Genomic DNA, 115,343 nt, shown 5'->3' on the forward strand with positions numbered 1-115,343 from the left:
CTCACGATCCGACTGCATAACGGATTGCCAAGGTAAGCCTGGCAACAAGTCACTTGCATTTCCTTGCATAACACCAAGACCTGCCGTAACGGTTTGTGTTGTTTTGTTTCCACTACCATAATAATGAGGGGCTACAGTTGAAGCGTAATATTGTAGATTGATCCACTGAGCTACTGTTCCCGGTCCCGCTATGATGTTAGCTAATATATCGCCAATTTCATCCTGTTTCCAATCATAATTATGAAGGAAAGCTCTACCTTCTAAGTCACAATCCCGAGTCAATTCACGCTGTCCGATAATAAAAGATGCATTACGTGCTAATCCCCATTCCGGACGTATTTCACTCCAATCTTCTGCAAATCGGTGTGCCTCTTTACTCGGATTTTTTATTTTCGTTTTAAAATGAGGTAATTGCATTAAACGCTCTCTATTTGCATGTTGGCTCACATTTGGCATAATGGCCTCAATACAATCAAATGCTTCTTGCGCAGTTTCCGAAAGTTCTGGAACGTAAATCCACTCTAATTCATCCACTGTTGTTTTATGTTCAGCTGCTGCAAAAATGGTGTCATCGGGAATTTTAATACCTTCAGCAGACAACGCCTCTCTCACTTCTGGAAGATTACATAAAGTAGCGAAAACTCTTGCATTAAATCCTCCCGCTGCTCCGCCACACGCACCACACTCAAGCGCTGCAGCATAAGGATTATTCGTACTTTGACTACTGTGGCCGCACATTACAACTAAAGGAGCGAAACCTTCTGTTAATCCCACCATTTTTAAAGCTTGACGCACATAGTTCACTTTTTCTTCTTTCGTAAAACCGATCGGTATCTCACAGTTTGTATCATGAACATGATTAAGCGAGAAAGTTGTATCAGGCTTTTGCAACATATTTTTACGAAGGTTACGAATGAAGCCACCTACTCTTCTTGGCACAAAACTCCTTGTCACCATTTGTAAACCAAGTAAAGGACCACTTACTTCAGGTAGCAACATACTTGTCAGTACGTTCTGTTTCATCGTTTTAAATGTATAACGTACCGAACTGCCTACCATCTTACGTTGTTCATAAGATTTACATTCATTTTCATCTGTTAGCTCTTTTATTTGATGTTTCGGTTTTAATATAACTGGCAAAGAAGGATGGCTGTCATTACTACCTAGTTCAGTAGTCGCAATTGGTAACCCAAAGAAACCAGCTATTCCAAACGTTTCGAACGGACCTAATTTTTCAAGGTGGCGACGAAACGGTTCTGAACGTACATCAATACAAAATGCTAATTGAGCTACTACACGCTTTTTATCATTAGTTGCACGTTGCTTAGAAGCCATCTTCTCCCTTAATTGCTCTGCATGCGTCTGTTCCCAAGCTTCTAGCCAAAGTTTCTTGCGAGTATTTTCATCAAAGCGATAAGCGAATGCCAATAATTCACTTTGTTCAGTTGCAGACATTTGTAACCATTTCTCTATTGAAATATCCCCCCAATAGATCCAAGAAGCTATAAGTGGGACGATCGAAACTTTTTTCTCAACCTTTTGATTTTTTAAAGGTAAATACGGTTTTACAATGGCTAGCTCCATAGAAAGTCGAACTGCTAAATATTCTATGAGAAGTTCCTGTTCCTCAATTGATTGTTGCGAGCGCCATCGTATCATTCCTGCCCATCCAGGCAAAGAAAGTAAGTGCCCTTCAAGGTAAGCTTGCATGTTAGATTCAGAAATTCCTAATTCAGATAATGCTTTTGTTAAAGCTATAAGGGCATCTTCTGGCCAATCTTTTAAAGCTTTACGTTCAGTTTTACTGAGCGCTGGATCAAATGTAATAAGGTGTTGCCACGCACGATAAAAACCTTTCTCTCGATTTGGCATCGCCCAACTTGCCCCGGCGTCATCAAGATATAATTTACACCATTTAATAATATGATAATTAAGAATATCCGATAGGTTGTCACCATTTTGATTCTCTATAAGCGAGCTTATTGGTTGCATAGAAGAGTCTTTCATACTCCCTGTATTTACATAATTTATTTCTTCTGCCAATTTATTTAATTCTGGCGATGATAATAGACTAGAAGGTAATCTTTCTAACTTTAAAGCTTCTTGACAAAAACGCTCCGCTGTCTCTCGCGGCATATGAAAAGATTGTGAATCAAGCCAACGAGACAAGGCAATTTGTAAAAATGATTCCTCAATCTCACCTTTCGCCTTTGCCGAATGAATCATGGAAGCACTAGGATAAATATCCACATTACGAGCTTCTTTTAACCAATTTGCAACTTGTTCAAATGATTGCTTTTCCAGCCCCATCCAAGGGTGATGAGCTGCAAATGTAGAGATAGGCCAAAGTGGTGCAATCACTCGGCTAGCCGATACAACTAAATCATTTATATTATTTTCTTGTAGATCAATATTTTTATCTTTCTTTTTTAAAGTCTCTTTCCTTAATATTGACGGTATGCTCATCACGAATTACCTCCCTTTGATACATCATGTTTCAGATAGCTTGGATGACTTTCTACTGACTTTCGTCTCGCCTCACCTACTCGAACTGACCAAAGATAAAGTACAGCGGATAAAGTAGAAGATTGATTACGAGTAACGAAAGTACAAATAATACTACTAAATAGTAAGATACATATAACAAAGATAACGGCTGGAGCTGAAGGTTGAACACTTTGATACATGTCAGTGTGCAACCATTTATAAAGAGAATTATGAACGGTAAAGTAAATGAGAGAAAATCCAATCAAAACAATTAAGCCAGCAATTCGTCCCATTCTTCCCTCTCCAAAAATAACAAGCTGTTTCCAAGAAAAGTATAGTGACCAGCCTAAGATTAACGCACTAACTAATTGATACCCCTCTCCAGAAGTTATAAACCAGAAAGCAATTGCTATAAATAACCCTAAAACACGCCCGACTATCATCCATAAATTGGACATCTTTTCATTAGACTGCTTCACCACCTCAACACGTTGTACTGAGGAACCAGCTTGTAAAAACAGTGTGGCTTTAAATAAACCGTGTAAAATTAAATGAATAATAGCTGCTAAATAAGCGCCTAATGCACATTGAATCAGCATAAATCCCATTTGTGCAATAGTGGAGCCTACTAGCTGACGCTTATAATCAACTTGAACTAAACTAATTCCTGTTCCTATTAAGACAGAAATACTAGAGAAAATTAGTAGAATGATTTGTGCAATATCATCATGAAAAAGTGGTGAAAATCTAGTTAACATGATACCGCCAGCATTTACTAAACCCGCATGCATAATAGCAGAAACAGGAGTCGGAGCAACAGCTGATTCAATTAACCATCTTTGAAAAGGCCATTGTGCTGCTGGAATCATCACAGCTACTATAATCAATAAGTTAATTCCTGTTTTCTCCAATGTTCCAAATTGGGCTACATTTTCATTCGTTAAAACTGATGTTAACTGCCACTGTCCAGTTATTTGAAACAGCCAAATGATAGCTAATAGTAAGGCAATCCAACTTATTGTAAATAAATAGCCTGAGATTTTTGTTGCTTCACTAACTACTTTCCACCCTTTATTTAGCCCGATGAGTAGAACCAATCCTATAAGTGTTGCACCCCAACACATAATCATGAAGCGAAGATCGTCACTTAACCATGCAACTGAAGATACACCTGTAGTACATGTAAAAAGTGCAAAGTATTTTCGATATGAGCGATCTCCCATTAAGTAACGTACAGAAAATCGCTGAATGATTAAACTAATTGTAAGAACGAAGAAAGCCATTAACCAAGCTAAAGTATCTAGATGCCAAGGCCCCACAACTCTATCTCCATTGTTATTAACAAGTGCAAGTAAAGAAACCAATGAAGGCAAAGCAGCGATACCAATATGGATATGAACAAAACGTAAAGGCATCCTTGCATGTAAAAACAATAATCCACTTAGCCAAGAAGCACTAAGCGTGATAAAAAATAATGTTAACAGTGTTGATGAACTTAGCGAAATTAACATGTAAAATACTCCCTTCCAAACGAAAATAACCTATAAAAATTCCTTTTCATTACGATAGTTTTTTAATTTCAATTTTTATTCACTCTTTTTAGTACATCGTTTTTTCCATAAAAAAAACCGACAACTTCCATAATTCAATGATTTTATATCATCATTGAATTATGGAGATTGTCGGTTTCACTTCAACTAACTTCAATAAAGTTTTTTGAAGAGCTCCCATTTTATAGAGGATAATAATGTATGTATTAATCCTATTAAAAATAACAGTATATCTCTGATCTCCTAGATTATGCAATCAATATATCAATTTATGTTATGCGCTATCTTTCAATTAAGAAACTTTTTCATTTAGTCAATATTACATATTAAAAAAATGCTAAAGCCTTAATTATAGCAAACAGTTAAAATAAGCATCTATTAATTTTTAAAACAATTATAAGATAAACCATATTAAGCAGTTTGTCAATTTATTTATCCGTTTTTCGAATCAAAATTTATTATACATAAATAATTTCAAATTTTCTTATTTTCTAATCATTACCATGTTATTAAGATAAAATAAAGTACACAACTTGTAGATTTCTTAATTATCTCACTGCATTTTTAGTGTATCTTCCACTACCCTTACAGTGGTTTTAATTTTTAAAATTTCTCCTCAAGATTATGAAACAATTTAAAAATCATTACTCGTTCACCAGTACGCGAACTTATATCCGTATGAAAACTTTTCACTTCTTCTCCAGTTAATTCTAGTATGATCTCTTTTAAATCGTCAATTCCAGATTCAACTAGCTCCGAACGATTTTTCTTTATCGTTAGCATACCGTCTTTCGTTTCACAAACAGTATATTCAGCCGGTGTTAAAATACCTTGTAAATTTACGATAATCATATCCCGTAATATATCTGTCTTAACGGATATAGACCCGCGTCCTAGGTAGTCCTTTTCCCAGTGCGTAATTGCTTTACTTATCTCTGACTCAATAGAGCCTTTTGAGTTTTTCATTTATGTATCCTCCTTCAATAAAATAAATTTACAATAACAATATAATAATCTGGATTGATTTTATTTTCAATTATTGAGAAGAATTTATAGGGATTGTAGTCAGGAATTCTTTAATATTATAGTGCAATTTTAATATAGAATTTTTCAATTATCCTCAACACGTTACTCCTACTAAAAAGGCTCTGTTGCACAGATTTCTAAAAAAACATTCTGGAAAAAATAAGAAAGCTCTTGTAACGTAATACATAAACGAAAGAGCCGATTTCTTTATAAAATAGGAAATCGACTTTTGGTTTAGTTATTGATTTAGTAATAAAAACACTTTTTAAAAGAAATAGGCTTATACTATAGACGTTGATCTTTCTGGAAATTTAAACGAAAATGAGCCTCATCATTGTATACTCCAAATTCATATCCTTGCTCTTTATAAAATTTAATAATTTCAGGAAGAGCTTGTAATGTTTGCGCCTTTTCATGCATTAAAACAACTTCTACTTCTTCTGTTGTCTGTTTCTTTACATTTTCGATAATCTGAGTGGGATTACCTTTTAATTTCCAATCATTTGAATCTATCGTCCAATCCCAAACTTTTATTCCTACTTCTACAATTTTGTTACGAATTTCCTGCCCCTTTAATCCTGGTGCCGATCCGTATGGCGGACGGACTAGTTTAGGATTTGTACCCGTAATATTACGAATAAGAGCTAACGTTTCTTTCATCTCCGTTACAAATTGTCCTTTTTTGTATAACTTATCACTATTATGTGTCATACTATGTGCACCAATATAATGTCCTTCTTTTACTGCTCGTTTTACATTTTCCTGAAAACCAGTATTCTGTAAATTGCTACCTTGCATAAAAAATGTCGAAGCAACATGTTGCTCTTTTAGTACATCTAAAAATTTCCCAGTTAATTCGCTAGGACCGTCATCGAATGTTAAATAAACAACCTTTCCTACTGGTTTCCCATCAGGTTTTTTCTGTTTTGCCGGTGGTGTTTCTTTTTTCTTTTCTTGTTGTTGTGTATTAACTGGGTTACTACTTTCATTCGCTACCCCTTTCGCTGGGATAGAGTTCCATTTTCCTATTAAAAAGAACGTGAATAAGGTCGTTGCTAAAACAACTACTAGAGATAGTATTGCCTTAGTTACTACACTTGTTTTTTTCTTATTTTGTGATTCTTTCATTATGTTTCGATCCTTTCCCTACTTATTTTCATATTCATTATTTATGCAGCTAAGAATTAACTTCAGCTGATATTTACAATAAATAGATTAATAGAGGAAGGTGAAGATAAAATGCAGATAATGTCGAAATTAGTTAAAGAATAGCGTATTGCATCCACTCTTTAAAAAAATATTTGTTTCTCTACTACAGTTAAATTTGAAAACTGAATATACATCCAAAATAAAAAATACTACTCTTTCTAAACAATATTTTACATCAAGATAACAGCATGTCGGTATAAAGATAAAATACAGAGATGGCCGTACAATTGAAATTCTATTATAATTTTGTAATTGGAATTCATTTGAACCAAATGAAGAACTAGAAGAAATATTATTATGTGGAGGTACTCCGATGAACCTTGTAATTAGAGAGTTAGAAACAAATGATTTAGATACTCTCCCGGAGATTGATGACAGTTTTATAGTGAATGCTCGGTTAATTCTTTCTCTTTCCAAAGGAAATAGACGCATAGAATATACAGTAGAAGACGTTCCAAGTTATGAAAAAAGTTATTTACAAAATCAAGATGATAATGAAGAACTGGCTTACAATGAATATATAAATAAACCTAATCAAGTCATTTACATAGCTCTGTTACATAACCAAATCATTGGATTAATGGTATTAAAAAAGAATTGGAACCACTATGCTTACATAGAAGATATAACGGTAGATAAAAAATATCGTACACTCGGAGTTGGTAAAAGATTAGTTGATCAAGCAAAGCAGTGGGCAAAAAAAGGCAATATGCCAGGTATCATGCTTGAAACGCAAAATAATAATGTCACAGCATGTAAGTTCTATGAAAAATGCGGATTTGTAATTGGTGGGTTTGATTTTCTTGTTTATAAAGGTTTGGATATTGAAAATGATGAAGTTGCAATTTATTGGTATTTGCATTTCAAATGAAACTGTTTTTAACATGAAACAAAGTCAAAATAAAAAACCCAATCTCTCTATATTAAAATTGAGAAACTGGGGTTAAGTTACTTAACAATATTTTTCATTTAAAACAAATAACTAATTAATAATCCTGCTGATAATAAGAAGCCAAAAATCGTATTTGTCATCGCTGTTGATTTCATTGCGATGCGCATATACCCAGGATCCTTTGCCCCTTTTTGGAAACTTTGAATCGCAGAAATTGGCTTTCTCAAACCTAGGAACATAACTAGTGCCCAAGGGCTTATATAACCCATTAATACAATTACGGCAATCCAGAAATACGCAATGAAAAAGGCTATCGCTAGTGTTACCACAGCTTTCTCTCTTCCAAGGAGGATTACTAATGTCTTTCTTCCACCTTTAATATCTTCTTCGATATCTCGGATGTTATTCGACATATTGATTGCACCTACTAAAATTCCAATTGGAATGGAAATCAATACACTTTCAATCGTTACAGTATTCGTTTGAATAAAGAAAGCAATGAGTACAAAACATGTCCCCATTAACAATCCAGAAACTAATTCTCCAAACGGGGTGTACGCAATTGGTAATGGACCGCCTGTATATAAATAGCCAACTGCCATCCCAATTAAACCAATAACCACTAACCACCAACTGCTATTCATACAAATATAAATGCCAATAAAAGCTGCTACGACATATAATAAAAGCGCAACTGTTAACACATTTTTTGGCTTCAATCCATGACGGACAATTCCGCCACCGATGCCAACAGATTCAGCAGTGTCTAATCCACGTTTGAAATCATAGTACTCATTAAATAAGTTCGTTGCTATTTGCAGCGCTAAACATGCAAGCATCATCGCAATAAATAAAAGCCAATCAATTTTGGCAACATAAAGTGATGCCACTGTCCCTAAAATTACAGGAGAAAACGTCGCCGTTAATGTATGCGGGCGCGTCATCTTCCATATTAATTTAGCGGAACTAATTTCCTTTTCATTCCCCATAACTCTGTTCAATCTCCCTACATTTTAAGTATAAATTACTAGCAGTATCTTTCTATCTATTTCCTGCCACGCATCCATTCATTATAGCAATAAATGATTATCCTTTCTAACAAATCAACTTTTAATAAGATGAAAAATTATAAAATGAAACTTTCATCAGTAGGAGTTTTGTCATCCCCACTGATTATTAGTACATATCCATTGTTTTTTTACGGGCAGCCCTCCCTCCCATTCGCTGAATTTTGTGGTGGGAGTCTTACTGTCCGTTAATGCGGGATAAAAAAGAAGTCAAATTACTTCCAAACAACACCTCGCCTCTCATATTCCATTCTGTATTCAACAGCAGCCGCAATTTTAGGACTTGCGAATCTTTCCGTGATCCAAAGTCCCAAATCAACTCCTGAAGTGACTCCTCTTGCAGTGATAACATCGTCTTGATCTACAATTCGGTAATGAAGGAGCTCTGCCCCGTATTCACTCATTTCATCCTGTGCCAAATAGTGCATCGTTGCCTTTCGACCGTTCAATATACCAGAGGCTGCTAACAGCATACCCCCTGTACACACGCCAGCAACGATTGTTCCTGCATTGTACATCTCGCTAATCATTTTAGTCAAAGTTCCAAGCTCTGCTTGCTTTCGTGCCCCATGCTCTGCTTTATGATTCCAGCCACCACCAGGTACAATTAACAAATCTGGACGATTCTCCATTCGTAAAAAATCATGTAGTTTAACTGTAACTCCAAACGAGGTAGTAACTTCCTGCTTTTGTTCACTCGAAACGAATTCAACTATAAATTGAGCCCCTTCTTCTATCGCTCTTTTCAGTACCTCAAACGGTGCGAAAGAGACAAGTTCTCCGAAACCATCAAACAATACTATTTGTATTTTCATTTTCGCACACCTCATATGCTTTCTTTTTTAAATTGTAGATATATATAATGATTGGACAATCTCAAAGTGTAAATTGTAAAGTATACCTAGATTATTCAAATAAAAAATAATATCCCACATAGTTAAATACATTTGTAAACCCTACATTTTCTACAACTGCAACAGAAGGCTTGTTCAATTCCATACAGTCCCAATATGGAATAATATCACTCTCCAAACAATCTTTCACAAAACTATGCGCTATCTTTTGAGCTAATTTTCTCCCTTGGTGACCTTCTATCGTTTCAATATCTATACAGTGTATATTTTCAAAGACAAACCCTGAAAAACAAACACTCACAATTAAATCATCATAAACAATGCAATAGCCAATCCCCTCATTGAAAAAAGAATCCGGTGAAGACCAAAACTCTAAAATTTTTGATTGCAAAAAATCAATGTTCTTAAATGTATTATTATTATTTTCATAGAGAGCTTTACTCATTTTCAGTACAGTATATCTCTGTTCAAATTTAGACTCATGATGATTTTCATAATCCTCTTTTCCTAGCATATACACTCTTTGATTCCAACTCTTTAATTTACGATGCTGAAATATTCTTTCGATTGTTTTATTCCACTTCGAATGATTCCCGATTCCTTCAAAGCAATCTAGTCCTACTTTCCTCGCCTCAGGTACTATTACATGATTAATAAAACGATTCACTTCTTTATTAAACTCTTCATTTTCAGCATCTCCAATAAAGAAGAAGCCATCATTATTACCTAACCAAATGAGTCCCGAATTAGGAGAAGTCACGTTATCTACAAATATACGACCAGGATTCACTCCTGCAATTACAGCACGTACCTCTAATTGACCTTGTTCATTCACTAAACGATTACACCTATAAAAATCATCCTTGCTTAGTTCACAGATCATACGTTACACCCCCTTTTTTAAACTGTTCTATTCTAACTTTACCATTTTTACATAATATTCTGTATTTTTACTAAGAGTAGTTTTAAAGCGATGCGATAAGTAAATGAAATACATAATAAAAAAGAGCCAATCTCCAACACAATAGAAGATTGACTCTTTCCTTTATTTATTCCCCTGTTTCAGAAAATCGCTTTATACGTTCACCAATTTCATCGCGAACACGTTGAAATTCAGACCATTCTTTTCCTGCCGGGTCATCAAATCCCCAGTGAACACGATTTACGTGCGAAGGTGTCGAAGGACAAACAGAGTCCGCATGACTACAAAGTGTAACGACTAAATCAGCATTATTTAAAATGTTTGTATCAATCATATCTGATGTTTGATTTGTTATATCGATATTCACTTCATTCATTGCTTTAATCGCATTGGGATTCACTCCATGTGCTTCGATTCCTGCAGAATATACATTCCACTTACCTCCTAAATATTGTTTACCCCACGCTTCTGCCATTTGGCTTCGGCATGAATTTCCTGTACATAAGAAATAGATTGTTTTTTTGTTTTCCATGTTGTTTTCCACCTTTATTTTTAAATTTAGACTGATTGATCATTAAAATATTTACGTTTAAACCAAAAAGCAACGTTTACAAGTGCAATCATGACAGGTACTTCAACTAAAGGACCGATAACAGCAGCGAATGCTGCGCCCGAATGAATACCAAACACACCAACTGCTACAGCAATTGCTAACTCAAAGTTATTACTACCTGCTGTAAATGCTAATGTTGTTGTTACCGGATAGTTTGCACCAATTTTTCTTCCCATAAAGAAAGAAACAAAAAACATTACAATAAAATAAATGAGTAATGGAATTGCTATTCTTACTACATCTAGTGGTACGCTAACAATCATCTCCCCTTTTAAAGAGAACATAACGATGATCGTAAATAGCAATGCAAGTAATGTAAGTGGACTAATTTTAGGTATAAACACCTTTTCATACCACTGTCTTCCTTTTAACTTAACTAGTACAAAGCGTGTCAACATACCTGCTATAAAAGGAATTCCCAAATAGATAAATACTGATTTTGCTACTTCTATCATTGTAATATCGACAATAGCACCTTCAATCCCTAACCATTCTGGAATTACAGTTACAAATACGTATGCATAAACTGAGAAAAAGAGCATTTGGAATACCGAATTAAAAGCAACTAAACCTGCCGCATACTCTTTATCCCCATCAGCAAGGTCATTCCAAACAATGACCATTGCAATACAACGTGCTAACCCAATCATAATGAGACCAACCATGTATTCTGGTTTATCAGGAAGAAAAATAATTGCTAACACAAACATAAGTACCGGACCAATAATCCAATTTTGTACTAAAGATAGCACTAACACTTTTACATCTTTAAATACTCGGCCCATTTCCTCATAGCGAACTTTCGCTAACGGTGGATACATCATTATAATTAATCCAACAGCAAGCGGAATAGACGTCGTTCCAACCTGTAATGTATTCAGTCCGTCTACTACACTAGGGAACACAAACCCTAAACCAATCCCAACAGCCATCGCTAGAAAGATCCATAGTGTTAAATATCGGTCTAGAAAAGATAAACGTTTCATTTTATTTTCCATCTCCTATTAACAGCAAGAATTTTTAACTATCTCATTTGAAGTCGTGCAACAAGATGGATCATCAATTTTATGAACATCACTATGTGCTTTTGTATAAAAGAACTCCCACTCATTACCATCAGGATCCGTTACCCAAAACTTATCTTGCACCGCATAGCAACAAGTCGTATCCATCTCATCACGCGCAAAGAAACCTTCTTTTTCTAATCGTTCTTTATGTAATGTAATTTCTTCAGCTGTATCCACTTGGAAACCGAAATGATTTACTTGATTTCCATTCACCTCATCTCGTACGTTCAGCGTAAAATTAAGTCCTGGCGTCTCTAATAAAAATTTTGCATAATCCGTTTTCACTTTAACTGGTGAAACACCAAATACCTTTTCATAAAATTCAATAGACTTCTCTAAATTCGTAACGTTTATACCGACGTGAACATATCTCATACCTTATTCCTCCTCTTTATATATCATTAATCAATTTTTTTTGATTAATAAATTAAAACTTTAACAGCAGCTACCTTTTCCTGTTTTTCTAAAGATACAGCACAATTCTTCTGATAATAAATTATTCACTTCCGCATCATTTAAATCATAATAACTCCACGTACCTTTTGTTTCTTTTACAATTAAACCTGCATCTAATAAAATCTTTAAATGATATGACAACTTAGATTGCGTCATTTCAAAAACTTCAGTTAAATCACATACACACGTCTGACCTCGCTGGCAAAGTTCATACATGATTTCTAAGCGTTTCTGATCCGCCAACGCTTTAAACTTTTTCTCATAGAGCTGAAAATTTTGTGCCACTGTAGTTCACTTCCCTTCATCAACTTTTTTTGATGTTTATAGTATATACGTAGATGAGTTCTATATGCAACTTATTAATCAAGTTTTTTTGATTTATCTAAAAAACTTCCTCGCATCATATCTTTGTTACAATTAAAAAAGACCATAACCTTTTCAAAAATGAAAAACTATGGTTCTTTTTACAACTTAATAGTTACAATATTTCTGAGGAATGGAGTCTCTATAACTGTTTTAAATTTTAATTTGATCATTATAGAGTAGTGCCCCATCACCCTCAATCTAAGAAAAACAAATACCCCAAAATGAGAAAAATCGATATAGCTCTTCGGCAAATAAAGATAACTCTTGTTTTTGGTGCATATTCATAAAAAGCACGTCATCCTTTCTCATTAACATAAGAGAATAGTAACGTGCTTTTAATTTCAAAAATAGTCTAAATCCTTAAGTTGATGGTTGTGGGGTCCCGCCCCATCGCTATCAACTTAAGAATTAATTGTTCCCCAAAACGAAAAAAAGAAACATAGAAGCGAAAAAAACCTGTTTTTCTTTTTGATAAATATATTTATTGGAAAATACTTTGAACTTTCGGGTACAGATGCTCCTTCTATCCCATTATAGAAGCTATTTTGAACGTAAGTAATTTGTAAGGAATAGGTAAGAAAAAAGAGATTTTCATTGTGTAGGATAAAAATATAAGGAGGTGTGAAAGGCGGAACAGACATGACTTATATATGAAAAAACAAACCAGTAATAAGAGTGTTTCAAAGAAAAGAAGTAATTTCTGGGGTTAACATACATGTGGAAGAAAAGGGATTTACCGTTTGTTAAGACAGAATAGCCTTTGTAAAAATAATAATTATGAATATGATTACGAATTTAATTCTGACTTTTTTGTCATTGTTGGAGATGATAGCTGTGTGATTAATACGAAACAGCAAGCAACTAACTTTACAATTTAAATAAAGGAGAGGATGCTTTATGAAAACATGCAGTAAAATTACATGTGCAAGTCTATCACTTTTAATAGCTGGAAGTTCCCTGTTATACATAACACCAGCCTCAATTGTAAAAGCAGAACCCACGCAAAATGTATCTAGTTCGTTACAAACAAGTAATCAAAGCGATCGTACTTCCGTTAAGAAAGCAATACGGGATTCACTCCAACTTGGATACCCTGGAATACTCGCTCAAATTTCTAAGGTTAGTAAAAATTGGAGCTATGCCGCCGGGATAGCGGATCTGAGAACCAAGAAGCCGATGAAAACAGATTTTCGCTTTCGCATTGGCAGTACGACGAAGACATTCATTGCAACAGTTCTACTTCAATTGGCTGGAGAGAACCGCTTGAATTTAGATGACTCCATCGAAAAATGGTTGCCTGGCGTCATTCAAGGAAACGGATATGATGGTAACCAGATTACGATCCGGCAGTTATTGAATCATACAAGTGGGATTGCTGAATACTTAAAGTCAAAAGACTATGATATTATGGATACAAAAAAATTGTATACGGCTGAAGAATTAGTAAAGATGGGAATTTCTCTTCCACCAGACTTTGCTCCAGGTAAGGGCTGGTCTTATTCAAACACAGGATACGTAATACTAGGTATGCTTATTGAAAAAGTAACTGGAAACAGCTATGCGGAAGAGGTTGAAAATCGGATTGTTGAACCGCTCGAATTGTCGAATACATTCCTACCTGGTAATTCAACTGTTATTCCAGGTACCAAACATGCCCGTGGATATGAAAGATATGACGGAGAAAGTGAGCTAAAAGACGTTACTTATTCTTACCCAGGTAGCTCGGATGGAGATATGATTTCTACTGCTGACGATTTAAACAAATTCTTCTCTTACTTACTCAGTGGCAAATTACTGAAGGAACAGCAACTAAAACAAATGCTTACTACAGTTCCTACAGGAATTGCTGAAATCGGCAGATATGGTCTTGGAATCTATGAAACTAAACTTCCAAACGGTGTCTCGATATGGGGACACGCAGGTTCCTCTCCAGGGTTTTCTACTTTTGCTGGAGGCACACTTGGAGGCAAGCATACATTGGCCATCAATTTGAATGGCCATAAAACTAGTTATAGTCCTTCTGATCCTTTTAAAAATATTTTACTTGCTGAATTTAGCAAGTAGGTAAAAAGGAAAAACAGATAAATCTTCCCATAGTTTTTATAGTTAGAAATATATATTTCTAACTATAAAAACTTATTCTAAAAAATTTTTGGGGATTTTGGAATTACGGGGGCAAGCCAATGTTATTAAGCTAATAAAACAAAATAGTCCCTAAAATAAAAAATACGCTATTCTTTCTGTAGAATCATAGAAAAGGATGGCGTATTTTTAAACTTGGGGTTAAAGAAAGTTCTTAAGTTGATGGACATGTGGCGGTACCCCACATCCATCAACTTAAGGGATATTTTCAAACAAAATGTGTTTTTTTTATATAATTTTTTATTATCTTTTATAGATTTTATAAAAGTAGGCATATCAAATAAACCCTGACAGGTTTCAATTTTTTACTATGCTACCTGAGGATTAGAAGTGGTATACTCATAAACAACACCCAAAATATCAAAGACTGTCTTTTTCTCGTACCGATGAGATTTTCGTCCGTTGTGCTGTAGGAGGTTAAACAGACGAAGGAGAACCTTTGATAATTCTTGGGTGTTTTTGTGTAATGCTTGGTAAAAAAGTGAAAAATAATCCTTAATTATATACATTGCTTTATATTCACTTAGTTCTTTCTGTTTTTTACGTAATAGGAGTTCTCGCATTTTAAACATAGTAGAAGAACATAATAGAATACTAATGAGTTGCCCATAAAGATGACATTCTAATCGCTCTTGTTTAATAGATTTACAACGATGAATTTGAAACCAAGATTTCCATATTTTAAATAACAGCTCAATTTGCCAACGTAATGAATATAGGTCATAGATTTTCTCTTTTGGTACCCATTCCGTAGGAATGTTTGTCATATATACCGTGATACCTTGTAAAAGCTTCGTGCGCTCTGTATATGTAATCCCTTTTTTCTTTTCACGAATAGCTCGGTCACGTAAGCGTTTCTGTTTTTGCTCCTCGGTACATCTATAAACTACAATACGAGTAGGCAGTTTGTCTTTACTCCTACATATACATCGTGTAATTCATAAACTTGGCCAGGTTTTAATTGTTTCATAATGTCTTCCAAATGAATTTGTATATATACTGGTTTCAATTGAGGAGGTTTTGTTTTAAATACGACTGTTTCGAACTCTTTTCTATATATTTTAGTCGGTAACTTAAGACGGGATAAATAATACCCCTGCTTGTCTTGAATAGACTTAAAGTCTTGTAGACGAAAATATCCTAAGTCACGGATATACAGCTCATTCTTTTGTATCATGTCTGTTCGAGTCGCACCATACGCCTGATCACTTCGTTTTCCTGGTTCAATTTTCACATCAGAAAACTCTCCACTCAACAAGTCATACTCTAGTTGAATTTTCACACCAGCTTTATGACTACATCCTCCGGCACCAGGATACATAGCTGCGAATCGATCTGGAACTTGAAAGGTTGTAGAATCAAGGATGCGAATGCGCTCAAAGTAGGAAGAAAGAGAATGAGAAATCTTAGATACGCCTCCAATCTTAGCCTGTAGAAGCGTAGTAAATACAGTACGAAAAAAGGCTACAGAAGCCGAGTTAAATCGCCGATTAAGTCCTTCCGGACTTAATAAAACTCCTGTTGAAGTTTCTAATTGACTACATAGTTGGGTAAGAGAGGTAGTAGCGACTTGTTGATTTAGCCATACACACAAAGATAAAAAATGATGCCCGTGGCACTTCCGTTTTCGTTTCATCCCGCCTGCTTCTATAGCTAATTGATTAAGTGTAGCGGAAGACATATATCGATATAACTCTTCGGCAAATAAAGACAACTCTTGCTTTTGATGCATATTCATAAAAAGCACGTCACCCTTTCTCATTAATATAAGAAAATAGTAACGCGCTTTTAATTTCAAAAATAGCCCGAATCCTTAAGTTGATGGATGTGGGGCGGGACCCCAAACAGTACGATTTTATTTCAAAGACACAACGATCTTACTACACACTTTTTATTTATCCCACACTCTCATCTGCTAGTATTACTATTTTTTATTACTAATGTTGCCGTTTCACTCGGATGGCTAAGAGGAAAATGATGGCCATATGGAACAAAATCAACCTTACCAAGATGCGATGGAGCAGAATAGGCTCTGTCATAATCCCCCCAAATAATGTGAAGATTATACTTTGTTACTTCATTGAAATCACCTTGATCGTTTTTCAGGAGTAAACTGTTAAGCTGAACCGTAGTATTTAAAATTCTAGGAGAAGTAAAACTGTTACTTATTTTTTCAATATAATGCTCAGGGATGCTCTCCGTACTTTCAAACAAACCATTACTTAATAAATAACGCTCTATCAAATTAGTAGTTGCCAATTTTAATGTCCATTTGTTCATAAATTGAGGAACATTTAGCGATTTAGCATTTTTTTTAGCAACAGGTGGCTGAAGTAAAGTGATTGAATACCTCTTATCTATGTACTCTTGTACCAATGCTTCCAGAAGAATAAACGCACCGAATGAATGTCCAATTAGATGCGCACCATTCGTAGCTTTCTCCAATAACTTTTTCACTACATTCAAATAGATATCTAGAAGATTTTTCTCTTGTTTAAAAGGAGACCGTCCCAAACCTGGAAGATCCAAGATCCATACAGGTTGACCAGTTTTTTCATGAAGCTCTTGTGCTAAAGGAAATAAATCCTCTCCATCACTCAATAAACCATGTAATAAAATAAACGGTTTACCCGTTCCTTGTAATTGGTAAAGGGTAGTGTTATCGCATAATGTTCGTTTAAATAAATGATTATGCCGGCCATTTTGATACATCATTCGATAATCCAGATCAGCTACTACGGCAGGGAAAAATTTCATTACACTCGTCTTCTTAAACCAATCTCCTCCCATAATTTTTTTCGCTGAAACATTTGAAAATTTTTGTTTTGTAATAAAATTCAGTCCATCAGAAGGAATTTTTGTTATTTTACTTCCTCCACTATTCATAATTGCTTTCATAAATGGCATTGGAACAGAGATTTTTGGTGCCCTCATATTCATACTTTCCGACATAATACTTAATAATTCAGCAATGTTTTGATCGTGCTGTTTGTCTTCAACAAGTGTATATGTTTGAATAGTCGGTTGCTCCAATCTGAAAACCTGCACAATAAACTTCGCAAGCTCATCGTTTGAAATAAGTGGTAACCTATATCCCTTACCTCCAGGAATCACTGGCATGAGCCCTCTTCGCATACTCATCACAAGCAAACCTAATCCTGCTATCTGCTCTGTACTCCCTGTTTTACTACTACCGACTACAGTTGGCGGATTAATTACAGAAAGCGGATAACCTACTGCTGATGCCTGCTGACGGATATAAAGATCTGCTAAAAATTTTGTTCTCTCATATGGATTTTTTATTTTCAAATAATTGTTTCCTTCTTGAAACACATCAATTGCAATCTTGCTATTTTTATCATCAAAAGGACTCATATAACCTACAACATGAATAAATTGTTGCAAACCCTTCAATTGATGAATACTTTTAGCTAATTCACTAATATGTTTGGCGCCATTTAAAAATACGGAAGCTGCCTCTTTACTTGTCGCTTGAATATCCATGGGGCCTCCTGCATGAATAATCACATCCGTTTTCAATACCCTCTCCTTATCTTCAGCACTTAGACCTAAATCTATTTTCGTCAAATCACCTTCAATAAAGTGCATAACTTCCTTTTTTAAGATGCCTCTTTCTTGAAAAAGACGTGTTGCTTTATTTTTCGACCTCACTAAAAGAAGAATTTTAACATCCTCTTTGGCTAATTCTTTTACTAATTGTTTTCCAATAAAGCCTGTTCCACCAGTTAAAAATACTGTTCTCATATAAAATCCCCCTTTTAGTACTGATTAGTACTAATTTGATGTAAAAAAAATGCTTCTTTTATCGAAGCAATTTTAAAAAATGATCTGCTGTTTTCGTGATTACAGTTGCATCCTTCAATGTTTCTGAAATAAATAACGCTCCTTCAAGATTTGTAATAAAAAGTGATGCAACCTCATCAATATTAATCGTATTTCTAAATTCTCCATTCTCTACCCCTTGTTTAAGTAATAGAGAAACTTTCTTTTGTAATCCTGTAAAAAAAAGACCTATTTTTTCTTTTATTTGCGTGGCCTGTGTAGGACTTTGAATATAAAGAGTAATAAATGGACAGCTTCCCTTATACTCTCTCGATTGAACTCCTTGTGATAATTGCTTTAAAAACAGTTGGATACGATCTTCAACTAAAAATTGGTTCTGAGAAAGTACGTCATCAATTGCAGATTGATACATTTCAATCCAATAATCAACGACCCCTTCTAATAATACTTCCTTATTAGAAAAGTGATAATACACATTAGACTTTGAAACTTTGCTTACACGTACTAATTCATCCATACTTGTATAAGCAAACCCTTTTTCTAAAAATAATGTTGCAGCTACTTCAATCACACGTTTTTGATTCATTAATTTTATCTTTGTCATAACTAGAACTATATAGTACTAATTTAAATATTGCAAGTATTTATGTTAATTTTTAAAAAAGTTTGATTAAAAAAGTTCCACTAACATTGATTTTGCTGCAAAAAAATCTTATTTTGAATAAAGTTGAACTGAACCCCGAAATTGTTAATTCACTATCGTCTAATAGAGATCACCATACTACCCATCAACTTAAGAAAAAGAAATGCCCCCAAAACGAAAAAATGAGCGGCTTCTCAGAATAGCTATCTGTAGAAAAAGAATTTTTTAATTTAGGGATATATGAAAGTATTAGCTTGATGGTGATGTGGCGGTACCTCATATAAAGAAATTTTAAACATCTTAATCTGCCTTTCCTTTATGTAAATATGGGAATAACGAAATTACCCCAAGGATAGCTAAACAAGCTCCAATCCATAGAGGAGATACAAAACCATATCCTTTACTGATCCCAAGACCACCTAGTGACGAACCAATAACAATACCTAGCGTAATAAAAGAACTATGAACGGTATTTATCATTATTCCATTACTAGCTGTTTTCATCACCCTCGCAACCATAGCTGGATTCAATGCTACACCAGTTAAACCAATAAAAATCGTAGAAATCACTGCAATGTATTTATTCTCTGCACTTAAAGCAAATAAAGACAACGCTATGATTAATATAATTAATCCACCCATAAGTATTTTCATTGTAAATTTATCAGCGAACTTGCCAATTATTATATTCCCAATTACCGTCGCACTACCATAGAGAGCAAGTAAATATGGAATACTTGCACTTGAAAATCCTGTAACATTTGTAAAGATAGGAGTGAAATAGCTAAATGCTGCAAACGTGCCACCAATAATGAACATACTTGTTACGTACGCTGCCCAAAGATGAATATTCTTAAATCGCAGAAGTTCATCTTTCCAATTTAATTGCTCTTTATTTGAAGAGGATGGTAACAACCGTTGAATCATAATCCCTGATACTAGCACAAGAACAGAAACAGCCCCAAAACTAATACGCCAGCCAAAATATTGCGAAATAACGGTCGTTATAGGTAAACCTAATACAGTTGCGAACATTAAACCTGCAAGTACAATTGATGCAGCTTTTCCCCTTGAATCAGAGTGAACCAATGTCGCAGAAAAGGAAATCGCAACTCCAAAAGCTGAAGCTGAAGCAATACCAGTTATAATACGTGAAATCATCATAATATCATAGTTCCAAGCAATAGCTCCGAGCGATTGACCAATTAAAAATATGAACATTAAAAACAATAATGCTTGTTTGCTGCGCATTCGTAAGAGGATTGCAGTTAAAATGGGGCCTCCTATTACCATTGCTCCTGCATAAGCTGAAATTAAATACCCAATAGATGATACAGGAACCTGGAATGCAAGAGCAAGTTCATTCATCATACCTGCAACCATAAATTCTGATGTAGTCATACAAAAGATTGCTAAAGCTAATAAATAAATAATCGATGACATAAAAACACTCCATATTCATTATTGTAATGATCGGTACAAAAATAGTGCGAAAAAAGAGCGCACTAAGCGCCACAAATAGACTCTACTGTTCCTTTGATAACTTGTTCAGACAACATCCGATTTTGCATCGATACATTAAGAACACGGAATCCGTAATAACTGCTTAAAAGCAGACTAGCTAATTCCTCAGCTGATTGCTTCTTTGAAATTTCACCTGTTTGCAATCCTTCCTCCATCACTGTTTCAATAGCTTGTTTAAGAAGTTCAACATGCTTCGAGAAAATTTCTTGTACCATTAAATCGTTTTTAGCACGTTCTATACTGGCATTAATCAATAAACATCCTTTTTGATCCATATTCTCAAAGTCTTCTTTCAATGCCCATTCAAAAAAATTACTTAATCGTTCTTTAACTGGAATTGGAGTATGTAACAATTTCCTTTGTTCCCTAATCCCAATTTCATGGTAGCGTTCTAATACTTGTTTATACAGTTCATGTTTACTACCGAAAGTATTGTATAAACTTCCTTTTCCAAGTCCTGTATCACTGCATAAATCTTGTGTAGAACACCCTTCATATCCTCTTAACCAAAATGTTTTCATTGCAACATCTACAATTGAGGAATAATCAAACTCTCGAGGTCTGCCGCGTTTATTCAATCGTATCCTCCTCTCATTTTAAAGATAACATGAATAGAATACCCTTTTTGTACCATGCGGTCAATAATTTTGTTTTATTGTACTGTAAAATAAAATTTGATTATTTTAGATTACGAATAATGAAAAATAGCCCCTTTATTCAAATTTCCTAGCGAAAAAATCACGTTTTAATAGACTTCTTTATCATCCCTACCTTTCTATAGATTACTAGTTATGAAACAAGGATCGTTTCATAACTAGTAATTTACTTGATTAGCTTGATGAGTATGGAGTAGTGCCCCTATAAGCAAAACCCTCCAGAAACATCTAAAATCTGCCCAGTTACCCAGCGGCTATCAGAAGAAGCAAGGAATGCTACTGCATCTGCAATATCTTCAACTTGCCCTATTCGCCCGAACACAGATGAATTCGTAGCAAAACTTCGTATTTCCGGATCATCTAGCAATTTTGCATTAATATCTGTCTTCGTATATCCAGGCATAATTGTATTCACTGTTATACCTCTTTCTCCGAGATGTTTAGCTAGAGGAAGTGTCATCGTATTTAATGCACCTTTACTTAAACCGTATGCAATAGACCCTGTAAAACCAAGTCTTACTTCAGCTGATGAAATGTTAATAACGCGCCCCTCTGCTCGTAGTAACGGTAATGTTTGCTGAATTAAGAAGAATGGTGCTTTAATATTTACGGCCATAATTTCATCAAAAACTTCTTCTGTCGTATTTTCAATCGTTCCTTGTGTACCTATCCCTGCATTGTTTACTAAAATATCAATCTCTGATGCACCAACTCTTATTTGTAATTCATTCTTCAATTGTTCTACTAACTTTTTGACACCATCAACTGAATTGAGATCAGCTTCAATTAAGAATGCTTTTCCTCCATTAGATTCAATCTCACTAATTGTTTCATCTGCAGCTGCCTTATTTCGGCCGTAGTGAATCGCTACTAATGCACCGTCTTTTGCCAATCTCATCGCAATCGCCCGACCAATACCGCGACTCGCCCCTGTTACTATCGCTACTTTCCCATCAAGATTCTTCATTTTTTCCATCCTTCCTAAATTTCCGTTTAATAAAAATCTATACTTATATTTTCATGTAAACCCCAATCATTTTAAATATAAATTTATAGGTAATTTAGTTCCTTTACTTATGATATTATAGTTATAAATCACAATTTACTTTAGAAAATAAATCAAGGGAGATACCCCAATGCAAAATGCAGTAAAACTGGATGAAATCGATCATAAAATTATGAACTTGTTGTATGAAAATGCGAGAATTTCCGTTTCAGAAATAGGACGAATTATATCCATGACGCAACCTGCTGTAAAAGAGCGTATTAATAAACTTGAAGATCAAGGAGTTATAGCGGCTTATCGAACGAAATTTGAGCCTGCAAAAATTAATAAAAACATTCAAGCATTCATCATGTTTAAAACGAGCCAATGCTCTGATTTTATTCAATTTTGTAATGCCGCTCCTGAAGTAACAGATTTATATCGAATTAGTGGGGAGTTTAATTATATGATGAAGGTCATGAGCGATTCGATGGATTCTCTCGCTACATTTTTAGACTCTTTAATGCAATTTGGCTTGTCATCTCCTTTAATTGTTTTAAAGAGTGAGTTTGAGGAGAAATTGTCATTCTAATAAAGGATACGTATTATCCTCCGCTAACAGTAAAAGCTTTTCCTTTATGAGAAAATCCAACAAAATTAATGATTAGTAACAAAAAAAGAACATTGATTTTCAATGTTCTTTTTTATATCTCTACTTATTATTTAGATTGCTATTCGAAAAAAGTACCTTAATCCCCTTACCCTTGATTCCTCTGCGCCTCTCTAAACTCCTCCTTCACCTTCTCTAACAACCCTTCTTCCGTAATTAATCGATACGCCGTATTTGCTAATGCTTTTGCCGATGTAATTAATGCTTTATCTCCAAGTTCTGAACGTGCTGCTTCTCTAAATTCATTCGTATGTGCAATTAAATCATCTGGTCCGATTTTAATGTACGGATGAATTGTCGGTACGACTTGACTTACGTTTCCTGCGTCGGTTGAACCGATTCCTACTCTTTCTTTACGATTTACATCTTCACCTAATAGTTCTAGTTCTTCCGCTACAATATCGTTATATGTTTTTGTTACGAGTAATTCATCGATTTCATTTTGGAATTGATGGATTTTTACTTTCGCACCTGTTGCTAACGCTGCTCCCTCAGCAATGTTTCTTACTTTTTCTGTTACTTCCGCGCATCTTTTTCGCGTTGCTGCACGGATGAAGAACCTAGCCGCGGCATAGTCAGGAATAATGTTAGGTGCTTTTCCTCCTTCTGTAATGACGCCATGAATTCTCACGTCTGACGGAAGTTGTTGGCGAAGTGCATTAATACCGTTATAGAGCTGAATAACCGCATCTAATGCGTTAATCCCTTCTTCTGGCGAAGCTGCAGCGTGAGCTGTTTTTCCGTAAAAATGAAAATCAAGTGGATCGACTGCTAGTGAAGGACTCGTTGTCGCTGTTTTTCCGCTCGGATGAATCATAAGCGCCGCATCAATGTCTTTAAATAAACCTGCCTTTACATAACTTGATTTCGCGCTACCATTTGGCCCGCCTTCTTCTGCTGGCGTACCAAACACGACAACTTCTCCGCCAATTTCTTCAAGTGTTTCTGATAATGCAATTGCTGCTGCAACGCTAATTGTGCCAATTAAATTGTGACCACACGCATGGCCAAGTCCTGGTAAAGCGTCATACTCAGCTAAAAATGCGATTGCTGGTCCTTGTTTTCCAGAGCTTTTTCGCGCGATAAATCCCGTTTCATGTCCAGCTATATTGTGCTGCAACTGAAACCCTGCACTACCTAGTAATAAACTTAACGTTCTTGATGCGTAAAACTCTTGGTTTCCAATCTCCGGATTCGCATGAATATCATGACTTGTTTCTATGTACTTTTCCTTATTTCTTTCGATACTCTCTTCAATTGTTTTTCTTTGTGACGCTACTCCTGTCGCTCCCATTTTTCTTCCTCCTTTTATTTTCACGTAAAAAAGCCTCTTTCTAAAAGATAGAAAGAGGCTTTTGTATATACAGTCAAAATGAGCTTCTTTCTTATCTTTCAAGTTACCTTGCTGGAATTGGCACAGTATTCATAACGAATCCGCTGCCGAGGTATCATAGGGCCAGTCCCTCCACCTCTCGCGATAAGAATTTTCATAAAATTATATTAAATTATTTTTTATTCTAAGTTCATTCCAAGTAAAAGTCAAGGAATTCCTATCCGAATTTACCGAATATCTAAAAATCCTTTTAATACACCAATTGTCTCAGGTGCTTGCAGTCTTGCACATACGTACGGAAATTCCGTACTACCTTCAAACATCATTTGAGATGTAAGCGGTGCGCCTGCCCAGAAGATTTCATCATCGATTACTAGGAACGGGAATGCTTTATTTTGTCTTTGTAACTTTACATTTTTCAGTGGAACTGGTCCGTCACTATACACTGTTATTTGCGCATTTGTACGCATTAACGCTTGCCATACTCGCTTATCCACTTGTTTTGTACTTGGAAGTGAAATAATAATTTTTCGTTTTGCTGCTAAAATATCTTTTAATAGCCCTTTCGTTTCCTCAAGATTCATTTCCATAAACCAGCGTAAACGTTTCGATATTTTTCGTTCCCACAATTGTCTTGATGTCGTGCGATCATACACATCTCCGTGACGTTCTATATGAGCTGTTAATTGTGATAACGCTTGTTTTCTCGAAAGGTTTTTACGCATATAATGGCAATCTGATAATTGAATGAACTTCCCTCTCGCCCTTGTCACTGCTACATTGACGAGGCGATGGTTTTTGTGATCAAAGAATAATACGCCAGGTCGTTCTTGCGGATAACTATCCACCGTATCAAAAATCATCATATCTCTTTCAGAACCTTGGAACTTATGAACTGTCGCCGCTAAAACTGGTATGTTTTGATATTTCGTTCTCTGCAACATTTCTCTAATACACGTCGATAAAAAGCGTGACTGCGCCCTGTAAGGTGTCACAATACCAATTGATTGAACACCGTCTAACAATCCGATTAACATCATTTGCATTGCTACTAAACCAGACATAATGTTAAAACGTGAACCAGAAGCAGCATCTTTTAACGAAAAAGCTCCCATTTGGCTCGTATCAAATAAAACACTCGCTTCATTTGCAAACGGCTGCAATTGCGCAAGTTCTTTACGCTCTGAAACAGACGGATGATCGTATACTCTATTTTTATAAATAAACGAATTCGTAAACTTCGATATATCCGCATGCATACGTCTTTGTTCCTGCAACATAAATAGGTTTGGGTGTGCTTCTGATTTATTAACAGACTCAACAATCCCAGCATGGTAAAACATATCTTCCCCAAGCCATTTGCGAACCAGTTCATGATTTGCCATAGCAATTGGAGGTAACTGTAAAAAGTCACCGCAAACGACGATACGTTTTCCAAGTGAAGCAGCTAATGCAATTTGCGGAACGAACGCCATACTCACCTCATCTACGACAACTAAATCAAATGTACGCTCATAAATTAGCGCATCAATGGCACATTTCGATAAAGTTACGCCGATTACTTTCGCATTTTCAATATATTCTTTTTCTACTTCTTTAATTTTAGCCCTTTGCTTTCGAAGATCACTTTCAATCTCCTGCATACGCTTCTTATCAGAGGACGTTGCCTTATACGATAAGATTTTTTCACGAAGCTCTTGGCGTGTTTCTTCCAAGTAGAGTCTTTCCTCACCCCATGATCCGTTCGTCGTTTCAACTAACTTAGATGCAAGTAACGTTTCATGATTTCGTATATGTTCATGTTGACTATAACCGTAACGAACAATTTCGCCAGGCGTCCATTTCTTTTTCTTCTCAATTTGCTTCGTTACTTCACTCATTAATACGTCTACTGCCGCATTACTATGAGCTAACACAAGTACCGATTTTCCTTTTTGATAATGAGCCGAAATAATACGTGATAAATTGTAAGACTTCCCTGTTCCCGGCGGTCCCCATACGTACGTTGTCGGATTATAAAACGCGCGATATGCCAGTTCATTTTTTGGATTTTTCATCTTCTCAATATGTTTCGGGCTGCTCGTCCCATCAACAAGACGCTTTATACGATTACGTTTCAGCTTATCTTTACGTGCTTCTTTCAATCGCTCTTGCAGTTGCTCTAAAAGTTGCCACGGTTCACTGTATAAAACCGCTTCTCTTATTTCACCTTGTATATAATCATTTAATTTCAGTTCTATTTCTAATCCATGTACAGATAATACTTCTCCTGTCGCTTCCTCACCATCGAACTCAATTCGAATCGGTGAACCTTCAGGTAAGCTTACTTCCGAAATAAGCTGAAATACGTACACTGTACTTTCATAATCTGTATATAAAAAACGACCATTCATGATAGAAATTTTACTACCACCTATCGTTTTCCAATGTTTAATTTCATATGCTAATGCATAATGCCACTCTTTCATCGTTTCCGATAATGAAGGAGTTTGAGTAGTTGTATTCATCGTATAATCTCCTTCCTTCTCCCCAAACATACTTTCTCACTATACCATATAACACGCTAAAATTTGTAAGGTTTTTATCTTGCTTATTTTCTTAATTTTCAATAATATATTGTATATAATTTTCAGAAAGAAGGAATCTACATGCCAGTTAGAAGAATAGAACACGTTGGACTTATGGTTGCAAACTTAGAAGCATCTATCTCATTTTATGAAGAAGTAGTCGGCTTACAGCTCCTTAAACGTATGGGGCACCCGAACCCAGACTTAAAACTCGCTTTTTTAGGTGTGGAAGAATCGAAGGAAACGATACTCGAACTCATTGAAGGTTATAACTCTTCTCTTCCGGCAGAAGGAAAAGTACATCACATTTGCTTTAAGGTAGATTCATTAGAGGATGAAATTGAAAGAATACAAAAACACGGCGTAACCTTTTTACTAGGAGAAGAAATCGAAACATTACCAGATGGAACACGTTACATATTCTTCGCTGGCCCTGATGGAGAGTGGATTGAGTTTTTTGAGACGGAGAGATAAAGTGAAACTTTAGTCAGCCCACAATAAACGGGATAATAACTTTATGATTCACATAAGGAGTAGAAACTGATGAATACAGTTTTTATTATCGTTTTTTGGGTACTTATACTATTTCCACTTCTTAATATCATTCTGATAAAGAAGTGGAATATAAGTCCCATTGATCTCATGGGGGTATTTGGCAATTTAAAAATGCTGTTTACTTATAGCACTTTTACGAATGCAAAAATAGCCAAAATACGCAAGCAGTTTCGCATAAAAACTTGCATATTTTAGGCTGTTTAATTGTACTCCTTATTTTGTTAAAGTTACCCGTCAGTTCAATTCCAAAGATCTCAGCTGACGATTAACTCAAGTACCGATTTCGGATGACCCTCATGTGATGAAGTTCGTGTTCTGTATCCGCTACACTATCTGTAGCAACAGTTGCTATCTCATTTTCTTCAACACTTGACAAGGTAACACCTTCTTTTCAAATTCAAAGAAAAGTTTTTATTTTTCAGCATAAAGCATTATAACTCAACTGTTTTCATACAAAATTTTATGTAAAAAAAGAAAAGCGAGGCTCCCTCATATCCCCGCTACATCAATGATGTATAAAATCCTATATAAGAGATACATAGACCAAAAAACAAGATCCCCTGTACATACAAGGATTCTATGAAATTATTTGCTATCGATAATGGGACGTTATGTTAACTATATACGAATATCATATTCATCCAAAATTGCCCTTATTGATGGTACAATTAAAGTCTTGGAGGGGGATTATGGGAATTATTTTATATTTTGCATTTTATTTTGGAGTACTGTTTCTTATAATTGGTACTGCATTAGTTTTATTTATTATGGCTGCATTACCAAAAATCTGGAGTAAAAATCTATCATTCGTAATGATCGGTTTAGGGATAAATATACTTACTATTCCGTTGTCTTTTTTTATAGGTGGGATGGCAACAAATTGTCCTGATAGTACTAGGTTAGATTTTTGGAAAGGATTTTTCTTTATTCAAAAAATACCGCTCTTTTTACTGAGTTTTTTATTATTTTTAACTGTGGTGTTGTGGTTTATTCGTAAGAACAAGAAAAAAGTAAACATATAGAATTTCAAAACGACTTCCAATAACAAGAATTATGTAAATAAGCTGTCCATGTGGACAGCTTATTGTTTTTTTTTGCTTAGCGTGCAAAATTCGAGTCTTGTTGGCGGTACCCCATCGCTATCAAGCTAAGTTCATACAACATCAAAGTCATTACAGCTCCATGAGTGCCTAATACTACTTTCCTTTTAAACATATAATTACATTTCTATTATTTATTTTACCACTTGTACAGATGCTGGTTTCCACCCTTGATTCTCTACCCAATCAATATTAACCTTATATTTTTTATTACTTTGTTTATCTCGTACATTACCGTAGGCTTTATTATTACCATTATTTCCAATAAAATCGAAAATCAATTGGCTCTCTGGAACATCAACAGCATAAGAGATTGCTTTTTTCATCTCACTCCAATCTACTGTTCCTTCTTTAAATTTCATATCAGGTTTTGCTCCTTGCTCTGTACCAATTGGCTTCCATGAAGGATTAGTTTGAGGATCCTTTTCTTGAGATACCGTTTTTTCTTCCTCTTTATTTTCAGTTTCGTTCGTTTTTACCGATTTTTCTACTTTTTGTTTCCCTTCTAACTGTGCTGCTTCTTTATCTTCGCTTTTCTTTTCTTCTATCTTTGCTATTTCTTTATCTTCAGTTTTCTTCTCTTCTAACTTTGTTGCTTCTTTATCTTCAGTTTTCTTCTCTTCTATCTTTGCTGCTTCTTTATCTTCAGTTTTCTTCTCTTCTATCTTTGTTGCTTCTTTATCTTCAGTTTTCTTCTCTTCTATCTTTGCTGTTTCTTTATCTTCAGTTTTCTTCTCTTCTATCTTTGTTACTTTCTTTTCTTGAGCAATTGCTTTCGTTGATGTATTAGAAGGGGTAAACAATTGGTATGTCACTATACCAACTGTCACTAATACCAAAGTAAATGCAATATTAAAAATTGCCTTTTGACGACGATTCTGTTGTTTTTCTTGAAATCTGCTTACTTGTCCCATTCTTCAAACCTCCGTGTTTACTTTCTTCTCTACTCTTTATGTATTATCCCTAAAATTCTTAATATTTTTATTAAACAATAGAAATAAACTACACTTTCCATACAGGATTTCATATCATAATAAAATTTGTGTTTTTTCAAGTATCTGACATATGTTATTCAAAATAGTTTAATACATTAAAAATTGATAAGCTTCTGCACTTAAGAAACCTTCAATTTTATTCAAAGGTGATTCCAATTACGTCCACATTAGATCTCCTGTAGAAAGCTTTTTAACAATTAAACCTCTTCTTCCCTTATTAATAATTTTAAAATTAAATTTCCCTCTATAGTATAATAAAGATGTTTCGTTTTCTAATGGGGTATGTCGTAAAATCAAAAGAGATTTTATCTCTTTTACCTTCTTTTCAGAGTAAAGTTCACCACTAGGAAATTCTATTATTCCTAATGTAATCTTTAATTCGCTCTCATCAAAAGCCCAATCTTTATTAAGTTCTCTTATCTTTTGTATAAAGCTTCTTTTAGTTTGTCCTATATAGAGCAATGTTACATTCTTAGCATATACTCTAGAGATTGCAAATATCCCCTTCTTAGAAGCTTCTTCCCTATTATAAAAGTCATTTATACTATACATGCCATACCACTTAATATGTACTGTTTCTATGAATCTCACCTCGTTTTTAGACAATATTATAATTTCTGAATGTTCAAATTATTATGGATACATATGCTTGATTACTTGAATTATAAATTGTGCTTTTCAATAATACATTTTATTATTACTAATTTCAATAATGAAGAAAAAATACAATATTATAGTTTAATTACAAAGCTGTATAAAAACAAAGTGATGTCGTGCCACATATTTTCTTTTTTTACAATTTCAAACTATCGTGAACAAAATTTTTAAATTTATGGAATAAAAATATAATGTGTATGTACATACATTTCTATTAATTGAAGAAAAAGAGTAGAAATTTAATCTCTCTACCCTGTTAAAATTATTCAACTCCCAAAAAACTGTACATCTTCTAGAGATACTAATTTTCTAGTTTTGATGTTTTTATAGTGCTTGAGCGTGATATTATTCAAGTTTTTTCATTGATAATGCATAAATACAAACAAAACCAGTAATACATCTTTTCTGTGCCGTACTGGTTTTGTTTAGATCATCTTAAATTGTAGCTAGTTCACCGAGATTGCAAATTCCGATTTCGGTGCCCCAGCGAATACGATTGTTCCGTTCTTCGGCAGTTTCGCCTTGTTATTGCCACTCACGATGCTAAAGTTGACGCAAACTCCCTTCTCATCATACACCGCAAACGAACCCTTTGGTGGCAACGTCACGGTCATTCTTTTCTCTGTTGCCGCTTGTGGAATTGTAAACCATTTCGCATGCCCATTTGCTCCCAGCGTAACTTTGGATGATTGGCCTATATCAATTGGTTTTACATTTGATTCACTTACGTATAACAATCCAGCCATCTCCATATATTCATTGCCGCCTTCTGTATAGAAATGCGTTTCCGTCGTATCACGACCATTCATCACGGGTACTTGGATCTGATGCACCGCGGTGTTCGGACCTGTAATTTTTCTGCCATCCCAATAGCCTGCTGGGCCTTCCTTGCGAGTAATTTGAGTACTAAAATGTTTCGACTGAACAAGATATTGAATAGAACTAAATTTCTCGTTTACACGATAAAACTTGACACCTTCCCTCTTTGCCCATGCAGCAGCGGTTTTCTTCGAAAGCACGTTATCTTCTAGTTTCTCAGCTAAATAGTGGGTCATCATACTTTGCCCTAAACCTGGATGAGATTTATATGCGCTCTCCTTCAAATAAGTTCTTCCATTCTTCTCGGTTACGAAGTTGAGCTTGGAAGTACCCCCCTCATTAATAAAGCTTCCATCAGCAGTATATACATATTTTTCTTCTGGATTAGATGGTAAGAATAGTTCACCGTTCTTAGTAATTTCAATCTTGAAATGAGTTTCGCTATTACCATAAAATCCAGCTTTCTTTGCTACGCCTTGAGGCATTTTGACTTTGACCGGCTTACCAAAGGATTTGTTCGGCTTGATTTCCTTAATAGTACCTTTTTCTTTAAGCGTAGCGAGCAGCAATTCAGTTGCCATTAGCTGATTTGTAGAGCTCCGTCCACCAGATGTCAATACAGCCGCTGCTATTTTCTGTTCCGGAAGCACGACTAATATAGCATGTTGCAATGCCGTATCGCCGCCCTTAGCCAAAGCTTTGATCCCATATTCGCTGAATGGGTATAGTTTCACACTATCCCAGCCAAGACCATAGTTAAAAATATTCTCGCCAGCCCCCGGCCACATTCCTTTTTTATATTCCTCTTGCTCCATTGCCTTAACTACCTTATCAGAGAGGATTCCTTTTCCCTGTCCCATAAATAGTTGTGAGAATCGCACCATATCTTCTGCCGTGGAAGATATACCTCCCGTACCAATAACATTCACCGATTCAATTGGAAGTTGCCCTTGGTACGCCGGGTAATATAGTCCAGCCCGATTTTCATCCCTCCATTTGTCCTGCGGCGTTTTCGTATGATTCATCTTTAAAGGCTCTGTAAAGTTTTGATGTAGAAATTCAGTAAAGCTCATACCACTAACTCTTTCCACCAAAATTTCGGCCAGCGTAAAACCATCGTTACAGTATACCGAGAAAGCACCAGGATCCGCCTTCAAGTTTTGATTTGACAATTGCTGTAACAAGGTATCATGGGCATAGGTATCATTATCGTTAAATAAAAATGCATTACCTAACGTAGAACCTTGCAATCCAGAGGAGTGATTCAATAACATACGCGGTGTAATACGTTTGTATCGACCGTCTTTCATCTTAAAATCAGGAACATAGCGGACAACAGGAGCATCCAAATCGACTTTTCCTTCATCGACCAATTTCATTACAGCCGCTGTTGCATACATTTTACTAACTGAACCAATCCCGTATAAAGTATCTTTGGTTAGCGGCTTTTCCCCTTCCATATCGTTCTTGCCAGCCTGACCCGACAAAATAAGTTTTCCATTATCAATTAGTGCATACTGCACGCTAGCTGCCCCATGTGACTTCGTAAGTAGCTCCGCCTTCTCTGCTGCAATCTTCTTCAGTTCCTGACTAACTACTTCTTCACCAGTTACAACAGTAGTCTTACTTTCAGAAAATGCTTTCGCTCCTGTTGGTAGAATCATAGTTACCGCTAATGCAGTGGCTAACACACCAGTTAGCGTATTTTTCATCACGAAATTACCTCCTTAAATAATTGATCGTTTTCATCATTCATTTGTGTAACTATGAAACTATGATAAATTTTACCCGTTTTTACTTTTAGACTACTTGCTAAATTCAGCAAGTAAAATATTTTTAAAAGGATCAGGAGTATCAGCTTTAAGGCTGTTCAAATTGACTGCCAATGTATGCTTGCCTCCAAGTGTGCCTCCAGCAAAAGTTAAAAAGCCAGGAATGGTTCCTCCATGCCACCATATCGATACACCGTTTGAAAGCTTCATTTTGAAAATTCCAAGCCCGGAATCGCCAAGTTCATCTGTTCCTGTAGGGACTGTTGTAAGCATTTGCTTTAGTTGCTGTTCTTTCAATAACTTGCCCCCAAGTAAATAAGAAAAGAATTTGTTTAAATCATCAGCTGTAGAAATCATATCTCCGGCCGAGCTCCCCATACTTGGGTTATAATAAGTAACATCTTTTGGCTCACTTGCTCCGTCTAATTGGATATATCCATGGGCATGCTTGGTTCCTGGAATGACGCTTGAATTTCCAGGTAAGAATGTATTCGCTAATTCAAGTGGTTCAATAATTCGATTTTCAATCTCTTCCGCATAGCTGTTCCCAGTTACTTTTTCAATAAGAATTCCTAGTAATACATATCCTGTATTTGAATACGACCAGCTCTTTCCTGGAGCAAAATCTGGAGGCATGGATATTCCCATCTTTACTAATCCTTCAGCAGTATAAGATTTTTTTGTATCCATCATATTAAAATCCTTTGACCTTGTGTAATTAGCGATACCACTTGTGTGATTCAATAATTGCCGGATAGTAATCTGTTTATCATCATATCCATTTCCTTGAATGACACCAGGCAACCATTTTTCAATAGAATCGTCTAAATTCAAGCGGTTTTCTCCTGCTAATTGAAGTATAACTGTTGCAGTGAACGTCTTTGTCACGCTGCCAATTCGAAAACGAAAATCTGTTTTCATTGGTTTCTTAGTACTCAGATCAGCTACACCAGCCGCATAACTCCATGTTTTTCCACTCTCAGAAGTTTTAGCAAGTATCCCTGGATATCCTAGTTTCAATGTATCCCGCATTGCCTCTTTGACGGAATTATGATCTCTTTGGGTGCTTGTTTGTAACGAACTAGATACATTTTGAATGGACTCCGCTTTTACACTTGAGGTTGGAGTTGTATAAAACAGGGAACCTCCAGTTATTAAAAGGGCTAAACCTGTACATGTAATTTGGCGATGCTTTTTCATCAAAATATTCCTCTCCCCTATTCATATTGTATAAATGGTTATTTGCTGTTTGGAACTAATCACACAGCTTTCTTCTTACCCCACTGCAAAAGGACGACATTGAATCTGTAATGTCTCTTTTCCTCCAAACAAGTCTTATTAATTGATTTGTTTTTTATAGAAATATATAGTATTTTTCTCCTCTCACTCTTCTTTACATTTTCATCTTACACAAGGAAAATCTCTTTTTTCTTACCTCTTCCTTACAAATTCCTTACGTTCAAAATTACTTTTATAATTGATTATTTTTTATGCGAGCCCCCTCACCATCAATTTAAGAATTAAAAAAAGAAGGGGATTATCCCCCTCCTTTTTACGCTTGCTCCGACTGTCGGAATTATTTAATAAAACCACGATTCAACTTAGTTAACTTTTCATTGATGTTAAAAATTCTTACTCTAATATCTTTAACACCAGCTGCTTCAAGTCTGTTCTTGTGCATTTCCGCGTATTTTTCAGCATCTTGTTTTTCTTCAAATACATAAATGCCTCCAGCTTCTTTTGTTTCTTCATTCTCAGTCCATATTTTCCAGTGGAATCCTTCTTCTTCGTTAATACTATTTGCTAAATCCCAAAATCCTTTTTCCATTTCTTCACCAAAAGGACCTTCAAACGGAAAATCAACTTGTAATAAATATGCCATTTTCACTCACTCCTATTTTTAATATAAAATTCTTGCCATTCTTTTACTGATTATGATCCGAATGATCGTAATGTCTAAATTCGTATTGCTATTATTATTCAAGCACTAATTGGAGAATCCCCCTATTTGTAACATAATCACAAAACGATAGTAACTTGAACGCATAAAGTGAAAGTTTAATAGTTTTCAGTTATGTTTAAAAAATATGATACAAACTTACCCCTAAACTAAGGACAAACAAAACAAGCGCAGGTATTGCTTTCTTAAAAGGATCTCTCGCTAATACAATTAGAGTTAATGCGGCTGCAAGCATCGTACCAGCTAATAACAATCCTGCCCATAAAGCTACTACTGGAATCCAGATTCCTATCAACATTCCAATCGCTCCTACAATCTCAAAAACTCCAGTTAAGAAATTAAAAAACGAAGGTAAACCAAATCGTTTGAACTCATCTGCCATTTTCCCGGATATAATTTTCATTCCTGTCATTAAAAAGAACAGAAACAACACTACTTTTACAATATTGATGAAAATTAAAATAGTAATCACACCTTTCTTATTATTTGATAAAAACTCAGTATTGTTCAGGTAGTAGTCACTACCTTTACCCTATTTCCTGAGATTACCAGTATGGAAGTCGCTTCCATTTACATTACCCTTTTCCATATTAAAGGGCTGAAAATTACATGCTATAGCATATATAATGCGGGAATTTGACTGGTACTAGGCAAAAAAGTTAACCTGAATCAGATATGATACAAAATAAAGTTATCTTTCCATTCGTCCAAACAAACAAAAATTATATGCTATAGCACATATAATACCTAAAACAAAGTTTGTTCCTTATGAATAGCATAGCATCAATAAGGAACAAATATTAATAGCGTGTATCATACAATTTGTTTAATAACGATTGTAATACTTTAATTTCTTCCTCGCTCAAATTACTCGTAACGAAATGGTGAGCGTCTTTCACTACAGGCAAGATTGTTTTCTTTAACTCGTCACCTTTTTCAGTTAAAAAAAGGTTATGTGAACGCCTATCTTGGTCATTCAAAGCCTTCCTTACAATCCCTTTTCTCTCCATTGACTGTATCATTCTAACAACAGTAGTTTGATCTTTATCAATAGCTTCCGCCAACTCTTTTTGAGTAGTGCTCCTTTGGCTACAAAGAACACTAATAATCCCCCACTGCTCTGGCGTAACTCCATAAGGCTTTAATTTCTTCGTAAAATAATTGGTCATTTTCACATCAGTACGATGAACAAGATAGCCTATTAAATCATGTAAGTTCATATATCACCTCTATAAATTAAGATATAAAAGGATATAGCATACCAGTCAATCATTCACAATGAATGTATTTGTTTCACCATATATATGCTATGGCACATATAATAAAGTAGATTATTTTAATTGTCAAATGATTTACCTATTATTTTTCGAAAACAAAATCGCCCCCCCTTAGATTATAGAAGGAATGACTAATTTGACGTATTTCTCTGGCGATTTCTCCTCTGTCGTTTTATGATATGCTAATAACATTTGATAAAATATGGTATCTACAAATAGTCAAATACCTTTAAAGATACCTCGTCCAGTTCTTGCTGTTGCAAGATAAACAGCATATAATCAGTTAACCACCCGCATTAGTAACGAAAACATAAAGAAAAGGCATTCCAAATATGAAACACCTTCTTTCGTTTTATAAAACCATCCAACACGCTGCACTTTTCAATTTAATATAATCACTCGTTTAACTAAAGAAATTGATTACATGCATAACGCTCTTCTCACTTTTCTTGCAAAATTTAGTGGATCATCAACGTCTTCGATATTAACGTAAATCAAATTTGGATCATCACATAACCACTCATTGTGTATAGACGAAACAATTATTCCTTGTTTAATAATTATCGCCACAAATTCAGTGACTTCTTTTTGTAAGAGTGCTACTCGGCCTAGGCATAATGCTCGTCCAGTTTTATTGTCTCGTGATTCGAATGAAAAGGAAGTTGTTACTCTAAAACGTTTTCCCAAGATTGTTGCTCGTATTTCATCCCTGTTTATTGTTGCCACGCATTTCCCACCGGCGAATCCTTCTTGCCCGCCGATAATTCTTGCAAACTGTTGACAAATTAATTCATCATTAAACGCCATACCTTTAATCATTCCCCCTTTTACTGTTAGGTTATGAATGAATACATAGGTCTGAAACGGTAATGAATCTAATGTATTATAAAAAAAATGATGACAATCTATCGAGAGCTATTAGCTCAATTATTCTTGATCGTATGAATTGTTATCAGAGTTTAAATGGTGCAGAATTTTCATTTTATGTTTAATGGGCATCGGAGACTGAAAGCAAAACTCAGCTATTATATGATAAGACATTTTTAAAAAGCATAAAAAAGACACCCTAAGGTGCTATCCTCCGACTTGAGAATCTTATCTATGTATGGAGAAATTTAGAAAAGACAAATACAAAAGAGAAAATTCGAACTATAATTTATAGAACTCTTATGCCATGAATTACTTACATATTTCCTTATTTACCAGAAGAAGAATCTCAGTTACATTATTTTCTGAACAGTCTCGTTAAAGCCATCCCAAGAAATCCAATGCCCATTCCTATTAGCCATCCAGTTTGGGCATTACCTAACATAGATCCCACTCCTCCACCAAGAAACATACAGCCAACGAATTCTAATCCTCCAATTCCCCAATTTGGCCGTTCCATAATTCAATCACATCCTTTCAATAAAACATATGCGATTAGCTCCCTCAACTTTCTTCTATAGGATAGTTCATTATTTTGCTTAAGTTTAGCTGTTCAAGGAATTCATAAGATGTGAAGTTTAAGCCATTTATATAGATTGTAGAAGTATGAAGATTTTCCACATTTCAAAATAGTAAAGTATAAACATGAAAAAACTCCAAACAAATTTTGTTCGGAGTTTTTTCAAATACGCGATATTTATTTAATCTTCATTATCAATTTCTATTGTACCTGTCCTTGCACTAACTTTTAAAATATTTAACAGATTATCAGGTGTCTTGATTTCCACTTCATATTCAAATTTTGATTGTGCTAAGTTGTCATCTTCTAATTCGAATTCTTTTTTCACATTAATAATTTCTCCATTTGTATGAGCTAAAGAAATTTCACGAACTTGTTTCTCTGTGTAGTTTTCATTCTTTTTTGCATAATTGTAACCCATGCCATAATATCCACTAATAATAGCAATACCACTTACTAAAATAGCAATTACACTTATCATTATTTTCTTTTTATGTTTTAACATTTCCATCCACTCCTTAATGATTAATCCTCTATTCCAAATCTTGCTTCAAGTGCATTTTCTGCTTGTTCTAATTGATCTTCCAGTATATCGTGTTCTCTTTCTTGCGTTTGATATTGTTCAACAGTTATCGTTCCAGCGTGATAATCTGCTTCTAGCTGATTATCAGATAGATCTATCTTGTCATCCAGTTGGTCAATTTCTTTTTTTACTGCTAAGTACGTATTTAGGTTTTCTTCTTTTGCTCCAACTGGTTTCGTGTTATTTGCCTTTTCTACAATAGATGTGACTTCGTTTTTGAAATCTTGTGTTTGCTTCGTATCATTCGTAGCAGGCCCTATTTTGCTTGGTTCTTGTTGTAATTGAGCAACTTCTTTTTGTAATTTATCATTTTCCACTTTCAGTTGTTGTACTTGTGTATTGTTATCAGCTTGAGTAGAACAAGCTGTTAACAATACACAAGACATTGCTCCAATCAGCATCCATTTTCCCATTCTGTTTTCCTCCCTTTACATGTGCACCTTATCCTTGCCTTTATATTACTCAACAAACATTAAAGGAAGATTAATGTACAAAAAAATAAAGTGAAGGCTTTTACAAGTAGCCCGACTCCCCCCTCGCATTCGCCGAATTTTGAGGGAGGAGTCTTACTACCCGTTAATACGGGATAAAATGATATAATTAACTAGTTTCTAATCTTTCTTTAATGTTTCGGAATTATAGTGATACATATTAATAAGAAGAAAAGGAGAATGTTAATGCGAGTTCTTATTGTCGAAGATGAACAAGACTTACAAAATATATTGGTAAAACGATTAAATGCAGAACATTATAGTGTCGATGCATGTGGGAATGGAGAAGATGCCCTGGATTATATAAACATGGCTACCTACGATTTGATTGTACTTGACATTATGATTCCAGGAATAGATGGTTTACAAGTATTACAAAGATTACGCGCGGACAATAATACAACTCCTGTCTTGCTTCTTACAGCTAAAGATACAATTGATGATCGTGTAACAGGACTCGACTTAGGTGCGGATGATTATTTAGTAAAGCCGTTTGCTTTTGACGAACTGTTAGCAAGAATTCGAGTGTTAATGCGAAGAAAAACAGGAAATACATCGAATGTGTTTGAAATCGCTGATCTAGTGGTAGATTGCAATATGCATAAAGTAACACGAGGAGACCAAGTTATCACTCTTTCCAGTAAAGAATTTGCTATTTTAGAATATATGATTCGTAATAAAGAAGTTGTGCTGACACGAGATAAAATTGAGCAACATGTGTGGAATTACGACTATGAAGGCGGCTCGAATATTATTGATGTTTACGTCCGCTATCTTCGTAAAAAAATTGATAGCCAGTTTGAAACGAAGTTAATTCATACAGTGCGCGGAACTGGTTACGTATTGCGAGTAGAACCATGAAAAGACTATCAATAAAAATGAGAGTGACCCTGTGGTATACGGGGCTAATTGTAATTATTATGGCACTCGTGTTAGCTTTTATTTTAACTTCTTCAGATAAAGTTTTACTTTTTAATATGAAAGATCAATTGAAGAGCACAGTAAAAGAAAGCATGGAAGATATCGAATATAAGCATGGGCAGTTAAAGATTGACGATGATTTTGAAACCTTAGAAGATGGAGTAAATATAAGCATTTATAGTAAACAAGGTGAGCTGTTGGTAGGACATAGTCCAACAAGCTTTAATAAAAAGATATCCCTTAAATCCGATGAAATACAAACCATTAAAGACGGCAATAAAGAATGGATAGTATATGATTTTCTCCATAATGCAGGCGGCGATGAGCAAGTCTGGGTTCGTGGAATAATGACTATGAACCAATTATCCTCAACGATGAATACGCTTATCGTGGTAACAATCATTTCATTCCCATTACTTATTCTTATTGCGGCATTCGGAGGATATTTTATCACGCAAAGGGCGTTTCGACCTGTGCAACAAATGAGTGATTCCGCCAGTAAAATTGGTGATGGTAAAGACCTTTCGAAGAGAATTAATTTACAAGGTTCACCGAAAGACGAAATGTATCATTTAGCACAAACCTTTGACAAAATGTTTGAGCGATTGGAGACATCATTTGAAAGTGAAAAACAATTTACATCTGACGCATCTCATGAATTAAGAACGCCAACATCTGTTATTATTTCACAATGCGAATACGCTTTATCGCAGAGGAATAACCCGAAAGAAATGGAAGAATCGTTAGAAGTAATTTTAAAGCAATCACGTAAAATGTCCGCTCTAATCTCACAACTCTTATTATTAGCAAGAGCTGACCAAGGAAATCATAATACTTTCCAATTTGAATGTATCAATATGAGTGAATTAACGGAAATCGTTGTAGAAGAACTTTCATTAATGGTTCAAGAAAATTCGATTGAAATAACAACTAATATAGAGGAAGACCTATTTATTAAAGCCGATCAAACATTGATGATGCGTTTATTAATGAATTTACTAACGAATGCGATTGCTTATAGCAAAGCGAGTGGAACTGTGAATATGCAACTATTCCGTGATGAAACCAACATAATAGGTAAAGTCTCCGATAATGGCATCGGCATCAGCGAGCAACATATTACTAAAATATGGGACCGCTTCTATCGAGTTGACGCAGCACGAACATCTTCAAACATCGGAAACACAGGTTTAGGATTGTCGATGGTAAAATGGATTGTCGAACTACATGGAGGAGAAATTACGGTTGAAAGTAAATTAGGAGAAGGCAGTACTTTTACATTTAAACTACCAATTGAAAAAAGAGCATAATTTATACGTATCTGTCGCTTCAGAATAAAGATTGATTCAAAGGCTCTCTACAATCCTTATGTAAAAATAACTGACGCATTTTAAACATCATCGATTTTATCATTTTGGACAACCTATTCTGTTAAATTAATATACATGCGAAAACACTATCAAAATAAAACCCCAGAAATCCAATGGTCTCTGGGGCTTCATTATATATTTAGCTCTTTTTGCTTTTTGTTTTGTTTATGTCTATAGAGCAATTTACGACTTATTAGAGAAATCACTAATAAGGTCAGAATTAATAAGATAAGTTGCATAAATGATAAATCAAAATATTTAGCACCTGTAACGATTAAAAGTGTAGAAATCGTGCCTTTTACAACGAAAAAAATAATAACCCATAATCCGCCTTTTTTCCAGTTCATTTTATATTACCCTTTCCTACGTTTAAATTCTTAAAATATTTAATGATAGTTCGTAAATATGACAACTTAATAGAAATCTATTATATTAACAAAAAATTCATGTCTAATTAAATGCGACGATTCTATATTAAGTGAAAATGATATTCATTGTCAATTTTATTGATTATTTGAATACTTATTCTTAATCTCTTTCTACTTTGTTTCTTATAAGCAATACACTCTTGTATTCAAACAAAAACACCTCCATTGCATTTGCACACTTAGTATGCGAATGCAAGAGGTGTTTTTTCATATACCATCAGATAAGATTTCCTGCTTTGTTTATTTCTTGATACGTAGCTATTTTCTAGTACACGATAACTGGATCATACGTGTTCAAACTATCATATACAGTTTTTGCAACATTAGGAAGAAGGTTCACACATCCACCTGATCCTCCTGTTAAATAAGCATTATTTCCCCAGTCTTTTCGCCAGCCGGCATCGTGGAATCCTTGACCACTATTTGTGAATGGAACCCAGTAATCTACTTTAACCGCATAATCAGCTTTTCCTACTGCGTTACCTCTTAGCGTATATGGTGTTCGTTTATATAGGACGTACCACACACCTGGTGATGTATCTTCACCAGTACTATGTTTACCAGTTACTACATTTGTTGTAACGACTAATTTTCCATCTTTGTAAATCCAAATTTGTTGCTCTGCAATTGAAACTTCCGCATACGTGTCTCCGATGCCATTATTCGCTGTTGTTTTATAACCGATACCTTCCTTCTCCCAACCATTTCCGTGAATGTTAGAAGCAGAAAGCGACTTTTCGCCTTTCTCAAAGGCTTGTTGAACTTGTTTAGTTTCTTTTTCAACATCTAGTGCCCAGCCGTAGCCTTGCCCTTTTACTGATATGACTGAACCAGAATGCGTTTTAAATGAGAAATCTTTATTTAATGTTGATTTGGCATTATTAATTTCAGTAATTTTATTCTTAATGTCGCTCGCGTCAATTGTAACTTTCATATCCTTTGACATAGAAGCATTTTGAATTAAATCTTTTGCTTTTAAAGGATAAACTTCATTCTGCACTTTATACTCAACAGACTGTCCAAGAAGATTCTGTAGTGCTTTCTCCTCTTTTTTGACAATCGGATCGTCTTCTTTAATAGGTTTTATGTATGCAGACTTCAGATGAATTTCGCTTTTATATTTTTGCTTATCGTAATCTTTCAGTAGACTAGTAACGTCATACTGTTTTCCTTCAACACTTTTCGAAATAACAATTTTTCCTTGTTCTAGCTTCGCCATAGCATCTTGAGGCGCTTTTAATTTCTCATTCATAGAGATGAGCTTTTCTTCTACAAGTTTTTTCATCGTTTCACTACGATACTGATCTGCCTTCTCTGGTAGCAATGAATAATTTTCTCCCTTTGAGGAAGGGAAAAATGTCCACTGACTTTTTAATAGTTTCTTAACTTGAGGCAAATCTTTTTCCGTAAGTTCCGTTTTTGTATCTTTTTCATCTAAAATTTGTTGTTGATCAACATAGACTTTGTTTGCTAGTCCAGATGTCTTTAATTTCTGTATTGCCTGATCAGCGCTCAGACCACCAACTTTTGTGTCATTAATTGTAACATTCGAATTGAAGTGAGTTGCCTGATAATAACTCATTCCCCCAATAAGAAGTGCAATTACACCAATACCCGCTGCGATAAACTTCCAATTTGTATAACGTTTTTTTGATCTTACTCGTTTTTGATCAATTTCTTCAACTGATTCATTTGTTGTATTGTTGTTCATCAATCTTTCCCCCGTATGCATTAACGTCAAACGATTTTCAACTAAAATCATAGACTAGTGTACCTTATTTTTCCTAAAATTTCATTATTTCCGACCACATTTTATCGCAATTTAATGATTTAATTTAGATTTTTTAATAGTACGATGCATTGAACAGCCCTTTACAAGTCATAAAGTGAAACTTAAATTAACCGTCACACCAAGATATTTAGCTTAATATTCTAGGGGGAAATTTTTCTCTTTACGTAAAATACGAATTATATTATCCATTTTCATGAACATCAATCCCTAATTTTGTTAAAAAAATAAACGATAGTCCTTCTACATTTTTGATAAAAGGACTATCGTTTTTTCAGTTAGAGTATTTGTATAATCGTTTAACTTTTTATTTCCTGAAGGTCTAATGTGATGAAGATGATGAAATTTCATCTCATAGCCTTTAAATGAAAAACATTATTTTTTTATGACAATCAAGTTTATTTTTATAAATTAACCCCTTAGCTTGATGCCTTCCATATATCCAGCAGCCTAAGATTAAGTAAGAGTCCGTTCAACTAGATTTTTTCTAATATTTTTAGGAGCATCTTATTTCAACCTTGTCATATTACACTAATTGAATTTAAAACACATCCGTATGCTATTTAGTAAAATTTACGATTCGAGACATAATTATTGCAGTAGCCAAGATAATAATAGCGGTTATCAAACCAGATTCTCCAATCCAAATCTCAGTTTGATCTCCTGTACTTGCACGTGCGAAAGGTCCTTGAATAATGGCATTCCAAGTAGTATGAATGATAACCGAAGGCCAAACGCTACCTGTGATAAGTCGTAAATAAGCTGTAATATAACTAAATGGCACAATACAAAAATAGATGCCAAGTACTGAAAGTAGGGCCGATGTTCCCTCTACATATAGACCAGCTATAACAATTGGAACATGCCACGTTGCCCAAATCAATCCGCTAATAAGGATTGGGCGTGAAAACTCTGCATCGATTAGTCTTGTAAGCATATAACCTCGCCAACCCATTTCTTCTCCCATAACTGGAATTAAGTTAAGCAAGCTACCTAAAACTCCGCTCAATACTACTATAAAAATGAAACTTAATGGTATCGGTAGATACTGAAATCCAAGTATATTGTAAATAGGTTCTAGCATACCACCTTGCGGGGGCTGAAACCTCGCAAGTCCGCTAAACCAGGCGATAGAATAAGTAATTCCACATATTATCATAGGTATTAACAGCGCAAAACCAATCCCCTTCCATATCTTTAAGTTACCGAGACTAAAAGATACATCTTTAAACCCTTCTTTCAATATTATGCGAGTCAAAATAGAAGAAAATGCTGGGGTAAACATATATACCACAATAAGCGGCATACTTTTAGTAATCATTACTACTACATTTAGAATAATAGAAGTAATGGTTAAGATACTTAGAAAGAGTTGAAGTCCTATTTTAGCACGTTGGATTTTATCTTTATTGTGGAATGCTTCTCCGTGTAATAACATTGTAATCCCCCCTTCCCCTTTTATTCATTTGTTTATCAAATTTACTTCCTGTCATTTCAACAGCTACAACTTAGAATAAAAATATTTTGACATACAGATCATTCATCTTTAAAATCCCTCCCAAATTCATAATCTAGTCTTACTTGCGATTCAACAATTTAATTATTATTTATAAACTGTCATAGCCGATAGTACAAAAGTGTAATGATTAACCTATGACTTGTGTCAATTAATCTTATGACAATATGTAACTAGAAAATATGATATGGAATAAATAACAATTAAATTAAGGCAATTGATTCGTGCAAGTACATGAATCAATCTTGTTTATAAAAATAATTCAATTGAGGTGGGCAAAAATGAATAAGAAAAGAATGATTGCAATGGTTAGTACAGCTTTATTAGTCACAGGATGCGCGGAAGTAGGAAACGCTCAAACTGTAGCAGTCGAAAATTCAGGTCAATCAGTCCAAAAAAATATAGTTAAATCAATACAATCACAGGCTAACCCATTAAAAACGATAGAGCCGTCAAAACCATTTGAAGATTTAAAACCACTTAAGAAAATGATTGGGAACGCGCAATATGTAGGATTAGGAGAGAATACTCATGGAAGCTCTGAAATTTTTACTATGAAGTTTCACCTTGTGAAATATTTGGTTACTGAAATGGGTTTTACGAATTTTGCAATGGAAGAAGATTGGGGAAACGGCTTAAAACTAAATGAATATATCCAAACAGGAAAAGGAAACCCTAGGGAATTTTTAAAATTGTTATATCCTACTGATGAAATTATAGCCATGATTGAGTGGATGAAAGATTATAATGCTGATCCATCCAATAAAAAAAAGATCCAATTTATTGGGCTCGACTTAAAGGCGTTGGACCAAGGTAGCTTTAATAAAGTAATTGATTATGTAAGGCTGCATCGACCAGATTTGCTGGCAGAAGTAGAAGAAAATTATAAAGAATTGTCTTCTTTTACTGGAAGTATACAGGAATATATGAAACTTGCTCCTGAAAGGAAAGAGAAGTTTAAAGCAAACGCTGAGAGAGTAGCCCGATTACTAAAAGATGAGAATGAACAAGCCAACACAGAAATAATTCCATCCGAGTACATCTGGGCGAAAGCAACGGCAAGTGCAATAGAGAAATTTACCACAATGCTACTCCCTAACGACTATCCAAGTATAATAAAACTACATGAACAATACTTGGCCGATCATGCAATGTGGGCACAAGAGACATTTGGTGGTAAAACGATGGTATGGGCACACAATATTCATATAGCTAAAGGAATTATCGATGAGAAATTATACCCTTATGTTGCGGGGCAGTTTTTGAAGGAACGTTTAGACAATAATTATGTCACAATTGGTAGTACAACTACGGAGGGGAATTTTACCTTATACAGCGAATATGATCCTTCCACTGGAGGTAAGATTACAACAGACACTATTCCACAAGATGTAAAAAGTTTCAATTATACTCTCGGAAAAGTGCCATATAAAATGTTTTTATTGGATAACCGTCACCTTAAAGGACAAGCAGAAAAATGGGTTAAAGCAAAAAGACCATTACTAAGTATAGGGGGACAAATCCTCCCGAACAGTTCGGTGTATTTTGATACTTCATTGCTTGAGCAATTTGATATTATTTTTCATATTCGAAAAACAAGTCCATCTCATATTAAATAAAAGTACAAAGCAATCCCGTTCTTGCAGATGTAAGAACGGGATTGCTTTGTGGAGGAGTAATAAAGTGAAACTTTAATCAGCAGGTTTTTGTTCATCCCCCACTGATTATTAGCCTTCACCAATCGTGCGTTTACCGGCAGCCCGCCCCCCACCTAACGCTGAATTTTGAGGTGGGAGTCTTACTGCCCAGTAAATAGCGGGATAAAAGCATCTTTTTTAACCAGAAGTAAGCTGCTCTCCCCTTTTTAACATCATTTAGAACTGTCATATGACACTTTTACACTAGTGAGAATGACAAAAAAAGCAGTATGATTCGGTTATTACACAGATAGGAGCGATGAACTTTATGAAATCAAGATTCATCCAGAATGGTTATTTTTTATTGCTAACTTTCGGTACAGGATTGTTTTATTTTTGTTTTTACCTAATAGCTCTGCTATTTAGTTTAACCCTTTCATTTACTGTTGTTGGGATTCCACTAGTTATACGCGTACTACAGACTACCACACCCTTTATCCAATTCGAGCGCATACAGACGAAAATTTATACAGATATTTCAACAGACTCTTACGATAGAAGTATAACAATGGATACATCGAACTGGTCTCAGGTGAAATTAGTGCTAACAGATCGTCGCACTTGGTGTGCTGTCTATTGGCTAATGCAGAAATTTACGATTGGCATTTTCAGTCTCATTAGTGCAATCATTTTTTACGTAATGCCACTTATGTTCCTGTTGACACCACTACTGTATCGATACATCGATATGAATATTATATTTATACAAATAGATACTTTTGCCAAGTCACTCTTTGTAATGTTTATGGGTATAGTATTTACCGCCATAAGTATTAGAATAGTCGATGGTTTGACAAAGAAAATTGGGGGCTATACACGTAGTATGATTCGGCAACTAAATCAATAGAAGTTTGAAGTTTGTGAGTAGTATCGTAGTTTTAAATTAAAAAGTATAATAAGGCAGGAAGGATTAAATTATAATATAGGAAGTAAAATGGTAGGCTATTTAGGGGGTAAAGAACTTGTTAGATATGGTTAAGTATTGGTTTTGGTATGATTGGATTATGTTAGGGGTACGCCTACTTGCTAGTGTGTCTATCATTCTAGCTACATTAAATTTTCAGGATGGTTTAACATTACCACTTTGGATTATTATTCTTTGGGAAATTATTGCCTTCTCTGTTCCATGGGTAGCCTTACTATTCAATTATAAATATTATTTGTTCACAGAAATACTGCTGTATGGTGGACTATGTATATATTTAACCTCATTATTTCCAGGGGCTTACAACACATTTCTTATATCAGTGTTTCTAATTGCTGCGAATAGTAAGCATTTGTCCTATTATTGGACAGCTCCAATAACGGTTTTTATAACAACTGGAATTTTCTATGCGGTCTCGCCAAGTAATAGCTATTGGATTATGGTCACCTATTATGGATTCGCATATGTAATGGGCTTCGCTTTTCATTTATTAATCGTCAATCATAAACAAAATGAATCAATTCGTAAACAAAACGCAGTACTTGAGCAATATATGTCTCAGATTGAACGCATTACACTGGCGGAAGAACGAAACAGACTGTCGAGTGAGCTTCATGATACAGTTGGTCACGCTTATACTTCTATTATTATGGGGATGGAAACGTTGCGCACCGAACTTGCTACTGAAATGGGTATACAGAGGCTAGATTCTCTGCTTGAAATGGGACGTAAAAGCATCGAGGACGTGAGAGGTTACCTACATCAAATGGAGTCTCCTTGTCAATCGCCTTCCTTAATTCAATCTCTCCAAAATCTTGGAGCCGAATTTCAGGAGCACGCTCAGGTTAATGTAAGTTTTCGGGCATACGGAGAGGAATATGAATTGTCTCGGCAAGCGAAGATAGCGTTCATTCGTTGCTTACAAGAGTCCCTTACGAATGCAGTACGTCATGGTCAGGGAACTGAAATTATAGTTTCATTGCAGTTTGAACAACAATATACGAGATTAGAAGTTCAAGATAATGGAAAAGGAAATGTAGAATGGCAGGAAGGCTTCGGTCTGAATGCAATGAAAGAACGAGCAATGAATTTGCAAGGTCAATTGTCTGTATATACAAAGCCAGATGAAGGAATGCTTGTTACATGTACCATACCGCGACAAACTGAAATAAAAGATGGACTTATTCGTTTGTTAATTGTAGACGACCAGCCGTTTGTTCGGGAAAGTTTGAGGACACTACTCGATAGATATGAAGATTTAAATGTAGTCGGTTTGGCCGAGGATGGCAATGAAGCCATCGATTTGTGTGGGCGCCTTCAGCCTCATGTTATACTTATGGATTTAGATATGCAACACATGGATGGAGTCGAAGCAACCAAAAAGATTAAGCAACAATGGCCACATATCCGCATATTGATTTTTACCACTTTTCAGGATACCGAACAGGCGTTGGAATCGCTTCGCAACGGTGCGGATGGTTTTTTACTCAAATCTATTGAAACATTGGAGCTAGCTAATACGATCCGACTTATTCACAAAGGTGGGACACTGATTGATCAAGGAATGTCTCACAAAATATTTGAGAAATTTGATGAGCAAAAAGAGACACCACAATCAAAAGCAACCGCTTATGAGCTAACAGCTAGGGAGATAGAAATATTGCAGCTAGTAGCAAAGGGACTTCGATACACTACCATAGCATCAAGGTTATATTTATCGAATGGTACGGTCAGAAATTATGCTTCCACAGCTTATACAAAGCTGGGAGTCCGTAACAAAGAAGAAGCTGTTCAAAAGGCTCTAGAAATTGGAATTATTGAATAAGAAAAATGTTTTTTTGTTTCTCTACAGCAAGGTAAAATGTAGTTACAAGGTACAGTAGAAGATAAAGTGAAACTTTAATCAGTGGGGTTTGTTCATCCCCCACTGATTATGAGCCCTCACCAATCGTGCTGCCCGTTAATGCGGGATAAACAACATCATTACATTAATCTTTTTTAGGGAGTACAATTCCTTTAAATAATTGAACAGTAATCCAGTAATACATCGAGTAAATTACTACAAAAATAACAAGTGGTAACCAAATGCGAGAGTACGGATCGATTACAAGAGGGCTAAACATGTTCATACCAACTAATATATGAGTAATCCCTACAATTGCTGGGAATAAGAATATGAAGAATAACTCTTTATAAATCGATTTTGTTAATAACTCTCGGCGAACACCAATTTTATGAAGCATTTGATAACGTGTTACATCTTTTGATGCTCCCGACAGAACTTTAAACATTAAGCAGCTTGCCATCATTGCTAAAAATGCAATTCCAACGAAGAAACCCATAAACATTAGTCCGCTGGCAAAATCATGACTCATAATATATGTTTGATACTTACTACCCAATTCTTCCGCTTTCACATTTTTATATTTTGCTATCTGTAATTCATCAAGTTTTTTCCATTCTTTTATGTATGATCCAAAATCATCTGTTTTCCCCATAAACACAATACTTTCTTTCCCCTTCAATCCATTGTATATGTTATAATCTACAATTTTTATTTCATAATCAGGATATAAATAATTGGGCTGGATCGTTCTGAAAACCTGAATCCATTGTTTTGTGTCTGTCTCTCCTTCAGCCCGTTTTATTGAAAATGCACCAATTGGTATTTCCTCTGAAGCTTTCTCTATTTTCATACCTTGCAAGAAAGGGCGATTTTTCTCTACATCTTCTTTAAGATAATAAACATATCTATCATCAAATTTGTAATGATATTCAAGTTTTTCTTGAAATAAGATACTACCCAAAATTGTCTTTTCTTCCACTGTTGGATTATGAATGACTGAATCGTAAATTTGTATTTGATCTGTAATTTTTAGGATGTTGTTTTTAAATGCCATACCACAAGCAATTCCACCAGCACCAAGAGCCACTAAAATTGCTAGTGTTGCAAGCACATTTGTTAGACTATTAATGCGGAAATTTAATTGTGCAAAAGTAAAAGCATTGAGGCCTTTTTCACTACGTTTTTTATTACTCTTTAGCTTGTTAATCATAACTGGAAGAAGTGATCCAAATATAAGGTAAGTACCAACAGTTGCTGAGATTAATCCAACAGCCATTAATCCCAAAACAATTAGCGAATTTGCATATGATATATAAATAAGTGATGCATAACCAATACCCAATAAAAGAATACCAAGGAATGCAACTACAACTGTCATTTTTCCTTTTATGGCAACACGTTCTGTTTGTTCATCAGCATGTACAAGTTGCAGTACAGAAATACGAGATAATTTAATACTATTCATAATTGCAGATAATACAAAGAGTGCAAAGAAAAAGATGCAAGTAATAGCTATAGATGGCAGATAAAATGCTTTATAACCTTCGCCAGCAAACTCGAGTTGTTTCATTAATAGCTGACCGATACCTTCTGCAAGTCCTACACCAATTGTAATTCCAATCAAAAGAGAGGTGGCACCTAATATGATTGTTTCAATGAACATAAGTAAGGTAACTTTATGCTTTTTTGCTCCTAACATCATATACATACCAAATTCTTTTTGACGAAGAGCTGATAAGAAAGAGTTTGCATATAAAATATAGAAAAATGTGATAATCGCTAACAAAACGGAACCAATTTTAAAGACAGCCACAATATCCCTAATAGAAGAGTTAGATTCAAGGAACGTTTTATTGGATGCTAGCGTTTGAAACATATAAAAAGTTGAAATAGAGACAATAAGACCAACAAGTAAAACAATGTAATCTTGCAACTTACTTTTTAGGCCTGACATAGAAAGCTTAAATAACATGATTGAACTTCCTTCCTTACGCTTTTTGTGTGCCTAAGTTTGCAAGCACATCTAAAATTTCTTTATAGAATTCTTCACGGGTACTACCGCGATGAATTTCTTTATATAACTCACCATCTTGAATGAATAAAATACGTTGACAGTAACTTGCGCTGTAAGGATCATGCGTAACCATCATAATGGATACACCTTGCTCTTTATTTAAGCTTGTCATGGCATTAAGTAAACTCGTTGCATTTTTAGAATCTAGAGCTCCAGTCGGCTCATCTCCCAAAATAATTGCTGGTTCATGAACTAACGCACGTGCTGCTGCGGAACGTTGCTTTTGTCCACCAGATACTTCAGAAGGATATTTTTGAAGTATAGCTGTAATTCCTAACATATCAGCTACTTTTTCTACTTTCTTTCCAATATTACGAGATGAAACACCTTGAAGTGAAAGTGGGAGTGCGATATTTTCATAGATAGATAAATTCTCCAATAAGTTAAAGTCTTGGAAAATGAATCCTAACTTTTGTGAACGAAAATCAGAAAGTTCACCCTGCTTCATCCTCGTAATATCCGTTCCTGCAATTTCAACAACGCCGCCTGTTGCTTTATCTAACGTTGAAATTACATTTAATAATGTTGTTTTACCAGAACCAGAAGGCCCCATAATACCAACAAACTCTCCCTCTTGAATTGAGAATGATACACCTTTTAATGCGTGTGATTGATTCTCACCTTTTTTACCGTACAATTTTTGAATGTTTTTTACATCTACAACTGGCTTTATCATTTATATCCTCCTACATTTTTTTATTTCATTACAATAAGCTACAATGAAATCTTTCCTTTTATCTTCTTTGCTCACCTCATCACTTTGAATACACCCATGATAAACTATGAAAATTAGGAAACACCCCGTAAAATCCTTAAGATTTCTTAAGTTTAAAAAAAAGCTCATGGAACCTGTAGTTCCATAAGCTTTCTATCTAATTGGATGTTCAACAATAAAAGACATCCAACCATCTTTATATTCTGCATGTATATTACCATGATGAAGTTCAACAATTCTTTTTGAAATAGCAAGCCCCAGTCCATTTCCCTGGTCATCTTTTCTTGCCTTGTCCCCCCTGAAAAACCTTTCAAACAATTTATTTGGATCGCTAACAGGCGGTTTCTCGACTTTATTTGATACTTTCAACATTGCCTTGTTACCTATTAGTTCAAGACATATAGATAATTCGGATGGTTTCATGCTGTACTTTATCGCATTCATAAAGAGATTTTCATATACACGTACCATTTTTTCTACATCTATGAAGATAGGTATTGTTTCTTCCGCGATAGATCTTTGAACGATTAAACTTTCCTTTTCAAATATAGGTATGTATTCTCCAACTATTTGTTCCAACAAACCTGATAAATCAACTTCATTAAGGTTTAACTTAGCATCTATACCTGATAAACGAGTATACTCAAACAGCTCATCAATTAAATATTTCAGTCTCTGTGACTTTGAATACGTGGTTTCAAGGTATTCCTGTAATTGTATGTTACTGTTGTATTGCCCTCTTTTTAATAAATCTATATAGCCAATAACAGATGTTAAAGGTGTGCGTAAATCATGAGATACATTGGTGATAAGTTCATTTTTTGTACGTTCTAATTGTCTTTCTTGTTCAAATGTATTCTCCAATTCCTTGGACATATAGTTGATATTTTGAGCAAGTTGGGTCAATTCGTCCTTCCCCTTAATCCCAATTGTTAAACCCAGTTTTCCATTTGCAATATCATTCACATTTTCCGAAATGAGCTTCAAATATATTATTTTCTTTCGAACCAATAGCAAAAAGATTACTATAAAGTTTAAGATTGCGAACGTAAATAAGAACAACATTGCGAGTCTCACTTCAAACATGCCAAAATCTTCGTGTTTTATAAAAAATGGATCTATGACGTATTGCACAATGGGGATTGTTAAACCAAATGAAATAAAAAAACTAATTGCAACAGCACCAAGAAGTTTTATAATGATCTTATTTCTGAAACTAATATTTTTCATATTTTATACCCAATTCCCCAAACTGTTTTAATATAAATGGGATGTTTAGAATCTTCTTCAATTTTGTCTCTTATTTTTGTAATATGCACCATGACGGTATTATCTGATTTAAAAAAACCTCTTTCCAAACTGCTTCATATATTTTTGCTACACTTAGGACAATCCCTTTGTTACGGGCAAGTAATTCGAGAATAGCAAACTCTTTTGGAGTTAACCTTATTTCTTTTCCCCTTACCCATACTTGACGTGTATCTGTATTTACGGTTAAATCACCAATTTCTAGAATGCTTTTATTATGTTCTATGGACGTATTGTATTTTTTAAACCTTCTTAATTGGGATTTTACCCTAGCAATTAATTCTAGTGGGTTAAACGGTTTTGATAAATAATCGTCTGCACCAGAGGCTAGGCCCTGAATTTTGTCTATATCCTCAGATTTTGCAGATAGCATAATGATAGGCATATTGCGATCTTCCCTAATTTTCATACATGCTTCAATGCCATCCATATTCGGCATCATAATATCTAAAATAATCAAATCAAAGTCCTTTTCTTCTAACAGTTGTAAAGCTTGTATAGCATCTTCTGCCTTTTGAGTTTTTAGGTCTTCATTTTCCAGATATACCGAGATAAGATTTCTAATCTCTTTATCATCATCAACAATAAGAATTTTCGACTCCATTTTATTCCTCCACATTAAATGCAATAAGTATTCAATAAAGCATATATTTGTTGTTACTTAGTTAATAAACTTAATAGAGATGGTTTCTATCTTCTTTCTTTACTTAAGACGATCTTTTGTAAAATACACAAAAAGACCGTCACAGTATTGTGACGAAAAAACAAGAAAATTTCAATAACTAATACTATTATTATTTATTTTTAGCTTTTAAGACACCCAGCGCTATTTTGGTTGCTTCTGCAATAAGCTTATCATCGTATTTAGCATCCTCTTTATCATGATTAGAAAGTATCGCAAGAATAATTGGCTTTTTATTTGGTGGCCAAATAATTGCGATATCATTTCTGGTTCCATAAGATCCCGAGCCCGTCTTATCAGCTACTTCCCATCCTCCTGGAACTCCAGCACGAATTAAGTTGTCTCCCGTAGTATTCCTTTTCATCCAATCTATTAATAAATCCCGTTTCTCAGTTGAAAGTACATCTCCTAGCGCAAAAGCCTGAAGACTAGTAGCTAATGCCTTTGGGGTACTAGTATCATGTACGTCTCCTGGATGCACTTCGTTTAACTCTGGTTCAAAACGTTCAGGATTTGTAACGGTATCTCCTATTTCTCTCAGTGATTTTTTGAATTCACTAGGTCCACCTAATTGTTTAAGAATAAGATTTTGCGCAGTATTATCACTATATCGAAGGGAAGCATCTGCAAGCTCTTTCAGAGTCATACCCCTATCAACATACTTTTCTGTAATTGGATTGTAATTAACAAGATCTTCACGAGTATACAAAACTCTTTGATTTAGATCTTCTATTGATTTCTTTTGTAAAAGTACTCCCACAGCTAAAGCTTTGTGGGTAGATGCGTATGCAAACCGTTTATCTGATTGATACGTAACGGTTTGATTCGTATCAGTGTCCAATGCATAAATACCGAGTTTAGCATCAAATTCTTTTTCAAGTTTAGCAAAAGAATCATTACCAGTAGTTTCTTGTTTGGTTTGATTTGTTTGTTTTGTTTGTTTAGGTAATTCAGACTGAGTATTGCCATCGGAACAGCCTATAAGCGTTGCACATGAAAGAAATACTACAGGTACCATCTTTTTGTAATGTAAAATGTTAAAAAACTTGTTTAAGACTATCATACATTTTCAACCTCTTTCAAGAATATATAGTTTTTCTAGGTGTTATACATATCGATACAATTAAAGAGTGTATCGGATATCACTCTTCTTGCATCTCACTTTTCATCAAATGATTGAACTATCATGAACACCTGTTTTATACGTATACTTAATAGACAACCTAAGTAACAAGTTTGTTCCATTTTTATCAGTAGTCGTATCTAGAAACCTAAAAGAGTCCATTTAGAAGATTTAAATGGACTCTTTCACTCATATAATACTATCTATAGTTAAACAAATAAGATTAAATACATTTAAATTTTCTTGTTTTATCTAATAAACTGTTTAGGCATTTCTTTAACGTGCTTATCATCATCACGCCAATCATAGGTTTCTTTCTGCGAAACATCTAAAGTTTGATCTCCAATTCTAACATTATTCTTATTTACCCATTCAATATATGGATCGGTATCTGGATAATTCCAATATATATTCTTCTCTGAATCTGTATCAAGGTTAACTAATTCACCCCTAACAGCATCCGCACTTAATGATCCTGCATTATGAAAATAAGTCTTGATGAGATATTTTCCATCTGGAGATTTCACTGTTCGAATTAATTCCCCTTTTGGAACACCTTGCAAACTAAAAAGTTTCCAATATCCAAATCCAATTATAATTACTAACATAGTAAGTATAGTTAGTAATACTTTTCTTTTTGTTTTTTTAATTTCACCTTTTGTATTTATAATACTCATTCAACTCCATTTCATAGAATACGCACCATATTATACCATTAAGTAAATGGTATAATATATCAAAATTAAAAATCCTCCCGTAATAGTATTATAAAAAGGGCATGTGATGATCTCCCTATTTATAAAGTGACACTTTAATCCCCCTCACCAATCGGGCTACCCGTTAATGCGGGATAAACATGAAAATTCCCCTTTAAGAAAAATATAAAAAATCAGACAGTATACTTGAATTGCTCTTCGCAAGAGAATATACTAATAAAGCAGGCTATGACGTTCCTTCCTTCTAACTTCTTTGGCGAAATAGGGATGTTACTTTCCTGCTAAACACATAGGCTATGACAATTCTTCCTTCTTTGTAGAAATTTCAAATTGTTTTAGAGTTGTCAATTTCCTATGAAAATAATTAGACTATAAAACCTCTTTCTTCTTTGGGTTTGAATAAACTTTAGTTTATCAACCATTGATGTAGAGGTTTTCTTTTCTTAATTAACAAATTACCACTTAACAACTAAATGTTATACCCCTAATTTTTCACTAAAAAATAGCTTTATACCCTCAGTGCATTTCTCTACAATTAGTGTGTTTATGCATGTAAAAATAAAAATCTACCACTGAAAGGAGGACAGTCGGACTATTCCCCTCTTTTATAAGGAGTGAATAATCGGCGTTCTCATGAAAAATTCTATTTACATAAGAAGAAGTTTGAAAGTAATTATAAAAAGAGAAGAAAATAAACTACCGAACATGTATTTAGCCACTGCTTTAAAAAACTTGGAAAGTTTAGGATTTACTTTTTCTGAGCCTTTAATAGAAGAGTTGCAAACACTTTCGGTTGGTGCATTCACATCGTTTTACAAAGAGTTGGTAAAACATTTAAAAGAAATGGTTGGTGCACATATTCAGTTTACTCCTATGTATCCAAACTTTCCGCAACAAATGATGGATTTAAGTGACGCTGATTTATACATCAATGCCGTTATTCATTATGTGACGTTGCGCCTACCTGTATCAAAAGTAGAAGAACGACTTCCTCTTTTAGATAGCGTTGATTTGAAAGTTATTGACTTAGGAAGTGAAGAAGATTTCAATCAAATGATTTCTCAATTGATTCGTGCAAACAGCTCTATTTCCTCAACTGATAAGACAGATGTAGAATGGGCTATTACACACACTGAAGATGTTTCCTGTTTTCTACCTAATGTAATTCCTCATAAGGAAAATATGTCTTTTATAATTAGGGTTTTATTAATAAACAGAAAAATATCAGCCGATGCTGCTGCAAAGTATTTTAAAACAGCAACTGATGTTCTTCGCCTTGCAGTTGCTTTATCTGAAGGTGATGTGAGTTTAGCATCCTCCGTTCGATTCAAGAAGTTTAACCGAGCAGAAAGACGCTTCCTTTTAGGATTGTTAGAGCAATACGGAAACATTACCGAAGATATGATTCGATACAAAAAACGTTGGATTCGTTTAGGTGAAATTCTTCATCCAGCAGAATATCATACTCGTTTCCCAAAAACCCACCGAGCATTTGAGATGCTTCGCAACAACATTAAAGTTGAAACATTTAATGGAAAAATAGAAGCAGCTTTGTTGAATCGTGATATCATGACAGCGAAAAATCTTTTAAAAACTCGCCCGGGGGAATTTGCCAGACGCTTGGATCATTTAATCCGTTTATGTAGTTATAAGTCAACAGATGTTTTCAATATTCTCGAAGATTTTCTAAGTATAATAGGAAACGTTTCTACTCCTGTATTACTTCAACTCACGGCTCATTTTAAGCATCGAAATGATAAAAATGAATTTCGTACCTTTTTTCCAAAGGGAAATGTAGCAAAAGCTATAGGTATTGAAAATACACTTCCATTTATCTCAGAGGATATTTGTTTAATGATTGTAAAAATGTGTGAAGATACTTTAAAAAATCGCTTTGTAGAACTTCCAAGTCTTGGAAAAGTATTTTTGGATGAACAGTTAAAAAATCACTTAGTTCCCTTCTCTCAACGTTCAGCCAGCAAAGCGCTTCGCACATTATCTCGAGGAAGTAAAGTAGATTTGCCAGAAGGAGATACGATTCGTTTTTTCCTATGGTGGAAAGAAGGCTATGTGAATGGACAACATACAGGACGTGTTGACATTGATTTGTCTGCTGCAATGTACGACGAAGATTGGCAATACAAAGAACATGTATCCTTCACGAACTTACGTTCAAAAAATTTCAAAGCCTACCATAGCGGAGATATTACTTCTGCACCAAAGGGAGCATCTGAATTCATTGATTTCGATATTCCGTCTGTGCTGAAATATGGTGGACGCTATGTAGTTATGACTTTGCTTTCTTACACAGACCAACCATATAAAGATTTACCAGAATGCTTTACTGGTTGGATGGTTCGTCAATATCCTGGTTCAGGTGAAGTATTTGAACCTTCTACTGTTCAAGATAAAGTGGATATTACTGCCGACACCCAAATCTCTATTCCAGTTATTTTAGACTTAAAGGAACGAAAATTGATTTGGACAGATTTGTCTCTTACAACAGATCTAACTTATGATAATACCATCGAGGCTAATCAAAAAGGTATGATACTAGTTGGAAAGGCTTTAACTAATTTAGTTAAACCGAATTTATATGACTTGTTCCGATTACATATTGAAGCTAGAGGTGAACTCGTTCAAGAAATCGAAGAAGCAGAAAGCATTTTTTCTTTGGATAAAGGGATTACTCCTTTCGATATCGAAAAAATAATATCTGATTTTATTGCTGACCCACAAGACTAACTACATTACAAACATTGATAATGTGTGGAAAATATCCATGTATAATGTCTATGTGAAACAGGACCTGATAGATAAATATCAGGTCCTGTTTTTTATTTAGTAGATACTAAATAGTCCGGTTAATCACTATTCATCTAAATACACTATACTAATAAAGTGAAATTTATTCGAAAGAAATTCATTAGTTAATACGTAACTAATTAAGAAACATTCATATACCAGCCCAAACATCTTTTCCATATCGCCCTTCATCTTGCACACGATCCAACCAATTTCTTGCTTCTTGTTCACTGACTTCATGAATTTCTTGATATGCTTGACAAAGGGTATCTTCTACATCCGGAGCCATTTTACTTCCATCACCACATATATAAAGATGAGCTCCATTATCTAATAACGAAATTAAATTGATTCTATCTTGTTTTATTAAATGCTGTACATATGTTTTTGGATGTCCCTCTAGACGAGAAAAAGCTGTGTGTAAAGAGATTAATCCATCTCTTTCATCATTTTCTAATTCTGTACGATAGAGATAATCTTTTTCAGGATGACGACAACCAAAATATAGATGCGCTTGTCCTAAGTTAATACCTTTTTGCTTTTGAACACGACGCGCTTGCAAGAATCCACGGAATGGTGCAATTCCAGTACCTGGCCCAACCATAATAATTGGTGTTTCTGGATCTTTAGGTAATTCAAAGTTTGATTGTGGCGTTCGAATGAAACAGATAATCTCATCTTTATTATGACGCTGAGCTAAGTAATTAGAAGCGACTCCTTCATATGTCCCTTCCCCACTCCATGCAGGTGCATTAACAACACCGACCGTAATGCTCAGACGATTGTGTGCAACGAGTGGAGAGCTTGAAATAGAATAGTAACGCGGTTTGAGCGCAGGAAGAAGTTCTAAAAAGCGTTCAAACCGGATTTCACAAGCCTCATACTTTTCAAGAAGGTCCAACATTGAAATCCGTTTCTTTAATATTTGTTCATGATAAACTCCTTCTTCTAATAATGCTTCCAATTCTTTTTTATGAGGAGGACATGCTGTGAATGTTACCATTTCTCGTATTTGTGCTCGAGTGGCAGCTTCTTGAACTTCAACACTATAACTAAGAAGGTCCAATAAACTAACAGGACTGTCTAAAGGTATGTGATTTATACTTCGTCCACTTGCACTCAGTATAACTTGATCCTTCCCATTTAACCCAAAACGTTTTAAAATTCGGTTGATATTTTTCTCGCTATTAACTGGCAACACTCCAAGGTGGTCTCCTTCTTTATATGTAGCGCCTTCTGGCAAAGATACCTCGATATGTCGTGTACTTCTATCACTGCTGGGTGATTGGAGTTCACGATTTTCTAGTATAGATGCATAAACTGCTTCATATGTTCGTGCAAGAGGAGATCCTCCAAGACGACTGACAAATTGTAGACTCAAAGTACTACGCTCTTTTTCCATATTTTTGTTGAGTTCCAATCCAAATGCCTTCATCGCATCAGACCACATACTTTGTTTCCATTGCTCAAGCTGTTCCTCGAAATCACCACTTGCATCTGCTTCTCCGCGTTTAGAAAATCTTGTTGCTCCTTTTTGAGCCATCTGCTCATCAATGTATCTTGGAATCCGTTGATAGGTACTAGCCCAATTATGATCTCCACAACCAAAAACTGCGTATTGAACACCTTTTAGCTCATCTGGTTTTAGTTCCTCCAACCATTGCACAAACTGCCCTGCATTACTTGGCGGTTTTCCATTATAAGAAGAAGTCACAATAAGTACCGCTCCTTCTTTTGGCAAACTTCCAATTCGATCGTTAAGAGCTACCACTTCCGTTTGAACCCCTTCTAAACTAGCTGTATCTGCTAATTCTCTTGCAATACCTTCTGCTACACCTGTATCCGAGCCATACAGAACAAGAAGTGAAAGATTATCGGCCCCAATAATAGAAGGTGTCTTCTGGACGTGTTGCTTAATTTCATCGTTTTTCAGCTTGCCCTCTGTAGGTGCAAGAACAGTAGGATGACTAATAGTTTGTTTTCGGGGTAGAATCCTAATCTTAAAATCACCGGGCTTTAGCGTTAATGTTTGTTTTACGTCCAGCTGATAGTTTTGATAATCGATTAATTCAAAATGTTGAAGAAGCATTCCCATCACAAGAGTGGCTTCATGAAGTGCAAATTGCATACCGATACATGCTCTCTGGCCATTTCCAAATGGCTTATAAGCATGATGAGGAACCTTATCATGCTCTTCAAATCGTTCAGGTTGGAATTCTTCCACATTGTCTCCCCATGCATCTTTATCCCTATGTAGCTGTGGAATAAGAACAGAAATACGATCTTTTCCTTTCTTAATTGGGTATTTCCCGCCAATCACTGTATCTTCTTTTGCATAGAGACTGAATGCTGGAGCGGTAGGCCATAGACGTAGCGATTCATTTAAAATCATCCGTATATACTTCAGTTTCATAACTTGTTCGTATGTTGGAGTAGGATCTGTCAAAACACGGTCTACTTCTTCATAGGCTTTTTTCAACTTATCCGGATTCTTTAATAAAAAGTAAATCGCAAAAGATAACAATCCACTTGTTGTCTCATGTCCAGCTATTAAAAAGGTAATAATTTGAAAACGAATATTTTCATCATCTAATTTTTCACCAGTTTCCGGATCCTTCACATTTAACATACGGGAAAGTAAATCATTTTCTTCCTGATCTCCACTACTTTTACGTTCAGCAATAATATTATCTACTAAAGAAAACATAGATTGAATATCATGCTGAAATTGACGTTTCGTTCTCCACATGAGTTTGTCTTCTATATCCAGCCTCTGTAATTGGTGCATCGCCTCATCTAGAGCACGGGTCATGCTAGTAATAAAAGGATGAGGGGTCTCACGATAAAAGCTATTGAATCGGTAATTAAAACCACATAGACCAATTGTATCTAACGTAAGACGAGTCATATCCTCCGGAACATCTACGTTTTCATTCGGATTAAGCCGTGCCCATTTTTGAACGAGTTGTACAGCAATATCGACCATCATGGCATGGTAATCTTTCATTGCCCGTTGGCTGAATGTAGGCATCAAAATATTATGAGCTTTTTTCCAGTTAGGCTCGTGAGTCTCGCTTGTAAATAATCCGTCTCCAGCAAAGGCACGAACTTTTGCTAAAGCACCCTCTATACTTTTATCGAACCGTGTTTCGTCACAAACTTCTGCTACCAATTCATGTCCAGAAACGACAATGATGGTATCACTTAAAGTTTGAATTTGAAAAATGGGACCATACTCTTCCGCTATCTTGATAAAGGATAGGGTCGGTTTATCTTTATCGATTAATGGGAGATTACCCAGCGGTCCATATGTTTTCGGCTGAGGAATGGCAGATACTTTTTTTTCCATTAAAAACACCCTTTCAAAAAGCATGAAATAAAGTGAAACTTTAATCAGTGGGGGGTTTTGTTCATCCCCCACTGATTATTAGTTGAACCAATCGGGCTTTTACGGGCAGTTGATCCCCCACCTAACTTCTTTGCTTCCGCTAAATTTTGAGGTGGGGGTCTTACTGCCCGTTAATTCGGGATAAAATATCCCATTTAATAAAGAAGAAATAGCAACTAATCGCCTGGGATAAAGATATGTAATTGATTACCTTATTTTATCTTTTCCCTAACTATTCATGATTATGATATTGCGTATAAGCTTGGCAATTAGATTTATAACTTGTAGAAAAATACTAAATTAAAATGAAGCGAATAAATATAGTTGGAGCCTTTTAATGTTGGTATTAAAAGATAATCTAAACTTGTAATGTTTATGAGAAATTGCAAACGGATCTCATCTCTTGTATTTGTTCATAAAAATGATTATTTTGATTCATTTTCTTCTAAAACACCCCAAAATAGAGAAGTTGACGAGCTTAAGATTGTAGTATTTGAAAAATCAGTGGTTTAGTTAAACCAATACAATCAGCAATATACCTTGTTACTAATGAAAGAGGACCTCATATGAACATCAGGTCCTCTTTCACTATATAATTATGTCACTGCTTCTTTCAGTTCTTTTCCCATTTTAAATACCGGCGCCTTAGTAGCAAAAATTTGTATTTCTTTATAGTTTATCTAATCAGCAAACAACTTGTAGGAATCATTATCTAACGTTTTATTCTTCTCTACCGATTTAACTTCTCGACGGCTTCCGCACTTGTATCTACACGTTTAACGAAAAAAACTAATAGTAGTGCAACAACATTCATGCCAAGCGCTACATAGAATGAATATTGAATTCCGGATAATAAAGCCTTCTGAGTTACTATTGCCTTCGTAGTTTCTGTGAAGGTTGTTGGATCTATATAAGACATTAAACTTTCAGCTTTTGTTTTTGTTACAGAATTCATAATCGTAACAAGAATAGCAGTACCAATGGAACCGGACACTTGTTGAGCTGTATTATTAACAGCTGTACCGTGCGGATTTAAGCGAGTTGGCAATTGATTAAGACCATTTGTCATAAGTGGCATCATCACCATCGCCATCCCAAACATCCGCAGTGTATAAATAAGAATAATATGTGTATGACTAGAGTCAATTTGCAGACTTGCCAACATATAAGTTGAAACAGCTGTAATGGAAAGCCCTACTATGCCAAGAATCCGAGGACCATATTTATCAAATAGTTTACCTGTAATTGGTGACATAATCCCCATTATTACCGCACCTGGAAGCATCATCAACCCAGAGCTCAGCGGCGAAATACCACGGACGTTTTGTACATAAGCTGGTGTTAAAATCATACCCGAAAACATGGCCACCGCGTTGACAATTGCAATTACAGACGCAAGTGCAAACATTGGGTACTTGTAAACACGTAAATCCAATAACGGCTCATCCATTTTTAATTGACGGATAATGAAAGCAATTAAGGCAATAGCGCCTATGATTAAGGCTGTTAAGACAACTTTATTCGTCCAGCCATCGGAGCTTGCAGAACTGAATCCATATAACAAACCGCCAAAACCGACAGAAGATAATAGTAATGAGAGATAATCAAGTTTTGCATTTTTGTTTTGTTTCATGACATTCTCAGATTTCCAAATCCCTAACAGTAAGCTAATGATTGCTAACGGTAAAATCATTTCAAAAAGCAAACGCCAGTCATAATACTCTACAATATAACCTGATAGTGTCGGCCCAATTGCTGGAGCTGTAATCATAACTAGTCCAAAAATCCCCATTGCTGTTCCCCTTTTTTCTCTCGGAAAGCTTACTAGCATAATATTCATTAACAAAGGTCCCATAACTGAAGAGCCTGCCGCTTGAACCATCCGACCAGTAAGTAATAAACCAAAATTCGGTGCTACAGCCGCTAAGGCAGTACCAAGAATAAAAATCACCATAGATGTAATAAATAGGCTCCTATTTGAAAAACGCGTTATTAAAAATGCTGAGGCCGGAATTAATATACCACTTACAAGCATATACCCTGTAGAAAGCCACTGGATCGTTGAATAATCTTGAATGTTTAAATCTTTCATTATTGATGGCAAGGCTACATTTAAAAGGGAGTTATTTAGAAATGAAACAAATGCCCCAATAAAAAGGATTACAAGCATTAAATATGGTGGTTTTCTTTTATGTAATGTTTCACTCATATATTTAATTGCCCCTTCATTATAAATTTCATTGATTCGTTTAAATCGTTTACATATTTGCACAAGAAAACATTACCCTTGCAGTATTTTGCCAAACTCTTCGAATGGATATTCTCTTTTTAGCAATTCCACTTGCTCAACATACCATTTTAAAATCTTTTTGTTGATGAAACCTTTATAAAAACGTTTGTTAACGGAATTTAAATTAGGCTGAAATACAAAAAGAAGCAACTGAAAATACCCTTCTAAAATAAATTGAAACTTTAAATCAATGGGAATTTTACAGGCAGTGAGAAAAATCAACAAGACCACGCACCCATTCCTTTAAATACAGGCTTGTAGATCTAGTTATGTAACCATCCCAAAAAAGGAATATTACATAGGCTAAGTCTAACATTACATTTTTAAAGTGAGGGGAATTAGCGTATGCACCAATATTGGTATTTGAAGTCACAGGGAAACGGGGAACAATATAATAACCAAATTTCATTATATTCACAGCCCGAAATAACTAAATCTGAGGTAATGAATGATTTGAAGCTTCCTGAGAATTGGAGTTACCGAGTTTATCCAGTTAGTTGGGATTCATCAGCCAATTATACGGGGGTCAATCCCCAACCTCCTCCCTTCTCTTTGGGGCAGCAGCCAATTAATTATGCAGGGATAATACCACAAGGTCACCCTGCTAATTGGACTCCATTACCAGGTCATGCAGGTTTTAATTTTCAAAAACCTCCCTTCCCCTGGGCGCAACCATTCAATCATACAGGGATGTTCGCACAAGGTCATCTTGCAGCTTTACTATCGCCGCCAGCCAAGCCTTTTCATTTCAATACCAATAACTCGGGTGTTTTTGGAAACCCTCCAGGATGGGGTGGTCCGTGGGCCCCAATGGGATGGGGAAATAACGGAGGTAACGGTCAGCTAGGACTGCTTGGAAACTTACTTACAGCAGGAAAAGGCACCATGAGTGGAATAGGAATGATCAGTAGTTTAATCGGGATGGGGAAGTTCTTCTTTTAGTTAATTAGAACAGGAGAATGTGGCTGTAGCTTTAATCAGCCACATTTAAGGACAGTAATCTCCCACCTAACTTCCTAGCATAGCATTCGCGGAAATTTTAGGTGGATATGTATTGTTACAAGTTACTGTTTTACTTTGAGTACTCCTTTACTTTCTTATCAAGTGCCTTACTATAAGCATCTTTGTTTTCCTGTGATAACTCATAAACTGCTTTTTTCCAATGCTCTCCGTCTACACCTGATAAAAATTCAGTACCTTTCATTGCAGCTTCTTGAATCTTCTGTTTATCTTCTTTACCAGCATCCTTAATTAACTTCGTTGCTTTTCTTGCCTCTGTTACCCCTTCTTGTATGGATTTGTGAATGTCTTTGTATGTATCAGGTACTTTTATGTGTTCCATATTATCTAAAATTTTATCTATCTCGTTTGATGTTTTTAAAACAGCTTTTGCTTTTTCTTTATCCTTTAAGGATTCTCCTAAGTTTAGTAATAGTTCATCCTTCTTAAATTGGAACTCTACCACTTGCTCACATATGTAGTACGGATACTGTTGTTCGGAAAGTATTGTTATTGCTTTACTAGTTTGCTCAGTCTTATGAGTAGAATCTTTATCTCCTACCTCGCATCCGACTAACAGCATAAATGGAACTGCTAACGTTACTAGTTTCTTTGCTCTCATTATGTATTCTCCTTGTGGAAAGTATTGTAAGTAATTAACATATCAAACTATAACATATATTACATTATGGTTCACTTCCATTACGCTTTTAAAATGTAAAATAAGAATACACCCCATAAGCCACAAATAAGATTAATAGAATAGAAATGCCGAGTACCGTATATATAATCCATTTTAAATTTGAATTCATATCATCCTCCTACCTCTCAATAATTCCAGTATATAACAAAAAAGCATTGGATACCCAATGCTTTTTACACTTACGCAAATAAAGAAGTATTCGCATATAAAGCTGGTGAACCACCTGAATGTACGAATAAAATATTGTCTTCCTTATTAAAATTACCTTTTCTAATTAAGTCGATTAATCCCGCTACTGCCTTACCTGTATACACTGGATCAAGTAAAATACCTTCTGTTTTCGCAAGTAACTGAACTGCCTCTACCATTTCCGGCGTTGGTAACGCATAGCCTGGTCCTACATATTCATCAAAGCACGTAACAGCGTCGCGCGAGATAAAGTTTGGAATACCAACATGTGCTGAAGTTTCATCTACAAGTTTTGCTACTTTCTCTTCTTGCTCAGCTTTTCCTCTACTTACATTAATCCCGATTACAGGAATATGGCTTTGTGTTCCAGAAAAACCAGTAATTAAACCAGCATGCATACCGCCGCTACCACTTACACAAACAACTGAACTGAAATCAATTCCTTGCTCAAATGATTGCGCCATAATTTCTTGCGCACAAGCAACGTATCCCATAGCGCCTGTAGGGTTTGATCCACCAACTGGAATTACATATGGTGTATTTCCTTTTTCACTTACTTCTTTTGCTACTTTATGCATTTCTTCCATCAGGTCTGCTCCGTTCGGTACAACAATGACGTTTTCAGCACCTAATAAGTGATATAAGAAATAGTTTCCGTTAAAGTCTCTCTTCTCTTCTGGCTCAAGCCCTTCCTCTAATACAAGAATACATTTCATTTTTTCTTTTACCGCAGCAGCAAGTGTCAGGCGGCAATGATTTGACTGAATACCACCAGCTGTAATTAACGTATCTGCACCATTTTCCTGTGCATCTGCAACTAGAAATTCTAACTTTCTCGTCTTATTGCCACCGGCTGTTAAACCAAGTAAATCATCTCGTTTAAAATAAATAGTCGGACCACCAAGTGCTTCAGAAAAGTTGTTTAACTTTTCAATTGGTGTATATGATTCTGTATATTTTTTCCTCGGGAATTTAGCTAAATTCATTGTAACGCTCCTTTTGTACTTCTTTCACAATATATGTAACGTTACTATTATTACACGTAAAAATGGTGAAGTCATCTTTCTCGGTTAAAAATGTATTAGAATTTCATTTTGATAAGTAAAACCGTATTAATGATTTTAACTTAATTACGGTACATGAAATTTATATCAACGATTTTTTAAATATATCGTTCATTACTTACAATATATCAACGATTTTTCAAATATATCGATCGTAACTTGCAGTATATCAACGATTTTCTTAATATATCGATCTATCGACAAAAAACGACAGACAGGCAACCCCTTTCTCATCAACAAAAAAAGAGCCCACACATTCAAATGCAGACTCCCTCCAATCACTTATTTACCGAAAAACGAAGTAACTGCGTTAATCCCGGCTCTAAATTCATTTCACCTTTATGGCGTACGTATACAGTTTTATCTCCATCAAATTTCGGAGGATTTGCTTGACTATACGTATGCCACTCATTCGTTCCTTCTATAGAATACTCCATATATTCATTTGCACCGACAATTATATTTTTACGATCATCTGCCATTACATTTGGTGCCATCTGCGCAATTTTTGAATCACTAATTAATAACTTCTTTATATCCTTATCACATTTGTAATCGTAAGCTGTCACAATTACATCGTTACCATATGCTTTCACTTGTAACCCTTGTTTAAATGAATAGCCATCTGGAGCAGTTTTCTCTCCTCCATTCGGTCCTGCTGACATCCAGCCTGTTTCAATCCCGCCCGTATTTACAACAGTGAAACCTTTTTCATCTCCGCCTGCAATTTTCTTTTTACCAGCCCAGTCCGGTAAGTTTAAATCCCAATGCGTATGACTCGTAAAGAAAACGACCTGCGGATAGTCTTTTAATATATCGTACAATTTATCAACGTTTAAATAGTCTTGTAAATATGGTGATTGTCTTGACCCAGACACAGTATCAGGTAAAACGTGATGAGAGAAAATGAAAATTGGTTTATTTTTATCTTTTTGGCTGTACTCTTCTAAATTTTGTTTTAACCAACCTAATTGCTCATCACTCATATATACTTCGTCCCACATTTTTGAATCGTGGTATTTCATATATTTTTCCGTTCCTAAAAATAGAAACGGATAACCGTCTAATTCTTTTTTATGATATACCTTTTCTTGTCCACTAAATTTCAGATAGCGGTTAAATAAAGTTTCCTCATTTACACCATTTGGCCATGTACTTTGAGAGAGTTTTCCATCTGCTGTCCATTTACCAGCATAAAACTCATGATTCCCAACAGTAGACCATACATTTTCTGGATGCTTATTTTTATTTAACACACGCTTTACATCATCATATTGTGACTGTTGTCCAGTCGGCGTTATATCCCCATTCATAATAAGCGCTCTAGAAAGTGGCGTCACTTTGTTCATATCTTTTAGCACATGATCAAAATCCCCTAAATCCCCTTGAATATCACTAATAACGTTAAAAGTTGTAGCTGATTTTCGGACTTGCTCTTTCCCTTCCGCATGCACTGAGAACGTCGGTAATAATGCCGCCATAACTGCTAACGAAGCAACTGTCTTTTTCATACAAATTCTCCCCCTAATAATAGAATGTACAAACTGACATGTTCTGCTTTCTCTTAGGTGCTTGTCCAATTCACATTATAAAGAGGGATTGTAAAGATAGATGGAGTAAAAAATTAAGTGTTTTTTAAGAGATTTTGTTGTTTTTTGCACTCCACAATTCGCGATTCACGCCAATCTAGCTTTCTAGCCTTTTACATTACATAAATGTAAATGAATATAATGAATCTCTTAGTTTAATATGTTGTCTTTTTAATCTCTGTTATATAACCGCCACAAAATATGCTATCTTTTCAAGTTCTCTTTCTTTAATAAACGTTACTCCTCTTTTAATTCGCCTTAAAATTGTAAAGTGGCTTAATAATATGTTTAATATCAATTGTTTCTTTTGTATTCTCAATAATTTCTTCCATTGGCTTATATACCATTGGCGCTTCATCTAAAGTACTTTCTGCAACAGATGTAGTCCAAACCTCTGTCATTGTATTTTGAAAATCCTCTAAGTTAAGTACTTCTTTCGCCTTCTTACGGCTCATAATACGTCCTGCTCCATGAGGGCCAGAAAAGTTCCAATCTGGATTTCCTTTACCAAATGCAATGATAGAACCGTCTCTCATATTAATTGGAATGATTACTCGTTCATCTTTCTGAGCTGAAATAGCACCTTTTCTTAGAATCATATTGTCCATATCGATGTAGTTATGGATTGTAGTGAATTGATCTGTTACTTTCCAATCCATTTTAGTGACGATTTCATCAATCATTGCTTTACGATTTAACTCCGCATATTTTTGAGCAATTTTCATATCATTCATGTAATCTTTAAATCCTTGTCCTTCTAAATAAGCTAATTCTTTGCGAATCACCGGTTTCTTAATTCCACGTAAAGCTTCATGTATTTCTTGTTGTCTACCTTCTTTCGTTAAACGTTCAATAATTTCTTCTTTAATAGATTTAACGTTTATAAGTTGCTCGTAAGCAAAGTTTTGATAATACTCTGCTACCTGTTTCCCTAAATTACGCGAACCACTATGAATGACAATGTATACATTTCCTTTATCATCCTCATTCAGTTCGACAAAATGATTGCCCCCTCCAAGCGTACCAATACTTTTTTGAGCACGTTGCAATGTAAACGGGGCTCTTACACTATCAAAATCAATCATTTCTGAAAATCTATGTTCCTTATCTCGAATACGAAAACCACTTGGGACAAATTTGCGTATCGTTTCGTCTAAGTGATCGAAGTTGATTTCCTCTTTTTTCTTATTAATCATAACAACTTCCATGCCACAACCAATATCGTACTTACCTCTCAGTTTCCTGAAAGAGTGGACTATACCTTCTCTACAGTCATCGAGATATGCAGTCTCTACTGTAGGCTCACCGTATTAATTATTCCTCTTCAATTCAAAATGGATGAGGAATAATTCTGTACCTTAGTCTGCTAACATCGTACAAGTCTCTGAACCATTCGATTATGTCACCATAACCACTGGCTGCTGATTGCCCTCGCCTTTTATCGTTAGGGTTTCCAGTCAATTGAGTGAGTAGTTTAAAGTCTGAGCCGCTTAGTTAACCCCGACTAAATTAGGAACAATCTTATCTTGAATTGTCATTGTTGTCCCAATCGTACAACCTGCGCCCGCATGTGTATCTGGCATAATACGGATCTTGCTATCCTTTACGAATTGTTGGTTACAAAGATCAATAATTTGACCTGCTGCAGTTTTTTCTACATTCGTAGTAAACACTTTTGCTTCATTGTATTTCCCTTGTAATTTCAACATCTTCTATTACCCCTTTCCTTTAGTTTCTACAAAACATTAATTTATATATATTATATATTTATAATTATATTTTCCACCACTACAGCTCATTTCCTTTTTTATAAAAAAAGACACAGAGATTCCTCCCCATGCCTACTAATTTCCTACCTTTTTACCGCATGTACATAATGTACTGTCTCAAAAGCTTCTAAATAATCGTTTCGTCCTTCAAAATATAATACATCAATATCCTCTGGCGATAAATGCTCATAAATAAGTAAGCCCGCCTTCTCTAAGAGTGCTTCCATTTCGGCATAAGAAAAACATGATTTCATCGGTTCTCCGCCTACCGCAGCCATTTTCACCATATTTTCAACTCGATTGGACAGTCCTTTTTTCGTAAATAAGTTTTCATCGGGATAATCGAAAACGATAGAACTCCCTACTGGAACTATCTTAAACAAGCACTCTATTAAACTAGCAAGTTCCTCTTTCGTTAAATAGTACGTAACACCTAAAAGGCTAAAGAAAGTCTTTTTATGTTCAAATCCTTCATTGCGTAACTGTTCATAGGAAAATCCTTTCGTAAAATCCATTGAAACAAAATGAAGGTTATTTGGAACTTCAAGTTCTACTTCTTTTATTCTTTCCTTCTTAAACGCCTGCGTAGAAGGATGATCCACTTCAAATATTTCTATTTTATTTTCTAATTCTCGGTGTCTAAAACTGAACGTATCTAAGCCTGCACCGAGTATGACGTATTGTTTCGCTCCTAATGTAATTTCATGTAGTAATACTCTTTCACAATATGCCGCACGTGCTAAAGGTGTTGGTGATAACTGAACTTGCGTAATCCATTTTAATATTTCTTTTGGATTGTCTTGAAACTGCTCTGCAATGTCTGTATTGAAGAAATGTATTCCTTGAACCATATTCGTTTCAAGATTAATTCGTTCTTTTGGCGAAATGAACTCTTTAGCTACATAATCATCAAAGATTTTCGGATTATCAAATTCACTATGATATGCCCTGCTGAAAGCTGATACTAACGACGTTACACTTGCTTCACCTTGTTTCACGCACATACACTCTCCTTCATTTTCACAACAAAAATAGGGTTCCCCTGGCCAGGAGAACCCTATTATACACCTTATTTTTACATTGGTAAATTATAGCGTAAATAAGTTTTTTTGTCAAGTTTTCAGCCTACTAACGCTCCAACAATTTGTGTAATCTCTAGCAGGAAGATTTCGATCTACACCGAATATTCCAGTTCATAACAATACAAATGGAGGGCGTCATGAAAAGATTAGTCATCATTACAGTTGGAAAAACACACAGTGGAAAAACTACATTTGCAAGAGCATTAGAAAAAGAGTTACCCCACTCTTTCGTTATGGATCAAGATAATCTAGCTGAATTTATTAACACGCATTATGAAAAATTACAGCCGGCTGAAGGTGCTAATACATTTAAGCACGGTCTTTCAAAATTCATTGTTGATTATGCGAAAGAACATTCAAATTTACACCTTATTATTTGTAATTCCAATCGCAGTAAAAACGGAAGATTCTATTTACTAAACGAATTATTTCCATAGAATGAATATGTACGCATATTAGTTCATTTTGACATTCCAGATGATGTACTTTACGAAAGAGTGGCTCAAAGCACGCGAAGTACGAATATTTTTAGAGGTGGATATTCTAGTTTCAAAGAAGTACTTGATCGACAACAAACTGAATCACTTCACGATGATGTGGTAGATCCTGTAGAAAACGAGGCTGATTATTTGTTTGTTATTCGCAATAATAAAGATGTAAGCTTTACTATAGAAGAAATTGTTCATCTAGCTAAAGGTTTATCCCCTACCCCAAATAAGAGATTATAAAAATTACATAATCATAGATTATTATGCAAATACTTCCTCTAGGCGGCGCAGATGGTATATAATGATGGAAGAATCTACTTCTATATGCTCAATTTTACACAAAACAGCTCATGCATATGAAAGAAAAGAGGTACAAAAATATGAAAACAAAACAAACAATTGCTGCGTCTACACTAGCTTTAGCAATGATTGCTGGCGCGAACTCTACTCATGCGGAAGTAAATGATGCTACTCCTCAGCAAAGTACGGGAGATCGATTAGCTGAAATTAAGCAACATAAACAAGAGTTAGATGCGAAATTACAGCAACACAAAGAAAACGTGGATCAAACATTAAATGAACTTAACAAAGTTAAGGAAAATGTTGATACTAAGGTGAATGAACTCCATGAACGTAAACAAGTTGCTGATGAAAAAATTAACGAGATTAAACAACATAAACAAGAGTTAGATGCAAAACTTCAGCAAGACAAACAAATCGCCGAAGATAAAATCGCTGAAATTAAAGAGCATAAAAAACAAGTAGAAGATAAAGTTGCTGAAGTAAAAGAGCATAAACAAAATATCGATAACAAAGTGAATGAGATTAAAGAACATAAACAAACTGTCGATGAAAAAGTGAATGAAATGAAGCAACATAAAGAGAACATTGATCAAAAGGTTAATGAACTTAAGGAAGTTAAAAAACAAGTAGATGAAAAATTAGCTGAGTTAAAGAAAGCGAAACAAACTGCTGAAGACAAACTCGCTGAACTAAAAGAAAACAAGCCGAATACTGGTAACACGTTAGAGGAACTTAAGAAAATTAAAGGCAATTTAGACAGTCTTTCCGCTAACTTAGAACTAGCTAAACAAGATGTAAAAAACAAACTAGCTGAATTACAAAAGGCTAGAGAAGATTTACTAAATAAAATAAACGAAATTAAACAATCGAAACAAACTGTTTCAGACGATTTAACAAAGAAAAAACAAGACTTAGATATTAAAATCAACGACTTTAAGCATACTGAGAAAAAAATTGACGACAAATTAGCTGAGTTACATACAACGAAGCAAAATGTTGATAACAAGATTAATGAAGTATCACAGTCTAAACAAACGCAAGCAGATAATGGTACTAAAAACAATAACGCTAAAGAACTTCCTAACGCTGGTAGCGAGCAATCAAACAATATGGCTCTAGGAATGCTATCTGTATTAGGCGGGATTTTATTAATAACACGCAATAAAATTAAAACGTTATTCTCAAAATAAAGCCATTATACTTATTAAAAACAATGATACAAAGGCCAACCGCATATACGGTTGGCCTTTTTCTTTATATTAACTGTCCATCTCGAAGCGTCAATATACGATCACATACATCAAGCATTCTTTCATCATGTGTAATCATAATTGCTGCTTTTTGGCTCTCTTTCACTTCACGTTTCATCATTTCAACAACTTCACGTGCGCGTTTTGAGTCTAAGCTTGCCGTTGGCTCATCCGCTAATATTAAATCTGGGTTGTTCATGAACGCACGAGCAATTGCTACCCTTTGTTTTTCCCCACCAGATAGTTGATTTGGATAATGATTTTTTCTTTCTCCTAATCCAAATGCCGCTAATAAATGATCCGCACGCTTTTCTGATTCTTGTTTACTTTCTTTTTTTAACTTAGCAATGTAAAGTAATTGTTCTTTCACATTTAAATATGGAACAAGATTTGCGAACTGGAAAATGAAGCCGATTTTTTTCAAACGAATGTCTGTCATTTCCTTTTCTGATAGCTTCGTAATATTTTGCTCACGAATGTAAATATCCCCTTTTGACGGTGATAATAGTGCACCCGCGATTGATAATAATGTACTTTTCCCTGATCCAGAAGGACCGACGATTCCGATAAACTCTCCAGCTTTCACATCAAGCGACATCGGATGAAGGGCTGTTACTTCCGTATTCCCTTCTCCGTACACTTTACTTACTTTGTCTAATTTCAATAATGAAGTCATTACATCCCGCCTCCAATTGCTTCTAATGCATCAACTTTTAATACTTGGTATAACGAAATAAGTGTTCCTAAAATACTAATTACGATAAAGATTGCTGCGTATTGTGCAATCATCGGTGTTGTTAATAAGAACGGCATACCCGCTGGTAAAATTTGTTCTAACCCTTGTACAAGAACGATACTAATTACCATCGCAACGACTGATAAGAATAACGCCTGTACGACTAAGCTATTTGCTAAATATGAGTTCTTTGTACCAATTGCTTTTAATACACCTAATTGCTGTGTTTTTTGTAGTGTAATAACATAGAAGAATACACCAATTAATAACGCAGCGATCACAAGTAAGAACGCAATGATCATCGTTAATGTTCCTTGCTCTTCTTTAAATCCTGGAATACTTTGCAGTACTTCTTTTTTATCAATAACGTGAGCATTTTTAATTTCTTTATCTGTGTTAAGTGCAATTGCACTATAATCTTTTTGGTTTGGTTGTGAAATAGATCCCCATACGTCTTCATTTACATAAACGACTGGTGTATGGCTAAACATTTGATCTTTCGTAAATCCGACGATTGTAAATTCTTTCTTTGAAACAGGATCGATAATTGTATCTCCAATATCGATTCCCTTCTCTTTAATCGATTCATCAGCAACCATCTCGTTGTTTGCTGTACCTAATTTCTCACCTTTTACAATGTTCGGTTCTAAAAATGAATCTCGTTCGCTTGAGAAAATAGCGATATCAACCTTTTTCGAACTATCCTTCTTTTCATATGTTGAAACTTTCACACGAAACGGAACTGCCTCTTTGTCACCTACTTGATTTACTACGTTATCTACATCGTCTTTCTTAATTTGTGAACGAAGTAATTTATTTTCCGCATCATCTGCTAAAACGAACTTATTTGCCTCCATATTTTGAATCGATGAAGCATTATCATATGATAATCCATTTGCTAATCCTGAAATCACAAGGACTAAAAATGATAATAACACCATAATCAATCCGATTAATCCGTATCTTAATTTTGATTGTTTTAATTCACGCAGAGCTAAAAACATTTCGCTCGCTCCTTCCTCTTTCTTTCTATGCACTTATCATAAAAAAGAAATATGAACGGAATATGAACAGAAGATTACAGAGGAAAGATTAAATTTTCAGAAAGTATTGAAAATAAATAGAATCCTTGATACAATTCAGTCAAATAATATTGACCGAGTAATTTTATTCAAGGAGTTGATCATTTTGAAGCCCATGTTCACACTAACTACCTATAGCCAACTAAAAGCAATGAGCGATCCACTACGTGTCGAAATGATGATGCGTCTATGTGAACGTCCTTATACAGGACAACTACTATCTGAAAAATTCGGCATTCCAAGGGCGAAAATTCATTATCATTTAAAAGAATTAGAGAAAAATGGCTTTATAGAAATCGTATATACAGAAGAAAAAAATGGCATCGTTCAAAAATTTTATCAATCTGTCGCTAGAGGCTTTACCCCTGCTGCCGAACTATTACCTCATTTAGAAATAGTAAGTGAATCAGGTCGCCAAATCTTTTTACAAATGACGGAAAGAACGAAAAGTCATATTCTTGCTGCACCCGAAGAAGCTTTTACATTAAGAAAAGAAAGTGAAGACCCGGCTGAGTGGAATTACGTTTCATCTTGCTGGGAGTTTGATGCTACGCCAGAACAATTTCAAGTGTGGGTGAAAAAATTTCATCAATTGATGGCTGAATTAAATGAAATCGCAAAAGACGCGGATAAAGATCCAAATAGTAAATCTTATTACATTTCTACTACTGCACTTCAAATCGCAGAGAGAACAATGCAGCAATTTGTTAAAGAAGAAGAAAAATCGTAATACGATTTTTTTTACATAAACGGTCAAATTTATTTTACCGAATAAATTTCTTATAAAGGAGTAGATTAAATGGACATATTGAAAAACCGGAATTTCCTCTTATTATTTTTAGGGAGAATTTTTACAAACATAGGAGATAGCTTGTACTACGTAGCAGCAATGTGGCTCGTATATAAGCTAAGTGGTAATCCTTTTTATTCTGGATTGGCTGGTTTCCTTACGTTACTACCTTCTGCATTACAATTTCTTACCGGCCCATTCGTTGATAGATGGCCAATTAAAAACACCCTCGTCATCACACAAGTTTTGCAATGCATTCTTATATTAATCATTCCTATTACACACTACTTCGACCTATTAACAGTCCAACTACTACTCATCATCATGCCCATCGTAGCCTTTATCGAACAATTCGCCTATCCTGCACAGTCAAAAGCTTTACCACTTCTACTGCATAAAACACAATTATTAAAAGGAAACTCTCTCTTCTCATTTGCGTATCAAGGCATTGATTTAATTTGTACGACGCTTTCTGGAATATTAGTAGCACTATTTGGCGCGATCACTTTATATGTAATTGACTCTTTCACATTCGCGATTACTGCCCTTTTGTTCTTTTCATTGAAAATACCAAAGCAAACCGAAACAGGTACAACACTTTCAACTAAACAATATTTCTCTGATTTAAAAGAAGGTTTTTCAATCGTCTTCCGTTCCTTAATGGGCGTATTCTTAATCGGTTCCGTTGTCGCTAATTTTTCAATTGGTATGACGATGGCCATACTCCCTTCTTTCGCTGATTCTTTAGGGGGCGTGAAATCATATGGCTTCTTCTTAGCTGCTATATCAGCAGGTAGTCTCATCGGTGCATTATTCAGTTCATGGGTTGGTAAACGTAATGTTGGCCGTGTCTCTATTATTGGCTTTGCGACTGGCGCTACCTTTTGGTTTCTCTCTACAATCGTACCGTTTCAATGGCTATCTATTCTCTTATTCGGCCTAGCTTGGATTCCAATTGGTGCAACCAACATATTATTTGCGACAATTAGCCAAATTGTAATTCCAAATCAATATATTGGCCGCATCAATTCAGTCATGCGAAGTATGAGTACAATTGCTATGCCGATCGGTTCTTTAATTGGCGGATACACTGCAAATGTATTTAGTAGCCAACTCATTTTCGCGCTCGCTAGCATCGGGATTTTATTTATTTCTCTCGTATGGCTACTTCATCCGAAATTACGAGCATTGCCGAAAGCTGATGAGATTACAGCGGATACTTTTGGGGTGCAGTTTAAGGAGGAGCGCGGGAAAGGTGCTGCTTTATAGCCAGCAAACATAACCCCGTTCTAAATTTGGGACGGGGTTAAAAATATAATAATAAAGTCGTTTGAATATCTAAATTTTATTCAACAAAAGCACCAAAACGGCAGTTAACGCTTTGATGGCCATGCCCCCTGCATTTTCCTTAATTGAATAATTTGGCCTGTATGATAAGCATCATGAAGCATGATGTCCAGTAATTTACCTTCAAGTGAATTTTGTTCAAGCTCTCTTTCAGAAATTGCACTTAATACCTGTCTTAAATTACGCTGAGCATTTTCAGAGCGTTCAACGACTTCCTTCCATTCCGTATCATTATTAGATTGCTTAGTCAGATAAAAGGTGTCATTACCGTCAAGATTATGTGTCCATTCACGTCCTTCCAAGTTTGCAGCAAGTCTTTCTTTGTAATAAGTGAGATGATTAACATTCTCCCAAATGGTATTCGTTGTCTCTCCAGCTGGTTTCCACATAGCCTGTTCAGCTGTAAGTCCTTCTATAGCATGTTTAAACGGTGCATACCAACTCTCTTTATCGAATGTTGAATCTAGTTTATTTAATAACAAGTCAATTCGTTTCAAAGTAATTTCCTCCCTACACAGTTCAAGTTTTAATACACTTCCTCTAACTCTGTAGAGATTCTACATTTTTAAATAAACTTCCTCCTAATCCCACTCCATAAACTCATCCGATTATGCAATTAAAATGACTCATATTTTTTCATTTTACACGTATACTAGCGACAAAAAAAGAAGAGGCTGTTCCCATACAGCCTCTTTCATCTATTTAGGAAGTTCAACCCGAACAGTCGTCCCTTCCCCTTTCGTGCTATATACCGAAACGGTCCCTTTATGCAGTTCAACAATCTTCTGCACGATTGATAACCCTAAACCGCTACCTTCTACGTTTCTTGCTCTCGCTGTATCCACCTTATAAAAACGATCAAAAATACGATCCATTTCTTCTTTTTCCATACCGATTCCGTTGTCTGATATAGAAATTATAACGCTAGACTCTAACTCTTCCACGAAAAACTCAATCGTTCCACCATCGTTTGAAAACTTAATGCTATTCGTGAAAATGTTACTCCATACTTGATGAAGTAAGTTTTCATCACCTTGAATTGTAATGTCCGGCACATCAAATTCAACGGCGATATCTTTTTCCCGCCATTTCCATTCAAGCATAAAAATGACGTCTTTAATTTGTTTTTGTAAGGAAAAGTCTTTTATTTGTAAAACCTTTTCCTCCTTATCTAATGAAGCGAGCGTAAGCAACTGTTTACATAAACTAGACATTCGCTTACTTTCACCTTCAATAATTTGTAAGTAATGATTTCTTTCTTCCTCACTCATCTTTTCTGTTTGCAACGTTTTTGAAAAACCTTGTATGGAAGAAAGTGGTGATTGAAATTCATGTGAAACGTTCGAAACGAATTCTTGTCTCATTTCATCTAGTTCTTTAATACTTTTCGTCATCTTTTGGAAGCTTGTAGATAACGTTCCTATTTCATCTTTTCGTTTTACGTCTAATTCAATTTTATATTCCCCACTTGCAATTTTTTGCGTAGCCTTCGTAAATTTACGGATTGGGCGAACGATATAACCTGCTGCAATCGCTATAAAGATAATGCTTAATAGTACGATAAACCCAAGTAATACCGCTAAGAAAATTCGCATTTCGCCAAATTGGTTCTGAATGTCGGGGCGAATAAATAACGCGTACTGTTTATCACCGTGCTTTACCGGTACACCAACACTATTTATTAATTCATTATCGAAAAATCCTGTAATAAAAAGACGCGTTGGATACGTAGAAACACCATTAAACGTTTCTCCTTGCAATACTTTATGAACAGTAGCATCGCTAATAGACGTCTTACGAAACGCATTACCGATACGCTTTCCATTCTTTTGATCATCGACAATATAAATTTCATACCCTAACTTTGCAATAGAATGCAAATACGTCTCTTGATTTTCTTCACTTTGCTTTTCATATAACGATTTAACTTCTTCCGCATACTTTAAAATCTTTTCACTATTATACGGTTTTAACTTCACTTGATAATATACGTTCGTTAATAAAAAGCCGATAATACTACTAAGTAGCATAATGCCGACCGTCATAAATACAAATCTAGAATATAGTGATTTCATCTTATTTCAACTCCAACTTATACCCGAGGCCGCGCACCGTTGTAATTTGAAAATCATCCGTTCGTTTTGAGAAACGATCTCGGAGCCTTTTCACATGAACATCAACTGTTCGTTCATCTCCTTCAAAATCCATTCCCCATACTAATTCAATTAGCTCTTCTCTTGAAAATGTTCTCCCAGGATAACTAGCTAATTGTGATAATAATTCAAATTCCTTTAACGGAAGTAGAATCGTCTGTCCGTTACACTTCACCTCAACACCTTTACGATCAATTGTCGTTCCGTGGAGTGTAATAATGTCTGCACTCAGCATTTGATAACGGCGCAGCAATGCTTTCATACGGAAAATCACTTCAGCTGGTTCAAATGGTTTTACGATATAATCGTCTGTGCCAGAAATGAATCCTTTTTCTTTATCCACTAACTGGTCTTTCGCCGTTAATAAAATAACAGGAATATCATGATACTTCCGTATTTCTTCACATAACGTATAACCATCAACAAACGGCATCATAATGTCTACAATCGCAAGATGAATATTTTCCTTCTCTAATACTTCTTGCGCTACCTTTCCATCTTCAGCTTCAAAAACTTTAAACCCCTCTTTTTCTAAATGGTAATGCAATAACTCTCTAATATGTTTATCGTCATCAGCTAATAAAATATGTATCATCTTCATTAAACCCTCTCTCGTTCATCCTTCTACATCACTACATTAAAAAACAATTAGATTTTTTGCAAGAAAAAGAAAAGGATTCCTTAGAAGATACTCTTGTTATCATTGTGGTCAGCTGCTTTATTTTTCTTATAACTTGGTAATGTACTCTGGTGTACGAATAAGTGATCTAATACTTTTTTAGTAAGTGGCATAAAGGAATTCAGTAATAGCCCACCTAAACAAACGGTTAATATAGTTCCAACACCAATTGGTCCATGTAAAATCGTTGCCATAATTAAGAATATAAGGTAAATACATGTTCGTGATATAAAGATATTCGTTCTCGTTAATTCTTGTATGATTAAAGTTAATCGGTCAATTGGAATGGGAGCAAAATTTGTTTGTAAATATATTGCAGTTCCTAATCCTGTAATAACTAATCCGATTCCAAAATAAATCATTTTACTGTACCATATTTCAGGTGTAATTAAATTGCGTAATAAAAATAGCCACACATCAATACCAATACCCGTTATGAATGCCGTTAACAACCCTAGTACCTCTGGTCTTTTTCTTTTTAATATCGAATTACAACATATTAATAATAAAGCTATTATTATTTCCCAGCTTCCCACAGTAAGCCCCACATTTAAAGAAAGTCCTACTAAAAGTGCATCAAAAGGTGAAGTACCAAAATCTGATTGTATTGTGAAAGAAATACCAAGGGTTAATATTAAAATTCCTAATACATAAAAAACATACTTCATTTTAATCAACCTCTTCATCGTTATTTTTGTTGCATTTACAATAAAAATATTTTATATTAAATGTAACTTCAAATTGTTGCATTTGCAATAAAAATAAAAGATAAGGAGTTCATTATGAAAGAAATTCTTCGTGAAATTGGCATGATTGCAAGGGCATTAGATTCTATTAGTAATATAGAATTTAAAGAATATGAGCTTACAAAAGGTCAGTATTTGTACCTTGTGCGAATATGTGAAAACCCAGGAATCATTCAAGAAAAGCTATCTGAGATGATAAAAGTAGATCGTACAACCGCAGCCCGTGCTATCAAAAAGCTTGAAATCAATGGATTTATCGAAAAGAAAGAAGATGAATCTAACAAGAAAATCAAAAAACTTTTCCCAACAGAAAAAGGGAAAAACGTCTATCCTTTTATTAAAAGAGAAAACGATTATTCAAATACTGTTGCATTAGAGGGATTTTCGGAAACAGAAGCGGAAACTATTTCTAACCTCCTTCAAAGAGTAAGAAAAAATATAGAAAAAGATTGGGAATTTGTAAAAAAGGGAAATAAGAGAAATTATTGATTATATAAAGGAGCGAACTATTCAAATGACTACACATACAGAAAAGTGCACCCTTAAAGATATACACAGACTTCAAGAAATTAGTTATGAAACATTTAATGAGACTTTTAAACATCAGAATTCACCCGAAAATATGAATCACTATTTGGAAAAGGCATTTAACTTAAAACAATTAGAAAAAGAATTATCCAATGTCTCTTCTCAATTCTTTTTTGTCTACTTTAACGATGAAATTGCTGGATATTTAAAGGTCAATATTGATGATGCTCAGTCTGAAGAAATGGGCAATGAATCACTTGAAGTAGAGAGAATTTATATAAAGAGCTCCTTTCAAAAACATGGTCTTGGTAAATATCTACTAAATAATGCTATTGAAATTGCAATAGAACATAATAAAAAGAATATTTGGCTAGGGGTATGGGAGAAAAATGAAAATGCTATTGCTTTTTATAAGAAGTTAGGTTTTGTACAAGCTGGCTCTCATTCCTTTTACATGGGCGATGACGAACAAGTTGACCTTATAATGATTAAAACACTCATATAACTTTTTTTGAAAGGTGGGCTATTATGTATATTCCAAAGTATTTTAAAGTCACAAATGTTGATGAAATTTGGGATTTTGTTCAAAAAAACTCTTTTGGAACAATCGTCACAACAAAAAAAGAAAAACCAATCGCAACTCATTTGCCTTTTGGATTAACTAAAAAAGGTGATGACTATTTTATTACTGGACATATGGCTTATGGGAATCCTCAGTGGAGAACATTTGAAACTTGTGAAGATGTTCTTGTAATATTTCAAGGACCACACTCTTACATCTCTTCTTCTTGGTATGAACATGCAGAAGTTCCAACATGGAATTATCAAGCGGTTCATATATATGGTAAAGCAAGTATTTTAGATAAAGAGGAATTAATAGATGAATTAACAACAATGCTGAAAAAATATGAAGAGCAACGTGAAAATCCAGTATTATGGGATAAACTTTCCCCTATTCTGTTAGAAAATGAACTGAAAGGCATAGTTGGGTTTAAAATTAAAGTAGGAGACATCCAGGCTGCATATAAATTAAGTCAAAATCGAAATGAGACGGATTATATTAACATTATTGAGAAATTGTACGATGAAGAAAATCCAGATGCAAAACAAATGGCGGAACTCATGGGGAGTAGATTAAAAAATCGCATATAACCCATTGTTATTCAACTCTCACATTTCAAAATTAAAGAACAGACTGAAGCGCTTTATCGGCGGTTTTCTTTAGAACGTAAAAGATTGAACTGAAAGTGACTGGCGTTTAATTAAAAAAGAATCTATTTTGAAAAAAGATTATTCAAAATAGATTCTCACGTTTTAGTATTAAGATTATTTTAATCAAAAACAATTTTTAAGCCTTCGAAATATCAACAAATCCTTCTCCGAACACATCACGAACATCGTGTATAGCGATGAAGGCAGCCGGATCTGTAGTTTGAACAATCCGCTTTAGCTTCACTACTTCTTGCTTATTAATAACAACATAAAGAATTTCCTTCGGAGTTTTCGTGTAATAGCCATGCCCTGAATATACAGTAACCCCTCTGCCCATTAAAGTAGTCACCTTCCCGGCAATTTCATCTGGTTTATCAGAAATAATTGTAATGGCCTTTTTCGGATTTAAACCTTCAATTACAAATTCCATTACTTTCGTTCCTACATATAGCATAATAATTGTCAGCATCAGTTTTTCTGCACCAATGATGAAATAAGATGAAAACGCAACGATTAAATCGAAGAACAGTAGACCATAGCTAATACTCCAGCCTAAATACTTATGCGTCATTCTTGCTAAAATCGTAGTACCTGCAGTTGTTCCACCAACGCGAATGATAAGACCAATACCACACCCGATAAATATTCCACCGAAAATGGCATTTACGAGCATTTCATCAGAAGCAATCGTCCAGCCTTCTGTTAAATGAAGAAATAGCGAGTTAGTCACTACAGCGATAATCGTATAAATCGTTGTAATCTTATTTAAAAATTTATAACCGACTATTAACAAAATCGCATTTAAAATTAAGTTAACTAAACCTGGTGACCACTCAAATAAATAGTACGTAATAATCGTGATACCTGTTACCCCGCCCTCACCAAACTCGTTCGGAATAACAAATAAATTGACACCTAACGCAAAAAGAAATGCACCGATAATAATAAAAATAATGTCTGTCGTTCTTTTTTTCATACAGTACCTCACTTCTTATGTAAATATTTATTCTGCCATAAACTCTCACTATTATATCGTGGAATATTCAAATCGAACAGTGGTTTGTTTTTATTTTAATATAAGATAAAAAATCAACATTATTTATTATGTACTGCAAATAAAGTTTTGATTTCACCCGTAATTTACTCTTAAAAAGAAATGCTGAACATTGACTTGCACAAATTTCAAATAAAAAAGTACCCATCTAATTGTCATACACAATGATAATTAGATGGGTACTGCATGATACATTTAGTTTTTACATGTATTGTTTGGAGGAAATTGCAAATAACGACTTATACTCGCCTTATTAAGACCAAATCCATACATCATCATTATTTTCAACGTTCGTCTTTGCTTCATGAACTTTTTCAATATGGTCAACTGTGTTCCAGTTAATAGAACTTCCGCCCCACCCTACATACTTCATATCAATTTTCACTTTCTCACCCACATTAAATACTTGTCCCTTTGTTAAGAAAACATCAATAATATCTTTCTTCCCATTTAACGATGGATACTCAACTACAACATATTTAGTAGCACCGTCTCCCTCATCTTCCATCGTTCCTACTTTTGATACTTCTCCAATTACATAATTAGGTGAGCCATCTTCTTTCATGTGCATACCTAACTTGTTTGTTGTATTTTCAACTGCAGTTGCAACCATATATTCTGTAAAATTACGCATCATAGATCCAGTAGCTTTTACTTCATCTCCTACTTTCACGTTTGAAAGTGAATCAATATACACACTAACAGGTTCCTCATATTGCTTAGATTTTACAACAATCACACCGTTATCTACTTCTACTACTCGTCCTTCTAACGTCGAGAAATTCGATTCAATAGAAGCTGCACTCGCTTTTGTTAGTTCTAATCCTGGTACATTTGTTCCTGATAATGCTGCGATCCCTAAAGCACCTGCTAAAATTATTTTTTTCATACCCATATGTAACATCTCCATTCATGATGATTTTATTTTTTTGATTGGTATCGACCAACCTGTAATCATTATAGTTACAGGTTATAAAAATAACAACCGTTTTCCTCATGCAATGATGCATACTGTGATTTTCAAATATAAATTTTAGCAAAAAATATTTGTAGATTATTCCTATATTCAGCACTAATACTAAATTCTCAAATTACAGCAGGTGAACTTATTGAAGGCGGAGAAACTAATGTCATGTACAATGTTCTTCAACTCTACGGTTTGTATAGCCGTAGTTCATTACATTATGTAGGAGCGGGATTCATATGTTAATAAAACCAAAGAGATTACAGCCAGGAGATATCGTAGCAACAGTAAGTCCTTCGTGGGGAGGAGCAGGTGATGCTGAAATAAGATGGCGATATGAGCAAGGAGTAAAAAGATTAGAAGAAGTTTTTAGTCTTACGGTTATCCCAATGCCAAATAGCTTAAAAGGTAGCGAATACCTTTATAACAATCCAGAGGCTCGTGCGGAAGATATAATGACAGCATTTAAAGATACACGCGTGAAAGCAATTATCGCGAATATTGGCGGTGAAGATAGCATCCGGTTACTTCCCTATATAGATTTTAATGTGATACGCGAAAACCCGAAAATTTTTATGGGGTACTCTGACGTTACTATTACAAATTTATTTTGTCATAAAGCAGGGCTTTCCTCTTTATACGGTCCAGCAATTCTGACCGATTTTGCCGAAAATGTAGAAATGGATCCATACACAATTGAAATGGTAAATCGTACCCTCTTTTCAAATGAAACGATTGGCGAGATTCAACCAGCTCATGAATGGACAAGTGAGCATTTAGAATGGATTGAAATAAATAAGGATACAAGACGTACGATGCAGCAAAACAATGGATATGAGGTACTTCAAGGCTCTACCACTGTACAGGGGCGCTTAATTGGTGGTTGTATTGAAGTATTGGAATTTGCAAAAGGAACGGAACTTTGGCCTGAGAAAAAACATTGGGAGAATAGTATTCTCTTCTTTGAAACTTCTGAAGATCATCCAGAACCAAGTTATATAAAATATTGGTTACGAAATTATGCAGCACAAGGTATTCTGCAAAAAGCAAAAGGAATCATTTTTGGTAAACCGAAAGATGAACAATACTATGAAGAATATAAACAGGAAATATTGCAGGTTATGAAGGAACATAACTTAGAAGATTTGCCGATTCTTTATAATTTAAATTTTGGCCATACTGAACCGAAGTTTATTTTACCTTACGGTGCAATGGCAGAAATTGATTGTGAGAATGGATCTTTCTCTATTTTGGAGAGTGGTGTGGAATAAAGGAAAACTTTAAATAAGTTTAGCCATAAGTTTTATAATTTTTTTTCATTTTAGGGTGTATTTTATTTTGATGAGCTTGATAGCAATATGACAGGACTCAAATAAATAAAAACACTCCTATGAGATATGACAGTGAATTGGTACTTTTTAAATGATATGGAGATTACTTATCTAATGATAAAGGGGGATTTACGTGTATGGAAGTAACATTTACAGTAAGTAAGTGGGATGAAAAACCAATTGATGATAATAAAAAAGATTCCCCTATTAATATTGCTCATGTCGAATATGATATTGATGGGGAATTAAAAGGAAAGGCTTTTGTTGAATACTTATTATATTATTTAGACTCAAATATAAATGATGGTCACTTGGCTACGGCTAAAATTTCTGGATTTTTACACTTTGAAGGGATTTATAAGGGGCAACAAGGGACATTTACAGCTATAGAGCAAGGAATATTTGATAAAGGAAATTTAGATTCCCCAGGAACAATTATTAAAGCTACCGGTAACTTAGAAAACCTGAGAGGATCCTATAATTATCAGTTTACAGGTCAAACTAGTAAACTGATTTTAGAGTTTGAATTTTAGTAAAATATCCTATAATTTAGTGGAAAGGACATTTCTTGTAATACTAGGAATGTCCTTTTTGTTGACGAGCTTATTCAACTATTTTCTAATAGTTAAGAAAAGAACAGAGTATACGTTATGGAGGGAATTGAAACGCTAAGCCTGGGAGGCATCGGGGGCCCACTTATTCATTACTTTTCCTACCAATCAAAGAATAATGCCTGAAAAGCTCCCCTGCATTACTTCTTTTCCAAGTTGATTCATACATATAAACATCGTAATTATCTTTGGACGTTTTTTCATCAGGTTCTAATTGTTCAATGCTTACGTCACAACGAATGGTTACTATTAATTGGTGACTTTCTATTAAATGAAAATCGCCTCTTATAGAGCGCAGTTTTACTTATGTTCATTCTTATGCAAATTCTGAAGCATATTCTTCGTATGTCTTTAATGTATTAAGCAATCGAGCTGATTCAATCATGATTTCGTTCGATGAATCAGTTACACAAATGACAATAAATCGATTATCATCTCTATCTCCAAACAACCCTTCTGATTCAAGTTCCATTAACACATTTAACGTTTCTTTCAACAGTGTATGTACTCGTATGTTAAAGTCATCTTCGACGATATTATGATATTTCTTAATAATTTTGTTCACTTCATCAAACATTCCAAAATCGTTCCATTCGCTCCACTCAACAGCTCCGTATCTATAATAATTGTATAAAGGGTCCGATTTATTAACTTTGATTAGTCTTTCTTTATTTGCCACTGGTCCAATGCTATTGACACAATCGTCTGTTAATATGGAGTACCCGTATATTGTGTCAACACCGCATCTTGTTAAAAGTTCGTTATAATGACAACGAATTGCATTTTTCAATTCAACATAAAAACTTTTTTGCAGCTGCATTTTCATCGTATTTCCTCCATTTTTTTTGTAGCGACCTGTTGTTACATATTTCAATCTTAACATTAAAATCAACATTAAACGTTTACTGAGCCAAAATAAGAAAAACCGAAACTAAAAATCATTTCGGTTTTTCTAACTAAAGAAGTCTATTTATTTTAAAGAATGAACAAACAACCCACTACGCAGTTTCGGTTCAAACCACGTTGATTTCGGCGGCATGACTTCTCCGGCATCTGCGATTGCTAATAAATCTTCCATAGATGTCGGATATAATGCGAATGCTGCTTTGTATTCGCCGCTGTTCACAAGGCGTTCTAGTTCTTCTAATCCGCGGATTCCTCCGACAAAATCGATACGTGAATCAGAACGCGGATCATGTATTTCAAGCACTTGGCTTAATAAATGATCTTGCAGGATAGATACATCTAAACCTCTAACAAGATCATTCGCATCAAACGTTTCCTCTTTCACTGTGAGCTTATACCACTTCTCATTTACATACATACCAAATGATTTGGGCTCATTTGGTTTATACGGAGAAACAGTTGCTTCTTCTACATAAAAGTACTGCGTAATTTGATTTAAAAACTGTTCCTCTGATAAGCCATTTAAATCTTTCACAACTCGGTTATAGTCCCAAATCGATAATTCATCATGAGGGAATAGAACCGATAAGAAGAAATTAAATTCCTCTTCTCCTGTGTAATTTGGATATTGTTCTCTTCGCATAAGTCCTACTTTTGCAGCTGATGCAGAACGGTGATGCCCATCTGCAATATAAAGATTAGGAATATCTTCAAATGCGTTTACTAAAGTCGTAATTACATCTTCATCTGCAATCTTCCACGCAACATGCTTAACACCGTCTTCTGCTGTAAATGTATAAATTGGCGCATGCTCTTCTTTCCAGCTTCTAATTAAATGCTTTACTTCATCTTTTGTACGGTACGTTAAAAAAATCGGACCTGTATTTGCGTCACACACATCTACGTGGCGAATACGATCTAGCTCTTTTTCATGACGTGTTCTTTCATGTTTTTTAATTGTATCATCTTCATACTCATCAATAGATGTACAAACGACAAGGCCTGACTGCGTTCTTCCTTGCATCGTCAGTTCATAAATATATAGCGCTGGCTCTTCATCTTGTATGAACACTTCTTCTCGTATAAATTGCTTTAAATTGTCTCCCGCTTTTTCATACACGCAATCATCATACGGTGACAGTTCAGGATCTAAATCAATTTCTGCTTTATCAACATGCAAGAAAGAATATGGATTCCCTTTTACAACTTCCCTTGCCTCTTCACTATTTAATACGTCATACGGTAAAGCTGCCACTTGTGCCGCTTTTTCCTCTACTGGACGAATGGCCCGAAACGGTCGTATTTTTGCCACATTCCTCTCTCCTTTACACAATCATTCGAACGGCTACAACACCTGTAATTTTGCTTATATTTTCTACAATATTCTCTTTTATTATATCATCAATTCCGTTATCGATATCAATCATTGTGTATGCCCAAGAATGTTTACTACGATTAATCATATCGGCAATATTAATATGATGTTCCGCTAAGCATCCTGTAATTTGCCCTACCATATTCGGGACGTTTTGATGCATAATTGTAATGCGTTTCTTTCCGATATACGGCAGCTCAACATTTGGATAGTTGACTGAATTACGTATATTTCCTGTCTCTAAATATTCACGTAATTGACGTGCTGCCATTACTGCACAATTTTCTTCTGATTCAGACGTAGATGCACCAAGGTGAGGCGTCGCTGTTACATTTTTCATCTTTATTACATTTTCATTCGGGAAGTCCGTTACGTAATGTGTAATAATATCTTCTTCTAATGCTTTTTGAAGAACCTTTTCATCTACAAGTTCTCCTCTAGAGAAATTAAATAGACGCATCCCTCTTTTCATCTTCTCTACAGCGTGTTCCCCAATAATCCCCTTCGTTTGATTCGTAAGAGGAATATGCAATGTAATATAATCACATGTTGCAAAAATTTCATCAAGGCTAAATGCTCTTTGCACATGTGTAGAAAGACGCCAAGCTGTTTCAACTGAAATGTAAGGGTCATATCCGATAACATCCATCCCTAACGCTAACGCATCGTTCGCAACTAAAGCACCGATTGCGCCAAGTCCGATAACACCTAGACGTTTCCCTGCAATTTCTGATCCAACAAATTGTTTTTTTCCTGATTCAACAAGCTGTGGTACTTCTTCACCCTCTAAGTTTTTCGTCCAACTTACACCATTAATAATGTTACGTGAAGACATAATAAGACTGGCAATAATGAGTTCCTTTACAGCGTTTGCATTTGCCCCCGGCGTGTTAAATACTACAATTCCTTTTTCTGTACATCGCTCGACAGGAATATTATTTACACCAGCGCCAGCTCTTGCAATCGCCTTTAAGTCTTTTGAAAACTCTTCTTGATGTAAAGAGTAGCTACGAAGCAAAATTCCATCTGGATGATTGATTCTATCTCCTACTTCATAACGTTCTTCAGTAAAAACTTGCAAACCTTTTTCTGCAATTTGATTTAACGTTTGAACACGAAACATATCCCCATCTCCCTATCTATTCTCAAGCTCAAATTCCTTCATATAATTTACTAATTGCTGTACGCCTTGTACTGGCATCGCATTGTAAATACTAGCGCGCATACCACCGACTGATCGATGCCCTTTTAACGTAACAAGTCCTCGTTCTTTCGCTTTTTGTAAAAACTCACTGTTCAGCTCTTCTGACGGTGTTGTAAACGGAATGTTCATAAGTGATCGATACGTAGGATCAACTGGTGAAGTAAACAATTTTGATTCATCTAAGAAATTATAAAGAAGTGAAGATTTCATTCTATTTTGTTCTTCAATCGCAGATACTCCGCCTTGCTCTTTCAACCACTCTAGTACAAGTTTCGTTACGTAAATACTAAAGGACGGCGGTGTATTATATAAGGAGTTATTTTTACTGTAAGTTTCATAATTTAACATTGTCGGACAAGAGCGATCTGCTTCCCCAATTAAATCTCTTTTTATAATAGCAATCGTTAAGCCCGCAGGTCCTAAATTCTTTTGCGCCCCCGCATATATAAGACCAAACTTCGAAACATCATATCGCTCTGATAAAATATTTGAGGACATATCCGCAACGAGCGGCACTTTTTCTACATGTGGAATGTCCACATATTTTGTCCCCTCAATTGTATTATTCGTTGTAATATGTACATAATCTAGTTTTTCATCACTTAATAAACCGTCCAGTTTAGGAATCGTAGTAAACTTCTCTTGCTCGGAAGAAGCAATCACTTGTACTTCCCCAACTTTTTCGGCTTCTTGCAATGCCTTTTTAGACCATGAGCCAGTTAGTACGTATCCAGCTTTTTTATACATATTCATTAAGTTCAACGGTATCATAGAGAATTGTAATGACGCACCGCCTTGTAAAAATAAAACTTCATACTCATCAGGGATGCTCATTAATTCACGAAGTAAGTTACTCGCTTCCTCTATAATACTTTGAAAATAAGAAGATCGATGACTCATTTCCATAATAGACATGCCTGTCCCGTTATAATTTAATAGCTCCTTTTGCACTTTCTCTAAAACTGGCAAAGGGAGTATTGATGGTCCTGCTGAAAAATTATAGACTCTCTCCATTACCCTCATAACCTCCCTATTTCTCATCGGATTATTTTTTAAACTTTCTGAATTATAACCTAAAATATAATATGTGGTCAATTTGTTTTCTATTATTAGGGCGCAAGACGCGATGGAATCGCTTGCAAGTGCAGACTTTTTTATGGACATATAAAAAAGTGTTAAGTACATAATCGTACTTAACACTCTAATAATGAAAGAATAATAGCTAATCGTTCGTAAAGAACCGATCAAAAATTTGATAAATAGCAGAGAGACCAATGAGCCAATAAATAGTGTCCACAAGCGCCGGCATAGAACCAAACCATTTCTCAACTACATTGTAATCTAACGCTACAAATAACCAATTCAAACCGCCAAGAATCACCAAAATTACTGTAAGGTAAGACAAAAATTTCATTATGATTGCCCCCTAGGTGATAAGATGGTGAAAGGCCTTTCACTAGAAATATATGTAGTAAACTTTAAAACTTACCTATTTTATAAAATTTATTTTCTGTACCACCCGTTAATAACTGCCTCTGCTTCTTTACTATGTATTTGATACGCATGTGTACTATCATTAGAGCCAATAAACCAAATTGAAAAACCTTTAAAATATGGTTTCGGTTCTAATACATCGCGGTAAGCACGCCATCCATTTAATTGCACATCCTTCGAAAACACATTTGAAACATCTGGATTCCATGGATTTTGTAATCCAAGTTCACGTGCTGGAACGTTAAATCCACCGAAGTAAACTGGCTTTCCTGTTGCATTATGTAATTGTTCCAATTGCTGAACAACATTTTGCCCACGATTATATACTGTTGTCGCAAATAAACTTCGCTTCACTTCTTCATATGTTGGATTTCTTTTTCCTGAAACTTCAAACCAACTGTCTATGCTAACAATATCCACCTTTTTTAAATACGGGCGATTGATTTTCTCTTTAAACTTCGCTTCATAAGAAGGGTCCCAGCTTGCTGTTAACCACCAGTTCATTTGATACAAAACATTTCCTTTATACTGATTACGAACAAAATCAATTGTATCGCTCCAGTATCCTTCTGCATACTCCATATTCACGAAATTAGAAGCAATCTTTAGTCCATACACATTGTATTTACTTGTAATGGAATTAAAAATATCTTGCAGAATAACCGTCTTCCAATTCCAGAAGAAATCATTAATGTTACTTGGGTTCCATTCTGTCTCTCCAACATTCCCCTGCTGAATATACGGGAACGGTTCCACTATAACTTGAATATTACGCTTTAATAATTCTTGAATTAAAATAATAGCTTGTTGCTTTTGCGCTTGATTAATTACCATGTTAGTAGAAGTCACATTTGGGATATCTACTTGAATCGGTACATTTACTGTATTTAAATTTAAGCGCTCCACATCCGCTAATACTTTCGCTACATTTCCAACTTCCCATACTGTTACGTTTCCTGATTTGATTTTTCCAGATTGAACAGTATTTACATCTGCCTGTACATTTCCTTGAAAACAAAAAGAAAACAACATAAGAAACACTCCTAAAAAACTTATTAAACTCTTATTTTTCTTCACAACTTTCCCCCTATAATTTTTGGCTTTCTTGATTATTTTATACAACGTTTCATATATATTCCACAAAAAATCCAATAAATTTTTATTGATAAAAATGCTATTCATCCTTTATTCACATCTTACTCATACTAAGCTCCTAAAAATAGTAAGATAAATAAAAAAGGAACGGATTTCCGCTCCTTTTTTATCTTTTTACAATTATCAATCCATTTCCCTTTTAGGCTCTACCAACATGATATGGGATTCCTTTTCAGTGAAAGGTTTATGCTCAACGCCTCTCGGGACAATAAACATCTCGCCTTTAGAAATTTTCACCTGTCCATCACGAAAATCGATGAACATCTCCCCTTCAAGCACAATAAATAGCTTATCTGTATTAGGATGCTCATGCCATATAAAATCTCCATTAGCTTTAAAAAGCTGAATTTGATCGTCATTCATTTCACCAATCACTTGTGGATACCAATAATCGTTAATTTTAGATAACTCGTCATTTAGTTTAATAGGTTGGTAATGGATAATAATCCCTCCTCACTTTCAAATTCCACTATATTACAGTAATATAAGTAAAAAAGTCGTTATTACGCTTAAAAAGAAAATGCTCCGGCCAGAACTTTTCATTCAGATAGTACAAAGGAGTGATTTCAATGAAAGTACTTTCAATCCAATGTTTCCTTTAACTCTCCATAAGTATAGAACAGTGATTTTCAAATAAGAATGGACCCCTGTTGACATTAGTATGGATTATTGATGAACTTCTCGCGATATTTAGTAGGCGAAATGCCAACTCGCTTCTTGAAAACTCTACTAAAATAAAAAGGGTCTGCGATTCCAACAGCCTGCGCAATTTGTTGTACAGGCACATCACTTGTACATAACATTTTTTGAGCCATCTTTATACGATAGTTCAATAAATATTCTGCTGCCCCCATACCTGCATGCTTTCTAAACACGTAAGAAAGACGATTTCGATTAACATTATTTTGTTCTGTAAGTGTATGAATTGTAATATCTTTATAATAGTATTTACGAACGTAACTAGATATTCGTTCGAATAAAGTATGCGACTCATAATTGCTTTCTCTATTGAAAACACTTAATAAAGCTTCATTCAACGCTTCGCGAAACAGCATTTCGGTCTGAAACATCGAAATGCCTCCACGCTGATTATATACATCCCAAAGACGCATAAGTAATTCGACAAGACGAGGAGATTGTCCTGTTAATAATTCAAAATGCTGATGAGTAAAGCCAGAGTCTTCTCGTTCTGAATTGCTTATCCGATATAAAACAAGAATATATTCCCAGTTTATTTCACCAAGCATTTTATGGGCTAATGTCATTTTTGCACCCCCATGTATAACTTTTCCTGGGGAAAGAGTATACGGCGTACCATTAAATTGAAATTGCGTCTTCCCTGTAATTGGAAATACAAATCCTGGGAAAGAATCTGTAGACTCAGCAAAAGGCACACCTGGATTTTTAGCATAACGATATACTCCTTCTACTCGGAAAGGAGTATTGGCAAGATACTCTGCTAACTCATTCACGTCTAACTTCACAATACACGCCTCATTTCAATAATAGTTTTCTTGTAATTCGCGAGATTAATTGGTGTACATTCTGGGAAACGCTAAACTAAAAATAGTACATACAACTTAACAAGATCTGGTTATTAACCTATAAATATATTGTTTTTCATTTATTGACCAAAGTATCCTCCCTATATTATTGATAATGATTTTCATTGTAGTTTGATAAAAAAACATTTGTCAAGTTGGCTGGCCTAGAAAAATGATGAAACAAGGGGGATAGAGGAACAGTTCTGTTGCAAATAATACCTAGTCTTTGTTAACTAATTCCCCTCAAAACTGGAATGATCATGTTAATAGTTGTAATGACTTTATTAGTTACAGCACTTACAGCATGTGGAAATAATCGTAATCCTGAAGAAGTTGCTACAGCGTATTTCGAAGATGGAAACAGCCTACTATCAAATTAAATGATAGTAGGCTGGCTGTTAAAATTATTTAAGAACTGGGTTATGTTCTAAATGATAAGCTTTCATTATCAAAAAGAGTATTACTAGTTCCCTCCACAAACAAAAACACCCTATCACTTCGGTTCTAAATTTAGCACCTTCCCCTCTATCCCCTCCGTATTCAATGTAGTCGTATGATACGTGCCATTTACCCAATCATCTATTTGATCATGATACCAATCGCTTCTAAAATGGCCCGACTGTCCTGGCCCTACGATATGATAACCGTTTGACATATCTTTCGTATCAATAATGAATCTCCAAGACGCCCCGTGATTTACAATGCCGTTTTCGCCGTAACTCGCTGCTTGCACGGTAACTTGGCTCCCACCAATCGGAACTGGTTTCTCACGATTAAAAGCGAGTAATGCTAACATACTCGATGATTTCGAAATTGGATGTGTAAAAGCGAGTTGATGGTAATCGCCCCACTTCCACTCTCCAATATCGGGTCCATATTCCTTCTGCAATTTCTTCATTACATTCTCGTACGATGTATGCACAACTTTTGTGAAACCTCCGTACTTCGTAAACCAAACGCTATTTTCTCCCGCTACTTCTTTTCGAATCAATTCATCAACAACTTGTGACTTCCCTTCAAATAACTCCATTACATCTTTCGGTATTTCTTTTGAAAATAACGTATTTGAAATCTCTTTCATTAACAAATGGAATATTAATGGTGCCGCTTCATCTTTACTATCGTAAAAATTCCACTTTGTTAATTGGTCTACGCCTTCTTTCTCTACCTCATTTAAAGATGCTTTATTTAACTCTTTTAAAAATATAGGAGTAAACTCTTTCCCATATAAATTCTTTTGATCCATCTGTAACTCTTCTAAATCTTTCACCGTATACTTTTCCTTCTCTTGCAAAAATTCTTGAATACGCATTTGCCTATATGGCTGCGCCCACGTATTGCTAATATGATACGGATAATCATCATCAACAATTTTATTATTCGCAGTTGAAATAAACCCTTGTTTTGGATTAATTACTTTTGGAAGTTGATCAAACGGGATATACCCTTCCCATTCATATTCATCTGTCCATCCTGGAACAGGTAAGCTACCATCACCTTTTTTACGCACTGGTATATTTCCATTCGCTTTATAAGCAATTGTGCCGTCGTTTGATGCAAACACAAAGTTTTGGGTTGGTGTATGAAAATCTTGAAGAGCGGTTTCAAACTCATTCCAGTCTTTTGCTTTGTTCATATTTAATACAGCTTTTAACTCAGCTGACGGTTCTAAAGCTGTCCACTTTAAAGAGAATACTGTTTTCGTTTTCTCCTTCCCCTTATCCGCAAACTCTGAAATTACTGGTCCATGCCTCGTAATCGTAACGTTATAAGGAATTGTCTTCCCGCCTTTTACTTTAATAGACTCGTCTACAACGGTAGCTTTCTCCCATTTATCGTTATACAGAAATTCATTTTCATTATTAGGATTTCTCTTCTCAATATATAAATCTTGCACATCAGGCCCTGTATTCGTAACACCCCACGCTATTTTGTCATTGTGTCCTAATATAACACCTGGTACTCCAGCGAAAATAACGCCACTCACATTTAAACCTTTCATTTCAAGTCTCGTTTGATACCAAATAGAAGGCGTCGCAAGAGATAAATGAGGATCATCTGCTAAAATTGGCTTACCTGACGCACTCTTCTCACCGCTCACAACCCAGTTATTACTACCGTTAAACTCCGGCGGAATTATCGTTTTTGAAAAACTTTGTGCTACGTCCACATTTGTATTTTTCAGTTCAGCTAGCAATCTAGGAGCATCTTTCGGATATGCAGGAAATAGCTCATTCGCTTGCTCTTTCGGAAGATTTTTCAGCGCCCAATATCGAAATGCCTGTCCGTGCCAATGTCCTCCTAAGTCAAACGCCATATACTTCCCAATCGTTAAAGTATCAACAATTGACCACTCAGCAGGTTCATAACCTAATATAGTAAACTCAACTGGTAATTTCTTTTCCTTTTTCGCCTCACGTATAAAAGCGTTCACCCCATCAGCAAATGACTGCAGGGCATATTTCGCTTCTCCATTATATTGACTAACTGAAGCTTCGGCCGCTCGCCGTAAACCGAGTGTTCGAAACAATTTATCTCGGTCAACAGCTGCTTCCCCAACAACTTCACTTAATATACCAGAAGCTTGTCTTCTACTTAAATCCATTTGAAACAACCGATCTTGCGCTTGTACATATCCTTGTGAAAAATATAAATCATGTGCATTTTCCGATTTAATATGCGGGACACCTTTACTATCACGCTTCACCGTAACAGCGTGTTGTAAATCCTCTAGCTTTATCGTTCCATCTATCTTTGGCATAGATTTCAGCGTATATATGTTCAAAAAAATCGCAGCGGAAATAACTAACAAAAGAACGATACTACTAGCCCAAATAAAAATTCTTTTTCCCCTTTTTCGTTTCTTCTTTATAACGACTTCCATATAACCACCCCTTTCTCACACTATTCGCTTCTATAGTAAAAGAACCTTTTAGACTAGAAAAAATCCTTATCCAAACTATGGATCATACGAACCAAATACTTCTCTCCTATGCATTCCTTCACTAAAATCTACTCGTCCTTTCTTACACCAATTCCTCAAAATCCCCTTCACATAAGCTAACGTTTTCTTATTATTTTCAAACGCAATTTTAAGTGCCTCTAACACTTTCTCTCCAGAAAGTCTTTGTATCCAATTCTTCAATTCCTTCACAATATATGGGGATAAACTACTAATATTTTGTTCATAAAACTTATAAACTTCACTATTTGGAACGTCCTCTTCTATGGTTTCCACCTCTATCTCTTCCTCTTCCGCTTCTTCTTTCTCTTCAATAACTACTTGTGAACTACTATTATCCTCTTCTTTTGGCATACCAAAATGCTGCAATAATAATGGAATCTTGTATTCTTCTTCAAGGCATTTACGTAAAAATATATGTATGAACTCATTACTTTTTATAGTCTTTAACTCACGTAATACGCACTTCTCCACATTCGTATTTGAAATAGGGTTATAGTGTAACCAGTTTATTATGAATACCTCTTTCGTTTCCGTATCATATAAAATCTTTCCATACTCAACAAACCTGTTTAGCAACTTCTCAACAGTCTCCATACTATAACCTGTTTCAAGCTCTGCCACACGCTTCGGTAATATGTAAATACCACATTGCTTTGTTTTCGTACCAGTTAACAAATATATGTAAAAATAACGCTCCTCTGGCGTTAAATCTAATATGAATTCATCTTGCCAAAAGTTCACCTGCACATTACGGTATACTGCCATATGTTTCCCTCCACTCTTTGCTAGTAAATAGGAAGATTTTAATCCTTCATTATAAAAATAGGAATGCGGGAATGGTTTTGGCATTCGAATTACAATTTTTTTTACTACTACAACGCCGGTTTCATTTTTTCGTGCTTGTTTTGTTCTTGTAGTTGTTTTTGTTTTTGTTTTTTCTTAGTGATTTATTGCTTGGTAGGGGCTTATGAGGGGCTTGGAAGGGCATTCTACATTACACTCTATCAAATACAATTGTTCTTCCTACTAAATAGGAGCTATTCCAAATTATTATTTTGGATAGCTCCTTTCAAATTCTTCTTATTTTTTACTTCTACCAATGTCAGCTTCTACATACAATTTCTTCTGCTATTTGCGGGCAGTAAAACTCTCATTTCAAAATTCGGTGAATAAACTGCTCGATTGCAATGCGAGTGACCCTCACTGATTAAAGTTTCATTTTATTTTTGCATTGAATCTAACATCTTCACAATAAAGGCAGCCGCCTGACCACGAGTTGCTGTGCCTCGAGGATCAAACTCATTATTTCCAATACCATTAACTACCTTTAGACTGTATAATCGTTGAACCGATTCTTTGTATGTGATTAAATGCTTATCTGTAAATGGTAATGCTACTAACTCACCTGTAATTCCTTTATATCGTAATGCTTTGTCAATCATAATAGATACTTCTTCACGAGTAATTGGTGAGTTAGGATCAAAAATCCCTTCACCACGACCATTAATAATTCCTGCACTTGCACAACGTTTAATACCGTCATGAAGTGATGGATGTGCCTCATTAATATCTACAAATGATTTATTTCCCTCTGGTAGTTTAAGAGCATTCGAGATTAATTTCGCAAACTCCGCTCTCGTTACATTTCGATATGGAGCAAATACACCATTGCCTTCGCCTTGCATAATACCTAGACTGTTTAATTTACGAATATGCCCTTCAAACCAGCCACCTGTAATATCATCTTTTGGTTTTTGTACTTCTCCCTTTGGCTTTTGTACTTCTTCCTTTGGTACATTGTAGTTAATTTTAATCCAACTTGGGTCATAGAAAATCCATTCTCCATTACCTACTTTATACCAACCATTTTTAACCGCTAATACTTTGTAACGATCTCCGTTTGAAGCTTTACGTACAACACGATGTTCAATACCCGCATCACTACGTACATTGATGCCACTACCATTTACCACTAGTTCCATGCTAGGTTCAGCTGGATTATTTTCATTTGGATTAAATAAGTCATTTTTATCTTGTAAAGGCGTATCAATCTGCGCATTTATATTTGCATACCACTGAATTCCTTGTACGAAACCAGCCCAATTACCACGTGAAATTAAAATGTCAGGACATTTTTTCCCGCTCCATTGTTGATGCTTGTAAATATGATCTGCACCAATTCCTTCTTTGTTCATTAAATAACCTGCAAGTCGTTTTGCATTTTCTAACGCTTTATTGTAATCACCGTCTTGGTTAACCGCAATCTCGATACCGATAGACTCCCTGTTTCCTGAACCATCTCCATCTCCTGCATGCCAACCATTTTCGTTTGTTGGTAAGTGTTGATAAATTTGTTTATCATCTACAGTAAAATGCCATGAAGCTGTTCGGAAAGTGCCTTCAGTTGCTTGCTTGTATAAATATTTCGCATGATTTTCAGCATTAGCACCAGCAGCTGTATTTGCGGTCTCATGGATTGTAATGTAACGTGCTTTCATCGGATTTGCAGGACGAATATCAGGATTTCCTGCTGGAACAATCCACTCCACAAATGGAACTCCTGCAAGTGTTCCATATTTCTTCGTACTCTGTGCACTATATTGAATACCTCTTGGCTTTGCAACAGGTTTCATTTGACGATCAGATCCATCATTTCGACCATCTACAGATTCAAATGGCTTTTCAATGTTTGAAATAGCTTCCTTTTCTGCTACTTGTCCCTTCTTAGCATCTTGCATTTTGTTTAATTCTTCTGTTTCATCATGTTTATGCTTATATTCTTCTAAAAGCATTTTTTCATTTTCAGATACTTCTGCTTCATTAATTTGTACATGATCAGGAACTTCCAACTTGAAATTAGAATAATTTAATCCGCTCGTTCCATGTTCTCCTTGGGCAATATTAAGTTGATCAGTTTGAGATTTGTTCATCTCTTCTGCTGATGCTGATAAAGGTACGCTCCCTAAAATCACTAGACTTGTTGATAGTGCGATTACTTGTTGTTTGATTGTCTTATTCATTATTATAATAAATACATACACATTCCCACCGTGTATGTATCTCAACCTCCCTTTATTGTCACAATAATTTTTAAAAATATGAATCTACTATGTACTCCTAATATATTTTCTTTTTATTTATATATTTAAATTATCATATTTTATACCTATTAAGAAAATATTTATATGTCATCCCTACAGATGAATTTCATCTAACATACTTTTTATAAAATTCATCAACAAACATTATTTTACAACTAATTACAAATACCGTCAAAATAATCAATTTAAACTTAGGCAAATAACTGGCATACAATTTCATAATAAGAGATCCTATACTATCGAAATACATTCATTACAAATTCCCTTTAACGTTTTCAAAAATCTCATTTATCGTATTCCGATCAAACTTATCACTAATTTCATATGACTCACGATCTCCTACGAATTGCACGCCTACGATATCATTGCGATCCTTACCGTATTGCACTTCAATAATAGATCCACGCTCTATTTGTTTCCAAATGAGACCTGCTTTATCTTTATTATCTAAAATAATGCAGTCTTCAATATTTTCGTCAATCCCAATTAACTTATTATCATCCATATATCCAATCTCGTATTGTTGACGTTCTTTCGCTTTGCCACTTACTAATATACCTTTGCTACCATATGAGTAATCCATATAATCCTTTTTCTCCGTTTGTACCACTTTCGTCTTTTGTGTTTCAGCTTTTTCAGCAGCCCCACAACCTGTAATAAGACTGATTGGCATAACCACTATTAATACTACTCTAGTAAATTTCTTTATCATTTGTAACCAACCTCATATATTTAATGTAAAACTCCATTTATTACTTCTATTAAAGAATAACATGATACTAAGTAAACAGAACGAAAGATAACATATTATTTACATACCCACACTTTAATGAAGGACCAGGCCATTTAAACCTAGTCCTCCATAACTTTAACTTTGCTTCACATACTTAATTGTATGAAATGACGTCTCATTAAATAATTGCAAGTTTTTCCCATCATAATCTTGAACTTTATATGCTATTTTCTTTTTTTGAATTGTATCTTCTACACCGTCTACTAAACGTTTATTGAGATGTAAATAGATTGTAAAAGCTTCCTTATCATATTCCCAAGTTCCTTCAATATAATTCTTTTTATTTGGATACTCACCTTTACCATACGTTTCAAATGTCATATCACCTTTTAAAATGAGTGACATATTGAAACCGTCTGTTCCTTGAAATCCCCAATTACCGATTAATTCCGTACCATCTTTCACATTCTTCATAACGTTATCTGTATTAATTCCAGCTTTCTTATCTAACTCTTTCAAATCTTTCATTGATACTGTACCGTCACCGATTTTAATATCCCCTTCAAGATCTTTGAATGCCTTAAGCCAGTATATATCCCCTTCTTTCACTAACTTTTCAGATTTATCTATTAACTCTTTATCAGTCTTATCACCTTTTTCTCTTTTTTCTTTTCTGGTGAATACTTCATTTATTAAAGAAAAAGACTCTCTAAAATAACTAATTGCTTTTTCAAAATCTTTTTGTTGGTTTACATACTCTGTAGGGGGATCTATCGACTCAAATTTATCTAACACTTTATTTAATTCTTTCACACTATCTACTATATCTGATTTCTTTTTCTTACCGTCAAAAACCTCTCTTGTAATATTGTTATGCTCCGCAAACAACTTATCAAACTCTACCCCTAATTTATACACTTTATTAGGATAGTCTTCCTTTGAAACTTTTTCTTTCTTACTATTAGACTTCGATTCTTTTACTTTAGACTCTTCCGTTTTCTCCTGTTTAGAAGTGTTCGTTTTCTCAGAAACTCCACAACCAAATAACAACATGACCGGAACTGCTACCCCTAGTAGTTTCTTTGCATTCATGACTGATTTCCCCTTCTACTTGAATAGATTACTCTTACTATACCCATCCTCTTTTTTATCTTGTAATTAAAGTTACAATCGCAATAACTCCTAAAATTGGTCCCCAATATTCCATTTTTATAAAAAATAGCGAGTGTTTTTTGTTAAACATAACTTTTTCACCAGTTTCGGCATCTATATAAACTTTACCATCTGGCTTATTAATATATTTACCTAAATACCAAGACATAACCCCTGATATAATAAACATTACCGCCATTGGCCAACTATGGTCTTGAAAATATGTAGCGTCCCCCGTTATAGATCCAAAGATAGCCTTACCCAAAAGAGTATTAATAATTACAATAATTGCGACTAAAAAACCCCAACCAGACCAAATAATCATCTATTTCTCCTCCTAAAGCGTACAACTTTGTACTTTATGTTAATTTGAACTGCAAACGAAAATATTTAAAAAACCGAATATTCAGACGTTAATAATTACATTTAGCTTACATTCGATTCTAACTTTAATGTTCTAAATGCAAATGAACCAGATATAATTTGTAAAATTGTCGGAATAAGTAAAAAGAATAATGACATAAATAACATAACTATAGGAATCAAAATCATACAAACTCCATAAACTTTATTATTAACCTTGTTTACTAAACACGATAAAATGAACAACCCTATTTGAACCGTTAAAATAATAGAGTAATAAGCTAAAAGTTCGTAATCAACACCTTCCATAATATTAAACGCTACAACTATTAATATTATAGAAATAATAATTCCCAAAATGCCACCAATTAAACCTAATACAAATTCAGGTGTTCTTTTCAATTCAATCCCCCTTTTTTGAAAAACTAACAACTTGTATATTTTTCCCATTCACCATCATACCAAATATTCATTGGAAAAAATATACAAATGTATTTTTTATTCTACTATACTTTGCTTCTAACTATAGATAGCTTGTAGCAGTTACAAAATTAAAACCTTCACAATTACTTACTGAATTGTCATATTGAAAATTATAAATTAAAACGATAGAATTATAGGATTTATTTAATTTAACTACTTCCTTAATTCGAGATAATATTTTATCATCATATGAACATCCCGTTAATAACATAGAAACATTATCACTTGCTTCTTCTAACACTTCCTTTTCAATAAAATCCTCATCTACATCAATCATATCTATATTAAAATCAACAAAAAAACTCGCTGGCATAGCATTTCCTTCTTCATCATATGTAACATTGATATATGCATCCAACTGATCTTGCGTTTTCATATTACCTAACCATATTGAAACTATTCCATGTACTTCCATTGTAGTTCTCCTTTATTTTTTATCTTGCAGAACCAATTTTATAACTTACCGACTACTTTAAAACACATAATTTTTATGAAAAACATTTCTTCTTTCCATTTAGTTAAATGGGGTTATTCGGAAATTCACTATCATACTTATTAATTAGCGCTTTATCATTTTCATTAATTGGTACTTCACCTAAGTATTTACGTTTCCAAATAATCATTTGATCACTAAAACTATATTCTGTTTCGAGCCAATTGGTATAATCGAAATGTATGTTAAATTCCCTACTATGTTCCAGAGACATTGTAAAAGAGTACCAAAGCTCTTGCTGATTATCTTTAAAAACATCTCTTAATTCCTTACTCAATTTATATAAAGAATCTTCTTTCCTTTCAAACTCCTCTTCATTAACTTCGTATTTAAAAGGAATTTCTACACTATACTTATAATTTTGTTTATTTCTGAAGTTGTTATAGAAAAAGTAAGTTCCCCCTCCAGCTTCTGATATTTGTGCATAAAAATAAAATTTCTCCCATTCTTCTGGAATCATGGCATGAACCGTTTCCGCTATCTCTCTATATAATCGATTCAATTTTATTTCCAATTGAATACCCCCTATTTGATTTTCATCATTCACTTTTTCTATATTATACCACCCTTTTAATTAGCTCTTTATTTCATCTGAAATTCAAACCAAGTTTCGATGCCTTTAGAAAGTAGACATACCTCTTAAATACAATTAGTATTAAAATAAGAAATATGAAAGACTTAAAAAGGCTCTTACATGAAGGAAGGAAGTGCACAGCTATGGATTTTAAAACAGTTATGCAAGAACTTGAGGCTCTAGGTAAGGAACGAACGAAAAAAATATACATATCTAACGGTGCGCATGAGCCAGTATTCGGAGTAGCTACAGGTGCTATGAAACCAATCGCTAAAAAAATAAAAGTAAACCAAGAATTAGCTGAAGAGCTTTATGCCACAGGTAACTACGATGCTATGTACTTTGCAGGTATTATTGCCGATCCAAAAGCTATGAGTGAGTCTGATTTTGATCGCTGGATAGACGGGGCATATTTTTATATGCTATCCGATTATGTGGTGGCAGTAACTTTATCAGAGTCAAATATCGCACAAGATGTTGCTGATAAATGGATTGCAAGTGGGGACGAGCTTAAAATGTCTGCAGGCTGGAGTTGCTACTGTTGGCTATTAGGAAATCGCAAAGACAATGAGTTTTCCGAAAGTAAAATTTCCGATATGCTTGAAATGGTGAAAGATACAATTCATCATTCTCCAGAACGAACAAAATCCGCTATGAATAATTTCCTAAACACCGTGGCAATTTCATATGTACCACTACACGAAAAAGCAGTCGAGATTGCAAAAGAAGTTGGTATAGTTGAAGTCAAACGTGATAATAAAAAAAGCAGTTTGCTAAATGCTACAGAGAGTATTCAGAAAGAACTTGATAGAGGAAGACTAGGTTTTAAGCGTAAGTATGTAAGGTGTTAAAAGTATGAAGGTGTCAATCTAGGAGAGATTGACACCTTTTTAGTGGACATTACTAGACTAACGGAGCTGCAAGTTAAAGGGAACCAATCATTCATCTCCCACTATACATCTCAAACTTCTTCTTTCAATTTATATACCCTATCTCTTTTCTCATCATCTTTGATAAAAATAAGTTTTCCTTCTGTAACAAAACCTTCTAATAGTAAACATACTTGTCCATATGCTTTAGGCTTATTCGTAGTGAATCTTTCATCGGGTATTTTACCAGATCGTATTAATCGTTCACATAGCTCAAGCGCACTTATTTCTTCAGAATCAATTAATTCTAAAATATCTTTTTCTAATGGTGATAAAGGGGCTGGTACCTTACATACCTCAGCTCCCTCCACCTTTTCTTTTTCTTCTTCAAATAAATCTTCAAATGAAATTTGATTCATTACATCTTTTCCTTTCTAACGATTGATTTGTATAACATGAACTGAATCCTATAGCGTATTTATTATTATGTATTACTTACCTTTTTTCATAAATCTCAAACTCATGTACATCGTTTCATATAGTATGTTTTGATTATACCAAATATACGTTCTGTCTTCTATTGTAGAATTTTTATAACAGAAATGAAAGTAATAGTGAACATTTTTCTTCTCTTTAGTTGTATAGAAAACTATGTAAAAAGTTTACATAATAAAATTATAGTTATTTGTTAAATTTCTACGCTAATACGCAAAAAAAACACTCGTTTCCTTTAATCGACAATCGAGTGCTTTAAGTTCATCTATTTTTAAGTACATAAATTTATAAATTTTGTAGTAACAGTATGACACCATTTATATGTCGTGACAACGACTATGTTAACACTTACGAGTTTGTATGAGTTCGTTAGTTTAATATACATTCCATATGTTTATATTCATCGCCAAATAAAATGCTATTTTACTTTATTTTCCATTCTATCATTGCACACAGTACTCCATGATGGTACAACCATGATGGAGTACATACTTTCAAAAACCTTTTATTTTTTCTATCTACTTCACATATACTTTATTTTTTATTCATATATACTTATGCGTATTTAAATTTAGCACCACGAACTTTATTATATCCGTCCATAAAATATAATTTAGTATAGTAAGGTTTATAAAATCACTATAACTAAGCTCATTTATTTACTGTAATGAGTTTTTAATGTTTATTTATATTTTAGGAATATCAATTATATTTCCTGGTGACTCATTAATAAGAATATCTGAAATACTTGGGTTCCTTTTTTTTAACTTGAATATTTGAATTTTTGTTAATTCAGGGCTAAATGATATATTTTGTGTTTTAAACTCCAAATTCATAATTTTATTTTGAAGTTTTAATATAAAAACCTTCCATTCTTGTAATGGAGAATTCGAAACTTCCTCCGGACTTTCTAATAGTCGATATCCGTCTGCATAATGAAACATTAGTAATCCCGTTCCTAAGTCACAATCTTTATTTTCAAGAATTGCATTTGGTATATCAAATCCACTATTCCAATTATAATTTGCTGCAAAACAATGAAGGATTATTGGATTATCTATATTCTTTATTCGGCTAATTGTATCCTCGTTATTTGTATTATAAAGTAATTCTTCAAGCAAACTAATATCTTTATTTTCCATTACACCTTACCACCTTACTGATATTTACTTATTTTGTATTTCCAATTGTTTTAGCTTTCTTTCCCAAAGTTCCACTGTTGCACCTTGGCTTGGGTACAATGGTAAACCATTCCCCTGTAATTTCCTTAAATTTTTTTGCAAATCATATACCTGTTTTTGTAAACTATCAATACTTTGGTTAATATCCATTTTATTTAATGCTCTTGCAACTACTTCATTGTAAACAGAATGATATCCTCTATGTCTAGCCATTGTACTTATATTATCATCTGGTACTCTTAGAAAAATACCGTTTGATAAGTCATCAAAGTTCATACCTATCTTTTTAATTACAAGATTATCTGCCATTTCAGAAGGAATAATATGCTGTGCTTGATATCCACTCCATTTAGTTGAACGTTTAAGCCCCATTTCTGTCATCATATTTTTTCCTAATTTAGTAGAATTCCCTCCTGTTACAATACCCGGAGTACCAGGAATAATCCTACTACCTTCACCCGCATCCTTAACCCCACCACTCTCCAAATTCGAGATCCTATTCTGAATACTCGCCTTTGAGGCATTATGGGCTTCTTGGAATTTCCCGCTATAGTTCGTTCCAGTTCTAGCGACACTTCCATCTGGCAGTATTTCTACACCTTTAACGAATGGGGTTACGGAGTACACACCTTTTGCTAATGTATTTTCAATTATATAATACTAGTAATTTCTGTTAACCTTAATTCATAAAAAATATTTTCTAAAAATTTATAGCATGTCTATCTAATAAAAAAGCACTCGTTGCCTTTCGGAGACAATCAAGTGCTTTAAATTCATCTGTTTTAAGTAGCATTAAATTTGTAAATTTTGTAGTAACAGTAGTATGACACCTTTTATATGGTAACAAGTAATACATTAATACTTACGAGTTCATTATTATTGTGTCCTTTCCATGTCTTTTCAATAAAATATCATCTCGCCTAATTCTCACGCTTTTCTTTCTAATACAGTTGTAAAAATAAAAAATTCAATAGCCACTACGTTCTCCTAACGTTGCCATTGAATTCCTTTACTAAGCATGTACCTTTGTCAGCGTCCAAGTAACCAATAAAATAGGCACATTTCTCAATTTATTTTTCTATTATCAACCCTCCCAAATCCAAAACATTTTTATTATTTCGAATTCAGGAGGTGACAAGTTTAAATGCATTTGTAGTAACACATGGTGTTATTAAAATTGTACGTGGTCAAAAATAGCACATTCTAGATGGTTATGCAATCTTGATATTAACTTATAAGAAAATCTTGATCGGATTCAAGGGTGAAGGCATACAATCCTTAGGTCTATCTATAATATTTGATACACCTTTCTTGAAAAGGAATTCTATCATCAAGCAACACCTCTTCTTGCAGGATTTTTGTTATATTCTCTATTTTCCCAATGAATAATGCATAAAAGTCGCCCGAATTTGGATATAAAAACAGACCAAATCCCTTTGGTGACAGTATTTTGTTGGCCATCTTGATCTTATCGGGTAAAAATTCATAATTAAATGCTTCTAATCTCTCAAGTTCTTCTTGTGTTGCTAATTCAATTTGGTGGGCAAATTCGTAATCAAGAATAAAATTGACAATTTCTTGGTATTGCTCACCTTTATAGTCAACGTATAAAAACTGTTTCGTTGTCAATCCATATTTTAATAGGTCTTCATGTAAGTCATAACTTCCTTGTTCCTTCAAAAATGTTTCCAAATCCTTGCTATCAGGAAATATAATCTGCGCTATCCCTTGATCAGGCATCTTAGCTTCCTCCCTTTTATTGAAATAATTCTCCATGCTTGTTAGGAATATATTCCGGATAGTTTTCACGATAAAATTGATCGATCATCTGAAGTACGGGATCCCATTCAGGATATGACTCATGTTCCCCAAATACCATTCTAGCTTCTGGAGTATTCATCAGAAAATTATCGATTTGAGTAGGTACTGGCAACCCTAGTTGTTTCCTTACATGGATTAAAAATAATATTTCAAAAGGATAAAATCCGTATCTGAAATCACCAAATTCACCTAGCTGTCCGATTTCAGAAGCTAACGCAGAATGATACTGAGACATTATCGAAATTAGATATTCTATTTCTTCTAAGTCACGAGTCGACCAACGTCCTAACACTTCATCATATATATTTAGGTCTTCAGGGATTAAATCGCATCGCAGTTCAGCTTCTTTAAACTTATTTTTCACGACTAGATGCAATTTTTCATTTGTCCCCATGATGGTTTTATTTCTATACTGCAAGTATAGCTCTAGCAAAAACCAAATATGTCTATTCTCTTCATTAGCATCTATTAAATGTCCACCGAAGTGATGAACCATAAAATCATATAATATATTTTCTTCTTTCTCCCATCCATACATTGCAAAATGAACTAATGTGAGGACGACTTCTTTAAACGTATACCCCAAAATCATCTTTGGATATCTGATTTTATAAAGATCTTGTCCCATGCACTGGTAAAATAAGACTTTCTGCATGTTCTTTAATCCTTCTACATTGTTTCCACCGCTTATCAATACATCGTTTTTCCATAGTGACAAGTGATATGAGAAAATTTTGCTTAAATTTATTAGTAGGATATGATCTTTCTCTGTTTCATTTTGCTCAACAATTTTCTCAACCTTACTTCTACTGACATTATATTTATCTTTAACATCTTCAAATTTGATTCCATCCACAAAATTTTTGCTATATCTTTTAAAAGCCATTTCTAACTTTTTGGGGTTCATCATTGCATCCTCCCTATGAATTAATCTATTTTCTTATTCCAGTCCTTTACCTTTAACTCATCAACACCGAATCCAGTATCAGTAATCTTTATATCTGTTTCAACTCTAATAAAATCGAATTGTAGATCCGGACTCTCCTCCATCAGATTCTCTAAGTTATCTCTAAAATTAGCATACCTAGGATCATCGCTGTTAACCATGTCTTGAAAATAAGTATCTCCACCCTTTTTCTGTTTATCCGAGTAACTAAAACTAGCGGAATCTGATGCCTTTGATTCAATAATAGTTAACTTTGGCGGCGGCCCTTTCGATAGGAATGCTGCATCTATACCATTTCTCCCCACTTGGAACAGATCGGAAACATCTTTACCTAAATCACTGTCTCTAGCTACTATTTTTGTCACTTCTTCCCCAAAATCACCTTTATCATGAGAAAAATATTTAGAATTATCGATTTTTCTTTCATACTCCTTTGCAACCTTCAAGTCATAATGATCACTAATAACATCTTTCGTATCCAACTTGTTGGCCAATTTATTTTTTTCTCGCGTTAATCTTTTGACTTCTTTGTCATTTCCCTCTATTTTCAATCTATTTATTTCTTTATCTAACTCTTTAATTTCTTTTGAGATATTGTCTGAAATGTTACTGCCATAACCAACTTTACCCGTACCCTTAACCCCACCACTCTCCAAATTCGAGATCCTACTCTGAATACTCGCCTTTGAGGCATCATGGGCTTCTTGGAATTTCCCGCTATAGTTCGTTCCAGATCTAACGACACTTCCATCTGGCAGTATTTCTACACCTTTAACGAATGGAGTTACGGAGTCCACACCTTTTGCTACTAGACCTTTAATGAAATAGTCCGCATCATTAATCTTATCTACGGTTTTCCAGCCTTGTATTTTTAAATTTTTTAATAGATTATTTTCCTTAAGCGATTGTACCACATTTTTACCCAAATTTGGATTAAAACCAGGCATTCCTTCTTTGAATTTTAATAATTTCGCTAAATCAGCTAATTCACTCGTGCCTTTGAATGCTTTTACTCCTTTTCCTACTGCTCCAACAACTGGGATTGCATCTAATCCGCCAAAAATGATGTTTCCTACCCGCTCTTCTTGGCTCAATTTTCGGTGTGTTCCCCAGTCTTCTCCGTCGATACCGCTTTTTATTTGTACACCTCCGTATACTACTGCGGCAGCGGCCCCGAGTGGTGGACAAAGGATTGTTGTGATGATGATTCCTACGCCTATTCCTATGTCTCGCACCATTTCTAGTTTTTTCTGTTCATCTTCTATCGATTTGTATTCAAATCCTCGTGTGGATGGGACTACTTTCTTGTATTCTTCATAATTTAATTTTGCATCTGGATTTTGTTTTTTTAGTTCTTTGTATTCCCCTCTCAGTACGTTATCAAATGCAGGTGAATCTCTAAAAATATCTTCTACTGTTATTTTATCTTTCTTCTTCTGTATTGTTTGTGGTACACTTCCGTAGCCTGCATGCGCACCTGGTAATACTGTCGTTGTTGTAGAGCCAATTCGGTTATTTGTTTCAAAACTGAGAATAGATGTATCTCTCATTTTTTGAGCGAATTTATCCATTTCTACTAAAAAAGGTTTATCTATATGTTCAGAGACTAATCGCCCTGCTTCTCCGCAATATTTTTGTAATGTCGAATAGCTATCAAGTAATTCCCCGATTTTTTGCGATTGATCTTTAGGATTAAAATGTATACTACCATCCGAGTCTAAATCTCGTATTCTTCCATCAATTCTTTTTAATGATTCATTTGCTTCCCGTAATTTCATGAGTGCATCTTTTGTAATTCGATTCATACCATCCCCCATGTTTTGCCATGGTTCAGGTCTATATTTCACATCCATCTCGTTTTCATCCCCCCAGCCGTATGGTGATTTCTACAACTTACTTAATATTTCACGTAATTGTTCATCCTTTTCAAACATTTCTACACATGCGTCCCTTACAACTGTCGCCGACCTATAATAGTGTTCAGCCAATTCAAGTGTTTTGTGTAATATATCAGGATATTTTTCAATTACTCTCATCGCTTCACCTTTTTGATAAAAATCACAGCTTAATAAACTCTCAATATTCGTTCCAATGACGTCTACATGGATTTTATATATATTTTCTAATTTCATTACTATATCAAGTAGTTCTTGAAAATTAACTAATACTTCTTCTCCACCAGAACCACTATCTCCCATTGATACTTGCATTATTGAATACCTCCTAACGAGAATTGTCTCGGGTCAATTAACTTTTTATATGGCATTTTTAACACGTCATACAATTTCTTATTAACCGCATAGAGGCTCACCCAGTCATATCGATTACGATCTACATCTATTTGAACGAAATCTTCTCCTTCAGTGAAATATAAGAAACATTCCCATTTTCCTCCTCTATTACTTCGAGGCCTCGTATACGTTTCTATCGCTATAACGTCTTTATTTGATAAATCTTTTTCCTCAAATGTTTGTTGTTCTGCCTCTGTCATTCTCTTTGAGAAAAATGTATCTTCTATTTCCCTCGGTTCTCTCAATAAGAAGGGTATGCGTGTTAATAAGGAAAAATATACGTCTGGCTTTGGTATGTAGTCGATTTCGTATTTTTTATTTGGCTCTATTTCTGTTAATACAGCCACTCGGTCTTTATCCTCTTTCAAAAAACCAATTAACAAATTATTAATTCTCGTGTATTCGTGACAATTCTCATATTCCTTTAATAGTTCAATCATTTGAAAGGCTGCAGGGGTAATTCCATTTTCACTTGTAAGTAAGCCTTTTTCTTTTAAGCTCGTTGTTGCTTTCGTGACACATTCTTCATCAAGTAAAATAATTACGTCACGATTTGGCAATCCAAATATATCCGTAACTCCAGCTGCACCTGCGAGAACATATAATTCAGCAGGTGCAAAACTCATTTCTTTCCCCATTCTTTTATCCCTCGTTTCTCCATCACAATTGTTTTATCGCCCTTACTTTCGGTATATCGCCGTACGTTTGAATACTTTTATCTAACTCTTTCAAAGCTTTCGTATGCCCTTCAAATGCCTCTACCATTTCTGAATTATATTGAATGATCAAATCAAGATAACTTAAAAAAGCATCTCGCGTTTTTCCATTCCATTTCGCACCTGTGACATATGCTTTTAAGTCTTTCGCTTGGTTTAAAGAATCCTTCATACCATTTTCAATGTTTTGTGCGTAAGAAATGGCACTTGCAGTGTTACTTCCTATAATTTCAACCTCTTTACCACTCATGTTGGTTCCCTCCATTCTTTGTATGCTTAATGGATAAAGTTTTCAAATTCCTTTTTCTTTTCTTCAAAAGCCTTGGTCGCTGCGGCGTATGCTGACGCTTTCTCCGATTCTGCTTTCGCTTTATATTCCAAATACTTTGCATAAGCTGTACTTTTTGCAGATCCAATATCGCTTAATGCACTTTTAAAATAGGATAATACTGTATTTAAGTCTTCATCCTTTTCATGACGTTTTTGTTCAAATTCAACTGCCGGAATTTTATTAGCTTCTAAGCCATTACTTTTACTCTCATAATCTCTCTTCGCTGATTCAGCCTCTTGAATGAATTGCTTTAACTCTCTTTCTTTATCTTTTAAATAATCATGTAAATCATCATACCGATCTCGTTTCCTCGCACTTTCTGTAAAACCAGACGCATTTAAAAAAGCATTGTACAATTCATCTAACATCTTTCTCCCCCTTTAGCACAATAACTATGTAGTTAAATTCGTATATTTAAACATGAATATTCATTACATTAAGAATTAACAAATAATTATTTTTACATATTGCTATTTTATCAAAGGGATTTTAACATTTCCATATTTTATGAATGGCTTTCGCATTTTTCTTCAATAAAGTGAAACTTTAATCAATATGACTATGTATTTATGTGCAGAAATAATAAAAAAACACTGCCAGGCGCAGTGTTTTTTATTACTACCTTTTATCCAATTCATTCATATTAAATCCTCGCTTGAGAGTAAGACCCATTCTTTCTTATTTCATCAACAACTATTTCTGGATAATCCCAATGAAGCGTACGAGTAGACTCCCGGATTCGTTTTACTATTCCTTGGGCTGTTTTATTTTTATATTCATTCCAATATTTTGGCTCATTCGCTCTTAAAAGAACGATAGAAAAAGGATCTGATATGAATATCAGATCCTTAACTTTAATTTCTTAATACATACATCTTTTTACACGAGAACTGGTTCATACGTGCTCAAATTATCATACTCAGTTTTTACAATACTAGGCGGAAGGTTAACACATCCTCAGATTCACCTTTTCCTGTAGCAGTGCATAATGTTTAATAAAATTAAAGCATATTTTTACTTACCAGACTTAATTTTTTCGTTATATTCTTCTAAAGTTAACCCTTTTTCTTTTAGATAAATAGCAACTTCTTTTCCTACATAACGATAGTGCCATGGCTCATACTTAATGCCAGTAATATTCTCTTTATCTTTTGGATAGCGGAGAGTAAACCCATATTCTGCAGCATTCTTATCTAACCATTTGAATGCATCGGTAGTTTCAAATTTTGCATTTAAATCTTCTACAGTATTTTGCCATTCAACTGAAATAATGTCTAACGCTAATCCAGTATGATGTTCACTTGCACCAGGATACTGAAGATATTCCAATGCCTTAGCACTAGCCTCTTTATCCGACAAGCCTTGAGATTTATAGCTTTTAACTGAAGCATCATAATACGTTTGTTGTAATTTTATAGCTCGATAACCTGATCTTAAATAAAGATTGATTCCCTCTTTTTTTGCAGCTGCTACCATATCCTGATAGGAAGTTGCAATTCTACTATCTATTTTCATATTTGGCTTCGCATTTTGGGTGATACTTGTTAATTCAATTCCTAGTTCCTTTGATAACATATGCTCTCTATTTACAAGGATAATTCTCCAATCATTAACATCAGAGATAGGTAAAACATCTTTTTTCTTCGCATGTATTTCATTTTTATTTTTATCGTTATTATTAGTAGTTGCCTGAGATGTTTGCTTTCCACTACAAGCAGCAAGACTCCATCCCATTGCTAATACCAATGCTAAAACTATAAATTTTTTAATTGTATCTCATTCCCTTTTTGTTTATTAGTCTTTATACCAATTTCCCAACACGTCTCTAGGAATCTCCTTGAAATCCTTCAAAGAAACGGGGCCGACAAATTTTTTAATTCCATGTTTTTTAGAATTTTCATCCGAATAATCTTTTAAAAATTGAATTTTAAATTGTTTCTTACCATCAGCATAGTCGGTTACTGTCGGTACGATTGCCGCTTGTCGTATACCAAAAGTTTTATCTTCATACTTAACAAATTGTACATAAGATAATCCTCCAACTAATGTTTCTAATTTTTCTTGCGCAGAAATAAGATTTCCAAGAGAATAATAGATTAGCGTTTCATGTCCATCTTTATTTTGTTTCCACTCAATTGGTTGAATTACATGTGGATGATTTCCAATTACTACATCTACACCTAAATCTGTTAAATATTGAGCAACTTCTTTTTGTTGCTTTGAAGGTGTTGAGGTATATTCTACTCCCCAATGCACCATAACAATCACCATATCAGAGCTACTCTTTGCCTTTTCCACATCATTTTGTATCGCTTTTTTATCAATTAAATTTAAAGCCCAAGACTTATCAGCTGGAATTTTAATTCCATTCGTACCATATGTATAATTTAGTAACGCAAA

At 34.7% G+C, this 115,343-nt stretch carries 104 protein-coding genes, 3 pseudogenes and 1 riboswitch (2 of these 108 only partly in view); of the genes and pseudogenes, 22 read left to right on the forward strand and 85 right to left on the reverse strand.

Annotation, left to right across the window (positions count from 1 at the left end; translation table 11 throughout):
- The 4 genes from ACUN13_RS18000 to ACUN13_RS18015 form a co-directional block, all read right to left on the reverse strand.
- On the reverse strand, positions 1 to 2,466 hold the 5' portion of the coding sequence (locus ACUN13_RS18000) for a DUF2309 domain-containing protein (RefSeq protein WP_257115501.1). 159 nt of this gene lie to the left of the window's left edge; 2,466 of the gene's 2,625 nt are visible here — the first part of the coding sequence; its start codon is at positions 2,464 to 2,466; its stop codon lies off the left edge, out of view.
- A complete protein-coding gene (locus ACUN13_RS18005; protein ID WP_257115502.1) occupies positions 2,466 to 3,998 on the reverse strand; it encodes an NADH dehydrogenase subunit 5 in 1,533 nt (510 codons plus the stop codon). Before ACUN13_RS18005 ends, ACUN13_RS18000 begins: the two co-directional genes overlap by 1 nt.
- A 642-nt stretch (positions 3,999 to 4,640) precedes the next feature.
- Positions 4,641 to 5,003 carry a DUF2294 domain-containing protein gene (locus tag ACUN13_RS18010; protein ID WP_000798157.1) on the reverse strand — a complete coding sequence of 121 codons (363 nt, stop codon included), beginning with the start codon at positions 5,001 to 5,003 and terminating at the stop codon, positions 4,641 to 4,643.
- A gap of 345 nt (positions 5,004 to 5,348) precedes the next feature.
- The gene (locus tag ACUN13_RS18015) at positions 5,349 to 6,191 is read right to left on the reverse strand and encodes a polysaccharide deacetylase family protein (protein ID WP_257115503.1); all 843 of its coding nucleotides are present in this window, start codon (positions 6,189 to 6,191) and stop codon (positions 5,349 to 5,351) included.
- 394 nt (positions 6,192 to 6,585) lie between these two features.
- Between ACUN13_RS18015 and satA the strand changes: the two genes are divergently transcribed.
- Positions 6,586 to 7,143: a streptothricin N-acetyltransferase SatA gene (gene satA, locus ACUN13_RS18020; RefSeq protein ID WP_444877175.1), complete on the forward strand. Its 558-nt coding sequence runs from the start codon at positions 6,586 to 6,588 to the stop codon at positions 7,141 to 7,143.
- Between the two features lie 98 nt (positions 7,144 to 7,241).
- On the opposite strand, the gene menA is transcribed toward satA, so the two are convergent.
- The 7 genes from menA to arsR all read right to left on the reverse strand — a co-directional run bounded on the left by menA (position 7,242) and on the right by arsR (position 12,428).
- Complete coding sequence (gene menA, locus ACUN13_RS18025; protein ID WP_153581854.1) at positions 7,242 to 8,153, reverse strand: 1,4-dihydroxy-2-naphthoate polyprenyltransferase; 912 nt, start codon at positions 8,151 to 8,153, stop codon at positions 7,242 to 7,244.
- A 293-nt stretch (positions 8,154 to 8,446) separates the two neighbouring features.
- Positions 8,447 to 9,046 carry a DJ-1/PfpI family protein gene (locus ACUN13_RS18030; protein ID WP_017673637.1) on the reverse strand — a complete coding sequence of 200 codons (600 nt, stop codon included), beginning with the start codon at positions 9,044 to 9,046 and terminating at the stop codon, positions 8,447 to 8,449.
- A 91-nt stretch (positions 9,047 to 9,137) separates the two neighbouring features.
- The gene (locus ACUN13_RS18035; RefSeq protein WP_257115505.1) at positions 9,138 to 9,968 is read right to left on the reverse strand and encodes a GNAT family N-acetyltransferase; all 831 of its coding nucleotides are present in this window, start codon (positions 9,966 to 9,968) and stop codon (positions 9,138 to 9,140) included.
- Between the two features lie 166 nt (positions 9,969 to 10,134).
- A complete protein-coding gene (gene arsC, locus ACUN13_RS18040; protein ID WP_000428364.1) occupies positions 10,135 to 10,539 on the reverse strand; it encodes an arsenate reductase (thioredoxin) in 405 nt (134 codons plus the stop codon).
- A 26-nt stretch (positions 10,540 to 10,565) separates the two neighbouring features.
- Positions 10,566 to 11,606: an ACR3 family arsenite efflux transporter gene (gene arsB, locus ACUN13_RS18045; protein WP_053564038.1), complete on the reverse strand. Its 1,041-nt coding sequence runs from the start codon at positions 11,604 to 11,606 to the stop codon at positions 10,566 to 10,568.
- 18 nt (positions 11,607 to 11,624) lie between these two features.
- A complete protein-coding gene (locus ACUN13_RS18050; RefSeq protein WP_063245406.1) occupies positions 11,625 to 12,062 on the reverse strand; it encodes an ArsI/CadI family heavy metal resistance metalloenzyme in 438 nt (145 codons plus the stop codon).
- A gap of 60 nt (positions 12,063 to 12,122) precedes the next feature.
- A complete protein-coding gene (gene arsR, locus ACUN13_RS18055) occupies positions 12,123 to 12,428 on the reverse strand; it encodes an arsenical resistance operon transcriptional regulator ArsR (protein WP_002026021.1) in 306 nt (101 codons plus the stop codon).
- Between the two features lie 978 nt (positions 12,429 to 13,406).
- Here arsR and ACUN13_RS18060 point away from each other — a divergent pair.
- On the forward strand, positions 13,407 to 14,573 hold the full coding sequence (locus ACUN13_RS18060) for a serine hydrolase domain-containing protein (protein ID WP_257115506.1): 1,167 nt from the start codon (positions 13,407 to 13,409) through the stop codon (positions 14,571 to 14,573).
- Between the two features lie 386 nt (positions 14,574 to 14,959).
- Here ACUN13_RS18060 and ACUN13_RS18065 read toward each other — a convergent pair.
- The 6 genes and pseudogenes from ACUN13_RS18065 to ACUN13_RS18090 form a co-directional block, all read right to left on the reverse strand.
- Positions 14,960 to 16,389, reverse strand: a pseudogene (locus ACUN13_RS18065) (IS4 family transposase).
- Between the two features lie 170 nt (positions 16,390 to 16,559).
- Positions 16,560 to 18,416, reverse strand: coding sequence for an alpha/beta fold hydrolase (locus ACUN13_RS18070; protein WP_257115507.1), 1,857 nt, complete (start codon positions 18,414 to 18,416; stop codon positions 16,560 to 16,562).
- A 58-nt stretch (positions 18,417 to 18,474) separates the two neighbouring features.
- The gene (locus tag ACUN13_RS18075; RefSeq protein WP_001072324.1) at positions 18,475 to 19,041 is read right to left on the reverse strand and encodes a TetR/AcrR family transcriptional regulator; all 567 of its coding nucleotides are present in this window, start codon (positions 19,039 to 19,041) and stop codon (positions 18,475 to 18,477) included.
- Positions 19,042 to 19,398: 357 nt separating this feature from the next.
- Positions 19,399 to 20,541 (reverse strand): MFS transporter, encoded by a 1,143-nt coding sequence (locus ACUN13_RS18080; RefSeq protein ID WP_006918182.1) that lies wholly within the window; start codon positions 20,539 to 20,541, stop codon positions 19,399 to 19,401.
- A 62-nt stretch (positions 20,542 to 20,603) separates the two neighbouring features.
- On the reverse strand, positions 20,604 to 21,200 hold the full coding sequence (locus ACUN13_RS18085; protein WP_001042194.1) for a TetR/AcrR family transcriptional regulator: 597 nt from the start codon (positions 21,198 to 21,200) through the stop codon (positions 20,604 to 20,606).
- 280 nt (positions 21,201 to 21,480) lie between these two features.
- On the reverse strand, positions 21,481 to 22,245 hold the full coding sequence (locus tag ACUN13_RS18090; protein ID WP_257115508.1) for an SDR family oxidoreductase: 765 nt from the start codon (positions 22,243 to 22,245) through the stop codon (positions 21,481 to 21,483).
- Positions 22,246 to 22,414: 169 nt separating this feature from the next.
- Here ACUN13_RS18090 and ACUN13_RS18095 point away from each other — a divergent pair, with 169 nt between their 5' ends.
- Positions 22,415 to 22,855, forward strand: a complete 441-nt coding sequence (locus ACUN13_RS18095; protein ID WP_001178562.1) for an Lrp/AsnC family transcriptional regulator — start codon at positions 22,415 to 22,417, stop codon at positions 22,853 to 22,855.
- A 166-nt stretch (positions 22,856 to 23,021) separates the two neighbouring features.
- Here the strand turns inward: ACUN13_RS18095 and ACUN13_RS18100 are convergent, their stop codons facing one another.
- Both ACUN13_RS18100 and ACUN13_RS18105 read right to left on the reverse strand, forming a co-directional pair.
- Positions 23,022 to 24,227, reverse strand: coding sequence for a M20 family metallopeptidase (locus tag ACUN13_RS18100; protein ID WP_000501344.1), 1,206 nt, complete (start codon positions 24,225 to 24,227; stop codon positions 23,022 to 23,024).
- Between the two features lie 88 nt (positions 24,228 to 24,315).
- A riboswitch (SAM riboswitch) is annotated at positions 24,316 to 24,417 on the reverse strand.
- A 76-nt stretch (positions 24,418 to 24,493) separates the two neighbouring features.
- On the reverse strand, positions 24,494 to 26,803 hold the full coding sequence (locus tag ACUN13_RS18105) for an AAA domain-containing protein (protein WP_257115509.1): 2,310 nt from the start codon (positions 26,801 to 26,803) through the stop codon (positions 24,494 to 24,496).
- A gap of 111 nt (positions 26,804 to 26,914) precedes the next feature.
- On the opposite strand from ACUN13_RS18105, the gene ACUN13_RS18110 reads away from it, so the two are divergent.
- Both ACUN13_RS18110 and ACUN13_RS18115 read left to right on the forward strand, forming a co-directional pair.
- Positions 26,915 to 27,307, forward strand: coding sequence for a VOC family protein (locus ACUN13_RS18110; RefSeq protein ID WP_001145268.1), 393 nt, complete (start codon positions 26,915 to 26,917; stop codon positions 27,305 to 27,307).
- Positions 27,308 to 28,077: 770 nt separating this feature from the next.
- Positions 28,078 to 28,410: a hypothetical protein gene (locus ACUN13_RS18115; protein WP_257115510.1), complete on the forward strand. Its 333-nt coding sequence runs from the start codon at positions 28,078 to 28,080 to the stop codon at positions 28,408 to 28,410.
- Positions 28,411 to 28,622: 212 nt separating this feature from the next.
- Here the strand turns inward: ACUN13_RS18115 and ACUN13_RS18120 are convergent, their stop codons facing one another.
- From ACUN13_RS18120 to ACUN13_RS18170, 11 genes are all read right to left on the reverse strand, one after another.
- Entirely contained in the window at positions 28,623 to 29,402 is a 780-nt protein-coding gene (locus ACUN13_RS18120) for a YrrS family protein (protein WP_257115511.1), read from the reverse strand.
- A 237-nt stretch (positions 29,403 to 29,639) separates the two neighbouring features.
- Positions 29,640 to 30,074, reverse strand: a complete 435-nt coding sequence (locus ACUN13_RS18125; protein ID WP_257116092.1) for a sodium:proton symporter — start codon at positions 30,072 to 30,074, stop codon at positions 29,640 to 29,642.
- A gap of 512 nt (positions 30,075 to 30,586) precedes the next feature.
- A complete protein-coding gene (locus ACUN13_RS18130; RefSeq protein WP_257116093.1) occupies positions 30,587 to 32,671 on the reverse strand; it encodes a serine hydrolase domain-containing protein in 2,085 nt (694 codons plus the stop codon).
- 93 nt (positions 32,672 to 32,764) lie between these two features.
- Positions 32,765 to 33,931 carry a serine hydrolase domain-containing protein gene (locus ACUN13_RS18135; RefSeq protein WP_257115512.1) on the reverse strand — a complete coding sequence of 389 codons (1,167 nt, stop codon included), beginning with the start codon at positions 33,929 to 33,931 and terminating at the stop codon, positions 32,765 to 32,767.
- A gap of 376 nt (positions 33,932 to 34,307) precedes the next feature.
- On the reverse strand, positions 34,308 to 34,613 hold the full coding sequence (locus ACUN13_RS18140; protein WP_000323764.1) for a monooxygenase: 306 nt from the start codon (positions 34,611 to 34,613) through the stop codon (positions 34,308 to 34,310).
- A 196-nt stretch (positions 34,614 to 34,809) separates the two neighbouring features.
- The gene (locus tag ACUN13_RS18145; RefSeq protein WP_257116094.1) at positions 34,810 to 35,160 is read right to left on the reverse strand and encodes a DoxX family protein; all 351 of its coding nucleotides are present in this window, start codon (positions 35,158 to 35,160) and stop codon (positions 34,810 to 34,812) included.
- Between the two features lie 331 nt (positions 35,161 to 35,491).
- Entirely contained in the window at positions 35,492 to 35,911 is a 420-nt protein-coding gene (locus ACUN13_RS18150) for a MarR family winged helix-turn-helix transcriptional regulator (protein WP_001048567.1), read from the reverse strand.
- A gap of 477 nt (positions 35,912 to 36,388) precedes the next feature.
- Positions 36,389 to 36,787, reverse strand: coding sequence for a DUF1259 domain-containing protein (locus ACUN13_RS18155; protein WP_257115513.1), 399 nt, complete (start codon positions 36,785 to 36,787; stop codon positions 36,389 to 36,391).
- Positions 36,788 to 37,193: 406 nt separating this feature from the next.
- Positions 37,194 to 37,355 carry a hypothetical protein gene (locus ACUN13_RS18160; RefSeq protein WP_257115514.1) on the reverse strand — a complete coding sequence of 54 codons (162 nt, stop codon included), beginning with the start codon at positions 37,353 to 37,355 and terminating at the stop codon, positions 37,194 to 37,196.
- A gap of 241 nt (positions 37,356 to 37,596) precedes the next feature.
- The gene (locus ACUN13_RS18165; protein WP_000912138.1) at positions 37,597 to 37,920 is read right to left on the reverse strand and encodes a PepSY domain-containing protein; all 324 of its coding nucleotides are present in this window, start codon (positions 37,918 to 37,920) and stop codon (positions 37,597 to 37,599) included.
- Between the two features lie 20 nt (positions 37,921 to 37,940).
- Positions 37,941 to 38,411 (reverse strand): hypothetical protein, encoded by a 471-nt coding sequence (locus ACUN13_RS18170; protein WP_100650541.1) that lies wholly within the window; start codon positions 38,409 to 38,411, stop codon positions 37,941 to 37,943.
- 264 nt (positions 38,412 to 38,675) lie between these two features.
- On the opposite strand from ACUN13_RS18170, the gene ACUN13_RS18175 reads away from it, so the two are divergent.
- Together ACUN13_RS18175 and ACUN13_RS18180 are read left to right on the forward strand one after the other, a co-directional pair.
- Positions 38,676 to 39,350 (forward strand): response regulator transcription factor, encoded by a 675-nt coding sequence (locus ACUN13_RS18175; RefSeq protein ID WP_001264525.1) that lies wholly within the window; start codon positions 38,676 to 38,678, stop codon positions 39,348 to 39,350.
- Entirely contained in the window at positions 39,347 to 40,720 is a 1,374-nt protein-coding gene (locus ACUN13_RS18180; RefSeq protein WP_060851931.1) for a sensor histidine kinase, read from the forward strand. The genes ACUN13_RS18175 and ACUN13_RS18180 overlap by 4 nt, the downstream gene beginning before the upstream one ends.
- Before the next feature lie 191 nt (positions 40,721 to 40,911).
- On the opposite strand, the gene ACUN13_RS18185 is transcribed toward ACUN13_RS18180, so the two are convergent.
- The 3 genes from ACUN13_RS18185 to ACUN13_RS18195 all read right to left on the reverse strand — a co-directional run bounded on the left by ACUN13_RS18185 (position 40,912) and on the right by ACUN13_RS18195 (position 44,435).
- On the reverse strand, positions 40,912 to 41,127 hold the full coding sequence (locus ACUN13_RS18185) for a hypothetical protein (protein ID WP_001104104.1): 216 nt from the start codon (positions 41,125 to 41,127) through the stop codon (positions 40,912 to 40,914).
- A 346-nt stretch (positions 41,128 to 41,473) separates the two neighbouring features.
- A complete protein-coding gene (locus tag ACUN13_RS18190) occupies positions 41,474 to 42,919 on the reverse strand; it encodes a L,D-transpeptidase family protein (protein WP_025686866.1) in 1,446 nt (481 codons plus the stop codon).
- Positions 42,920 to 43,556: 637 nt separating this feature from the next.
- Positions 43,557 to 44,435, reverse strand: coding sequence for a CPBP family intramembrane glutamic endopeptidase (locus ACUN13_RS18195; protein WP_069358111.1), 879 nt, complete (start codon positions 44,433 to 44,435; stop codon positions 43,557 to 43,559).
- A gap of 359 nt (positions 44,436 to 44,794) precedes the next feature.
- On the opposite strand from ACUN13_RS18195, the gene ACUN13_RS18200 reads away from it, so the two are divergent.
- The 3 genes from ACUN13_RS18200 to ACUN13_RS18210 all read left to right on the forward strand — a co-directional run bounded on the left by ACUN13_RS18200 (position 44,795) and on the right by ACUN13_RS18210 (position 48,960).
- Positions 44,795 to 46,132, forward strand: coding sequence for an erythromycin esterase family protein (locus tag ACUN13_RS18200; protein ID WP_257115515.1), 1,338 nt, complete (start codon positions 44,795 to 44,797; stop codon positions 46,130 to 46,132).
- 346 nt (positions 46,133 to 46,478) lie between these two features.
- On the forward strand, positions 46,479 to 47,057 hold the full coding sequence (locus tag ACUN13_RS18205) for a sensor domain-containing protein (RefSeq protein WP_071731931.1): 579 nt from the start codon (positions 46,479 to 46,481) through the stop codon (positions 47,055 to 47,057).
- Positions 47,058 to 47,172: 115 nt separating this feature from the next.
- The gene (locus ACUN13_RS18210) at positions 47,173 to 48,960 is read left to right on the forward strand and encodes a helix-turn-helix transcriptional regulator (protein ID WP_053564014.1); all 1,788 of its coding nucleotides are present in this window, start codon (positions 47,173 to 47,175) and stop codon (positions 48,958 to 48,960) included.
- 163 nt (positions 48,961 to 49,123) lie between these two features.
- Here ACUN13_RS18210 and ACUN13_RS18215 read toward each other — a convergent pair whose 3' ends face one another.
- The 6 genes and pseudogenes from ACUN13_RS18215 to ACUN13_RS18240 all read right to left on the reverse strand — a co-directional run bounded on the left by ACUN13_RS18215 (position 49,124) and on the right by ACUN13_RS18240 (position 55,560).
- Positions 49,124 to 50,953 carry an FtsX-like permease family protein gene (locus ACUN13_RS18215; RefSeq protein ID WP_257115516.1) on the reverse strand — a complete coding sequence of 610 codons (1,830 nt, stop codon included), beginning with the start codon at positions 50,951 to 50,953 and terminating at the stop codon, positions 49,124 to 49,126.
- A 16-nt stretch (positions 50,954 to 50,969) separates the two neighbouring features.
- Positions 50,970 to 51,731 (reverse strand): ABC transporter ATP-binding protein, encoded by a 762-nt coding sequence (locus ACUN13_RS18220; protein WP_000595170.1) that lies wholly within the window; start codon positions 51,729 to 51,731, stop codon positions 50,970 to 50,972.
- 192 nt (positions 51,732 to 51,923) lie between these two features.
- A complete protein-coding gene (locus ACUN13_RS18225) occupies positions 51,924 to 53,000 on the reverse strand; it encodes a HAMP domain-containing sensor histidine kinase (RefSeq protein ID WP_182811794.1) in 1,077 nt (358 codons plus the stop codon).
- Positions 52,997 to 53,682 (reverse strand): annotated as a pseudogene (locus ACUN13_RS18230) (response regulator transcription factor). Before ACUN13_RS18230 ends, ACUN13_RS18225 begins: the two are co-directional and overlap by 4 nt.
- Positions 53,683 to 53,872: 190 nt before the next feature.
- Positions 53,873 to 54,823 carry a class A beta-lactamase gene (gene bla, locus ACUN13_RS18235; protein ID WP_000636460.1) on the reverse strand — a complete coding sequence of 317 codons (951 nt, stop codon included), beginning with the start codon at positions 54,821 to 54,823 and terminating at the stop codon, positions 53,873 to 53,875.
- Between the two features lie 308 nt (positions 54,824 to 55,131).
- Positions 55,132 to 55,560 (reverse strand): DUF5412 domain-containing protein, encoded by a 429-nt coding sequence (locus tag ACUN13_RS18240; protein WP_257115518.1) that lies wholly within the window; start codon positions 55,558 to 55,560, stop codon positions 55,132 to 55,134.
- A 672-nt stretch (positions 55,561 to 56,232) separates the two neighbouring features.
- Between ACUN13_RS18240 and ACUN13_RS18245 the strand changes: the two genes are divergently transcribed.
- The gene (locus tag ACUN13_RS18245) at positions 56,233 to 58,344 is read left to right on the forward strand and encodes a TerD family protein (protein ID WP_445423892.1); all 2,112 of its coding nucleotides are present in this window, start codon (positions 56,233 to 56,235) and stop codon (positions 58,342 to 58,344) included.
- Positions 58,345 to 58,555: 211 nt separating this feature from the next.
- Here ACUN13_RS18245 and cypD read toward each other — a convergent pair whose 3' ends face one another.
- From cypD to ACUN13_RS18260, 3 genes are all read right to left on the reverse strand, one after another.
- Positions 58,556 to 61,753: a bifunctional P-450/NADPH--P450 reductase gene (cypD, locus tag ACUN13_RS18250; protein ID WP_257115520.1), complete on the reverse strand. Its 3,198-nt coding sequence runs from the start codon at positions 61,751 to 61,753 to the stop codon at positions 58,556 to 58,558.
- 769 nt (positions 61,754 to 62,522) lie between these two features.
- Positions 62,523 to 64,001, reverse strand: coding sequence for a DHA2 family efflux MFS transporter permease subunit (locus ACUN13_RS18255; protein WP_257115521.1), 1,479 nt, complete (start codon positions 63,999 to 64,001; stop codon positions 62,523 to 62,525).
- Positions 64,002 to 64,073: 72 nt separating this feature from the next.
- Complete coding sequence (locus tag ACUN13_RS18260) at positions 64,074 to 64,313, reverse strand: hypothetical protein (protein ID WP_000243463.1); 240 nt, start codon at positions 64,311 to 64,313, stop codon at positions 64,074 to 64,076.
- A gap of 114 nt (positions 64,314 to 64,427) precedes the next feature.
- Here ACUN13_RS18260 and ACUN13_RS18265 point away from each other — a divergent pair, with 114 nt between their 5' ends.
- Positions 64,428 to 65,024, forward strand: a complete 597-nt coding sequence (locus tag ACUN13_RS18265) for a hypothetical protein (protein ID WP_257115522.1) — start codon at positions 64,428 to 64,430, stop codon at positions 65,022 to 65,024.
- 130 nt (positions 65,025 to 65,154) lie between these two features.
- On the opposite strand, the gene ACUN13_RS18270 is transcribed toward ACUN13_RS18265, so the two are convergent.
- The 6 genes from ACUN13_RS18270 to ACUN13_RS18295 all read right to left on the reverse strand — a co-directional run bounded on the left by ACUN13_RS18270 (position 65,155) and on the right by ACUN13_RS18295 (position 71,399).
- Entirely contained in the window at positions 65,155 to 65,703 is a 549-nt protein-coding gene (locus ACUN13_RS18270; RefSeq protein WP_001201796.1) for a hypothetical protein, read from the reverse strand.
- A 260-nt stretch (positions 65,704 to 65,963) separates the two neighbouring features.
- Positions 65,964 to 66,959, reverse strand: coding sequence for a D-cysteine desulfhydrase (locus ACUN13_RS18275; RefSeq protein WP_001046615.1), 996 nt, complete (start codon positions 66,957 to 66,959; stop codon positions 65,964 to 65,966).
- Positions 66,960 to 67,315: 356 nt separating this feature from the next.
- Positions 67,316 to 68,548, reverse strand: a complete 1,233-nt coding sequence (locus ACUN13_RS18280; RefSeq protein WP_257115523.1) for a DUF4073 domain-containing protein — start codon at positions 68,546 to 68,548, stop codon at positions 67,316 to 67,318.
- Positions 68,549 to 68,874: 326 nt separating this feature from the next.
- Positions 68,875 to 69,834, reverse strand: coding sequence for an RNA-splicing ligase RtcB (locus ACUN13_RS18285; protein WP_000454383.1), 960 nt, complete (start codon positions 69,832 to 69,834; stop codon positions 68,875 to 68,877).
- A gap of 282 nt (positions 69,835 to 70,116) precedes the next feature.
- Positions 70,117 to 70,335: an RtcB family protein gene (locus tag ACUN13_RS18290; RefSeq protein ID WP_000916241.1), complete on the reverse strand. Its 219-nt coding sequence runs from the start codon at positions 70,333 to 70,335 to the stop codon at positions 70,117 to 70,119.
- 143 nt (positions 70,336 to 70,478) lie between these two features.
- A complete protein-coding gene (locus tag ACUN13_RS18295; protein WP_257115524.1) occupies positions 70,479 to 71,399 on the reverse strand; it encodes a class I SAM-dependent methyltransferase in 921 nt (306 codons plus the stop codon).
- A gap of 215 nt (positions 71,400 to 71,614) precedes the next feature.
- On the opposite strand from ACUN13_RS18295, the pseudogene ACUN13_RS18300 reads away from it, so the two are divergent.
- Together ACUN13_RS18300 and ACUN13_RS18305 are read left to right on the forward strand one after the other, a co-directional pair.
- Positions 71,615 to 72,205, forward strand: a pseudogene (locus ACUN13_RS18300) (AAA family ATPase).
- Positions 72,206 to 72,345: 140 nt separating this feature from the next.
- Positions 72,346 to 73,458 (forward strand): LPXTG cell wall anchor domain-containing protein, encoded by a 1,113-nt coding sequence (locus ACUN13_RS18305; RefSeq protein WP_000851033.1) that lies wholly within the window; start codon positions 72,346 to 72,348, stop codon positions 73,456 to 73,458.
- Between the two features lie 64 nt (positions 73,459 to 73,522).
- Here ACUN13_RS18305 and ACUN13_RS18310 read toward each other — a convergent pair whose 3' ends face one another.
- Both ACUN13_RS18310 and ACUN13_RS18315 read right to left on the reverse strand, forming a co-directional pair.
- Positions 73,523 to 74,194 (reverse strand): ABC transporter ATP-binding protein, encoded by a 672-nt coding sequence (locus ACUN13_RS18310; RefSeq protein WP_000202606.1) that lies wholly within the window; start codon positions 74,192 to 74,194, stop codon positions 73,523 to 73,525.
- The gene (locus ACUN13_RS18315) at positions 74,194 to 75,258 is read right to left on the reverse strand and encodes an ABC transporter permease (protein ID WP_006922800.1); all 1,065 of its coding nucleotides are present in this window, start codon (positions 75,256 to 75,258) and stop codon (positions 74,194 to 74,196) included. Before ACUN13_RS18315 ends, ACUN13_RS18310 begins: the two co-directional genes overlap by 1 nt.
- A 184-nt stretch (positions 75,259 to 75,442) precedes the next feature.
- Between ACUN13_RS18315 and ACUN13_RS18320 the strand changes: the two genes are divergently transcribed.
- Positions 75,443 to 76,066 (forward strand): ArsR/SmtB family transcription factor, encoded by a 624-nt coding sequence (locus tag ACUN13_RS18320; RefSeq protein WP_048538247.1) that lies wholly within the window; start codon positions 75,443 to 75,445, stop codon positions 76,064 to 76,066.
- A gap of 69 nt (positions 76,067 to 76,135) precedes the next feature.
- The gene (locus ACUN13_RS18325) at positions 76,136 to 77,395 is read left to right on the forward strand and encodes an MFS transporter (protein WP_017657538.1); all 1,260 of its coding nucleotides are present in this window, start codon (positions 76,136 to 76,138) and stop codon (positions 77,393 to 77,395) included.
- A 104-nt stretch (positions 77,396 to 77,499) separates the two neighbouring features.
- On the opposite strand, the gene ACUN13_RS18330 is transcribed toward ACUN13_RS18325, so the two are convergent.
- From ACUN13_RS18330 to ACUN13_RS18345, 4 genes are all read right to left on the reverse strand, one after another.
- The gene (locus tag ACUN13_RS18330) at positions 77,500 to 77,970 is read right to left on the reverse strand and encodes a DinB family protein (protein WP_000820996.1); all 471 of its coding nucleotides are present in this window, start codon (positions 77,968 to 77,970) and stop codon (positions 77,500 to 77,502) included.
- Positions 77,971 to 78,171: 201 nt separating this feature from the next.
- Positions 78,172 to 79,548, reverse strand: coding sequence for a sensor histidine kinase (locus ACUN13_RS18335; RefSeq protein ID WP_000839519.1), 1,377 nt, complete (start codon positions 79,546 to 79,548; stop codon positions 78,172 to 78,174).
- Position 79,549: 1 nt separating this feature from the next.
- On the reverse strand, positions 79,550 to 80,227 hold the full coding sequence (locus ACUN13_RS18340; protein WP_000781959.1) for a response regulator transcription factor: 678 nt from the start codon (positions 80,225 to 80,227) through the stop codon (positions 79,550 to 79,552).
- An 80-nt stretch (positions 80,228 to 80,307) separates the two neighbouring features.
- Complete coding sequence (locus ACUN13_RS18345) at positions 80,308 to 80,973, reverse strand: YczE/YyaS/YitT family protein (protein WP_017673670.1); 666 nt, start codon at positions 80,971 to 80,973, stop codon at positions 80,308 to 80,310.
- Between the two features lie 114 nt (positions 80,974 to 81,087).
- Between ACUN13_RS18345 and ACUN13_RS18350 the strand changes: the two genes are divergently transcribed.
- From ACUN13_RS18350 to paiB, 3 genes are read left to right on the forward strand one after another with little or no spacing between them, the layout of a single operon-like run.
- Entirely contained in the window at positions 81,088 to 81,540 is a 453-nt protein-coding gene (locus ACUN13_RS18350; RefSeq protein WP_000658986.1) for a MarR family winged helix-turn-helix transcriptional regulator, read from the forward strand.
- Between the two features lie 25 nt (positions 81,541 to 81,565).
- Positions 81,566 to 82,084 carry a GNAT family N-acetyltransferase gene (locus ACUN13_RS18355; protein ID WP_000207282.1) on the forward strand — a complete coding sequence of 173 codons (519 nt, stop codon included), beginning with the start codon at positions 81,566 to 81,568 and terminating at the stop codon, positions 82,082 to 82,084.
- A gap of 23 nt (positions 82,085 to 82,107) precedes the next feature.
- Complete coding sequence (gene paiB / locus ACUN13_RS18360; RefSeq protein WP_074555333.1) at positions 82,108 to 82,731, forward strand: protease synthase/sporulation negative transcriptional regulator PaiB; 624 nt, start codon at positions 82,108 to 82,110, stop codon at positions 82,729 to 82,731.
- 196 nt (positions 82,732 to 82,927) lie between these two features.
- Here the strand turns inward: paiB and ACUN13_RS18365 are convergent, their stop codons facing one another.
- Both ACUN13_RS18365 and ACUN13_RS18370 read right to left on the reverse strand, forming a co-directional pair.
- Entirely contained in the window at positions 82,928 to 83,767 is an 840-nt protein-coding gene (locus ACUN13_RS18365; RefSeq protein WP_000747497.1) for a YitT family protein, read from the reverse strand.
- Positions 83,768 to 84,098: 331 nt separating this feature from the next.
- Positions 84,099 to 84,740 (reverse strand): F0F1 ATP synthase subunit alpha, encoded by a 642-nt coding sequence (locus tag ACUN13_RS18370; RefSeq protein WP_000525486.1) that lies wholly within the window; start codon positions 84,738 to 84,740, stop codon positions 84,099 to 84,101.
- A gap of 308 nt (positions 84,741 to 85,048) precedes the next feature.
- On the opposite strand from ACUN13_RS18370, the gene ACUN13_RS18375 reads away from it, so the two are divergent.
- The gene (locus ACUN13_RS18375; RefSeq protein WP_257115526.1) at positions 85,049 to 86,080 is read left to right on the forward strand and encodes a S66 family peptidase; all 1,032 of its coding nucleotides are present in this window, start codon (positions 85,049 to 85,051) and stop codon (positions 86,078 to 86,080) included.
- A gap of 197 nt (positions 86,081 to 86,277) precedes the next feature.
- Positions 86,278 to 86,673: a DUF3224 domain-containing protein gene (locus ACUN13_RS18380; RefSeq protein WP_257115527.1), complete on the forward strand. Its 396-nt coding sequence runs from the start codon at positions 86,278 to 86,280 to the stop codon at positions 86,671 to 86,673.
- Between the two features lie 394 nt (positions 86,674 to 87,067).
- On the opposite strand, the gene ACUN13_RS18385 is transcribed toward ACUN13_RS18380, so the two are convergent.
- The 17 genes from ACUN13_RS18385 to ACUN13_RS18465 all read right to left on the reverse strand — a co-directional run bounded on the left by ACUN13_RS18385 (position 87,068) and on the right by ACUN13_RS18465 (position 104,233).
- A complete protein-coding gene (locus tag ACUN13_RS18385) occupies positions 87,068 to 87,577 on the reverse strand; it encodes a DUF4303 domain-containing protein (RefSeq protein ID WP_001989073.1) in 510 nt (169 codons plus the stop codon).
- 144 nt (positions 87,578 to 87,721) lie between these two features.
- Positions 87,722 to 88,969: a DUF1015 domain-containing protein gene (locus ACUN13_RS18390; protein ID WP_257115528.1), complete on the reverse strand. Its 1,248-nt coding sequence runs from the start codon at positions 88,967 to 88,969 to the stop codon at positions 87,722 to 87,724.
- A gap of 13 nt (positions 88,970 to 88,982) precedes the next feature.
- Positions 88,983 to 90,155 (reverse strand): 3-phosphoglycerate dehydrogenase family protein, encoded by a 1,173-nt coding sequence (locus tag ACUN13_RS18395; RefSeq protein WP_000490228.1) that lies wholly within the window; start codon positions 90,153 to 90,155, stop codon positions 88,983 to 88,985.
- 12 nt (positions 90,156 to 90,167) lie between these two features.
- On the reverse strand, positions 90,168 to 91,250 hold the full coding sequence (gene serC, locus ACUN13_RS18400) for a 3-phosphoserine/phosphohydroxythreonine transaminase (RefSeq protein ID WP_257115529.1): 1,083 nt from the start codon (positions 91,248 to 91,250) through the stop codon (positions 90,168 to 90,170).
- Between the two features lie 208 nt (positions 91,251 to 91,458).
- Positions 91,459 to 91,650, reverse strand: a complete 192-nt coding sequence (locus ACUN13_RS18405; protein ID WP_000670804.1) for a DUF378 domain-containing protein — start codon at positions 91,648 to 91,650, stop codon at positions 91,459 to 91,461.
- A gap of 89 nt (positions 91,651 to 91,739) precedes the next feature.
- Entirely contained in the window at positions 91,740 to 92,807 is a 1,068-nt protein-coding gene (locus ACUN13_RS18410) for a glycoside hydrolase family 113 (protein WP_000739791.1), read from the reverse strand.
- A gap of 201 nt (positions 92,808 to 93,008) precedes the next feature.
- Positions 93,009 to 93,248, reverse strand: coding sequence for a cupin domain-containing protein (locus tag ACUN13_RS18415; protein ID WP_000997182.1), 240 nt, complete (start codon positions 93,246 to 93,248; stop codon positions 93,009 to 93,011).
- A gap of 293 nt (positions 93,249 to 93,541) precedes the next feature.
- Positions 93,542 to 94,369: a helix-turn-helix transcriptional regulator gene (locus tag ACUN13_RS18420; RefSeq protein WP_000762815.1), complete on the reverse strand. Its 828-nt coding sequence runs from the start codon at positions 94,367 to 94,369 to the stop codon at positions 93,542 to 93,544.
- Positions 94,370 to 94,922: 553 nt separating this feature from the next.
- Entirely contained in the window at positions 94,923 to 97,313 is a 2,391-nt protein-coding gene (locus ACUN13_RS18425; protein ID WP_257115530.1) for a penicillin acylase family protein, read from the reverse strand.
- A 75-nt stretch (positions 97,314 to 97,388) separates the two neighbouring features.
- On the reverse strand, positions 97,389 to 98,243 hold the full coding sequence (locus ACUN13_RS18430) for a DnaD domain-containing protein (RefSeq protein WP_257115531.1): 855 nt from the start codon (positions 98,241 to 98,243) through the stop codon (positions 97,389 to 97,391).
- Between the two features lie 371 nt (positions 98,244 to 98,614).
- Complete coding sequence (locus ACUN13_RS18435; protein ID WP_445423915.1) at positions 98,615 to 100,414, reverse strand: S-layer homology domain-containing protein; 1,800 nt, start codon at positions 100,412 to 100,414, stop codon at positions 98,615 to 98,617.
- Positions 100,415 to 100,748: 334 nt separating this feature from the next.
- Positions 100,749 to 101,207, reverse strand: coding sequence for a hypothetical protein (locus ACUN13_RS18440; RefSeq protein ID WP_257115532.1), 459 nt, complete (start codon positions 101,205 to 101,207; stop codon positions 100,749 to 100,751).
- A 156-nt stretch (positions 101,208 to 101,363) separates the two neighbouring features.
- The gene (locus tag ACUN13_RS18445; RefSeq protein WP_445423893.1) at positions 101,364 to 102,320 is read right to left on the reverse strand and encodes a DUF3994 domain-containing protein; all 957 of its coding nucleotides are present in this window, start codon (positions 102,318 to 102,320) and stop codon (positions 101,364 to 101,366) included.
- Positions 102,321 to 102,375: 55 nt separating this feature from the next.
- Positions 102,376 to 102,705 carry a hypothetical protein gene (locus ACUN13_RS18450; RefSeq protein ID WP_000587853.1) on the reverse strand — a complete coding sequence of 110 codons (330 nt, stop codon included), beginning with the start codon at positions 102,703 to 102,705 and terminating at the stop codon, positions 102,376 to 102,378.
- Between the two features lie 101 nt (positions 102,706 to 102,806).
- Entirely contained in the window at positions 102,807 to 103,145 is a 339-nt protein-coding gene (locus tag ACUN13_RS18455; RefSeq protein WP_151639870.1) for a DUF4064 domain-containing protein, read from the reverse strand.
- 121 nt (positions 103,146 to 103,266) lie between these two features.
- Complete coding sequence (locus tag ACUN13_RS18460; protein WP_257115534.1) at positions 103,267 to 103,641, reverse strand: immunity 22 family protein; 375 nt, start codon at positions 103,639 to 103,641, stop codon at positions 103,267 to 103,269.
- Between the two features lie 103 nt (positions 103,642 to 103,744).
- Positions 103,745 to 104,233 (reverse strand): antitoxin YezG family protein, encoded by a 489-nt coding sequence (locus tag ACUN13_RS18465; RefSeq protein ID WP_257115535.1) that lies wholly within the window; start codon positions 104,231 to 104,233, stop codon positions 103,745 to 103,747.
- A gap of 203 nt (positions 104,234 to 104,436) precedes the next feature.
- Between ACUN13_RS18465 and ACUN13_RS18470 the strand changes: the two genes are divergently transcribed.
- Positions 104,437 to 105,144, forward strand: a complete 708-nt coding sequence (locus ACUN13_RS18470; RefSeq protein ID WP_000346326.1) for a DNA alkylation repair protein — start codon at positions 104,437 to 104,439, stop codon at positions 105,142 to 105,144.
- Between the two features lie 110 nt (positions 105,145 to 105,254).
- Here ACUN13_RS18470 and ACUN13_RS18475 read toward each other — a convergent pair whose 3' ends face one another.
- From ACUN13_RS18475 to ACUN13_RS18530, 12 genes are all read right to left on the reverse strand, one after another.
- Positions 105,255 to 105,581: a DUF3895 domain-containing protein gene (locus ACUN13_RS18475; protein WP_001071900.1), complete on the reverse strand. Its 327-nt coding sequence runs from the start codon at positions 105,579 to 105,581 to the stop codon at positions 105,255 to 105,257.
- Positions 105,582 to 106,343: 762 nt separating this feature from the next.
- A complete protein-coding gene (locus ACUN13_RS18480; RefSeq protein WP_000428105.1) occupies positions 106,344 to 106,799 on the reverse strand; it encodes a DUF4274 domain-containing protein in 456 nt (151 codons plus the stop codon).
- A gap of 24 nt (positions 106,800 to 106,823) precedes the next feature.
- The gene (locus ACUN13_RS18485; protein ID WP_257115536.1) at positions 106,824 to 107,465 is read right to left on the reverse strand and encodes an AHH domain-containing protein; all 642 of its coding nucleotides are present in this window, start codon (positions 107,463 to 107,465) and stop codon (positions 106,824 to 106,826) included.
- Positions 107,466 to 108,122: 657 nt separating this feature from the next.
- Positions 108,123 to 108,578, reverse strand: a complete 456-nt coding sequence (locus ACUN13_RS18490) for a hypothetical protein (protein WP_001113308.1) — start codon at positions 108,576 to 108,578, stop codon at positions 108,123 to 108,125.
- 16 nt (positions 108,579 to 108,594) lie between these two features.
- On the reverse strand, positions 108,595 to 109,569 hold the full coding sequence (locus ACUN13_RS18495; RefSeq protein WP_025689851.1) for a hypothetical protein: 975 nt from the start codon (positions 109,567 to 109,569) through the stop codon (positions 108,595 to 108,597).
- 17 nt (positions 109,570 to 109,586) lie between these two features.
- The gene (locus tag ACUN13_RS18500) at positions 109,587 to 111,458 is read right to left on the reverse strand and encodes an ADP-ribosyltransferase (RefSeq protein ID WP_257115537.1); all 1,872 of its coding nucleotides are present in this window, start codon (positions 111,456 to 111,458) and stop codon (positions 109,587 to 109,589) included.
- A gap of 33 nt (positions 111,459 to 111,491) precedes the next feature.
- Entirely contained in the window at positions 111,492 to 111,815 is a 324-nt protein-coding gene (locus ACUN13_RS18505; protein WP_001198198.1) for a hypothetical protein, read from the reverse strand.
- On the reverse strand, positions 111,815 to 112,534 hold the full coding sequence (locus ACUN13_RS18510; RefSeq protein ID WP_000514130.1) for a DUF5081 family protein: 720 nt from the start codon (positions 112,532 to 112,534) through the stop codon (positions 111,815 to 111,817). Before ACUN13_RS18510 ends, ACUN13_RS18505 begins: the two co-directional genes overlap by 1 nt.
- Positions 112,535 to 112,556: 22 nt before the next feature.
- Positions 112,557 to 112,862 carry a WXG100 family type VII secretion target gene (locus ACUN13_RS18515; protein ID WP_000014534.1) on the reverse strand — a complete coding sequence of 102 codons (306 nt, stop codon included), beginning with the start codon at positions 112,860 to 112,862 and terminating at the stop codon, positions 112,557 to 112,559.
- A gap of 26 nt (positions 112,863 to 112,888) precedes the next feature.
- The gene (locus ACUN13_RS18520) at positions 112,889 to 113,311 is read right to left on the reverse strand and encodes a hypothetical protein (protein ID WP_000883457.1); all 423 of its coding nucleotides are present in this window, start codon (positions 113,309 to 113,311) and stop codon (positions 112,889 to 112,891) included.
- A gap of 646 nt (positions 113,312 to 113,957) precedes the next feature.
- On the reverse strand, positions 113,958 to 114,689 hold the full coding sequence (locus ACUN13_RS18525) for a M15 family metallopeptidase (protein ID WP_080490295.1): 732 nt from the start codon (positions 114,687 to 114,689) through the stop codon (positions 113,958 to 113,960).
- Between the two features lie 48 nt (positions 114,690 to 114,737).
- Positions 114,738 to 115,343, reverse strand: the final stretch of a protein-coding gene (locus tag ACUN13_RS18530; RefSeq protein ID WP_049108466.1) for a CapA family protein. Its footprint extends 630 nt past the window's final position; 606 of the gene's 1,236 nt are visible here — the last part of the coding sequence; its start codon lies beyond the right edge, outside the window; the stop codon is at positions 114,738 to 114,740.

The sequence above is a fragment of the Bacillus cereus group sp. Bce041 genome (genome assembly GCF_052646455.1).

Coding starts and splice junctions, on each gene's coding strand:
- ACUN13_RS18205 (WP_071731931.1), top strand. CDS start 46,479: ATGAAATCAAGATTCATCCAGAATGGTTATTTTTTATTGCTAACTTTC.
- ACUN13_RS18245 (WP_445423892.1), top strand. CDS start 56,233: ATGAAAAATTCTATTTACATAAGAAGAAGTTTGAAAGTAATTATAAAA.
- ACUN13_RS18290 (WP_000916241.1), bottom strand. CDS start 70,335: ATGTTGAAATTACAAGGGAAATACAATGAAGCAAAAGTGTTTACTACG.
- ACUN13_RS18005 (WP_257115502.1), bottom strand. CDS start 3,998: ATGTTAATTTCGCTAAGTTCATCAACACTGTTAACATTATTTTTTATC.
- ACUN13_RS18315 (WP_006922800.1), bottom strand. CDS start 75,258: ATGTTTTTAGCTCTGCGTGAATTAAAACAATCAAAATTAAGATACGGA.
- ACUN13_RS18325 (WP_017657538.1), top strand. CDS start 76,136: ATGGACATATTGAAAAACCGGAATTTCCTCTTATTATTTTTAGGGAGA.
- ACUN13_RS18435 (WP_445423915.1), bottom strand. CDS start 100,414: ATGAATAAGACAATCAAACAACAAGTAATCGCACTATCAACAAGTCTA.
- ACUN13_RS18310 (WP_000202606.1), bottom strand. CDS start 74,194: ATGACTTCATTATTGAAATTAGACAAAGTAAGTAAAGTGTACGGAGAA.
- ACUN13_RS18295 (WP_257115524.1), bottom strand. CDS start 71,399: ATGTGCGTGAAACAAGGTGAAGCAAGTGTAACGTCGTTAGTATCAGCT.
- ACUN13_RS18215 (WP_257115516.1), bottom strand. CDS start 50,953: ATGTTATTTAAGCTTTCTATGTCAGGCCTAAAAAGTAAGTTGCAAGAT.
- ACUN13_RS18335 (WP_000839519.1), bottom strand. CDS start 79,548: ATGAAATCACTATATTCTAGATTTGTATTTATGACGGTCGGCATTATG.
- ACUN13_RS18365 (WP_000747497.1), bottom strand. CDS start 83,767: ATGAAAAAAAGAACGACAGACATTATTTTTATTATTATCGGTGCATTT.
- paiB (WP_074555333.1), top strand. CDS start 82,108: ATGTATATTCCAAAGTATTTTAAAGTCACAAATGTTGATGAAATTTGG.
- ACUN13_RS18495 (WP_025689851.1), bottom strand. CDS start 109,569: ATGATGAACCCCAAAAAGTTAGAAATGGCTTTTAAAAGATATAGCAAA.
- ACUN13_RS18155 (WP_257115513.1), bottom strand. CDS start 36,787: ATGATTAAAGGTATGGCGTTTAATGATGAATTAATTTGTCAACAGTTT.
- ACUN13_RS18430 (WP_257115531.1), bottom strand. CDS start 98,243: ATGCCAAAACCATTCCCGCATTCCTATTTTTATAATGAAGGATTAAAA.
- ACUN13_RS18345 (WP_017673670.1), bottom strand. CDS start 80,973: ATGAAGTATGTTTTTTATGTATTAGGAATTTTAATATTAACCCTTGGT.
- ACUN13_RS18175 (WP_001264525.1), top strand. CDS start 38,676: ATGCGAGTTCTTATTGTCGAAGATGAACAAGACTTACAAAATATATTG.
- ACUN13_RS18270 (WP_001201796.1), bottom strand. CDS start 65,703: ATGAGAGCAAAGAAACTAGTAACGTTAGCAGTTCCATTTATGCTGTTA.
- menA (WP_153581854.1), bottom strand. CDS start 8,153: ATGGGGAATGAAAAGGAAATTAGTTCCGCTAAATTAATATGGAAGATG.
- ACUN13_RS18505 (WP_001198198.1), bottom strand. CDS start 111,815: ATGCAAGTATCAATGGGAGATAGTGGTTCTGGTGGAGAAGAAGTATTA.
- ACUN13_RS18225 (WP_182811794.1), bottom strand. CDS start 53,000: ATGAAAAATATTAGTTTCAGAAATAAGATCATTATAAAACTTCTTGGT.
- ACUN13_RS18415 (WP_000997182.1), bottom strand. CDS start 93,248: ATGAATGACGATCAAATTCAGCTTTTTAAAGCTAATGGAGATTTTATA.
- ACUN13_RS18160 (WP_257115514.1), bottom strand. CDS start 37,355: ATGGAACGGCCAAATTGGGGAATTGGAGGATTAGAATTCGTTGGCTGT.
- ACUN13_RS18450 (WP_000587853.1), bottom strand. CDS start 102,705: ATGATTATTTGGTCTGGTTGGGGTTTTTTAGTCGCAATTATTGTAATT.
- ACUN13_RS18510 (WP_000514130.1), bottom strand. CDS start 112,534: ATGGGGAAAGAAATGAGTTTTGCACCTGCTGAATTATATGTTCTCGCA.
- ACUN13_RS18350 (WP_000658986.1), top strand. CDS start 81,088: ATGAAAGAAATTCTTCGTGAAATTGGCATGATTGCAAGGGCATTAGAT.
- ACUN13_RS18090 (WP_257115508.1), bottom strand. CDS start 22,245: ATGAAGAATCTTGATGGGAAAGTAGCGATAGTAACAGGGGCGAGTCGC.
- ACUN13_RS18280 (WP_257115523.1), bottom strand. CDS start 68,548: ATGAAAAAGACAGTTGCTTCGTTAGCAGTTATGGCGGCATTATTACCG.
- ACUN13_RS18305 (WP_000851033.1), top strand. CDS start 72,346: ATGAAAACAAAACAAACAATTGCTGCGTCTACACTAGCTTTAGCAATG.
- ACUN13_RS18120 (WP_257115511.1), bottom strand. CDS start 29,402: ATGGGACAAGTAAGCAGATTTCAAGAAAAACAACAGAATCGTCGTCAA.
- ACUN13_RS18255 (WP_257115521.1), bottom strand. CDS start 64,001: ATGAGTGAAACATTACATAAAAGAAAACCACCATATTTAATGCTTGTA.
- ACUN13_RS18515 (WP_000014534.1), bottom strand. CDS start 112,862: ATGAGTGGTAAAGAGGTTGAAATTATAGGAAGTAACACTGCAAGTGCC.
- ACUN13_RS18520 (WP_000883457.1), bottom strand. CDS start 113,311: ATGTTAGATGAATTGTACAATGCTTTTTTAAATGCGTCTGGTTTTACA.
- cypD (WP_257115520.1), bottom strand. CDS start 61,753: ATGGAAAAAAAAGTATCTGCCATTCCTCAGCCGAAAACATATGGACCG.
- bla (WP_000636460.1), bottom strand. CDS start 54,823: ATGATAGTCTTAAACAAGTTTTTTAACATTTTACATTACAAAAAGATG.
- ACUN13_RS18070 (WP_257115507.1), bottom strand. CDS start 18,416: ATGAGAACAGTATTTTTAACTGGTGGAACAGGCTTTATTGGAAAACAA.
- ACUN13_RS18490 (WP_001113308.1), bottom strand. CDS start 108,578: ATGCCTGATCAAGGGATAGCGCAGATTATATTTCCTGATAGCAAGGAT.
- ACUN13_RS18195 (WP_069358111.1), bottom strand. CDS start 44,435: ATGTTATTACACGGAGAAGCATTCCACAATAAAGATAAAATCCAACGT.
- ACUN13_RS18375 (WP_257115526.1), top strand. CDS start 85,049: ATGTTAATAAAACCAAAGAGATTACAGCCAGGAGATATCGTAGCAACA.
- arsC (WP_000428364.1), bottom strand. CDS start 10,539: ATGGAAAACAAAAAAACAATCTATTTCTTATGTACAGGAAATTCATGC.
- ACUN13_RS18100 (WP_000501344.1), bottom strand. CDS start 24,227: ATGGGAGCGACAGGAGTAGCGTCACAAAGAAAAACAATTGAAGAGAGT.
- ACUN13_RS18050 (WP_063245406.1), bottom strand. CDS start 12,062: ATGAGATATGTTCACGTCGGTATAAACGTTACGAATTTAGAGAAGTCT.
- ACUN13_RS18075 (WP_001072324.1), bottom strand. CDS start 19,041: ATGAATCAAAAACGTGTGATTGAAGTAGCTGCAACATTATTTTTAGAA.
- ACUN13_RS18135 (WP_257115512.1), bottom strand. CDS start 33,931: ATGAAAAAGCATCGCCAAATTACATGTACAGGTTTAGCCCTTTTAATA.
- ACUN13_RS18035 (WP_257115505.1), bottom strand. CDS start 9,968: ATGATCTGTGAACTAAGCAAGGATGATTTTTATAGGTGTAATCGTTTA.
- ACUN13_RS18405 (WP_000670804.1), bottom strand. CDS start 91,650: ATGAAATTTTTGTCTTACCTTACAGTAATTTTGGTGATTCTTGGCGGT.
- ACUN13_RS18445 (WP_445423893.1), bottom strand. CDS start 102,320: ATGAATGCAAAGAAACTACTAGGGGTAGCAGTTCCGGTCATGTTGTTA.
- ACUN13_RS18480 (WP_000428105.1), bottom strand. CDS start 106,799: ATGGAAAATAAAGATATTAGTTTGCTTGAAGAATTACTTTATAATACA.
- ACUN13_RS18060 (WP_257115506.1), top strand. CDS start 13,407: ATGAAAACATGCAGTAAAATTACATGTGCAAGTCTATCACTTTTAATA.
- ACUN13_RS18170 (WP_100650541.1), bottom strand. CDS start 38,411: ATGGGAAAATGGATGCTGATTGGAGCAATGTCTTGTGTATTGTTAACA.
- ACUN13_RS18080 (WP_006918182.1), bottom strand. CDS start 20,541: ATGTCATCGATTATTTATTTATTAGCTTTAGCAATCTTTTGTATGACT.
- ACUN13_RS18185 (WP_001104104.1), bottom strand. CDS start 41,127: ATGAACTGGAAAAAAGGCGGATTATGGGTTATTATTTTTTTCGTTGTA.
- ACUN13_RS18340 (WP_000781959.1), bottom strand. CDS start 80,227: ATGAAGATGATACATATTTTATTAGCTGATGACGATAAACATATTAGA.
- satA (WP_444877175.1), top strand. CDS start 6,586: ATGAACCTTGTAATTAGAGAGTTAGAAACAAATGATTTAGATACTCTC.
- ACUN13_RS18460 (WP_257115534.1), bottom strand. CDS start 103,641: ATGGAAGTACATGGAATAGTTTCAATATGGTTAGGTAATATGAAAACG.
- ACUN13_RS18130 (WP_257116093.1), bottom strand. CDS start 32,671: ATGAAAAATACGCTAACTGGTGTGTTAGCCACTGCATTAGCGGTAACT.
- ACUN13_RS18355 (WP_000207282.1), top strand. CDS start 81,566: ATGACTACACATACAGAAAAGTGCACCCTTAAAGATATACACAGACTT.
- ACUN13_RS18095 (WP_001178562.1), top strand. CDS start 22,415: ATGCAAAATGCAGTAAAACTGGATGAAATCGATCATAAAATTATGAAC.
- ACUN13_RS18470 (WP_000346326.1), top strand. CDS start 104,437: ATGGATTTTAAAACAGTTATGCAAGAACTTGAGGCTCTAGGTAAGGAA.
- serC (WP_257115529.1), bottom strand. CDS start 91,250: ATGGAGAGAGTCTATAATTTTTCAGCAGGACCATCAATACTCCCTTTG.
- ACUN13_RS18380 (WP_257115527.1), top strand. CDS start 86,278: ATGGAAGTAACATTTACAGTAAGTAAGTGGGATGAAAAACCAATTGAT.
- ACUN13_RS18115 (WP_257115510.1), top strand. CDS start 28,078: ATGGGAATTATTTTATATTTTGCATTTTATTTTGGAGTACTGTTTCTT.
- ACUN13_RS18165 (WP_000912138.1), bottom strand. CDS start 37,920: ATGTTAAAACATAAAAAGAAAATAATGATAAGTGTAATTGCTATTTTA.
- ACUN13_RS18265 (WP_257115522.1), top strand. CDS start 64,428: ATGCACCAATATTGGTATTTGAAGTCACAGGGAAACGGGGAACAATAT.
- ACUN13_RS18110 (WP_001145268.1), top strand. CDS start 26,915: ATGCCAGTTAGAAGAATAGAACACGTTGGACTTATGGTTGCAAACTTA.
- arsB (WP_053564038.1), bottom strand. CDS start 11,606: ATGAAACGTTTATCTTTTCTAGACCGATATTTAACACTATGGATCTTT.
- ACUN13_RS18180 (WP_060851931.1), top strand. CDS start 39,347: ATGAAAAGACTATCAATAAAAATGAGAGTGACCCTGTGGTATACGGGG.
- ACUN13_RS18200 (WP_257115515.1), top strand. CDS start 44,795: ATGAATAAGAAAAGAATGATTGCAATGGTTAGTACAGCTTTATTAGTC.
- ACUN13_RS18385 (WP_001989073.1), bottom strand. CDS start 87,577: ATGAAAATGCAGCTGCAAAAAAGTTTTTATGTTGAATTGAAAAATGCA.
- ACUN13_RS18015 (WP_257115503.1), bottom strand. CDS start 6,191: ATGAAAGAATCACAAAATAAGAAAAAAACAAGTGTAGTAACTAAGGCA.
- ACUN13_RS18140 (WP_000323764.1), bottom strand. CDS start 34,613: ATGGCATATTTATTACAAGTTGATTTTCCGTTTGAAGGTCCTTTTGGT.
- ACUN13_RS18275 (WP_001046615.1), bottom strand. CDS start 66,959: ATGAATTTAGCTAAATTCCCGAGGAAAAAATATACAGAATCATATACA.
- ACUN13_RS18370 (WP_000525486.1), bottom strand. CDS start 84,740: ATGGGTATGAAAAAAATAATTTTAGCAGGTGCTTTAGGGATCGCAGCA.
- ACUN13_RS18030 (WP_017673637.1), bottom strand. CDS start 9,046: ATGAAAATACAAATAGTATTGTTTGATGGTTTCGGAGAACTTGTCTCT.
- ACUN13_RS18220 (WP_000595170.1), bottom strand. CDS start 51,731: ATGATAAAGCCAGTTGTAGATGTAAAAAACATTCAAAAATTGTACGGT.
- ACUN13_RS18285 (WP_000454383.1), bottom strand. CDS start 69,834: ATGGAAGTTGTTATGATTAATAAGAAAAAAGAGGAAATCAACTTCGAT.
- ACUN13_RS18395 (WP_000490228.1), bottom strand. CDS start 90,155: ATGTTTCGTGTTCAAACGTTAAATCAAATTGCAGAAAAAGGTTTGCAA.
- ACUN13_RS18440 (WP_257115532.1), bottom strand. CDS start 101,207: ATGATAAAGAAATTTACTAGAGTAGTATTAATAGTGGTTATGCCAATC.
- ACUN13_RS18010 (WP_000798157.1), bottom strand. CDS start 5,003: ATGAAAAACTCAAAAGGCTCTATTGAGTCAGAGATAAGTAAAGCAATT.
- ACUN13_RS18190 (WP_025686866.1), bottom strand. CDS start 42,919: ATGAACAACAATACAACAAATGAATCAGTTGAAGAAATTGATCAAAAA.
- ACUN13_RS18500 (WP_257115537.1), bottom strand. CDS start 111,458: ATGGATGTGAAATATAGACCTGAACCATGGCAAAACATGGGGGATGGT.
- ACUN13_RS18425 (WP_257115530.1), bottom strand. CDS start 97,313: ATGGAAGTCGTTATAAAGAAGAAACGAAAAAGGGGAAAAAGAATTTTT.
- ACUN13_RS18240 (WP_257115518.1), bottom strand. CDS start 55,560: ATGAGTATTATAAATACAAAAGGTGAAATTAAAAAAACAAAAAGAAAA.
- ACUN13_RS18150 (WP_001048567.1), bottom strand. CDS start 35,911: ATGAACTTACATGATTTAATAGGCTATCTTGTTCATCGTACTGATGTG.
- ACUN13_RS18475 (WP_001071900.1), bottom strand. CDS start 105,581: ATGAATCAAATTTCATTTGAAGATTTATTTGAAGAAGAAAAAGAAAAG.
- ACUN13_RS18105 (WP_257115509.1), bottom strand. CDS start 26,803: ATGTTTGGGGAGAAGGAAGGAGATTATACGATGAATACAACTACTCAA.